The following is a 115,343-nucleotide window of genomic DNA, read 5'->3' on the forward strand; positions in this document are numbered from 1 at the left end:
TGTTCAGTCGTGCATACAGGTATTTGCGGCGCCACAGCAGGAAGCCGATCAGCAAGGCCAGCGGGGTAAACAGCAGCGGGCGCTGGATCAGGCCGTCACTGAGTTCGCTGAGGCTGGAGATCCACGGCAAGGTGTCGATCTGTTTTGCCAGGCGCGACGGCACGCCCCGCATCCATTCCGGATCCAGCGGCTTGTTGCTGGGAATCCAGAACATCTGCTCATCCAACGTCGCTCGCAGATTCGACGCCGTGGTCAGCAGTTGTTTCTGGTTCAGTTGCAGGGTGATGGATTCGTTGAGCAACGCGCTCAGCTCGCGGTTCAAGCGCTCCAGCAGATCGGCGCGGGTGAATGCCAGATCCAGCAGGTTCTTGCGCAGCTGTGGGGTGACCTGGTCGGGAGGCTGGGAGGCCAGCAAGTTATCCACATAGGCGGTGGGATTGCTGATCAGTTCGCGCTGTTGATTGACTTCGAACTGATACAGGCGGATGTCGGCAATCTGGTCGGCGAGGTCGCGGTCCACCCGCAGGCGTGGCAGGGCCTGCTTCTGTTTGTAGAGGATCTTCGACAGCAGCAGGCTGCCCTTGAGCACGCTGATCTGTTCGTCCAGGGCCGCGTCGCTCTGGGTCACGATGTCGAGCTGCTGCTTGGTCTGCAGGTTCTGCTGGGTCAACTCATTGAGGCGGTCGGTGCTCTTGAGCAGGTAATCGGACAGCTTCAGGTTGGCGGCGCTTTCGGTGGCCAGCAAACTGCTGCCTCCGGACTTCTGCGCTTCGATCGACTGCTGGGTGACCGTCTCCTGGGATTGCGCCAGGCGCTTCTGGTTGATCAGGGTCTGCAGGTCCTGGATTTCCTGCTCCATGCGCGCAGTCCGCTCGATCAGCAGGTCGTGCTGGCTGTTGCCCAGGTCTTGCAGTTGGCTATTGCCGGCCAGTTCCTGGCGGCGCAGAGGGATCAACGCGTTGAGGGCGGCGAGTTCGGCACTGAGCTGGTCGCGCTGTTCGGCGGAGAGGGTCTTGCCGCCGTCTTTACCGGCCTTGAGGATGTTGTTGATCTGCAGGATGCGCGACTGGCTGCTGGCGATTTCGGCCTGGGCGCGCTCGGGACGGGTTTGCGCGGTGATGATCAGGCTGTTGGCGTCGGCCAAGGCTTTTTGCAGATCACTTTGTTGGGTGCTGCGATCGGTGAGCATCTGCTCCAGTTGCGGCACCGTCAGGTTGGCGTAGCGCTGTGCCACCGGCACCACTTTGGTCGCAGTGAGGCGCTCCAGCTCGCGCTGATTCTCGAGGTTCTGCTTGGGGGCAGTGCTCAGCTGTTGCTTGAGGTCGCTCAGGCGTTTTTCATAATCGTTCTTGTTCGACAGCTGGGTCAGGGTCTGTTGCAGCACGGTCTGCAGGGCTTTCTGGTCAGCCTCGGGCAGTTTGCGCGCGGCAATATTGTCCAGGCTCTTCTGGACGCTTTCGGCGGACGGTGGTTCGGCCGCTTGCAGGGTGCCAACGGAGAGACTCAGCCCCAGCAGGGCTATCGCTAGAAATGTACGCAGGGTTGGCATAGTGACCGATCAAAAGCAGGGCGAAAAAAGAGTTTAGAGGAACAACCCGGGGCCCGGGCGACTTCCTTCGGGGAATCTGACGCCCACTTTGGCAATCTTGTTCCCCTCCATGACCGCCACCGTCCAGATGGTGTTGTTCCATTCCACCTGGTCGCCGACTACCGGAGCACCGCCGACTTTCTGGGTGATGAAGCGACCCAGCGGCATGTCCGGATCGACCCCTTCGAGCTGCAGCCCGTACAGCGCGGAAACCGCGCCCAGCTGGGCGTCGCCTTCGAGCACGAAGTCGCCGAAGAAGCGCAAATCGAGGCCCCGTTGGGGGGCCTGGCTGAAGAGTTTTCCGAGGGCCGCAAGGTTGTGTTCATGGCCGATAACGCAAAGCAAATCATCGGCTTCCAGCACCGTACTACCCGACGGATGGAGCAGTTGCTGACCGCGAAACAGCGCTGCGATACGTGTGCCCTCGGGCATTTTCAGCTCGCGCAGTGCCGCACCGATGCACCATTTTTCAGCACCGAGGCGATAAACGAACAGCTCCCATTCGCTGGTCACGTGAACTTCAAGGGCGGCGCGGGAAATCGGTGCAGGCTCGGGAGGTACCGTGACCTTCAACAGCTTGGCGACCCACGGCAGGCTGGTGCCCTGCACGAGCAATGAGACCAGGACGATGAAGAATGCCAGGTTGAAATACAGCTGGGCGTTGGGCAGCCCGGCCATCAACGGGAACACCGCCAGAATGATCGGTACCGCGCCACGTAGGCCGACCCACGAAATGAACACCTTTTCCCGGCCATGGAAGGCTTTGAATGGCAGCAGTCCTACGATCACCGAGAGTGGGCGGGCAAACAGGATCATCCACAGGGCCAAGCCGAGGGCGGGCGCAGCGATGGGCAGCAAATCGTGGGGGGTGACCAGCAGGCCGAGGACCAGGAACATGCCGATCTGTGCCAGCCATGCCATGCCGTCGAGCATATGCAAAATACCGTGGCGGCTGCGCACCGGGCGGTTACCGATCACCAGGCCGCACAGATAGACCGCGAGGAAGCCGCTGCCGTGCAGGGCGTTGGTCAGGGCGAAGACGACGAGACCGCCGGCGATCACCAGGATCGGGTACAGGCCGGTGGCCAGGTTGATGCGATTGACCATCTGCAGCATCAACCAGCCACCGCCCAGGCCAATCAGTCCGCCGATACCGAATTCGCGCAGAAGATGAGTCAGCAGGCTCCAGTGCAGGCCGGTCTGGCCGCTGGCGAGCATGTCGATCAGGGTGACCGTGAGGAACACCGCCATTGGGTCGTTGCTGCCAGACTCGATTTCCAGGGTGGCGGTCACCCGCTCGTTCAGGCCTTTGCCACCGAGTAGGGAGAACACCGCCGCGGCATCGGTCGAGCCGACAATCGCGCCGATCAACAGGCCCTGGATCAGGTTCAGGTCGAACAGCCAGGCAGCAGCCATGCCAGTCAAGCCGGTGGTGATCAGTACCCCGACCGTGGCTAGCGACAACGCCGGCCACAGCGCCACGCGAAAGCTCGACACCCTCGTGCGCAGGCCGCCGTCGAGCAGGATCACAGCCAGGGCCAGGTTGCCGACCAGGTAAGCAGTGGGGTAGTTGTTGAAGATGATGCCGCCGCCGTCGACGCCGGCGGCCATGCCCACTGCCAGGATGATCACCAGAATCGGGATCCCCAGGCGCGAGGAAAGAGAACTCACCAGAATGCTCGCACCTACCAGCAACGCGCCGATCAAGAACAGGCTGTTGATGGTCGTCGCATTCAAAGGCAGTACTCCGCAAAGCAGGAAAAGACGGGCGCCAACTGCCTATGCAGCGTGCGTGCCAGCGATTCTAACCTGTTGAAATGTGATGCTGTCAAAAAGCTTTTGCAGAGTAAAAACTTAACTCCCGGCACGCCCGCGCAATGAGTGTGTCGCCTGGCGAAATGACGAAGGGCGGGAACCAGAATGACCATTCACAGTCTTTAAAACTCGCGAGAAAGTCGCTGTCAGACAATTCCAGGCTCTACGCCTGAATAACCCTGGCGCCTGTGGTGACTTTTCTTTATCTTACGCGCCCTTTGAAAATGCCCGGAAAATCAAAATGTTGGAAACAACCCTCAGCCAATTGGAACAACTGGTCAGCGAACTGGTGCAACAGAACCAGGAACTGCTCGGCAAAAACACTTCCCTGAGTGCCGAACTGGCTCAGGCCAAGGACGAAAACGAAAGCCTGCAACTGAGCCTGATGGAACAGGAAGAGAAACAAGGCGCGACCGTCGCGCGCATTCAGGCCCTGGTTGAGCGTGTGAGCTCGGGTCCTGTCAGCGCATGAACCACGGTGTCGATGGGGTGAAAGTCGTCTCGATTCTCGGGGAGGACTATTCGATCAAGGCGCCGGCCGGTGAAGAGCAGACCCTGCTGGACGCCGCGCTGATGTTGAAAGCGGCGCTGGCCGAGACCAAAAAGCGCTATCCGACCCTGATCGGCGACAAACTGCTGGTGCTGGCCGCAATGAATCTGTGCTCCAAGCAACTGGAAATGCAAAAGCGCCACCAGCAGGAACTCGACCGTTATCAAGAGCAAGTCAGCGCCACGGTTGAGGTGATTGCCAAGACGATCAGCCAGGCCTGATCGATGTGAGCACAACCAAAGAGTAAATTGTCGATACGGCTGTATACAATCGGCACGGCAGTTGCAATGTGTTCCGCCTCTTACTCTTTGGGGGTGCCTCATGCAGTTCTGGCGACGCAGTATTCAATGGCAGTTGATCCTGAGCATGGGCACCGCCCTGCTCGTGAGCATGCTGATCGTGGTTGGCATTTATACCCTGGTGGTCAACCGCCTTGCCCAGAGCTATCTGGTCGAGCAGGCGCTGCCCTCGAGCATCGAGGCGATGCGCAACGACATCGAACGCATCCTCGGCCAACCGCTCACCGCCGCCAAAGATATCGCCAGCAACAGCATGCTGCGCGACTGGTTGGCGACCGGTGAAGACAGCGCGCAAATTCCTGCTTATACGCAATATCTGGAAGGCATCCGCGCCGAACACAAGGCTTTCACCGCTCTGATCATCGGCGGTGCTTCTCATCATTACATCACTGAAAAAGGCCTGGACCGCACCCTCAGTCGCTCCAAGCCCAGCGATGCCTGGTTCTTCTCGTTCCTGGACAGCGATCAATCGCGCACCCTCAATATCGACAATGACACCGCCACCGGAGAATTGGCGCTGTTCATCGATATCAAGGTCGAGCAGGCCGGCAAAGTGGTGGGCGTTGCCGGGCTGGGGCTGAGCGTGAAGGAGTTGTCGCAGCTGATTCACGACTTCAGCTTCGGTGAGCGCGGCAAGGTCTATCTCGTGCGTTCCGACGGGCTGATCCAGGTCCATCCCGAGGCGCAATTCAGCGGCAAACGCACCTTGACCGAGCAAATCGGCGAGTCGGCGGCGCAGGCCATCATGGGTCAAAAAACCGCCACGAGTCGCAGCTTTACCCGAGAGGGCGAGGATTATCTGGCATTGAGCATGCCGCTGCGGGGGCTTGGCTGGAGTCTGGTGGCCGAAGTGCCGCAGTCGCAGATCTACGCCGAAGCCCGACGTGCCATGTGGATGAGCAGCGGTATCGGTCTGGCGGTGGCATTGGTTTGCCTGTTGCTGGTGGTGCTGCTGGCCCGTGGTTTGGTGCGGCCGATTCGTCAGGTAACAACTGCGCTGGTCGCTATCGGTAGCGGTGGTGGCGATTTGACCCATCGGCTGGATGCCAGTCGTGCCGATGAGTTGGGTGATCTGGCCCGTGGCTTCAACCGGTTCCTCGATAGTCAGCGAGATATGATCGGCGAAGTACTGGCCACCAGCGATCGCTTACGGATGGCGGTCGGGCAGGTGGCGACCGTCGTCGAGAACACTGCCGAGCGCTCCGGACGTCAGCAGGAAATGACCGATATGGTCGCCACCGCCGTTCATGAAATGGGCCTGACGGTGCAGGAAATTGCGCAAAACGCCGGAAACGCGGCAGTCGCTTCGCAAAGTGCGCGAGATGAAGCCATGCAGGCGCGGGAAGTGGTGGGTGGCTCGATTCGCCATATTGAAAGCATGTCCGATGAAATCGGCGTCGCTGCCGGTGCCGTGGCTGAGTTGGCGGACCAGGTGGCGTCGATCGATCAGGTATTGGCAGTGATCCGCGGAATTTCTGAGCAGACTAATCTGCTGGCGCTCAACGCAGCCATTGAAGCGGCGCGGGCCGGCGATATGGGGCGCGGATTTGCCGTGGTCGCCGACGAGGTGCGGACGTTGGCGCGGCGCACCCAGTCGTCCACCGATGAGATTCAGCAGATGATCGGCAGCCTCAAGCAGGGGGCGCACAACGCTGTGTCATCCATGCATAGCGGCCAGGCAGCAACGGGTACCGGAGTTGAATCGAGCCAGCGCACGGGCGCCTCGTTGACCGCTATTACCGGGCAGGTAGAGCGCATCAGCGACATGAATCACCAGGTCGCGACGGCGACGGAAGAGCAGTCGGCGGTGACCGAGGAAATCAACCGCAACGTGCAGGGTATTTCCGATCTGGCGCGGGCGACGGCAGGGGAGGTGCGGGCTTGTCGTGAGGATTGTCAGACGTTGCAGCGCTTGGCGGATGATCTGGCGCGGCAGATGGGTGGGTTTCGTCTGAGCTGATAAATGCGTTGACTGTGCTGACATCCACTCGCAGTTAATGGATGTCAGCGACAGCGCAAGGCTTGAATCAGAACCACTCATCCTGCATCCCCAGGCAAACATCATCCCGAGCTTCAAGAATGGCCAGCTCATGCTGGCAGCCCGGCACCTCCCAGGTCAGGAAGTACCGCGCCGCCTGCAACTTGCCTTTATAGAAAGCCACATCCGCTGCATTGCCCTTGGCCAGCCCTTCCTCGGCACGAATCGCTTGCTCCAGCCAGCGCCAGCCAATCACCGTATGACCAAATACTTTGAGGTACAGCGCCGAGTTGGCCAGGCTGCTGTTGACCTTGCCTTGCCCGAGATCGGTCAGCAGGCCGATGGTCACCGTTTGCACGCGCGCCACCAGTGTTTCCAGCGGTTCACGCAGTGCATTCAGTGACTCGAATGCCTGGGCCCGCGCGCCGGTGGCGGCGATCAGACGGATCAATTGCTTCAGGCCTGCACCGCCGTTCTGCGCCAGTTTGCGTCCCAGCAGGTCCAGCGACTGAATGCCATGGGTGCCTTCGTGGATCGGGTTCAGGCGGTTGTCACGGTAATACTGCTCCACCGGGTATTCGCGGGTATAGCCGTGACCGCCGAGGATCTGGATCGCCAGTTCGTTGGCCTTCAGGCAAAACTCCGACGGCCAGGATTTGACGATCGGGGTCAGCAGATCGAGCAGTTCATGGGCCTGTTTGCGTTCGGCTTCGGTCTCAAGGGTGGTGGTGTCATCGAACAGCCGGGCCGCGTAAAGGCCGAGGTCGAAGGCGCCTTCCACGTAGGCTTTCTGGGTCAGCAGCATGCGCTTGACGTCGGCATGCTGGACGATCGACACCGGTGCAGTGGTTGGATCCTTGCTGTCCGGCAGGCGGCCCTGCGGACGTTCCCGGGCGTATTCCAGCGAATAGAGATAGCCGGCGTAGCCGAGCATCACCGCGCCCATGCCGACACCAATGCGCGCTTCGTTCATCATCTGGAACATGCAGCTCAGACCCTGGTGTGGTTTGCCCACCAGATAGCCGACGCAATTCCCGTTATCGCCGAAATTCAGCGCGGTGGAAGTGGTCCCGCGCCAGCCCATCTTGTGGAACAGCCCGGCCAGCAGCACGTCATTGCGCTGGCCCAGGCTGCCGTCGTCGTTGACCAGGAACTTGGGGACGATAAACAGCGAAATGCCCTTCACCCCGGGCGGCGCGTCGGGCAGTTTGGCCAGGACCATGTGCACGATGTTTTCCGACAGCGGGTGGTCGCCACCGGAGATGAAAATCTTGTTGCCCTTGATTCGATAACTGCCGTCGGCCGCCGGTTCGGCGCGGGTACGAATATCCGACAGCGACGAGCCAGCGTGGGGTTCGGTCAGGGCCATGGTGCCGAAGAAGCGGCCGTCGATCATCGGCTGTAGGAAGCGCTGTTTCTGCTCATCGGTGCCGAAGCTTTCGATCAGGTTGGCCGCGCCCATGGTCAGGAACGGATAGGAAGTGGACGCTGCGTTGGCCGATTGGAAGTGGGCGAAACAGGCTTGCGACAGTAAGGTGGGTAACTGCATGCCTCCAGCCTCGAAACTGCGTGCGGCATTGAGGAAGCCGGCTTCGAGGAACGCGTCGACGGCGGGTTTGACTTCCGGAATCAGGATCGCCTTGCCGTCTTCATAGCGCGGCTCGTTTTCGTCGCCCTTGCGGTTGTGCGGGGCAAAGAATTTTTCGGCGATGGTACGGGCGGTGCCGATGGCGGCATCGAAGGTTTCGCGGCTGTGCTCGGCGAAACGCTCACGCTGGGTCAGACCCTCGGCATCGAGGACTTCGTACAGCTCGAAAGCCAGATTGCGGGAACTGAGCAACGTCTCGGACATGGCGGCCTACCTTTTATTGGGATGGGCCGAGTCTAGGATGGGGAATAAACGATTAACAGGATGATTGATGAGCGTGATAGAGCCGCCAAACACCAACCTGTAGGAGCTGGCCAGCGAACGCGACAACACGTTGTTTCAGATTGACCGCGTTATCGTTCTTCGCTGGCAAGCCAGCTCCGACAGAGCGTGTGCATATTTGCGGTCTAGCGGCGCAGGCAAAAAAATGGGCGCCGATGAGGGCGCCCATTTTGTAGTCTCTGACGTTCGGCGAATTTAGCCGATCGTCATCAAGCTCGCATTACCACCCGCCGCAGCGGTGTTAACGCTCAACGCGCGCTCGATCACCAGTCGCTCCAGCGCAATGTTGGTTTCGCCTTGCGAGAGACCCTGGACGCCGACAATCGCGCCGGCACGCTTGGCCACTTGCTGGCAGACCGCTTGCAACTGGTCGGAATGGCCGTGGTGCAGGACGGCATCAAACACCACCTCATCCTTGTTCCAGTCGGAAATCAGGTTGATGCGTGCCTGAATATCCTTCGGCAGGCGTGCGAACAGCTTCTTGCTCAGCTCGGTTTCCGGCCAGACAGCCGAACCACCTACAGCCAATACCGCTGCCAGTTGCGTCAGCAGGTCGGCTTCGACTTCTGCCAGGCACAGCACGTGCTCGCGGGGTAGGATCGCGTAGCTGTTGCGCTCGCCGGTCGGGCCGGCCAAGGTGCGGGTGATACCGCTTTGCGATTGCTTGGCGAACTGCGCGCACAGGGCGCTCAGGTCATTGAGCTTGTGGCTTTCAGCCCAGGTTTTCAGGGCCGTCAGCGGCTTGCTCATGGCGTCACGCAGACGGGTATCCGGTGCGGTCTCGGCGTCGGCACGGGCAAAGGATTGCTCGATCGCGTCGCTTGGGCGAGTCGACAGCAGGCGATACAGGTACAGCGGACCACCGGCTTTAGGGCCAGTGCCCGACAGGCCTTCGCCACCGAACGGCTGGACGCCGACCACGGCACCCACGATGTTGCGGTTAACGTAGACGTTACCGGCATTGACGTTGTCGATCACCTTGGCGATGGTCTCGTCGATGCGAGTGTGCACGCCCAGGGTCAGGCCGTAGCCAGATGCGTTGATCTGCGCGATCAACTGGTCGATATCTTTGCGCTTGTAACGAACCACGTGCAGTACCGGGCCGAAGATCTCGCGTTGCAGCTCATCGAAGCTTTCCAGCTCGATCAGGGTCGGCATGACGAAGGTGCCGCGTTTGACTTCTTCGGCGTCGGCGATAGCCACTTGGTACACGCTGCGGCCTTTGTCGCGCATGCCCTGGATGTGCTTCTCGATACCGGCCTTGGCTTCGGCGTCGATCACCGGGCCGATGTCCACGTTTAGGCGTTCCGGGTTGCCCAGGCGCGATTCGGCCATGGCGCCCTTGAGCATTTCGATGACACGGTCGGCGGAATCTTCCTGCAGACACAGCACGCGCAGGGCCGAGCACCGCTGGCCGGCGCTGTCGAAGGCCGAGGACACCACGTCGATGACGACTTGTTCGGTCAGTGCCGAAGAGTCGACGATCATCGCGTTCTGGCCGCCGGTTTCGGCGATCAGCGGGATTGGACGACCCTGGCTGTCCAGGCGCCCGGCAATGTTGCGTTGCAGCAAGCGAGCCACTTCGGTGGAACCGGTGAACATCACGCCTTTGACCCGATCGTCGCCGACCAGGCCGGCACCGACGGTTTCGCCACGGCCCGGCAGCAGTTGCAACACGCCTTCGGGAATCCCGGCTTCCAGCATCAGGCGCACCGCCTGGGCAGCCACCAGCGGGGTTTGCTCAGCAGGTTTGGCCAGCACTGGGTTACCGGCGGCCAGGGCAGCAGCCACCTGGCCGCTGAAAATTGCCAGCGGGAAGTTCCACGGGCTGATGCACACCACCGGGCCCAGTGGGCGGTGGGCGTCGTTGCTGAAGTCGTTGCGCGCCTGCACCGCGTAGTAGCGCAGGAAGTCCACGGCTTCGCGCACTTCGGCGATGGCGTTGGCAAAAGTCTTGCCGGCTTCGCGGGCCAACAGGCCCATCAGCGGCTGGATATCGGCCTCCATCAGATCGGCAGCGCGTTCCAGGATCGCTGCGCGTTCGGCCGGTGGCGTGGCTTGCCAGATCGGTGCGGCGTTGAGGGCGCACTGGATCGCATTGTCGACGTCTTCGACCGTGGCTTCCTGGACATGGCCGACTACGTCACGCAGGTCCGACGGGTTCAGTACCGGTGCTGGGGTTTCGCTGCTGGAGGCGCAACCGAGCATCGGCGCGGCTTTCCAGTTGTTGTGCGCGGTCGCGAGCAGGGCGCAGGACAACGACGCCAGGCGATGTTCGTTGGCCATGTCGATGCCGCTGGAGTTAGCGCGCTCGGAACCGTACAGGTCTCGCGGCAACGGGATGCGCGGGTGCGGCAGGCCGAAACCACCCTCCACGGTCGCCATCTGTTCAATGCTGGCGACCGGATCGGCCACCAGTTCCTGGATGGAAATCGACTGGTCGGCGATGCGGTTGACGAACGAGGTGTTCGCGCCGTTTTCCAGCAGGCGACGTACCAGGTAAGCCAGCAGGGTTTCGTGGGTGCCGACCGGTGCGTACACGCGGCACGGACGGTTCAGTTTGCCCTCGGAAACTTTGCCTACAACCTGTTCGTACAGTGGTTCACCCATGCCGTGCAGGCACTGGAACTCGTACTGCCCTGGGTAATAGTTCTGACCGGCGATGTGATAGATGGCCGACAGAGTGTGGGCGTTGTGCGTGGCGAACTGCGGGTAGATGACTTCCGGCACCGACAGCAGTTTGCGTGCGCAAGCAATGTAGGAAACGTCGGTGTACACCTTGCGGGTGTAGACCGGATAGCCTTCCAGGCCTTCGACCTGGGCGCGCTTGATTTCGCTGTCCCAGTACGCGCCTTTCACCAGGCGGATCATCAGGCGATGACGGCTGCGACGAGCCAGGTCGATCACGTAGTCGATCACGTAAGGGCAGCGCTTTTGGTAAGCCTGGATGACGAAACCGATACCGTTCCAGCCGGTCAGTTGCGGCTCGAAGCACAGTCGCTCGAGCAGATCCAGCGACAGCTCCAGGCGGTCGGCTTCTTCGGCATCGATGTTCAGGCCGATGTCGTATTGCTTGGCCAGCAGGGTCAGCGACAGCAGGCGCGGGTACAGCTCGTCCATCACGCGCTCGTATTGGGCGCGGCTGTAGCGTGGGTGCAGGGCCGACAGCTTGATGGAGATGCCCGGGCCTTCATAAATGCCACGGCCGTGGGAAGCCTTGCCGATCGAGTGGATGGCTTGCTCGTAGGACGCGAGGTATTTCTGCGCGTCATGTTCGGTCAGTGCGGCTTCACCGAGCATGTCGTAGGAATAGCGGAAGCCCTTGCTTTCGAACTTACTGGCGTTGGCCAGGGCTTCGGCGATGGTTTCGCCGGTGACGAACTGCTCGCCCATCAGGCGCATGGCCATGTCGACGCCCTTGCGGATCATCGGCTCGCCGCTCTTGCCGATGATGCGGCTCAGGGACGAAGTCAGGCCGGCTTCGTTGTGGGTGGAGACCAGTTTGCCGGTCAGCAGCAGGCCCCAGGTGGCGGCGTTGACGAACAGCGAAGGGCTGTTGCCCAGATGCGGTTGCCAGTTGCCGGTGCTAATCTTGTCGCGGATCAGTGCGTCGCGGGTGCCTTTATCCGGAATCCGCAGCAGGGCTTCGGCCAGGCACATGAGCGCCACGCCTTCCTGGGACGACAGGGAAAACTCCTGCAGCAGGCCCTGAACGATGCCGGCACGGCCACCGGCGCTCTTCTGATTGCGCAGTTTTTCGGCAATCGAGGCAGCCAGTTTGTTGGTGGCTTCGGCCATCGTTGCCGGCAGGCGCGCCTGCTCGATCAGCATTGGCACCACTTCGGGTTCCGGGCGACGGTAGGCGGCGGTAATGGAAGCGCGCAGCACCGATTGCGGGAGGATGCTTTCAGCGAACTCGAGGAAGCACTGGTGCGCGTGGTCGACCTGCACCTCGGCACTGTCGTCCGCATCGACGCGGGTCAAACCGTTGAGCTCGGTCAGGGTTGCACCACCCTCGAGTTTTTCCAGGTAATTGAAAATCGCCTGCTTGATCAGCCAGTGTGGCGTGCGATCAATCGAGGTCGCGGCGGCTTTGAGGCGCTCGCGGGTTGGGTCGTCGAGTTTGACCCCAAGGGTGGTGGTAGCCATATTTTTATCCTCATGTTTGCCACGACTGCGTGGCATCAGCTGGCGGCAAGATTAGCCGCGAGCTGAAAGAGGTGCAACCGGGTGCAACCCTTTTTTTGCCCGATATGTCGGCAGCTCGTCAGGAAATAAATCCTGGTACATCCGGCTTGAACGTTGATGGTGCATTTTCTTGTAGTGGTTTGGGTTTTTTGCTCCGAAAGGGAGCAAGAAACTGTCCCGGAAAATAAATTTCCGACTGGGTGCAACTTAATCGGCCGAAACTGGTTGCACCTTATTTGCATTGTTGAATAGGATTCGCGCCCAAGGTGCAACCGTCCACAAGACGATTCATCGGCTGATGGCTTTCCTGGGGAAACATCAGTCATAAATGCGCGGATTATCCGATCGTCTTTCAAGCGTAATCGTTTGGCGGCGCTCCATCAGACCGCTGCTACATAAAAACAAAGCCAGGGCGTAACTCAATGAGTGCAAGCAATCCAACCCTGATCACGTTCGTGATCTACATCGCAGCAATGGTGCTGATCGGCTTCATGGCCTATCGCTCCACCAACAACCTTTCCGATTATATTCTCGGTGGCCGTAGCCTCGGCAGCGTGGTGACCGCGCTTTCCGCTGGCGCTTCCGACATGAGCGGCTGGTTGCTGATGGGCCTGCCGGGCGCCATCTACATGTCCGGTCTGTCGGAAAGCTGGATCGCCATCGGCCTGATCGTCGGTGCCTACCTGAACTGGCTGTTCGTCGCCGGTCGTCTGCGCGTGCAGACCGAGCACAACGGTGATGCACTGACGCTGCCGGACTACTTCTCCAGCCGTTTCGAAGACAAGAGCGGTCTGCTGCGGATCATCTCTGCGATCGTGATCCTGGTGTTCTTCACCATCTATTGCGCCTCCGGCATCGTGGCTGGCGCCCGTCTGTTCGAAAGCACCTTCGGCATGTCCTACGAGACTGCGCTGTGGGCCGGCGCTGCGGCGACCATTGCCTACACCTTTGTCGGTGGTTTCCTGGCGGTAAGCTGGACTGACACTGTGCAAGCCACACTGATGATCTTCGCCCTGTTGCTGACGCCGATCATCGTGCTGCTGGCCACCGGTGGCGTCGACACCACGTTCCTCGCCATCGAGGCGCAGAACCCTGAAAACTTCAACATGCTCAAAGGCACCACCTTCATCGGGATTATCTCGCTGATGGGTTGGGGTCTGGGCTACTTCGGCCAACCGCACATCCTGGCGCGCTTCATGGCGGCGGATTCGGTGAAATCGATTGCCAACGCCCGTCGTATCTCCATGACCTGGATGATCCTGTGCCTGGGCGGCACCGTGGCGGTAGGCTTCTTCGGCATTGCTTACTTCTCGGCGCACCCGGAAGTTGCGGCTCCGGTGACCGAAAACCATGAGCGCGTGTTCATCGAACTGGCGAAGATCCTCTTCAATCCATGGATCGCGGGCGTGCTGCTGTCGGCTATTCTGGCTGCCGTGATGAGCACCCTGAGCTGCCAGTTGCTGGTGTGCTCGAGCGCCTTGACCGAAGACTTCTACAAGGCTTTCCTGCGCAAAAATGCTTCCCAGCTGGAACTGGTGTGGATTGGTCGTGCGATGGTCCTGGTGGTTGCGCTGATTGCCATTGCCATGGCTGCCAATCCGGAAAACCGCGTACTGGGTCTGGTGAGCTACGCCTGGGCCGGCTTCGGTGCCGCTTTCGGTCCGGTGGTACTGATTTCGGTACTGTGGAAAGGCATGACCCGGAACGGCGCACTGGCCGGTATCCTGGTCGGCGCGATCACCGTGATCGTCTGGAAGCATTTCGCTCTGCTCGGCCTGTACGAAATCATCCCGGGCTTCATCTTCGCCAGCCTGGCCATTTTCATGGTCAGCAAGCTGGGCGAGCCGTCGGCGGGCATGCTGCAGCGTTTCGCGGCGGCGGAGAAAGATTTCCACCTGAACAAGTAATCGAAGGGGCTTAGGTCCTGATCAATTACTGATCAAAAAAACGGCTCGCACCCTCAAGGTGCGGGCCGTTTTTTTGTGCTCGTCTTTCCTGCCCAGGGGCCACTCGGCTGTGAACCCCTGACGCTGGGCGCACTACAGGGTAAACTTCGCCTCCTTCGCAGGAGCAATCATGAATTATCGTCACGCCTTCCACGCCGGCAATCACGCCGATGTGTTCAAACACCTGACCTTGACCCGCCTCATCGCCCTGATGTCGCGCAAGGAGCAGCCGTTTGCCTATCTCGACACTCACGCTGGCATTGGTCTGTATGACCTGCAAGGCGATCAGGCCAACCGCACCGGCGAGTATCTGGAAGGCATCGCGCGGCTGTGGGGCGAGCCGGACCTGCCGATTTTGACGGCTGACTACATGCAGGTGCTGCATGAAATGAACCCGGATGGCCAGTTGCGCTACTACCCCGGTTCGCCAGAGCTTGCGCGACGTCTGACCCGGCCACAGGACCGGGTGTTGCTCAACGAGAAGCACCCGGAAGACGGCTTGCTGCTCAAGGACAACATGAAGGGTGATCGTCGGGTCAAAGTGCATCTGGGCGAAGGTTGGCATGTGCCGCGTGCGCTGTTGCCGGTGCCGGAAAAGCGCGGCCTGATGCTCATCGACCCACCGTTCGAGAAGCTTGACGAGATGCAACGTTGCGCCGCGTCGCTTAAAGAGGCGATTGGCCGGATGCGTCAGACCGTAGCTGCGATCTGGTACCCGGTGAAGGATCAGCGCATGTTGCGCCGCTTTTATCAGGACCTGGCCGGCAGCGGTGCGCCGAAGCTGTTGCGTGTCGAATTACTGGTTCATCCGCTGGACACCCCGAACAGCCTGAACGGCTCCGGGCTGGCGATCGCCAATCCACCGTGGGGGTTGGAAGAGGAGTTGCGTGAGTTGCTGCCTTGGCTGTCGAAGAAGCTCGGCCAGACCCAGGGTGGGTGGCAGATGGATTGGCTTATTGCTGAATAAGGTCACCGTCTGACCGATCCCATCGCGGGCAAGCCCGCTCCCACAGTTTTGGTGGGAGCGGGCTTGCCCGCGATGCTTTTCAGCTGCCGAAAGTCAGATCGGGCAGGTCACGCCCGTACCGCCGATCCCGCAGTAGCCTTCAGGGTTTTTCGCCAGGTATTGCTGGTGATAGGCCTCGGCGAAGTACACGGTTGGCGCTTGGTCGATCTCGGTGCTGATCTCGCCCAGACCAGCCTTGCTCAGTTCCGCCTGGTAGGTGGCCTTGCTCTTTTGCGCCGCTTCCAGTTGCTCCGGGGTCGTGGCATAGATGGCCGAGCGGTACTGGGTGCCGATGTCATTGCCCTGGCGCATGCCCTGGGTCGGGTTGTGCAGTTCCCAGAACATCGCCAGCAGTTCGTTGTAGCTGACCTTGGCCTTGTCATACACCACCAACACCACTTCGGTGTGGCCGGTCAGGCCCGAGCAAACCTCTTCGTAGGTTGGGTTCGGGGTGAAGCCGCCAGCGTAACCGACCACCGTGCTGACCACGCCGTCACGCTGCCAGAAGCGTCGCTCTGCGCCCCAGAAGCAGCCCAGGCCGAAGATTGCGAAGTCGACATCCTGGAAGAACGGGCCGAGCAGCGGAGTGTCTTTGAACACGAAGTGGTTTTCCGGCAGCGTCATCGCTGTTTCACGGCCAGGCAGAGCTTGTTCTTTGGTAGGCAGCACGTTTTTATTCACCAGAATTTCCGAGCGCAAGACCATGATCAGTCCTCCAGTCAGGTTGGGGATGTAGGTAAAGAGTCAGACCACCAGTGTGCCCGAGTGTTGCCGCGCTGTCAGGCGATTGGGCCGCGTGGGTAGCGTTTGAGCTTGTCGATCAGCTCGGCCCCGGGAATGGGACGGTCGAACAGGTAACCCTGGCCAACGTCGCAGCGATGGCGCCGCAGGAACGCCAACTGGGCGGCGGTCTCGATCCCTTCGGCTACCACCTTGAGCTTGAGGTTGTGGGCCATGGCAATCACCGCCGAGGTGATTTCCATGTCGTCCTGGTTGTCAGGGATTTCGTGGATGAAGCTGCGATCGATCTTGATGATGTCGATCGGGAATTTCTTCAGGTAACTGAGGGACGAGTAGCCGGTGCCGAAATCGTCCATGGCCAGGGTCAGGCCCAGACGCTTGAGTTGCTCGAGTTGCTGGTGGGTGTCTTCGGTGGCTTCCAGCAGTAGGCCTTCGGTCAGTTCCAGCTCCAGCAAATGCGCGGGAAGCTGCTCTTCCTTGAGAATATTGGCGATCGACGACACCAGATCCGGGTCGGAGAATTGCTTGGGTGAAAGGTTGATTGCCACCTGCAGATTGCCCAGGCCTGCGGCGCTCAACTCGATGCTCATGCGGCAGGCCTGGCGGGCGATCCACTTGCCGATCGGGATAATCAGGCCGGTCTCTTCGGCGACGCTGATGAACTGGTCCGGGCGGATCATGCCCTTTTCCGGGTGATTCCAGCGCAGCAGCGCCTCCATACCCAGCAGGCGGCCGGTGCGCAGGCACAACTTGGGCTGGTAAAACACGTCCAGTTCATTCTGGGTCAGGGCGCGGCGCAGGTTGTTTTCCACGAACAGCTTGTAGCTGGCCTCGGCGTTCAAGGCCTCAGTGAACACCTGGACCTGATGCTTTCCATTGGCCTTGGCCTTGTGCAGCGCCAGGCCGGCATTGCGCATCAGGGTCTGGGGATCGCTGCCGTGCAGCGGCGCACACGCCACGCCCACCGAGGCGGTCACGCTGATCAGCTGGTTGTCGACGAACATTGGCTTGTCCAGCGTCATCAGCAACTGGCTGGCCATTTGCTGGCCGACATGCAGGCTGGCGTCGTCCAGCAGCACGGCGAATTCGTTACTGGCAAACCGCGCCAGGCTGCCGCTCGGGCTCAGGCTGTTACGCAGGCGCCGGGCGAGGCTGATCAACAGCTTGTCGCCGGTCTGGTGGCCGAGGCTGTCGTTAATCCGCTTGAAGTTGTCGATGTCCACCAGCAGTAGGCAGGTCGGGCTGTCGCTGTTGCGGGCGAAGCGCTCGTCGAGGTTGCGGATGAATGCCGGGCGGTTGCCCAGGTTGGTCAGGTTGTCGGTGTAGGCCAGGCGCTCGATACGTTGCTGGGCGAGCTTGGTCTGGGTGATGTCTTCGTAGATGCCGATGTAATGGGTCAGCTCGCGGTTGTCGCCGTACACCTTGGAGATCGACAACTGGCCCCAGTAGGGCTCCAGGTTTTTGCGCCGACTCTTGAATTCACCTTGCCAGCTGTTGCTTTTGGCCAGGCTGGAGGGCGCATCGAACAGCAGCTCGCTGAGGTTCTCCAGGGCCGGCAATTCCGACAGCCGATAGCCGTGGACTTCTTCGGTGCTGTACTGGGTGATCGCAGTGAAGCTCGGGTTGACGTATTCGACCACGCCATCGCAATTGACCAGCAAAAAGGCGTTGGCGCTTTGCTCGACAGCGCGCTGGAACAGGTGCAGGGCGCTGGTTGCCGTGCGGCGGTTGTGATTGTTGATGACCTGGGCGAACTGGTCGGCCAGTTCACCGGCGAAGGCGACTTCATCGGATTGCCAGGCGCGGGTGACTCCGGTCTGCTCAAGACAGAGCACGCCGACCACCTGGCCATCGACGCGGATGCTGGCGTCGAGCATGGCGTTGACGTCGCGCGGGCGCAGGCTCTCGGCCATGTCCCGGGTGCGCGGGTCGTGCATGGCGTTGTGCGCATCGATGGCCCGGCTGGAGTGCAGGGCTTCGAGGTAATCGGGGAAGCCGCTGGCATCGATGATCTCCGGCAGGCGGTACTCCTGGGAGGCGCGGTGGTAGGCGGAGATCGGCAGCAGGCGCTGGCCGTCGAGGTTCCACAGGCTGGCGCTGTCGATTTCGTAGATCTCGCAGGCGCTGCGGGTAATCAGTTTGGCGGCCTCCTGCAAGGAGTTGCCGGAACTGTAGCGCTGGCGTGCGAGCAGCAGGATCAGGTCTTGTTGGGCGCGCATGCGCTCAAGATGCTGCAATTGCTCCTGTTGTGCGCGCTGATTCAATTCCAGGGCAATCTGCAGGCGTGAGTTCTGGGTTTCCAGATCGAGTGCCGGCACCAGCGGATCATTTTCGAACATGCCATCGACCACCAGCAGGTAGCCGCGTAGCAGGTGACGATTGTGTTGCTTGTAGGCTTCGCCCATTTCCAGCAGGTTCAGGGAGCCTTGGGCTGTGTGCAGGGTATAGCGCACCAGGTAATGCGGGCTTTCAGTCAGTTGCTGCTGGATTGCGTCGTGCAACTGGTAGCGGGCCTCGGGCTCCATCAGGCTGGCGTAGGGCGAGCCGACCAGAGCGCAGAGTTCGACCGCTGGCAAGCCAAACTGACGTTCGCAGTTGGGGTCGAGAAACAGCAGGGCCCAGCTTGCTTCATTCAGCCGTTCGAAACGCAACATGCCGAGCCGCGAGGGCACAGGCAACTGCGTCACTACCTCGGCCACCATTCGGTTGGCGGCATCGGGATGGCTTTTCATTGAAGAAACTCGCTTCGGAAATGCTGAGCGCGATGGGCTCTCGCCCTCTGTTCTGTTGCCTGGCGCAAGGTTGCATGATGCAGCACGGACTGACAATAGAAGATGAAGGCTAAATGCTATAAGCGTTTATCGGCAGGCCTGCGAATTTCTGTAGGAAAAACTAACAGCTAGAAGCCGGCTTGGTGGCAGCCGGCTCCTGAGATGTTTTTTACAGCTGCAGTGGCAGGTTGACCGAGTACAAGTGCTCACCGTCGCAGTCGCGGTACTCCACTCGAATATGCTCCCGCTCGACCTCGAGGTAGGCAAAGTTATCCTGGCTGATCACTTTGCTGGTCCATTCAAGGTGATAGTCGCCCGATTCGGTCTGCGCCAGAGGCTGGTCGAGGATGAAGGAGGAGGCGCTTGCATAGGGCAGCAGGGCGCTGTTGCAAAAGGGCGACGAGACGATGGTCTGGACCTCGAAGTCCGCATCCTCACGGTGTCGCAGGCGCGAAGTCAGCGAGCCGTGGACGTCACCCGTAACGACGATGACGTTCTTGATTCTGTGCTTGCGAATGGTGTCCAGGATGCGCAGGCGTTGCTCGGGAAAAGCCTTCCAGGCGTCAGTGCCGTTGTCTTTATTGTCTGGAAAGAACATCACACTGGTGACCAGAAATTTGACCCGCGCAGGGCTATTGATCAGCCAGGAAATCAGCGCGTCTTCCTGTTCTGCATCGAGGATGCGCCGGTCATTGGCTGAAAGGTCGCGTCGGGTTCGACTGTCAGTGACAAACCATTCGATATCCCCTTGGGCGAACTGATACCAGTAATGTCCCAGTTTGCGCGCTGGCTGCCCACTGGGAAGCAGTTCATGGACGGGGCTGTGGCTGGCTTGATAAATCTCATAGGCCGCCATGGCATTGCGGTACAACGCGACGTCATTGTTGGCATTGGCGGGCCAGTTATCTTCTATTTCGTGGTCATCCAGAATCATGTAGGTCGGCACTGATGCCATGAGCGCCTGGATATGGGGTTGGGAAAAGGCTGCGCGGTATTTGGCAAGGATCTCCTTGTATTCGCGATCGGGGCTGACAACGTTCATGTCGTCGACGTAGATCTGGTCGCCGGTCATCACCAGCGCGCCGACGGGAATTAATGCGTTTTTTTTGACGAGGGTATGAATGGCCGAGAAAATCTTATCGCCCTTTGAGGGATATGAAGGGATTCCCAGGGTCATTCGCAAGTAACGGCAGGAGCCAACGATGTAACTTCGTGGTGTAGTTACTTCGCTGGAAATCGTGCGGAGTTGATAAATCTGCTTGGGCCACTGTAAGGGCCACTCCAGTAGTGTTTGCTCGCTCGGCTGCTCTTTGCCGGAACTGAACCAGCCAGCCTGATATTCATAGCGCGTGTCGCTGCCCAGGTTATTCAGGGCGATGACGTTCGAGAAGTCACGGAGTGCTGAAAGCTCGGCAAACAGGGGGGCAGACCAGTCGGTATCGCCACGACGTCGATAACGTACGGCGGCATATGTCCACTCGTTGTTAATGGATCCACCACGAATAAACAGGCGTGTGTGATGGGGCGTTGTATGGCCGACAATAGGGCCGACAGTAGGCTGAAACATATTCGAGTCCATTCGAAGTGCATCATTAATTTGGGGAGTAACCCGTCAGCGTTGCGCTGAACCCGACTTATCGTATGGCGATGGGCGCAATAAATATTGGGGAGGAAGCGGACCCAGAATGTGGTCTGTTTAAGCGCGAGGGGTGGTATCGAGGTTTGATGCCGGTAGGCGCATTCGCAGTGTTCGTTAAATGGCAGGCAAAAAAAGCCCCGCCAAATTGGCGGGGTTGAGGTACGAGCGTGGCGCTCGGAAAACATGGAACGCGAATGGCCCTTCGTTGAAGAAGGGCCGTCCGGTCTTACAGCAGGATGGTACGGATGTCGCCCAGCAGGTCGCTCAGACGCTTGGTGAAACGGGCCGCAGCGGCGCCGTTGATCACGCGGTGGTCGTAGGACAGCGACAACGGCAGCATCAGTTTCGGCTGGAAGGCTTTACCGTCCCAGACCGGCTGGATAGTGGCCTTGGAAACACCCAGGATCGCCACTTCCGGCGCGTTGACGATCGGCGTGAAGCCGGTGCCGCCAATGTGGCCGAGGCTGGAGATGGTGAAGCAGGCGCCTTGCATCTCGTCTGCCGAGAGCTTCTTGGTCCGGGCTTTTTCAGCCAGGGAAGCCGCTTCGGCCGCCAGTTGCAGCAGGCTCTTCTGGTCGACGTTCTTGATGACCGGCACCAGCAGGCCTTCAGGGGTGTCGACGGCGAAGCCGATGTTGACGTACTTCTTGCGGATGATTGCCTTGCCGCTTGGCGCCAGCGAGCTGTTGAAGTCCGGCAGTTCCTTGAGCAGGTGCGCGCAGGACTTGAGCAACAGCGGCAGCACAGTCAGCTTGACGCCAGCCTTCTCGGCCACGGCTTTCTGCGCGATACGGAACGCTTCCAGCTCGGTGATATCCGCCGAGTCGAATTGGGTCACGTGCGGCACGTTCAGCCAGCTGCGGTGCAGGTTGGCAGCGCCAGCCTGCATCAGGCGGGTCATCGGCACTTCTTCGATTTCACCGAAGCGGCTGAAGTCCACGACCGGGATCGGCGGAATACCAGCACCACCGGTTGCGCCGGCGGCCGGAGCTTCCTTGGCCTTCTGCATCATCGCCTTGACGTAAACCTGCACGTCTTCCTTGAGGATGCGACCGTGCGGGCCGGTAGCGCCTACAGCGTTCAGCTCGACGCCGAACTCGCGGGCCAGCTGACGAACCGCCGGGCCTGCGTGAACTTTGCCAGCGCTGGGTGCTGGAGCAGCGGCCGGGGCTGGAGCAGCCTCGGCTTTGGCCGCAGGAGCAGCAGCTGGCGCTGGCGCAGCTTCAGCCTGGGCCGCAGGAGCGGCGGCAGGTGCAGGAGCAGCCGGTGCCGCAGCGCCAGTCACTTTCAATTTGAGGATGAAGTCGCCAGTGCCGACTTCGTCTTCGAGCTTGACCGCGATGCTTTCCACGACGCCGGCAGCCGGCGAAGGGATTTCCATGCTGGCCTTGTCCGATTCCAGGGTGATCAGCGATTGATCAGCCTCAACGGTGTCGCCGACCTTGACCAGTACTTCGATGATCTTGGCTTTGCCCGACGAGCCGATGTCCGGAACATGAATGTCCTGGACAGTGGCGGCAGCCGGGGCCGCGGCTGGCGCAGGAGCGGCCGCCGGGGCTGGCGCAGCAGCAGGTGCCGCCGCAGCGGGTGCAGGAGCCGCTGCCGGAGCCGGAGCCTCGGATGCCGCAGCGGCACCCTCGATTTCCAGTTCCAGCAGTTCGTCGCCTTCTTTCAGGCGATCGCCCAGCTTCACTTTCAGGCTCTTGATGATGCCGGCCTTCGGAGCTGGAACTTCCATGCTCGCCTTGTCCGATTCCAGCGTCAGGATGCTCTGTTCGGCTTCGACACGGTCGCCGACCTTCACAAACAGTTCAATTACTTCACCTTCACCGCTGCCGATGTCAGGTACGCGAATGAGTTCGCTCACAGGGGTTCTCCTCAGCAGTCCAGTGGGTTGCGTTTTTCCGGGTTGATACCGAACTTGACGATAGCTTCAGCTACCACCTTAGGCTCGATGTCACCACGGTCAGCCAGTGCTTCCAGGGCTGCCAACACCACGAAATGACGGTCAACTTCGAAGAAATGACGCAGTTTCTTGCGGCTGTCGCTGCGGCCGAAACCGTCGGTGCCCAGGACTTTGAATTCCTTGGACGGTACCCACTGACGGATCTGCTCGGCGAACAGCTTCATGTAGTCGGTAGAGGCAATCACCGGACCTTTACGGCCGTTCAGGCACTCTTCGACGTAGCTCAGCTTAGGCTTCTGGCCAGGGTGCAGACGGTTGCTGCGTTCTACGGCCAGGCCGTCGCGACGCAGTTCGTTGAAGCTGGTAACGCTCCACACGTCAGCGCCGACGTTGAACTCTTCACGCAGGATCTTCGCCGCCTCACGGACTTCACGCAGGATGGTGCCGGAGCCCATCAGTTGAACGTGGTGCGCTGCTTCGCGGGTGTCTTCCTCGAGCAGGTACATGCCTTTCTTGATGCCTTCTTCGGCACCGGCCGGCATGGCTGGCTGCTGGTAGGACTCGTTCATCACGGTGATGTAGTAGAAGACGTCCTGTTGCTCTTCGGTCATCTTCTTCATGCCGTCCTGAATGATCACCGCCAGCTCGTAGCCGTAGGTTGGATCGTAGGTGCGGCAGTTCGGGATGGTGGCAGCCAGCAGGTGGCTGTGACCGTCTTCGTGTTGCAGGCCTTCACCGTTCAGGGTGGTCCGGCCGGCGGTGCCGCCGATCAGGAAGCCACGGGTACGGCTGTCGCCAGCGGCCCATGCCAGGTCGCCGATACGCTGGAAGCCGAACATCGAGTAGAAGATGTAGAACGGCAGCATTGGCTGGTTGTGGCTGGAGTACGAAGTACCGGCAGCGATGAAGGAGCTCATGGCGCCCGCTTCGTTGATGCCTTCTTCAAGGATCTGACCTTTCTGGTCTTCCTTGTAGAACATCACCTGGTCTTTATCGACTGGCTCGTAGAGCTGGCCGACGGACGAGTAGATGCCCAGTTGGCGGAACATGCCTTCCATACCGAAGGTACGGGCTTCGTCCGGGATGATCGGTACGATGCGCGGGCCGATTTCCTTGTCCTTGACCAGTTGCGCGAGGATCCGCACGAAGGCCATGGTGGTGGAGATTTCACGGTCGCCCGAGCCGTCCAGGATCGCCTTGAGGGTGTCCAGTGGCGGAGTCGGGATGTTGAAGCTTTGCGCGCGGCGCTGAGGGACAAAGCCACCCAGTGCGGTACGGCGCTCGCTCAGGTAACGGGCTTCGGCGCTGCCTTCTTCCGGTTTGAAGAACGGCAGGTTTTCGAGTTCGTCGTCTTTGACCGGGATGTCGAAGCGATCGCGGAACAACTTCAGGCTTTCGACATCGACCTTCTTGGTGTTGTGCGCGGTGTTTTTCGCTTCGCCGGCACCGGTGCCATAACCCTTGATGGTCTTGGCCAGGATAACGGTCGGTTGTTCTTTGTGGTTGACCGCTTCGTGGTACGCCGCGTAGACCTTGTACGGGTCGTGGCCGCCACGGTTGAGCTTCCAGATCTCGTCGTCGGACAGATCGGCAACCATTGCCTTGAGTTCAGGCGTGTTGAAGAAGTGTTCACGAACGAACGCGCCGTCTTTGGCTTTGTAGTTCTGGTACTCGCCGTCGATGACTTCGTCCATGCGACGTTGCAGGATGCCGTCGACGTCCTTGGCCAGCAGTGGGTCCCAGAAACGGCCCCAGATGACTTTGGTCACGTTCCACTGGGCACCGCGGAACACGCCTTCGAGTTCCTGGATGATCTTGCCGTTGCCGCGAACCGGGCCGTCGAGGCGTTGCAGGTTGCAGTTGATGACGAAGATCAGGTTGTCCAGCTTCTCGCGGCCGGCGAGGGAGATGGCGCCCAGGGATTCCGGCTCGTCGCACTCGCCGTCGCCCAGGAAGCACCAGACTTTCTGCTTGCCTGGCTGGATGAAGCCACGGTGCTCCAGGTACTTCATGAAGCGTGCCTGGTAGATCGCCTGGATCGGACCCAGACCCATGGATACGGTCGGGAACTGCCAGAAGTCAGGCATCAGCCAAGGGTGCGGGTAGGAGGACAGGCCCTGACCGTCGACTTCCTGGCGGAAGTTGTTCATCTGGTCTTCGGTGATGCGGCCTTCCATGAATGCGCGGGCGTAAACGCCTGGCGAGGTGTGGCCCTGGAAGTAGATCAGGTCGCCGCCGTGTTCGTCGGTCGGGGCCTGGAAGAAGTAGTTGAAGCCGATGTCATACAGGGTCGCACTGGAAGCGAAGCTGGAGATGTGACCGCCGAGGTCGGAATCTTTCAGGTTCGTACGCATTACCATGGCCATCGCGTTCCAGCGGACCAACGAGCGAATGCGGCGTTCCATGAACAGGTCGCCAGGCATGCGTGCTTCGTGGGTAACAGGGATCGTGTTGCGGTAAGGCGTGGTGATGGCGTATGGCAGTTGCGAGCCGCTGCGGGTCGCAAGTTCACCCATACGGGTCATCAGATAGTGAGCACGGTCTTCGCCTTCTTTGTCGAGAACCGATTCCAGGGCGTCCAGCCATTCCTGGGTTTCGACGGGATCGAGGTCTTGCATGGCTTGCTCCAGGGCGGAAAGGCTACCAGAATCGGTTGCCTGAGTTAGCGACTGGCCTTGTGGGCAGACGTTTATGAATTCTTGGATTGCCGGAGGTTATTCGGCGGCGTGTAGTTTTACTACAAATCTTCGGGCATTTCAGCCTTTCGCCTGTATAGACGAGTAGTAAAACTACAGGGGAACGGCTTGTGGCCTCCTGCTGCGTTGTGAGGATAATCGTTAATCTTGGTCTTTCGTCATTCGCAATAGGGTACAGCTTGATGCTGGCTGCCAAAAAAACCGGAATTTCAGCTATTTCTAACTTTTGTTCGACAGTCATTTGCGTAGTGGATGTGACGGGTTCACTACAAACCGCCCTTTCTACGCCGATCAAGGATAGACCATGAGCCTTCCTTCGCTTGCCCCACTGCCTGCCATTCTCCTGCCATTGGTCAGTCGCGCCGAGCAATCGTTCCGCGCCGCGGTCGCGGCCCTCGACGACGACCATGGCCTGTCCAACTGGACACCTGAGCGTTGGTCCGAATTCGCCCGGGTCACCACCGCCAGCGACTTCGTCATTGAACAGAGCGTGCGTGACCCTTTGATGTTGCTGGGTCTGGTGCAGTCCGGCGAACTCGACCGCAGTTATGCCCCCGGTGAGTTGTGCACGCAAATCGCCACGGCGGTGCAGGCCGCGACCACCGAGGACGAACTGGCCCGCGCGTTGCGTCGCCAGCGCAATCGGCACCAGGTGCGGATCGTCTGGCGCGACCTGACGCGCCAGGCCGACCTGGTGCAGACCTGTCGCGATCTCTCGGACATGGCCGATGCGTCTATCGATCAGGCTTATCAATGGTTGTACCAGCGCCATTGCCAGCAGTTTGGTACGCCGACCGGCTCGCGCAGTGGCGAGCCGCAGCAGATGGTCATCCTCGGCATGGGCAAACTCGGCGCGGTGGAGCTCAATCTGTCGTCCGACATCGACCTGATCTTTGCCTACCCCGAGGGCGGTGAGACCGTTGGGGTGAAGCGGGCGTTGGATAACCAGGAGTTCTTTATCCGGCTGGGCCAGCGCCTGATCAAGGCGTTGGACCCGATGACTGTCGACGGATTTGTGTTCCGCGTTGACATGCGCCTGCGCCCTTACGGTTCGTCCGGGGCGCTGGTGCTCAGCTTCAATGCGCTGGAGCAGTACTACCAGGATCAGGGGCGTGACTGGGAACGCTACGCGATGATCAAGGCGCGGGTGGTGGCCGGCGATCAGGTCAAGGGCGCGCAATTGCTGGAGTTGCTGCGTCCTTTTGTTTATCGGCGCTACCTGGACTTCTCGGCAATCGAAGCACTGCGCACCATGAAGCAGCTGATTCAGCAGGAAGTGCGGCGCAAGGGCATGGCCGACAACATCAAGCTGGGTGCCGGCGGTATTCGCGAAGTCGAGTTTATTGCCCAGGCCTTCCAGTTGATTCACGGCGGTCGCGACTTGAGCCTGCAGCAACGGCCTCTATTAAAGGTGCTTGGCACGCTGGAGGGGCAGGGTTATCTGCCGCCGGCGGTGATCAGCGAGTTGCGTGAAGGCTACGAATTCCTGCGCTACACCGAGCATGCGATCCAGGCGATTGCCGATCGGCAGACGCAAATGCTCCCGGGCAACGAGCAGGATCAGGCGCGTATCGCGTTCATGCTGGGCTTCGCCGGCTGGCAGTCGTTCCATGAGCAACTGATGTATTGGCGTGGCCGGGTCGATTGGCATTTCCGCCAGGTGATCGCCGATCCTGACGAGGAGGAGGGCGAGGAAGGCGAGGTGATCGTGGGTGGCGAGTGGCTGCCACTGTGGGAAGAGGCGCAGAACGAGGAGGCGGCCTGCCGGCAGTTGCAGGAAGGTGGCTTCGCCGATGCGCCGAAAGCCCTTAAAGCCTTGGCCGGGTTGCGCGGCAGCCCGCAGTTGCGGGCGATGCAGCGCCTCGGGCGCGAGCGGCTTGATGCGTTTATTCCGCGCCTGCTGGCCCAGGCGGTCGAGCATGCCAATCCGGACCTGGTGCTGGAGCGCGTGTTGCCGCTGGTCGAAGCCGTGGCCCGGCGCTCGGCCTACCTGGTACTGCTCACGGAGAATCCCGGGGCGCTGCGCCGCTTGCTGACCTTGTGCGCAGCCAGTCCGTGGATTGCCGAGCAGATCACCCGCTTTCCGCTGCTGCTCGACGAGTTGCTGAACGAGGGGCGCCTGTTCAAGCCGCCGTTGGCGCCGGAATTGGCCGCTGAACTGCGCGAGCGCCTGACGCGGATTCCCGAGGACGATCTCGAGCAGCAAATGGAAGCCCTGCGCCATTTCAAGCTGGCCCATCGCTTGCGCGTGGCCGCTTCGGAAATTGCCGGCAGCCTGCCGTTGATGAAGGTCAGCGATTACCTGACCTGGCTTGCCGAAGCGATTCTCGAGCAAGTGCTGGCCCTGGCCTGGCGCCAGACGGCGGCCAAGTACGGTTCACCGCAGCGCCCGGACGGCACCTTGTGCGATCCGGGGTTTATCATTGTCGGTTACGGCAAGGTCGGTGGGCTGGAGTTTGGCCATGGCTCTGACCTGGACCTGGTGTTTATCCATGACGGCGACCCGCAGGCGGAAACCGATGGGCCCAAGCCTATCGACGGCGCGCAATTCTTCACGCGCCTCGGGCAGCGGATTATCCATTTGCTGACGACCCAGACCAACTCCGGGCAGTTGTACGAAGTCGATATGCGCCTCCGGCCTTCGGGGGCTTCGGGCCTGCTGGTCAGTTCGCTGGGGGCGTTCGAGCGATATCAGGAGAATGAGGCCTGGACCTGGGAGCATCAGGCGCTGGTCCGTGCGCGTGTGCTGGTGGGCAGCGAGGATGTCGGCCAGGCATTCGAGAAAGTCCGCGCCAAAGTACTTGCCCGGGAGCGGGATTTGCCCAAGCTGCGCCAGGAAGTCAGCGAGATGCGCGCCAAGATGCGCGACAATCTGGGGACCAAGAGCACGGCCGCCGGCAAGGCTGCCAATGCCTTTGAAGCGACATCGCCGTTCGACCTCAAGCAGGACGCCGGTGGTATCGTCGATATTGAATTTATGGTGCAATACGCGGCTTTGGCTTGGTCGCATAGCCATCCGCCATTGCTGCGCTGGACTGACAATATCCGCATTTCTGAGGAGCTGGAGCACGAAGGGCTGATGTCGGATGAAGACGCCAGCCTGCTGCGCGAGGTGTATAAAGCCTACCGTGCGGCGGCCCATCGGCAGGCCTTGCAAAATGAGGCCGGAGTGGTTCCTGGCGATCAGTTTGTGCAGGAGCGCCGGCAGGTGATGCGGATCTGGCAGGAACTGGGGCTAAGCTGATAGCGAATGCACCACCCAATGTGGTAGCGGGCAATGTGGGAGCGGGCTCGCCCGCGATGTCAGGCACCGACAATGTTGACGGTGCCGGCCTCATCGCCAGCAGGCTGGCTCCCACAGGTATGCGACACCTAATGTGGCAGGCTGGCCCCCACAGTGATTCTCGAGGCGGGGAGGCATAAGGCCTCCCCGGTTCGTTTTTGGAAGGCACATGAAAATTCTGATCGTTGGGCCCAGTTGGGTCGGTGACATGGTGATGGCGCAGACACTGTTCCAGTGCCTGAAGCAGCGTCATCCGCAGTGCGAAATCGACGTCCTGGCCCCGGAGTGGAGTCGGCCGATTCTTGAGCGCATGCCCGAAGTACGCCAGGCCTTGAGCTTCCCGCTCGGCCACGGCGCGCTTGAGCTGGCGACGCGCCGGCGCATCGGCAAGTCCCTGGCAGGTGAGTACGATCAGGCGATCTTGCTGCCCAATTCATTGAAATCGGCGCTGGTGCCGTTTTTTGCCGGCATTCCCAAGCGCACGGGCTGGCGTGGCGAGTTCCGCTATGGCCTGCTCAACGACGTGCGCACCCTCGACAAGGCGCGTTACCCGCTGATGATCGAGCGCTTCATGGCACTGGCCTACGAACCAGGTGTCGCGTTGCCCACGCCGTACCCGAGACCAAGCCTGCAGATCGATCCGGTGACCCGCGAGGCCGCGCTGGCCAAATTCGGTTTGACCCTCGATCGCCCGGTGCTGGCGCTGTGCCCGGGCGCCGAGTTCGGTGAAGCCAAGCGCTGGCCGTCCGAGCACTATGCCAAGGTCGCCGAGGCGAAAATCCGTGATGGCTGGCAGGTCTGGCTGTTTGGCTCGAAAAACGATCATGCGGTGGGTGAAGACATTCGCTCGCGACTGATACCCGGCCTGCGCGAAGAAGCGGTCAATCTCAGTGGCGGCACTTCGCTGGCGCAAGCTATCGATCTGTTGTCCTGCGCCGACGCCGTGGTCTCCAACGATTCCGGCTTGATGCACGTGGCGGCGGCGCTGAATCGTCCGCTGGTGGCGGTCTACGGTTCGACCTCGCCGGGCTTCACCCCGCCACTGGCCGAACACGTCGAGATCGTGCGCCTGGGTATCGAGTGCAGTCCGTGCTTCGATCGCACCTGCCGCTTCGGTCATTACAACTGCCTGCGTCAATTGCTGCCGCAACCAGTGAACGAAGCCCTGCAGCGGTTGCAGGGCGCCGTGGTCGAGGTTCAATAAGTTGCGGGTATTGCTGATCAAGACCTCTTCGCTGGGCGACGTGATTCATGCGTTGCCGGCGCTGACTGATGCTGCACGGGCGATCCCGGGGATCCAGTTCGACTGGGTAGTCGAGGAAGGCTTCGCCGAGATCCCGACCTGGCATCCGGCGGTGGGCAAGGTGATCCCGGTGGCGATCCGCCGCTGGCGCAAGAATATCTGGCAGACCATCAAGAGCGGCGAGTTCAAGCGCTTCAAGCAAAGTGTGCGCGCCAGTCGCTACGACCTGGTGATCGACGCCCAGGGCTTGCTCAAGAGCGCCTGGCTGACGCGCTACGTGCGCGCACCGGTGGCTGGGCTGGATAAAAACTCGGCCCGTGAGCCGCTGGCCGCGCACTTTTACTCGCGGCGCCTGGCCGTGGCCCGTGGACAGCATGCCGTAGAGCGTCTGCGCCAGTTGTTTGCCGTGGCCTTGGGTTATGACCTGCCACAGGGGGTGGGCGATTACGGGCTGAACGTCGAGCGCCTGGTCGAACTGCCGCGAAAAAATCCCTACGTGTTGTTCCTGCATGGCACCACCTGGGACACCAAGCACTGGCCGGAAGCGTACTGGCGGGAGTTGGCCGAGCGCATGGGACGCCTCGGCATGGCGGTCAAATTGCCGTGGGGCAACCCGGCGGAGAAAGCCCGCGCCGAGCGGATCGCCCAAGGCCTGCGCAATGCCGAAGTGCTGCCCAAGCTGAACCTGGCCGGCGTGGCCAAGGTCCTGGCCAGTGCCCAGGCCTGTGTCGCGGTGGATACCGGTCTCGGTCACCTGGCTGCAGCGCTGGACGTGCCGACCATCTCCCTGTTCGGCCCGACCAATCCCGGCCTGACCGGTGCCTATGGCCGCGGCCAGGTGCACCTGGGGAGCGACTTCCCCTGCGCCCCCTGCCTGCAGAAAAAATGTACCTACCAACCGACGGCTGAAGACCAGCGTCGGTTCGATCTCAAGCGCGAGTGGCCGTTGTGCTTCACTCGCCTGAACCCCGAGCGTGTCGCGAGCCGACTGAGCACGTTGTTAATGGCTGAGGAGCTGCGTTGATGCAATTGGCTTTTGTGCTGTACAAATATTTCCCGTTTGGCGGCCTGCAGCGCGACTTCATGCGCATTGCCCTCGAATGCCAGCAGCGCGGGCATCAGATTCGCGTTTACACGCTGATTTGGGAAGGCGACATCCCGCCCGGTTTCGAAGTGCTGGTTGCGCCGGTCAAGGCCATCTTCAACCATCGGCGCAACGAAAAACTCAGCGCCTGGATGGCTGCCGACCTGGCCAAGCGTCCGGTGGATCGCCTGATCGGCTTCAACAAAATGCCCGGCCTGGATGTGTATTACGCCGCCGACGGTTGTTTCGAAGACAAGGCGCAGAACCTGCGCAACTCGCTGTACCGGCGCTGGGGCCGCTACCGCCACTTCGCCGAGTACGAGCGGGCGGTGTTCGCCAAGGACGCGAAAACCGAAGTGCTGATGATCTCCGAAGTCCAGCAGCCGCTGTTCATCAAGCATTACGACACGCCCCTGGAACGCTTCCACTTGCTGCCGCCGGGCATTGCCCAAGATCGCCGGGCGCCGCCGAACGCAGCCGAGATTCGCGCGGATTTCCGTCGTGAATTCGCCCTCGCCGATGATGACTTGCTGCTGGTGCAGATCGGTTCCGGGTTCAAGACCAAGGGCGTCGATCGCAGCCTCAAGGCCCTGGCCGCATTGCCTGCCGAGCTGCGCAAACGCACCCGGCTATTTGTAATTGGCCAGGACGACCCCAAAGTATTCCAATTGCAGAGTGCCGCATTGGGCTTGGGCGACAACGTGCAGTTTCTCAAGGGGCGTAGTGATATCCCGCGTTTCCTGTTGGGCGCCGACCTGTTGATCCACCCGGCGTACAACGAAAACACCGGCACCGTACTGCTCGAGGCCCTGGTCGCTGGTCTGCCGGTGCTGGTGAGTGCGGTGTGCGGCTACGCGCATTACATCGCCGAGGCCGACAGCGGCCTGGTGCTGGACGAGCCGTTCGACCAGGCGCAACTCACGCAATACCTGACGACCATGTTGAGCGATGACGCCGCACGTGCGGCCTGGAGCCGAAATGGCCTGGCATTCGCCGACACGGCCGACCTTTACAGCATGCCGCAGCACGCGGCGGATGTAATTCTGGCGGAGCACCATTGATGAAGCTGATTCTGGCCGAGCCCTTCAAGAGCCTGTGGGCTGGACGCGATGCGTTCCGCGAAGTCGAAGGCCTGCAGGGCGAGGTTTACCGCGAGCTGGAAGCGCGCCGCACCTTGCGCACCGAGGTGGCCGGCAACGGTTTCTTCGTGAAAATTCACCGCGGTATCGGCTGGGGCGAGATCTTCAAGAACCTGCTCACGGCGAAACTCCCTGTGCTTGGCGCAGGTCAGGAGTGGCGGGCGATTCAGCGCTTGCAGCAGGCCGGCGTACCGACCATGACGGCGATCGCCTATGGCGAGAAAGGGCGCAATCCGGCTGACCAGCATTCCTTCATCATTACCGAGGAATTGGCGCCCACCGTCAGCCTCGAAGATTTCAGCATCAACTGGCGCATGCAGCCGCCGGAGCCCCGACTCAAGCGTGCGCTGATCGACGAAGTGGCGCGCATGACCGGCATGATGCATCGCGCCGGGGTCAACCATCGTGACTGCTACATCTGTCACTTCCTGCTGCACACCGACAAACCGGTGACGGCGGACGATTTCAAATTGTCGGTCATCGACCTGCACCGCGCTCAGACCCGTCCGGCGATTACCAAGCGCTGGCGCAACAAGGATTTGGCCGCGCTGTACTTTTCAGCCTTGGACATCGGCCTGACCCGACGCGACAAACTGCGCTTTCTCAAGGGCTACTTCATGCAGCCGCTACGCCAGATCCTGCGCGAGGAAGCGTCGTTGCTGGCCTGGCTGGAAGGCAAGGCGAACAAACTGTACCAGCGCAAACAGCGCTATGGGGATGCGCTCTGATGACTGATTTCCTCGCAGCGCAGGATCGCGAACTGTTCGAACGTCATGGCCTGAACAGCTTTGATGCCCTGTGGGAGCGACAGCTTGAAGCCGTCGACGAACCCAATACCGATGGCGGTGGCTGGAGCAGTGTGTTCCGTCTTGATCTTGATGGCCGCGGCTACTACCTCAAGCGTCAGAGCAACTACCTCACCCGGACACTGCATCGGCCGTTCGGCGAACCGAGCTTCGCCCGTGAGTTCCGTAATATCAGCCGTTACCGGCAGTTGGGTATTCCTGCTCTGGAAGCGGTGTTTTTTGGTGAGCGCAAAGTGGCCGGCGAAGTCCGGGCGATCCTGCTGACGCGGGCTCTCGATGGCTGGAGCGACCTCGATGCGCTGCTGCAAGATTGGCCGCAGCTCAGTGCGGCGCAACAGACTGCGATCCTGCAGGCCTGTGGTGCGCTCGCCCGGCAGTTGCACGGGGTGCGTCAGGTGCACGGCTGCTTTTATCCCAAGCACATTTTTCTGCAGGCCGACGGCGAGCGCTATCGGGCGCAACTGATCGACCTGGAAAAAACTCGGCCCCTGCTGTTTGGCCAGCGTGACCGGGTGAAGGACCTCGAGCCGTTGCTGCGCCGTGCGCCCGTGTGGAGCGCCGACAACGTGCGCACCTTGCTGGCGACCTATCTGGATCAGCCCGCCGACAGTTCGCTGGTGGATGCCTGGCTTGGGCGCCTGTCGGCCCGGCGCAGTCACAAGGGAGCGCGTTGATGCGTTTGTCTGAATTGAAAAACGCCGGGCGCACACCGTCTCTGCCGTTGAGCCTGGAATTGGCTGATGCGGCGGGTCCTGCTCAGTTGCAACTGCTCAGCCTGCTGCGGGTGCTTCCCGGTCAGCGTTATGTCGGCGCGGGCGTTTGGCGCGGTCGTCCGGTGCTGGCCAAACTGTTAGTCGGTGGCAAGGCGGCGCGGCACTTTCAGCGTGAACTGGACGGTGTGCGCCTGCTCGCAGCGCAGAACCTGACCACGCCCTTGTTGCTCGCCGATGGCTTGAAAGAAGGTGAGGGCGGCTGGTTGCTGTTCGAGCTGCTGGAAGGTGCGCAAAGCCTGGGCGATGCCTGGAAGCAGGTCGAGACCCTGCCGGTGCTGGCGGATGAGCAGAGCGCAGTGTTGGCCGAAGCGCTAACCGCCGTCGCGCAGATGCACAGCAAGGGCCTGTGGCAGTCCGACCTGCACTTGGACAACCTGCTGCGTCATGGCGGCAAACTGTATTTGATCGACGGCGCCGGGATTCATGCCGAAACCGCCGGCCAGCCGTTGTCGCGAGATAAGGTCCTGGAAAACCTCGGGGTGTTTTTTGCCCAGTTGCCCAAGTCGCTGGAGCCGTTCACTGAAGAGCTGCTGGTGTATTACCTGCTGAGCAACGCTGAGCATGCGCTGCCGCTGGAAGCCTTGCAAAAGCAGGTGGATAAGGTGCGCAGTTGGCGCCTGAAAGACTTTCTAATCAAAGTCGGCCGCGAGTGCTCGCTGTTCAGCGTGCAGCGCACCGCCTTTGTCCTGCGGGCGATTCGTCGCGAAGAGCAGGCGGCCATGCTACCCGTGCTGGAACAGGCCGATGCCCTGCTGGACCAAGGTCATCTGTACAAAACCGGTGGTGCGGCGAGTGTTGGCAAGGTCGAGGTGGCGGGGCGCACGCTGGTGGTCAAGCGCTACAACATCAAGGGCTTCGCCCATTGGCTCAAGCGCTTCTGGCGCCCGAGTCGCGCCTGGCATTCGTGGCGCGAAGGCAATCGCCTGACCTTCCTCGGTATCGCTACGCCCAAGCCGCTGGCATTGCTGGAAAAGCGTTTTTTCTGGCTGCGCAGCCGCGCCTACCTGATCACCGAATACCTGCCGGGGCCGGACATCATCGAGCGCTTCGCGCCCTACGTTGAGCGGGGCGACGCGCCGGAAGCCGAACTGCAGGCGCTGGACCGACTGTTCGCCGAACTGATCGCCGAGCGCATCAGCCATGGCGACTTCAAGGGCCACAACCTGTTCTGGGATCAGGATCGCTGGTCGCTGATCGACCTCGACTCGATGTGCCAGCATCGGACCCAAGGCAGCTTTGCGCCCGCCTACGCACGGGATCGGGCGCGGTTCATGCGCAACTGGGCCGAGGATTCGGCGCTGTACCGAGTGATCGATCAGCGCTTGCCGCGGTTGTAGGGCTGCGCCAAACAACCGCTGGGTCATTCTCGTCATCTTTACGCTATAATCTCGCCCTTTAGCTGTTTCTCGCCCTGGTGCGGAGACACACAATTTCCAGGCGCCCCGGCGCCTGCATGCAGACTAAAGAGGCTAGACCCCTGTGGCATTGACGATTCTTGGCCTGTCCGGCGCCCTTAGCCATGATCCTTCCGCAGCGCTGTACATCGACGGCAAGCTGGTCGCGGCTGCTGAAGAAGAGCGCTTTGTACGCGATAAACATGCAAAGAACCGCATGCCTTACGAGTCGGCGAAGTTCTGCCTGGAACAGGCCGGTATCAAGCCGTCCGACGTTGACGTGGTCGCGATCCCGTTCGCTCCGATCAGTATCTTCGGCAAAGCCCGCTGGCAGTACGCCAAGCGTTACTGGTATGCCCCGGATCGCGCCCTCGATGCGATCCTGATGGGCAACCGTCGCTACAAGCGCTACCGCAACAAGATCGTCTGGTGCCTGGAACAACTGGGTTTTGATCCGAAGAAGATCAAGATCGAGCCAGTCGAACACCACCTGGCCCACGCTTCCAGCGCCTACCACTGCTCCGGTTTCAAAGAGAAGACCGCGATCCTCGGTATCGACGGCAAGGGCGAGTACGCCACGACCTTCTTCGGCTACGGCGAAAACGGCAAGATCCACAAGATCAAGGAATTCTTCGATCCGGACTCCCTCGGCGGCCTGTACGGCGCGATCACCGAGTTCCTCGGTTTCGACATGCTCGACGGTGAGTTCAAGGTCATGGGCATGGCGCCGTATGGCGATGCCAGCAAATACGATTTCTCGCGCCTGGCTTCGTTCGAAAATGGCGAGTTGGTGATCAACACCGACTATGCCAACGTCATCGGCCTGCGCCGCTACAAAGAGAAGGGCAAGGGTTACTACTTCTCGCCGAAGCTGATCGAGTGGCTGGGTCCAAAGCGTGAAGGCGATATCGCCGACGAGCCTTACATCCACTACGCCGCCAGCATTCAAGCGCTGTTCGAAAAGATTGCGCTGCAGATGATCGACCACTACCTGGGCGACGTGCTCAAGGAAACCGGCAAGCTGGCGTATGCCGGTGGCTGTGCGTTGAACGTCAAGCTGAACCAGAAAATCATCGCCCGCGATGACGTCAAGGAACTGTTCGTCCAGCCGGCCTCCGGCGACGCCGGTACTGCTGTTGGCGCCGCTGCCTATGTGTCCAACGCCCGTGGCGTGCCGGTCGAGAAGATGGAACACGTCTACCTCGGCCCGTCGTACAGCAACGAAGACGTGATCGCCGCGTGCGCCCGTCACGAGAACAAGCCGACGTGGCGCAAGCTCGACAACATGCCGGAGCAGATCGCCAAAATCATGGTCGATGGCAACCCGGTGGCCTGGTTCCAGGGACGCATGGAGTTCGGTCCCCGTGCACTGGGTGGTCGCTCGATCATCGGTTGCCCGAGCGTGGCTGGCGTGGCTGATCGGATCAACCACCAGATCAAGTTCCGCGAGCGCTGGAGGCCTTTCTGCCCGTCGATGCTCGACACCGTAGCGCCACAGATGATCAAGATCGATCACCCGGCGCCGTTCATGACCTTCACCTTCGAAGTGGCTGAAGAGTGGAAGACCCGTGTTCCGGAAGTGGTCCACGAAGACGGTACGTCCCGTGCCCAGGTGCTCAAGCGCGAATACAACCCGCGCTACTACGACATGATGAAAGCCCTGGAAGTGCTCACGGGTAACGGCGTGTCGCTGAACACCTCGCTGAACCGTCGTGGCGAACCGATGATCTGCTCGCCGACGGACGCGCTGAACATGTTCTTCGGTTCCGATCTACAGTACTTGATCATGGAAGACATTCTGGTGGTCAAAGACGGCGCAGACGCTTATGACTCGCTCGGCTGAGCGTCATGTGCTGCAGTTCTGCCACGGCTATGACGGGCCGTTCCTGGACTGCGCCCGACAGTACGCCAGCCTGTTCGCAGGCTCCGGCTATCGCGTGACCACAGTGTTTCTCACCGGGGTTGCCGATACCGACGTCGCCGCCGGTTGTGCGTCTGATGAAGTACTGTTCATGGAATACAGCTCCAAGGCCATTCGTGGCCTGAAACTGGGGGCGATTGCCGATCTGCGCAAGATCGCCCAATCGCGCCAGTTCAGTTTCTGTATCGCCCACCGCTTCAAGCCGATCTACATCGCCTTGCTCGGTACGGCGTTGCCAGTTATTGGCGTGCATCACGCCTTTGGTGACTACCAGCGCCGCTCGCGCAAGCTGTTCGCGCAGATTTTCCGCAAGCGCCTGAGCCTGCTCGGGGTCTCCGATGCGGTGCGTGATGACATGCGCCGCTGCCTGCCGAAGTGGCCGGCGGCACGCATTCAAACCCTCTACAACCGCATCGATGTCGAGGCGCTGCGAGCCAGTCAGGTGTCCTTTGCCGAGGCGCGGGACGCCTTGGGTCTGTCGCCGGATGCCTGGGTGGTTGGTAACGTGGGTCGCCTGCACCCAGACAAGGACCAGGCGACCCTGCTCCACGGTTTCGCCCAGGCCTTGCCACGTTTGCCTGCCAACAGTCAGTTGGCGATCCTTGGCACTGGTCGCCTGGAGCAGGACCTCAAGGAACTGGCCCGCGAACTGGGTATCGGTGATCGCGTGCTGTTCCTCGGCCAGGTCCCCGAAGCCCGTCGCTACTTCCGTGCCTTCGATGTATTTGCCTTGAGTTCCGATCATGAACCTTTCGGCATGGTGCTACTCGAAGCCATGGCGGCGGGTGTGCCGCTGCTGGCCACGGCCTGTGGCGGGGCGAAGGAAGTGGTCGAAGGCGTGGGCATTCTCTTTCCGCTGGGCGATGCCGAGCACCTGGCTCAGGGCCTGCAACACCTGGCGGCCATGGATCAGCATCAGCGCCAGGTGTGCGCCGAGCTGATGCTTGAACGCCTGCACAAGCACTTTTCCGATCGCGCGGTAGGCGATGCATTCTGGCGTTTGCCGGCGGTCATTGATCTGACGACGAGGGCTTGATGCTCAACCGATTCCAAGGCTGGCGCGAACGCGGCTGGTCCGTTGTCGACGCGTCGACCTATGCCGATGCCTGGCAGCGATGGGGCGGCAGCGTGGCCACTCACCCACTGGTGGTCGAACGTTTGGCCCAACTGGCCGGCATCCCGGTGCGCTACCTGGCCTGGGAACAGTCGGGAGAGCTGAAGGCAGCTATTCCGACCTGGGGCCGCGACCTGGCCCTGTCCAAGGACGTGCTCAAGCGCCACGGCAAGAAAGGCTTGTTCGATCTCGGCAACGCCGAACTGATCCTGCCAGCCGCTGCTGATGCCCAGGCTCCATTGCGCCACCGCGCACGTTATCTCTCGGCGCTCAACGAAGGGCGCCTGGTCGGCCTCAAGCTGCAAGCCGAGCAGTTGGCCATGGCGCGCACCCCGGAAGAGCTGTCGAAGAAGTTTCGCTATAACCAGCGTCGCGAACTGCGTTTGCTGGAAGAGGCGGGTGGTGTGGTGCGTCCGGTCAGCGACTTCAGCAGTCAGGAACTGGCAGCGATCTACTGCGATCTGTTCCAGCGTCGCTGGGGCTTCCCGGCCACTGGTGCGGCGCGCATGGGCGAAGTGCTGGAGTTGCTGCGCGAACTGTTGATCGGCTCGGTGATCTTCCTCAACGATGCGCCGATCGCGATCCAACTGGTGTACCGGGTCGAGGCGCCGCAGTGGATCAGCGTTGAATACATCAACGGCGGCGTCGATCCTGAAACCCGCGAGTTCAGTCCTGGCAGCGTGCTGAGTTTCCTCAACACGCAAAGTGCCTGGGAGCAGGCGCGGGCGCTCGACAAGCCACTGCGCTTCTCGTTTGGCCGCGCCGATCGTGAGTACAAGGACCGTTGGTGCAATCCTGTGCCGGTCTTCACCGTATGAGTGCGCCCATGAGTCGCAAACAGCAATTGCTCAAGCGGCATCGCCGCAATAAACGGATCGGCCTGCTGATCGCCCTCGCGCTGTTGATCAGCCTGGGCGTGCTGGTGGCATGGTGGCTGCCGCTGATAGTGGCAGTCTTGGCTTGGGTGGCCCACGAGGCCTGGTTCGCCGACCACCTGTTCTACTCCCCGCGCGACGATTACCAGTGCAGTTTTCCGCCTTACACGCCGCAGCCGAAGATCCGCCTCGACGGTGAGCGTTTGCTGCTTGACGACGGTGTGATGCTGGCCGACGACACCACGCTGATCCTCGCGTTGCGGGTGAAAAGCGGCTGGTTGGGGCGCTTTCTCGATCCGGCAGTCGAGCTGTTGGGCGGTGATAACCCGGATCGACAAGTCTTCGAGCGTGGCGTCAACGGTTTGCGCTACCTCAACCTCAGCGGTCAGGCGCAGGCGCTTTCGGCGGGTCAGTTGCGCGTGCGCGGACGTCATTGCCAGGTGCACGGCGAACCTTTGCTGTGGTCAGTCGAACAGCCGGACTACCGGCGCCAGCGGGTGATGGTGATCGCGCCGCACGCCGATGATGCCGAGCTGGCGGCGTACGGGCTGTACAGCCAGGCCGATGAAACCTGGATTGTCACCCTGACCGCCGGTGAAATCGAAGCCGAGCACTATCAGCAGATGGGCTTGAGCAGCGTCGAGGCCTCGCGACTCAAGGGGCGTTTGCGTGCCTGGGACAGCATTGCCGTGCCGCGCTGGGCCGGCGTGCCGGCGGCACACTGCGTGCAGTTGGGCTATTTCTGCCTGCAGTTGCCCGCCATGCAAGCTGCGCCGAACCAGCCAATGCCTTCGCGCGAAGCCGGGCTCGATGACATCCGCGGGTTCCGTCAGCTCAATCCGTTCGCCTTGCCGGGCGATCAGGATGGTCGGCCGACCTGGAACAACCTGCTGGCCGACCTGCGTGAAGTGCTGCTCAAGGCGCGACCGCAGGTGATCGTGCTGCCGCACCCTTCGCTTGATCCGCACCCCGACCACATCTGCGCCCAGCAAGCGGTGCTGGAGGCGTTGAAGGGTCTCGAATGGCAGCCCACGACATTGCTCGGCTACGCTAATCACTTGCATGACAATGATCGCTGGCCAATGGGCGATTCCGGGGCTGGCATTGCCTTGCCGCCGGTCTTTGATCCGGCGCAAGTGTTGCAGCCGTACTGTCTGGCATTGTCACCGCAGCAGCAAATCGACAAGGCCATGGCCTTGGGCATGATGCATGACCTGCAGCCCCGCGCGCCGTTCAAGCGGCGTCTGCGTCGGTGCTTGCAACGCTGGTTGGCAGGGCGGCGCGGTTCGCCTTATGGGGAGAATGAATTCTTCCGCAAGGCCGTGCGCCGTCATGAGTTGTTCTGGCGTTTGTAAACATGTATTTCGTGAAATATTTCTGCCGCTACTCTGGGTTAATCTCTGCACTTTTTTGGGGCTGCCGGGCCTCGCAAGGAACACGATGAAGGTTTTATTTCTGGTGCAGAAAGAACAGCGGGCGATCCTCGACCGCCTGTATGAGGGCGTGGCCGCGCATTGCGACTGTGACCTGCGCTGGCTCAGCAGTGACGAGCAGCGCAACCTGCGCGGCTATTTCCGTCGTGAAGTCGATGTCTCGCGCTATGACCGGATCATTTTTTTCCTGCGCTTCAAGCAGGAGATTCGCCAAGCCAGTTTCATTCGCACCCTCCCCAATCTGGTGATCCTCGAGCACGACGCCTATCAGAACTACATCCCGTGCAAGTACACCGGCAAGTTCAGCGCGCACTATCGCCGGCTGCCGTGGGCGCGAGTGATCAGTTCGGGTTTTGTGGTTGCCGAGCGCTTGCGTGAAGAGGGTTTCGACGCGGTGTTCGTGCCCAAGGGCTACGACCAGGCCCTGTTGCAGGATCAGGGGCGTGAGCGCGATATCGAACTGGCCTTTGTCGGCAGCACCAACAGCGTCGCCTACAGTGGGCGCAAGGCGTTGCTCGACGAACTGGCGAGTGTTGAACCATTGGTGGTGACCCGTACCAAGTCGGGTGACGAATACCGCGATACCCTCAACCGCATCCGTTTTTTCGTCAGTGCCGACGTCGGCATGGGCGAATTCATGATCAAGAACTTCGAAGCCATGGCCTGCGGCTGCGTGTTGTTTGCCTTCGATCAGGGCGAGGCGGAGAGTCGCGCGCTGGGGCTGCAGGACATGCACAACATCGTGTTCTATCGCGACATTGCGCAATTGCAGGAAAAACTGGCGCAATTGCGCGCTAATCCCGAATTGGCGGCAAGCATCGCCCGCAATGGTCGGGATCTGGCCGTAAACCACTTCAGTTTTGCCCGTGTCGGCGAGCGCATCGTCGAAGAGCTCAAGCCGCCGTTGCGGCCGCGTGCAGACCTGAGTCTGATTGAGCGGTTGCGCTTGAAATTCGGCATTTGACCAAGCGTTCAAGGCATTTGAACGTATTGGCAACTATAACTGGCAAGGATCTGGCACTGTTGAGGTTCAGCAGTGCCGAAAGCCGATGTGTACAAGGGCGTCTCGCTCAATGAGTATCCTCAATGTCATGTGGTCCGGCGGCTCTGCCTTTGCCTCCATCCACAAGGTTCATCGGCAGTTGCTTGACCAGGTGGAGCCGTCCACCGCGATCAATACCTGGCTGCTGTGCGGCGATGCGCAAGGTTGTGCCGCCGCCTTCGGCGAGACCCGTGAGTGGCGCCTGTCTTCCAGCCGGCTCAAGGGTAAGCACCTGTGGAAATTGCTGGTGCCGAGCATGCAGGCCCGCTTCTACCAGGCCCTCAAAGGCAGTGATGTGCAGGTGGTCTTGCTCGACGGTCTGGGCACGGCGCGGGCGCTGTTGCCCGCTTTGGGAAAAATCCCGCACCTGCGTGCCGTGGTGATGTTCCATGGGGAAACCCGCATTCGCCCGGCCGATCTTACGCTGCTCGGACAATTTGATCCCTCCCGACTGACCCTCGCCGCCGTTTCGCAAACCCTGGCTGATTCGCTGCACCGCGATCTGCGGATGCCTGTGGTGGCAGTGCGCGGCGCGCTTGATCCGGTGGATTTCCGTTCGCGACTGTTGACACGCGAACAGGCAAGAAGCCGCCTTGCGTTGCCAGCCGGAGCGCCGGTAGTGGGGGCGGTGGGGCGCCTGGTCGACAACAAGGGCTTTGGTTGTCTGATCGAAGCCTTTGCCGCCGCCCGACAACAGCAGCCGCAACTGCGCTTGGTGATTGTCGGCGAGGGGCGTGCGCGACCCGCGCTGCAAGCTCGCATCGATCAGCTTGAGCTGGGCGACGCCATCACGCTGCCGGGTCATCTGGATGATGTCGCCACTCTTTACCCGGCGTTCGACTGGGTGGCGATCCCCTCGCTTGAAGAAGGGTTGGGGCTGATCCTGCAAGAGGCCGTGCTGGCGGGCGTTCCGGTGCTGACCACGGATCTTGCGGTGTTCCGCGAGCAACTGGCGGACGCCGGATGGTACGTCCCCGCGCAAGATGAACGTGCCTGGAGTGCGGCGTTGATCAAGGCGTTAAGTGTCGCGCCCGGGCAGGTCGCGATGGCCCAGTCCGCGGTACTTTCGGCGCAAAGCGCCTGGCTGGAATTCAGTCAGGCTGCCCGTGAATTATTGTCAGGCCGCCAATAGGGATTTCGCCAATGCTTGCATTGGAAAGCTGTCGTTCAGCTTTTCCCGCTCAATATATCGCGCGAAGTGTTGCAGGTTGCGCTTGACTAGATGAGGGGGCAGCGGCCCGCGAGTGAAGCGCATGTCGGCGACATCAATCAGACCGTATTGGTTATCGGGCGTTACCACGATGTTGCCCAGGTGCAGGGAGCGGAAGTAGACCCCGGCGGTGTGCAGCTCACGAATGAATTTGCTCAACGCAGGCAATGCCTGTTGCCAGTCGAAACCTTCTTTGTTGGCAATCTGGCGCAGGGTCTCGCCGGGCAGGGGACGGTACAGCACCGCCGTCATTCCGGGCGTTTCCAGTCGATGAAACTTGAGGGCCTGAAGGGTCGGGATACCGCGTTTTTCCAGCTGCAGGGCGTTATCGATGAAGCGTTTGGAATACGGGCGAAATAGTGCCGAAGACAGCAGGCGCTTGCGGCGAAACAGCTTGAGGATGTTACCGTCCGGCAGCAGGAAGACTTTCGGGCCGAAGCTGTCGGCTTCAAGTACTCTGGCGCCTTCAACCATCTGATTTAACGCGGCATGGGAAAGCCGGAAGCATTGCATGTAGGGAGCCTTGTAGAAAAATGGGGCGTGCATGCGATCAATGATGCCGAAAAGTTGTTGTTTTAACCATGCCGTGATGGCAGTCGGATTTTTCAGCGGGAGCGGTTAGATGCAGGAAACGCGCTGGGCGCAGGTTTGGATGACGACAGGACTGTTATGGTTTTTGCTCGCCATTGCATTTGCTCCGACCAACAAGATTTATCAGCAAGGCCTGGTGGCGTTTCTCTGGTTGCCGACTCTGTTACTGGCCTGGCCTGCACGACAGCGTTTTGTTGAGCTCTGGCGTGGCCAGCGACTGGTATGCCTGGCGGTCATGGGTTTGGGTTTCTGGGCGATGATTACGCTGCTCTGGACCCAGGATCCCGACCCCTCGCGCGGCGCCAAGCGCGCCCTGTATATCATCGTCTTTCTGTTGTTCTTCCCGATTTTGGCCAATGCCCGCCCTGAACGGGTGATCCGCATCATGCAATGGGGCGGGCTTGGGCTGGCAGTGACCGCGTTGCTGGCGGCCATCGAGTTCTACGGGGTAGACGGCAATCACTGGATGGCGCGCCTGGTCGGCCTCGGACAGTTGGCGCATCCGATCCTCGGCGGCTACGTACTTGGCTTGGCCGCGGTATGGCTGGCGCACTGGATTCCGCCAACCCGCGGCAAGCAACTGCTGTGGCTGGTGGCGCTGGCATTTCTCAGCGGTTTTGTCGTGCTCTCGCAAAGCCGTGGCGCCGCGCTGGCCTTGTTGCTGACGTTCGTGACCATGCCTGTCTGGTGCCGCGATCGGCACAGTCGGCTCATCGCGCTGGGCGCGTTGTTGCTGGCGATGCTGGCGTTCTGGTTGCTGGAGCCGCTGGTATTGGCTCGCGGCACCTCTTTCCGGCCCGAAATCCTGAGGTCCAGTCTGGACATGATTGCCCAGCGCCCTTGGACCGGCCTGGGCATGGGCTCTGGTTATACGGTGTTTGCCGAGGGCATACAGTTCGATCATGCACACAACCTGTTTACCCATATCGCCATCGAACTCGGCTTGCCAGGGTTGCTGTTGTGGTGCGTGCTCTGGTTCGCCGTGCTGCGCGAAGCCTGGCGCGCCCGTGATACGTTATATGGCCGTGGCATCCTGGGGATCTGGATGTTTTCGTTCCTGGCCATGCAGTTCGATGCGGCAAGCATCAGCGGCACGCCGCGCGCCGAATGGTTCATCAGTTGGCTGCCTGTGGGACTGGCCACCGTGTTGGTTTGGACACAGGCCAAATTCCAAGGCTGTGATAAAATTCCGCGTTCTACCTAAGAAGTGAGCTCTACGATGAGTGCAGCACCGCCCAAAGCGGAACAGGATTCGAGCCTGAAAATCTATTTTCGGCTGCTGGGGTACGTAAAACCCTACGTGGGCATTTTCCTGTTGAGTATCCTGGGCTTCGTGATATTTGCCTCCACCCAGCCCATGCTGGCCGGGATCCTCAAGTACTTCGTCGACGGTTTGAGCAACCCGGACGCGGTGCTGTTCCCCCATATACCGGTCCTGCGGGATTTGAAGTTACTGGTCGCCGTGCCCCTGCTGATCATCCTGATCGCGGCGTGGCAGGGCCTGGGCTCGTTCCTGAGTAACTACTACCTGGCCAAGGTTTCGCTGGGATTGGTGCACGACCTGCGAGTCGAGTTGTTTAACAAGCTGCTGGTACTGCCCAATCGCTATTTCGATACCCACAACTCCGGGCATCTGATTTCGCGGATTACCTTCAACGTAACCATGGTCACCGGCGCAGCCACCGATGCGATCAAAGTGGTGATACGCGAAGGCCTGACCGTTATTTTCCTGTTTGCCTACCTGCTGTGGATGAACTGGAAGCTGACGCTGGTGATGCTGGCAATTCTGCCGCTGATTTCGTTCATGGTCGGCAACACCAGTAAGAAATTCCGCAAGCAAAGCAAGCGCATCCAGGTGGCGATGGGCGATGTGACGCACGTCGCATCGGAAACCATCCAGGGTTATCGCGTGGTGCGCAGCTTCGGCGGCGAGACCTATGAGCAGCAGCGTTTCGCCCGCGCCAGCCAGAGCAATACCGACAAGCAACTGCGCATGACCCGTACCAGTGCCATCTACACCCCGGCGCTGCAGTTGGTGATTTACACCGCCATGGCCTCGTTGATGTTCCTGGTGCTGTTCTTGCGCGGTGATGCTACCGCCGGTGATCTGGTGGCCTACATCACGGCCGCAGGCTTGTTGCCCAAGCCTATCCGCCAACTGTCGGAAGTCAGCTCGACCATCCAAAAAGGTGTGGCGGGTGCCGAGAGTATTTTCGAACAGTTGGATGTCGAGCCGGAAGTCGATAACGGCACGGTCGAACGCGAGCGCATCAGCGGCCACCTGGACGTGCACAACCTGAGCTTCACCTACCCCGGCACTGATCGCGAGGTGTTGAAAAACATCAGCTTCACCGCGACGCCTGGGCAGATGATCGCGTTGGTGGGGCGCTCCGGCAGTGGCAAGTCGACGCTGGCCAGCCTGATTCCACGCTTCTATCACCATGAAAGTGGCAAGATTCTGCTCGATGAAATCGAGATCGAAGACTATCGCCTGCGTAACTTGCGCAAGCATGTGTCCCAGGTCACTCAGCATGTGACGCTGTTCAACGATACAGTTGCCAACAACATCGCCTATGGCGACCTCGCGGGTGCGCCGCGTGAAGACATCGAGAAAGCGGCAGAAGATGCCTATGCGATGGACTTCATTTCCGAGTTGCCGCAAGGGTTGGACACAGAGGTCGGGGAGAACGGCGTTCTGCTCTCCGGCGGTCAGCGCCAGCGTCTGGCAATTGCCCGCGCGCTGCTGAAAAATGCCCCGCTGCTGATTCTCGACGAAGCGACCTCGGCCCTCGACACCGAGTCCGAACGCCACATTCAAGCGGCGCTGGATAAAGTCATGAAGGGCCGTACCACCCTGGTAATCGCCCATCGCCTGTCGACCATCGAAAAGGCCGACTTGATCCTGGTCATGGATCACGGTGAGATTGTCGAGCGCGGCACCCACGCCCAACTGTTGGCTCAAGGTGGGTACTATTCCCGCCTGCACGCCATGGGCCTGGATGAGCCGACCTCGGCGGGCATCGCCTGATCCGCTCCTGGACTGATTGTTCGCCGGACACGCAAAGTGCCCGGCGAATGATTTATCAGGCTGCGATGCATGCCTCAAAACTTCCGTCATCTGGCAGTTTTGCTCAAGAATTAACCAAATCAACAGCGTGTATTAGCGCGGATGAACCCGGCGAACTAGCCGGCGTTCACCCTGTGTTAATATCGCGCCCCTGTTCATTTTGTATGTGGGTTGCACCATGAAGTTGTCCATGCCGCGATTCGATCAGGCCCCTGTCTTGGTGGTCGGCGATGTCATGCTCGACCGTTACTGGCATGGTGGTACCTCACGGATTTCTCCTGAGGCACCCGTGCCGGTGGTCAAGGTCGATCAAATCGAAGACCGCCCGGGCGGTGCCGCCAACGTTGCCTTGAACATTGCAGCGCTCGGTGCGCCAGCCTCGCTGGTCGGTGTGACTGGTGATGACGAGGCCGCCGACAGCCTGGCCAACAGTCTCAAGGGGGCTGGCGTTCGTGCCCTGTTCCAGCGCATCGCGCACCAGCCGACCATCGTCAAGCTGCGGGTCATGAGTCGTCACCAGCAATTGCTGCGTATCGATTTCGAACAGCCCTTCGCCACCGACGCCCTCGCCCTTGCTGCTGAAGTCGACAGCCTGCTCGAAGGCATCAAGGTGCTGGTGCTGTCCGATTACGGCAAGGGTGCACTGAAGAACCATCAGGCGCTGATCGAGGCCGCCCGTGCCAAGGGTATTCCGGTATTGGCGGACCCCAAGGGCAAGGACTTCTCGATCTACCGTGGTGCCAGTCTGATTACCCCGAATCTCAGCGAGTTCGAAGCCATCGTCGGCGGTTGTGTCGATGAGCACGACCTGGTGAGCAAGGGCGCGAAGCTGATGCACGATCTGGAGCTCGGCGCCCTGCTGGTGACCCGTGGCGAGCACGGCATGACCCTGCTGCGCCCGGAGCATCCGCCGCTGCACTTACCGGCACGGGCTCGTGAAGTGTTCGACGTGACCGGTGCCGGCGATACGGTGATTTCGACCCTGGCCGCAGCCATTGCTGCCGGCGAGGAACTGCCGCATGCGGTGGCCCTGGCCAACCTGGCGGCGAGCATTGTGGTGGGCAAGTTGGGTACCGCGTCCATCAGCGCTCCGGAACTGCGTCGTGCGATCCAGCGCGAAGAGGGCTCCGAACGCGGCGTGTTGGGGATTGAGCAGTTGCTGCAGGCGGTCGAGGATGCGCGTGCGCACAACGAATCGATTGTGTTCACCAACGGCTGCTTCGACATCCTCCACGCCGGTCACGTGACCTACCTGGAGCAAGCGCGCGCCCAAGGCGACCGCTTGATCGTCGCGATCAACGATGATGCCTCGGTAAGTCGTTTGAAAGGGCCGGGTCGGCCGATCAATAGCGTCGATCGCCGCATGGCCGTGCTGGCGGGCCTGGGCGCTGTGGATTGGGTGATCAGCTTCCCGGAAGGAACGCCGGAAAACCTGCTGTCCCAGGTCAAGCCGGACGTGTTGGTCAAGGGTGGCGACTACGGGATCGATCAGGTCGTGGGTGCCGACATCGTCAAGGCCTACGGCGGGACGGTGAAGGTGCTGGGACTGGTAGAAAACAGCTCGACCACCGCGATCGTCGAGAAGATCCGCAAGACCGAGTAACGCCATCCATTGCCGCACTGCAGGCTTGCCTGCAGTGCGCTTGAGTCTTCAGCGATTGGCTTTTTTCGGCACCATCTTGCGCAGTATCTGCCGCGCCTTGCCGGTCAATTGGCGCAGTTTCGAATCCTTGCTCGGGGCGACCAGCCCCTGCTGCTTGAGCCAGTCCTTCCAGCGAATCCGTTCATCCCTGACCAGCCAACCCTCCTGTTGGGCGAAGCTTTCCGCCAGATACAGGCCGCGGGTGCTCGCCGGATGCAACTGGTCTTTTTTCAGGGTGTAGAGCTCGGGTAGCGGTTGCCCGTCCTTGAGCGGCATCAGGTACAGGTCCGGGCGCTTGCGGTCGAGACGAGCGACCAGTTGATCACCTTCCAGGCGTTCATCGACGTGGAACAGGCTCAAGGACTTGGCTTCCTTGGGCACGTCGAGGCGCAAATCGTAAATCAACTGCAATGAGGCGGTGGGCAGGTGCACATAGGCCCGTGGCCGCTCGATCAACTGCAGGTTGGCGCAACGCACCGGGCGCGCGGCGCCGGACTCCGGGCTCAGGCGAAACGGCATGGCTTCGCGGTAATGCAGCGCAGAGGCGTAGGGTGCTGGCAGCCAGGTGTCATTGAAGCGCCCGCCGAGCCAGCCCTCCGGGGTTTCCAGCAGGCACTCTTCGGCGATCTCCTGAATGGCGGTGTGCAGCGGCAGGTTCAGTTCGTGGGCCGGAACGTAACCTGAAATCAACTTGAGCACCACGTCACCGCGATCCTGGCGGCGTTGGCGAACCAGTACCCAATAGTCGCGATGTTGCCAGCGCAGGGTCAGGCGCACCGAGACGCCCAGGTTGGCCAGCTCCAGAGCAAAACGCTCGGCATCGGCCACATTCACCGGCCGCCGGCGTTGCAGGGTTTGCGCGAAGTTCAGCGGCATCCCGACGCTTTGATAGCTCAAACCTTCGGGAGTCGCTTCGACGTACAGGGGCAGGGTCTTGAAGTTGCTGGGGTTCTTGCGGATCAGCGTTCGCGGCATGTCGGCTCCTTCTTGCGTCGGGGGCGGCCGCCTCGACGGCGGTTCAACGACTGGCTAGGACTTGAGCAACGGTCGCCACATTGTGGGCGAGGTGCAGCGGATTAATGGTGCCGACAATAGCACTGGCAACCCCGGGTTGGGCGAACAACAACTCGAAACTGGCGCGCACCGGATCGACCCCCGGACTCAGGCATACGTGACCACTGGCCAAGGCCTTTTTCACCAGGATCGCCTTGCCGTGGGCAGCAGCGTAGTCGATCACGGGGCGCTCGGCCTGCTCATTGAGATTGTAAGTGACCATGGCGCAGTCGCCTTGCTCCAGGGCCTTGAGGCCGCCTTCGACGGTCTTCCCGGAAAAACCGAAGCCGCGAATCTTGCCTTCGGCCTTGAGTGCGGCAAGGGTCTGGTAGACCTCGCTGTCGTTGAGAATCGCCAAGTCGTTGCCGTCCGAGTGCACCAGCACCAGGTCGATAAAATCCGTTTCCAGACGTTGCAGGCTGCGCTCGATGGAGAACCGCGTGTGTGCCGCCGTGAAATCGTGGCGGGACAGGCCATCGGCAAATTCCTCGCCGACCTTGCTGACAATCACCCAGTCCTGACGCTGGCCGCGAAGCAGCGGCCCGAGGCGTTCTTCGCTGCGCCCATAGGCCGGTGCGGTGTCGATCAGGTTGATGCCCAGGTCCCGGGTCAGCTTGAGCAGCATGCGCGCGTCATCATCGTCGGGAATCTGAAAGCCGTTGGGGTACTTGACCCCTTGGTCGCGGCCGAGCTTGACCGTGCCCAGGCCCAGGGGCGAAACCCGCAGGCCGGTGCTGCCCAGCGGGCGATGCAGATCGTGCAGGGTTGCCTGGCTCATGGCAGCAGTTGCTCCCAGGCCGGTACGGCCAACGGCGGTTTTGGCAGGGCCGGCAGGGCGCTCGCAGGGCCGGGCTGGATACCGTCGCGTTGCAGTGCGGCGATCACCCGGTCGGCGAAGTCGGGGGCCAGCGCCAGCTTGGTCGGCCAGCCCACCAGCAGGCGGTCTTGCTCGGCGAGGAAGGCGTTGTCGGGACGGATCAGGCCCGATTGCTGGGGTTCTGCACGGTCAACTCGCAAGGTGGCCCACTGGGCCTGGCTGAGATCAATCCATGGCAGCAACTGCGCCAGTTCTTTTTGCGCGGTGGCAATCTGCTCGGCTGGCTCGCGAGCCACACCTTCGGCTTCAGCGATGTCGCCGCCGACATACCAAACCCAGTCCCCGTTGGCCGCTGGATGTGTAGTGACAGTTATCCGTGGTTTCGGGCCGCCACCCAGGCAGTGGGCGTACAACGGCTTGAGGCTTGGCCCTTTGACCAGGACCATGTGCAGCGGACGCAACTGCATCGCCGGCTGGCTCAAGCCCAACGCGGCGAGCAGTTCGGCAGTGCCGGCACCGGCACTGAGGACGATGCGTTGTGCGCGGATTTCTCGCTCGTCGACCCGCAGGCCCACCAGGTTACCGTTTTCCATCAAGGGCTGGATCTGCTGCGCGGCCAGCAGGCCGTCTCCGGCCAGTTGCGCCAGACGCTCGATCAGACTGGGTATGTCGACCACCAACTCGGCCAGGCGATAGACCTTGCCCTTGAAGCGTTTGTCTTGCAGGGCGGGTGGCAATTGCTCGCCCTTGACCTGATCGACGCGTCCGCGCACCGCCTTACTGGCAAAGAAGCTGGTGAGGTTGCCGGCCAGGGTGCCGGGTGACCACAAGTAATGGGCGTCGGAGAGCAGGCGCACACCGGACAGGTCCAGTTCGCCATCGCCCGCCAGTGCTTCACGCCAGCGCCGCGGCATGTCGGCAATCGCCTCCGAGGCGCCCGTCAGCGCGCCATGCAATGCGTACTTGGCGCCACCATGGATGATGCCCTGGGATTTGACACTCTGCCCGCCACCGAGGCTGGCACTTTCCACCAGTACCGTCGAAAAACCCTGGCGACGCAGGCGTGCATTGAGCCAGAGCCCGGCAACTCCGGCGCCGACAATCAGGACGTCGGTGGAAATATCGGTGGGCATGGGGCGACCTCAGTGTTCAAGACTAGGGGCGCAGTATACAGGCTCAATGTGCAGTGCAAGCGCTGAGCGCACATCCTCTCGGGCGTTGGATTAATGCCCTGCGGTTTTCGAGAACAACTGAATCACCACCACGCCAAGCACAATCAGCGCCATGCCGAGCATCGCCGGTACGTCGAGTTTCTGCCCATAGATGAACAGCGCCGCGACGCTGACCATGACAATCCCCATGCCGGCCCACACTGCATAGGCCACACCCACCGGCACGCTGCGTACCACCAGGGTCAGCATCCAGAAGGCAATGCCGTAGCCGCAGATCACCAGCAGCAACGGCAGGGGGGTGCTGAAACCCTTGACGGCTTTCATCGAGACAGTGGCGATCACTTCGGCACAGATGGCGATGGCCAGGTAGTAGTAAGCGCTCATTGATCAATCCTCGTATGAAATAGTGGCGGGCTCCCCCTTTCTGAAGGAGCAAGCTTGCTCGCGAAAACTTAAGGACACCGCGTTCATTCAAGATATTCGCGTCATCGTTAACGTTCTTCGCGAGCAACCTCGCTCCTGCATAGGGCGGCATTTTAGAGATTCAACAGATGCGGTAAAGTCATTACCTATCTGAATCAAAGATAGGTTGAGCCATGAGCATCCAATGGAATCTCGAACAGATGCAGCTGTTCGTCAGCGTCGCCGAACAGCGTTCCTTTTCCGCCGTCGCGCGCGACCAGCGCAAGGCGCAATCGGCGATCAGCACCGCGATTGCGCTGTTGGAGGAAGACTTGGGCGTCTGCCTGTTCGAGCGTAGCAGCGGTCGCCAGCCGCGACTGACCGAAGCCGGCAGTGCGTTGCTGGAGGAGGCGCGGGAAGTGTTGCGTCAGTGCGAGCGCCTCAATGGTCGTGCGCAGGCGTTGATGCGAGGGCAAGAGGCGCGTATTCGTCTGGCTCAGGACGAGGCGATGCCCTATCAGCCGGTGATTGAAAGTCTCGAAGCGCTCGCCGAGCAATTCCCCAGCCTGGAGGTGCAGTTGGCCAGCGCTGCGCAGGGCGATGTGGCGCGCAAATTGGTGCAGCGCCAGGCTGACCTTGGCCTGCTGTTCTACCACGAGCAGATCCCCGAGGCGCTTGAGCGCCGAGTGCTGGGCAGTATCGAGATGGTTACCGTGTGCGGGGTGGGACATCCGTTGGCGCTGACGGGCCAGGTCAACTGCCAGCAGATGGCCCAGCATCGGCAGTTGCTGATGGCCACTCATTCCAGCGTGTATCCGGGCAGCGAGCAGGCCAGCCCGCAGGTCTGGCGTGCCGACAGTTTCTACGTGCTGGCGGAATGGCTGATGCGCGGCCTGGGTTGGGGCTGGCTGCCGCGACACGTGGTGCAATATCCGGCCTATCACGGGCAGATCGTCGAGCTGGTCAGTGAATGGACGCCGCCGGCATTGGTAGTGGAGCTGGTCTGGCGCCGTGATGAAACCCTGGGCCCGGCGGCGCGCTGGCTGGCCGAGCGGTTTGCCGTGCAGTTGCGGGCGATCGGCTGAAAAAGCCGATAAACTCCGCCTCCATGAATAGAACCCTGTACACCGCACTGTTTTACCTGGGGCTGCCGCTGGTAGCGATTCGGTTGTGGCTGCGTTCGCGCAAGGCACCGGCTTACGCCAAGCGGATTGGCGAGCGATTCTCCATCGGTTTGCCGGCCCTGCAGCCGGGCGGGATCTGGGTGCATGCGGTGTCGGTTGGCGAGAGCATCGCCGCCGCACCGATGATTCGTGCGCTGTTGCTGCGTTATCCACAACTGCCGATCACCATCACCTGCATGACCCCGACCGGCTCCGAGCGGATCCACGCGCTGTTCGCCAACGAGCCGCGGATCCAGCATTGCTACCTGCCCTACGACTTGCCCTGCGCGGCGGCAAGGTTTCTCGACCGGGTCCGGCCAAAGCTGGCAGTGATCATGGAAACCGAGTTGTGGCCCAATCACATTCACCAGTGTGCCAAGCGCGGGATTCCGGTGGCGCTGGCGAATGCCCGGTTGTCCGAACGCTCGGCCAGAGGCTACGGACGCTTTCGCAAACTGACCCAGCCGATGCTCGCCGAGATGAGCCTGTTCGCCGTGCAGACCGCAGCCGAAGCCGAGCGTTTTCGCGCTTTGGGTGCCCGTCCGGAGACCGTCGAGGTGACGGGTTCGATCAAGTTTGATCTGAACATCGATCCACAGTTACTGACCCGTGCCACGGCCCTGCGTAAGCAATGGCAAGCCCAACAGCGGCCGGTGTGGATTGCCGCCAGTACTCATGAAGGCGAGGATGAGGTGGTGCTGGCAGCCCATCGACAACTGCTTGCCAGCCACCCGGACGCGCTGCTGATCCTGGTGCCGCGCCATCCGGAGCGCTTCAATTCGGTGTTTTCCCTCTGCCAGCAGCAAGGCTTCGCCACGGTACGCCGCTCAACCGGCGACGCCGTCGGTGCCGGCACCTCGGTATTGCTCGGCGACACCATGGGCGAGCTGCTGTTTCTCTATGCCCTGGCGGACAGTGCGTTTGTCGGCGGCAGCTTGGTACCGAACGGCGGGCACAACCTGCTGGAGCCGGCGGCGCTGGGCAAACCGGTGCTCAGCGGTCCGCACTTGTTCAACTTCCTCGAGATCGCCGCGTTGATGCGCAATGCCAGCGCCCTGCAGGAAGTGGATGACGCCCATGGCCTGGCTGTGGCCGTGCAGCGATTGTTCGAGTTGCCCCGTGATGCGCAGCAAATGGCCGAGGCCGGATTGCGCGTGATGCGCGCCAATCAGGGCGCGCTGCAGCGTTTGCTGGACGGATTGGGGCGGTTGATCGACAGAGCGTGAATGTGGCGAGGGAGCCCTCGCCACTGACCGTTTTCAAGGGCGGGCTTTGAGCTGCTCGGCCGCTGCCTTCGCCAGGTCTGGCGGCAGGAAGTCCTTGTCCGGGTTGTAGTTGGGATTGAGCCAGCGTGCCAGGTCCTGCAGATCCCCCGGGTTCAAGGTGCCGGCTTGTTGCTTGAGCTTCAGGTTGTCGATGATGTAGTCGTAGCGGGTGTTGTTGTAGTCGCGTACCGACGTGTACAGCGAGCGCTGGGCATCCAGCACGTCGACGATGTTGCGAGTACCCACCTGGTAACCGATTTCGGTCGCCTCCAGCGCACTCTGGTTGGAAATGATCGACTGCTTGCGCGCCTGGACCTGTTCGACGTCGGTGTTCACCGCGCGGTGCAGGTCGCGGGTGTTTTCGACGATCTGCCGGCGCAGGGATTCGCGTTGCTGCTCGGTCTGGTCCAGTTGGGCGTAGGACTGGCGGACTTGCGAGTTGATCAGGCCGCCGCTGTAGATCGGAATATTCAACTGCAGGCCGATGGTCGTCTGCTGGACGTCGCCGCCATAGGGTTGACCCGTGGCGTTCGGATTGCTGAAGCCCAGCGCATCGTTGTCGCCTTTCTCATAGCGGGCGATGGCGTCAACGGTCGGAGCGTGGCCGGCCTTGCGCTGCTTGAGTGTTTGTTCGGCGGCGCTGACCGCGTAGTTGCTGGCCAGCAGATTGAGGTTCTGCCGAGCCGCAGTTTCAACCCAGGCCTTGGCGTCATTCGGTGCCGGCGGCAGGATCGGCAGGTTGTGGCTGATGCCCTGGACCGAGTTGTAGCGCCGGTTGGTCAGGGTCACCAGGGCTTCGAAGGCATCGTCGACCTGACGCTGAGCGACGATCCGATTGGCCCGCGCCGTGTCATAGCTGGCTTGCGATTGCAGCACGTCGGTCTTGTCCGACAGGCCGACGTCAAAGCGTTCGTTGGACTGGTCGAGCTGGCGCTTGAAGGCCGCTTCTTCGGCTTTGGTCGACGCCAGGTTGTCCTGGGTGCGCAGCACATTGAAGTAGCTGTTGGCGGTTTGCAGGATCAGGTTCTGCTCGGTCGCCGAGAGTTGCAGGGCGGCCTGTTCGTTGACTTCCTTGGCAGCCTGGAACTGGAACCAGCGATCTGCGCGGAACAGTGGCTGTGCCAGAGTCGCCTGGTAAGAGTGGGCATTACGGTTGAAGGTGGCCGACGGTTGATCGAGCGACGTGCGCACGTTGTTCACATCGGCACCGCCCGAGAGATTGGGCAGCAGGCCGGCGCGGGCCTGGGGCACTACTTCTTTCTGCGCGCCATACTGGGCGACGGCGGCGGCCAGGTCGGCGTTGTTATCCACGGCTTCCTGATACACGCTGACCAGATCCGTCTTGGTCGATGCGGGCGCTTCTGCTGCCCAGGCCATTCCATTGGACGCACAAGACACGGCGAGGGCCAGTGAGAGTTTGCGCAGCATAAGCGTTCCCTAAATTTGATATTACACGGGTAATTTGACGGCCAAGGCTAAGGCGCCGCGAATGCAGCGTCAATGCGTGACGTGGCGTAGCGAGTGTAGTTGTGCAATAGGGCACCAACAATCCTTCTACTGCGCGCAAATACGCCATTCATCACGCTGTTTGATCCGGTGTTGGCGTTCTCTTGCAGTTGTGTCTAGACTGGCCGGGTTCTTGTCGGGGTGCCTTGCTATGAGGCTGAGATCGAATAATTTCGGATCCCGTTGAACCTGATCAGGTTAGCGCCTGCGTAGGGAACAAGATTTCTCGTCACCCGGCGAGTCCTCTTGTGCTTCGTCCGGGATTTTGTTCGACAATCGAACACCGACGACGCACAGCACCAGTCCTGGTGCGTCCGTGCCTTTCAGGTTCTGCTCCGACAATCCACTGCCTGGATGCTGTCTGGAGAGCCCGTGATGACCATAAAAGCTAAAAACGCGATCAATCTGAGTGAATCGGCCAAGGTCGATGAACAGTCGGTTCAACCCTTTACCCGTTCACAAAAAGTCTATGTGCAGGGCTCTCGCCCGGACATCCGCGTGCCGATGCGGGAAATCACTCTGGACGTGACCCCGACCGATTTCGGCGGCGAGATCAACGCGCCAGTGACTGTCTATGACACCTCGGGCCCGTACACCGACCCCAACGTGGTGATCGATGTGCGCAAAGGCCTGGGCGATGTGCGTTCGGCGTGGATCGACGATCGCGGCGACACCGAGCGCCTCAGCGGCCTGAGCTCGAACTTCGGCCAGGAGCGTCTGGCCGACGCCGAGCTGACCAAGCTGCGTTTTGCCCACGTCAACAACCCGCGCCGCGCCAAGGCCGGGGCCAACGTCAGCCAGATGCACTACGCGCGCAAAGGCATCATCACTGCCGAGATGGAATACGTCGCCATCCGCGAAAACATGAAGCTGCAAGAGGCCCGCGCCGCCGGCCTGTTGAAGCAGCAACACGCCGGCCACAGTTTCGGCGCGAGCATCCCGAAGGAAATCACCCCTGAGTTCGTCCGCGAGGAAATCGCCCGTGGTCGCGCGATCATCCCGGCCAACATCAACCACACCGAACTGGAACCGATGATCATCGGCCGTAACTTCCTGGTGAAGATCAACGGCAACATCGGCAACAGCGCCCTGGGTTCGTCCATTGAAGAAGAAGTGGCGAAACTGACCTGGGGCATTCGTTGGGGTTCGGACACGGTGATGGACCTGTCCACCGGCAAGCACATTCACGAAACCCGCGAGTGGATCATCCGCAACTCGCCGGTGCCAATCGGCACCGTGCCGATCTACCAGGCTTTGGAGAAAGTCGGCGGTGTCGCCGAAGACCTGACCTGGGAGCTGTTCCGCGACACGCTGATCGAGCAGGCCGAGCAGGGCGTCGACTACTTCACCATCCACGCCGGCGTGCTGCTGCGCTACGTGCCGATGACCGCCAAGCGCGTGACCGGCATCGTTTCCCGTGGCGGCTCGATCATGGCCAAGTGGTGCCTGGCGCACCACCAGGAGAACTTCCTCTACACCCACTTCGAGGAAATCTGCGAAATCATGAAGGCCTACGACGTCAGCTTCTCGCTGGGCGATGGCCTGCGTCCGGGCTCGATTGCCGACGCCAACGATGAAGCGCAGTTCGGCGAGCTGGAAACCCTCGGCGAGCTGACCAAGATCGCCTGGAAACACGACGTGCAGTGCATGATCGAAGGCCCGGGCCATGTGCCGATGCAGTTGATCAAGGAGAACATGGACAAGCAGCTGGAGTGCTGCGACGAGGCGCCGTTCTACACCCTCGGCCCATTGACCACCGACATCGCCCCCGGCTACGACCACATCACTTCGGGCATCGGTGCTGCGATGATTGGCTGGTTCGGTTGCGCCATGCTCTGCTACGTGACGCCAAAGGAACACTTGGGCCTGCCGAACAAGGATGACGTGAAGACCGGGATCATCACCTACAAGATCGCCGCCCACGCCGCCGACCTGGCCAAGGGGCATCCTGGTGCACAGATCCGCGACAACGCCTTGAGCAAGGCGCGGTTCGAGTTCCGCTGGGAGGACCAGTTCAACCTCGGCCTGGATCCGGACACCGCGCGTTCATATCACGATGAGACGCTGCCGAAGGATTCGGCCAAGGTCGCGCACTTCTGCTCCATGTGCGGCCCGAAATTCTGCTCGATGAAAATCACCCAGGAAGTCCGCGAGTACGCGGCTAACCAGCGGATCGAAGCGGTCGATGTGGACGTCGCCCAAGGCATGGCCGAACAGGCCGAGCGCTTCAAGCAGGAAGGCAGTCAGCTGTACAAGAAGGTTTGATCTGACAAGTCGGCGGTGTTCGCACCGCCCTCTTCGCGAGCAGGCTCGCTCCCACACTGGATCTGTGGCACTTACAAAATCCCTGTAGGAGCTGGCCTGCCAGCCATAGCGGTCAACACAACAACAAATGTCCCTCTGAGATAACACCCTTGAGCATTCAACCCAGCACCTACTCCCCCGAAATCGCGGTCCCGTTGGACAAACGTGTGTTCGGCGGTCGCGACCTGTTTTCCCTGTGGTTCTCCCTCGGTATCGGCCTGATGGTTTTGCAGACCGGGGCCTTGTTGGCGCCTGGTCTGGGCTTGTCGGGTTCGTTGCTGGCGATTTTTCTCGGCACGCTGGTCGGCGTATTGCTGCTGGCCTGCGTCGGCGTGATTGGCAGTGACACCGGCTTGTCGTCGATGGCCGCGCTGAAACTCACCCTCGGCGCACGGGGCGCCAGCTTGCCAGCGTTGCTCAACCTGCTGCAGTTGGTGGGTTGGGGATCATTCGAAATCATCGTTATGCGCGATGCCGCCAGCCTGCTGGGTGCGCGAGCTTTTGACGAGGCCAGCCTGATGGCCAATCCATTGGTCTGGACCCTGTTCTTCGGTGCCCTGGCGACGCTGCTGGCCGTTAGCGGTCCGTTGACCTTCGTCCGGCAGATCCTGCGCAAGTGGGGCATCTGGCTGCTGCTGGCCGCGTGTATCTGGCTGACCTGGAATCTGTTTGCCAAGGCCGATCTGGCCGCTTTGTGGGTGCAGGCGGGCGATGGTTCGCTGCCGTTCGCCGTCGGTTTCGACATTGCGATCGCCATGCCGTTGTCCTGGCTGCCGCTGATCGCCGACTACTCGCGTTTCGGCAAGCGTGCGAAAAATGTGTTTGGCGGCACTGCGCTGGGCTTCTTCATCGGTAATTTCTGGCTGATGAGCCTGGGCGTAGCCTACACCCTGGCGTTTGCCCCGAGCGGCGAGGTCAATGCCTTGCTGTTGGCGCTGGCCGGTGCGGGCTTGGGCATCCCGTTGCTGCTGATCCTGCTCGACGAGTCGGAAAACGCCTTCGCCGATATCCACTCGGCGGCGGTGTCCAGTGCGACCCTGTCGCGCTTGAAAGTCGAGCATCTGGCGCTGGCCATCGGCGTGATCTGCACCCTGATTGCCTTGCTCGCACCCTTGGCGCAGTACCAGAACTTCCTGCTGCTGATTGGTTCGGTGTTCGCGCCGTTGTTCGGCGTGGTGCTGGTGGATCACTTCATTCTGCGCAAGCGCAGTGCCGTGGCGGGCTCAGCCGCGTTGCGCGGTTCGGCGCTGATCGCCTGGCTGGGTGGGGTGGTGACCTATCATGTGCTGGCCAATCTCTATCCCGAGTTGGGCGCAACCCTGCCGGCGCTGATTCTGGCAGGGCTGCTGCAACTGGTGCTGGGCCGGATCGTTACTTTTGGGCGGGAAACAGCTCAGGCTTGAGGATACCGCCCAGGCGCGAGTAAGGGATCTTCAACTCGACGTGGCCCAGCGCGTAAGGCGCAATGGTGGTCACGTCGTACTTGAGCATCACCCCGGCCGTGGTCAGTGCCACGTTAGGGGTCTGCTTGAAGGGCCAGGCCTTGAGGAACTCCGGCTCCTGATCGAGCCGGGTGCTGATCAGCCAACTGTTGTGCGCCACCTGGGCGGCTTTCCAGAACGCCGTTTCTTCACCCGGTTTCAGCATGTCGGCCAGGGTCAGCACTTTGTGCTCCTGGCGCGAATAGTTGATGAAACCGCGGCCCGGCACGCCATGGGCAGTGCCGTTATCGAAGTAGCTCGACAATTCAATGATCACCAGTCCGTCATGCTGCTCGCGTACCTTGGCTTGCAGGTAGCTGCTGGTGCGTGGGCCGGCAGTGCGCAGGAACTCATCGCGATAGGCCGCGAGCGACGCGGGCAGCGGCGCGTCGGGTGAGGTGCGAGTCATTTGCAGCAGGCGTTTTTCGATGATGCCATCGAGTTGCGGCTCACCGGGGAAGCGCACGGTGTCGATGTTCACCAATGGACAATCGGCGGCGGTGCAGCCCGGCTTGATGGTTTCGGCGGTGTCGCGCAGGGTTTCCAGCGGCGCCTTGAAGCTGGGTTGAAACAGGCTTTGGCAGGCGCCCAGCGTCAGGGCGATACAGGCCACGGAGGCGATTTTCAAAAGTGACATGGGCGTCCTTCAAGGATCGAGGGGAGGCAAAAGTTACCGGCTTCGACTACCGGCGGGGCAGTCAGTTCGCCACTAAGCTAATTAGAGTGGTTTACAGCCCTGCCGTCTATCCCACTGGTGGCAAAGGGGCTGCATCCAACACCGCGAGCGCGTTAGGATGGCGCGATGTCGAGGTCGGAGCCTCGTACCGGTTTTGCAGCAGACGAGGATAACCATGACTGATTTCGCCAACGCCATCCCGACTCAAGTAGAGGTTGTGCGCACGGAAAACTGCCACAAGGGTTTCTACCAGCTCGATCGCGTGCACTTGCGCCACGAGCTGTTTGCCGGGGGCATGAGCCGGGAAATCAATCGTGAATTGTTTGTGCGCCATGATGCGGTCTGTGTCCTGCCCTACGATCCGGTGCGCGATACCGTGGTGTTGATCGAGCAGTTCCGGGTCGGCGCCTATGGCAAGGTTGAGAATCCGTGGCTGATCGAATTGGTCGCTGGTCTGATCGACAAGCAGGAACAGCCGGAAGAAGTTGCTCGCCGGGAAGCGCAGGAGGAAGCTGGACTGGAAATCACGGCATTGTGGCCGATGCTCAATTATTTCCCGTCGCCGGGCGGTAGCACCGAATACGTGCACCTGTACCTGGGACGTTGCGATAGCACGGGGGCTGGCGGCCTGCATGGGTTGCTGGAGGAAGCGGAAGATATTCGCGTGACGGTCTGGGATTATGAAGATGCCCTGCAGGCCGTACGTGACGGACGGATTTCCAACGCGGCGAGCATTATTGCCATGCAATGGCTGGCTTTGAACCGCGCTGAAGTGAGGGGGCTATGGTCGTAAACAAACAACGCGACCGCTATCGGGTCGATCTTGCGGGGCTGCAAAGCGCCTGCGAAGCCAACTATGCCCGGCTGCTGCGGCTGCTGCCGGACATGCGCGACACGCCAGCCGCCCGGCGCATCGCCATGACCCAGGGCGATCAGATGCTTGGCGTCCTGACCCTGGAAGTGCTGCTGACCTGTCCCTACACCACCACCTTGCGCGTACGCCAGGAGCACAGCTTGCCCTGGCTGCCGGTGCCGCAACTGGAAGTGCAGGTCTACCATGACGCGCGCATGGCCGAAGTCATCAGTGCCGAGCATGCGCGGCGCTTTCGTGGCATCTACCCTTATCCCAATGCGTTCATGCACCAGCCTGACGAAAAGTCCCAGCTCAACGTGTTCCTCGGTGAATGGCTGAGCCATTGCCTGGCCTGCGGGCATGAATATGAAGTGGTGCGTTAAGCGCCAGATGTGAACTGAGTCCGTTTCCACACTTTGCTCTTTTTCCCTGCCCCAGCATAATTGCGCCATTCATCCGCCCGCGTGATCACGCCCTGGGAGAACGCCTTGCCGAGCGTAGCCACTCTTTCCGTCAACGACCCAGTCATGCTGGTGCAACTGTCCGACAGCCATCTGTTCGCGGACACGCACGGGACCTTGTTGGGCATGAATACCCGCGACAGCCTGCAAAAGGTCATCGACCTGGTGCTGGCCCAGCAACCGCAGATCGATCTGCTGGTTGCCAGCGGCGACCTGTCTCAGGACGGCAGCCTTGAGTCCTATCAGCAGTTTCGGCAGTTAAGCGCGCAATTGGCGGCGCCGGCGCGCTGGATCCCGGGCAATCACGATGAGCCGATGGTGATGGAGCAGGCGGCGACCCAGAGTTCGCTGCTCGAACCGGTGGTGGATATCGGCAACTGGCGCATCACCTTGCTCGACTCGGCCGTACCGGGTTCAGTGCCCGGCTTTCTGGCGGATGAGCAACTGCAATTGCTCGCCTGCGCCTTGAGCGAGGCGCCGCAGCGTCATCATCTGGTGTGCTTCCATCACCATCCGGTGTCCATCGGCTGCCCGTGGATGGAGCCGATCGGCTTGCGTAACCCTGAGGCGCTGTTTGCCGTGCTGGATCGTTTTCCACAGGTGCGTGCCGTGTTGTGGGGGCATGTCCACCAGGAAATCGACCGGATGCGTAATGACGTGCGCCTGCTCGCATCGCCTTCGACCTGCATTCAGTTCGCGCCGGGCAGCGAGGACTTCAAGGTCGACACTCTGGCGCCGGGCTATCGCTGGCTGCGTCTGCTACCGGACGGACAACTGGAAACCGGTGTGGAGCGGGTCAGCGGCTTTGTTTTCGAAGTCGATTACGGTTCCAGCGGCTACTGATTTCGAAATGGACCGTTTTGTGTCAGGGCAAGTCAAGCGCCCGGACTCCCTGTAAACTGCCGCTCTTTGTCTCAGGTGCAGGGAGCTTGCATGTCCGGTTCGATCCTCTATATCCACGGTTTCAACAGCGCGCCTTCGTCGAAGAAGGCCTGCCAGCTGGTCGGCGTGATGGAGCGTCTGGGCCTGGGCGAGCAACTGCGGGTGCCGGCCTTGCACCACCACCCACGCGAGGCCATCGGTCAGTTGCAGCAGGCGATTGCCGAGCTGGGACGGCCGCTGCTGGTCGGCAGCTCACTCGGCGGCTACTATGCCACTCACTTGGCCGAACAGCATGGCCTCAAGGCGTTGCTGATCAACCCGGCGGTCGCTCCGCACCGGATGTTCGACGGGTATCTGGGGACGCAGCAGAACCTGTATACCGAAGAGACATGGGAATTGACCCTCGACCACGTTGCGGCCCTTGCCGAACTGGAAGTGCCGGCGCCCCAGGATTCACAGCGTTATCAAGTGTGGCTGCAGACCGGCGACGAAACGCTGGACTATCGCCTCGCCCAACAGTATTACCGAGCCTGTGCCTTGCGCATTCAGGCGGGCGGCGACCATAGTTTCCAAGGGTTCGCCGAGCGCATGCCGGCGTTATTGAGTTTTGCCGGCATTGGCGCAGATGTTTACCAGGCAATCGATTTCACCGCAGTGTGAACACCTGGCTCCTATTTTCATGAATGACTGACGACGAGACCCCATGGCCACTCCCAGCGCTAGCTCTTATAACGCAGACGCCATCGAAGTCCTCTCGGGCCTCGACCCGGTGCGCAAGCGCCCTGGCATGTACACCGACACCAGTCGGCCGAACCACCTCGCCCAGGAAGTCATCGACAACAGTGTCGACGAAGCCCTGGCTGGCCACGCCAAATCGGTTCAGGTCATCCTCCACGCCGATCACTCGCTGGAAGTTTGCGATGACGGTCGCGGCATGCCGGTGGATATCCACCCGGAAGAGGGCGTCAGCGGCGTCGAGCTGATCCTCACCAAGCTTCACGCCGGCGGCAAGTTTTCCAACAAGAACTACCAGTTCTCCGGCGGTTTGCACGGGGTGGGTATTTCGGTGGTCAATGCCCTGTCGACCGAAGTGCGGGTGCGGGTCAAGCGTGACGGCAATGAATACCAGATGACCTTTGCCGACGGTTTCAAGAAAACCGAGCTGGAAGTCGTCGGGACTGTCGGTAAGCGCAACACCGGCACCAGCGTGTTCTTTGCCCCGGACCCGAAATACTTCGATTCGCCGAAATTCTCCATCAGCCGCCTCAAACACGTGCTCAAGGCCAAGGCCGTGCTGTGCCCGGGGCTGCTGGTCAGCTTTGAAGACAAGGCCAGCGGCGAGAAAGTCGAGTGGCATTACGAAGACGGCCTGCGCTCCTATCTGGTAGACGCCGTCAGCGAATTCGAACGCCTGCCCGACGAGCCGTTCTGCGGCAGCCTGGCGGGTAATAAAGAAGCGGTCGACTGGGCGCTGTTGTGGCTGCCCGAAGGTGGCGACAGTGTCCAGGAAAGCTACGTCAACCTGATCCCGACGGCGCAGGGCGGCACCCACGTCAACGGCCTGCGCCAGGGCTTGCTCGATGCCATGCGCGAGTTCTGCGAGTTCCGCAGCCTGTTGCCGCGCGGCGTCAAGCTGGCACCGGAAGACGTCTGGGAGCGAATTGCCTTCGTTCTGTCGATGAAGATGCAGGAGCCGCAGTTCTCCGGCCAGACCAAAGAGCGCCTGTCGTCCCGTGAAGCGGCGGCGTTCGTGTCCGGGGTGGTCAAGGATGCGTTCAGCCTGTGGCTTAATGCGAACCCGGAAACCGGGATGCTGCTGGCCGAGCTGGCGATCAACAACGCCGGGCGTCGCCTCAAGGCGAGCAAGAAGGTCGAGCGCAAGCGCATCACTCAAGGGCCGGCGCTGCCGGGCAAACTCGCTGACTGCGCCGGGCAGGACCCGATGCGTTCCGAGCTGTTCCTGGTCGAAGGTGATTCCGCCGGTGGTTCGGCCAAGCAGGCGCGAGACAAGGAATTCCAGGCGATCCTGCCGTTGCGCGGCAAGATCCTCAACACCTGGGAAGTCGATGGCAGTGAAGTCCTGGCCAGCCAGGAAGTGCACAACATTGCCGTGGCCATCGGCGTCGATCCGGGTGCCACGGACATCAGCCAGCTGCGCTACGGCAAGATCTGCATCCTTGCCGACGCCGACTCCGACGGCCTGCACATCGCTACCTTGCTGTGTGCCTTGTTCGTCCAGCATTTCCGTACCCTGGTGGATGCCGGTCACGTCTACGTGGCCATGCCACCGCTGTATCGCATCGATTTGGGCAAGGAGATTTTCTACGCCCTCGACGAAGCCGAGCGCGATGGCATCCTCGACCGCCTGGTGGCCGAGAAAAAACGCGGCAAGCCACAGGTCACCCGATTCAAGGGCCTGGGTGAAATGAACCCGCCGCAGTTGCGTGAAACCACCATGGATCCGAACACCCGGCGCCTGGTCCAACTGACCCTCGATGATTTCGAGGCGACGGCGGAAATCATGGACATGCTGCTGGCGAAGAAACGCGCGGGTGATCGCAAGTCCTGGCTGGAATCCAAAGGCAATCTGGCCGAGGTTCTGGCCTGATGCGGAGCGGTTTCGCCCTCGCAATGCTGTTGTTTGCCGGAACTGCCATCGCGCAGCCGGCAGAGCCATTGCGCCTGCTGTCCGAACATGCCGTAGAAGGCATGCGCGGAGGCAACCTGTCTGGGTTGGCGCAGTGCGGTGACGACCTGTTGACGATATCCGACCGTGACGATGACCGGCTGTATCGGCTCGATACTCGCGACAGCACTTGGCGGGCCGAGGCGATCCATATCGACGTGCCGCCAGTGCCTGACAGTGGCTTGCCCTGGGGCTTGACGTCGCGGACCTGGGCTGCGTCGGTGGTGCGAGGCGGGGAGCTGGATTACGAAGGCATCAGCTGCGACCAGGCCGGTAACCGTTTTGTCGTCAGTGAGGCGCACGCGGCTGTGCTGCAGGTGTCGCCGACAGGGTCCGCGCAGTGGCTGAAAATCTCGCCGAGCCTGGTTCGCGAAGCGCGCGCCAGTGGCATGTTGCTGCACTTCAATGCGCTGTTCGAAGGCTTGGCGGTCAACCCTGAAGGCAATCGACTGTGGCTCGCGGCCGAGCGCGAGGGGCGTGGCTTGCTGCGCATCAAGCGCCAGCAAAGCGCTTGGGATTGTGACGGTGGTTGCGTGTTGCTCAGCGAGGGCGGCACGCAGATGCAGCCGGCACAGTTCCCCGGCGCTAGAGCGGTTTCCCGGGACTTTGCCGACCTGGCATGGTTTGCCGGCAAACTCTTTACGCTCGAGCGCAGTGCCTACGAGATCTGCCGTCGCGATGCCGAGAGTGCCAAGGTCGAGCGTTGCTGGTCATTCGCCGCTGAGGCCTTGCAGGCGTCGCGGCGTTATCCACAGCCTTACGGTCTCGCCGAAGCCCTGGTGATCGACGCCGAAGGTGCCTGGGTCGGTATCGATAACAACAACGGTGCGCGTGCCGATGGCGAAGTCAGGCCGGTGGTCTGGCGTTTCGCCGCGCCGCTGGCAGGCTGGAGTGACAAATCGTGAGTCAGCCGGTGCCGGGCAAGCGCGCCGGGCGCATCCTATTGGTGCTTGCCTGGTGTGCTGGGCTGTTCCTGGCCACGCGTTTTTTCGGCGAGTGGGAACAGCGTCGAGAAAACCCCAATACCCAAGTCAGCTCGCAGCAGGTCGACGGCTACATCGAGGTCAAACTGGTGGGCAATGGTCAGGGGCATTTTGTGGCCGATGGTCAGATCAATGGCCAGCCAGTGAACTTCATGCTCGATACCGGGGCCACCGATGTGTCGATCCCGGCGGGCCTGGCCGAGCGGCTGAGTCTGGAGAAGGGTGCGCCCGTCACCCTGAGTACCGCGAACGGACGCAGCCAGGGCTATCGCACCCGGCTGGAACAATTGAAACTGGGCGACATTGTCTTGCACGACGTGCGCGCCCTGGTGGCGCCAGGCTTGAGCGGCAACCAAGTGCTGCTGGGCATGAGCGCCCTGAAACAACTCGAATTTACCCAGCGCGGCGGCACCTTGCTGCTGCGCCAGTCAACAAATTGATGAGGCCCGCATGAGCGATATCCTTGCAGACAGCTTAGATGGCGTAGAACGCCGGTCGCTGGCTGACTTCACCGAAAACGCCTACCTCAACTACTCCATGTACGTGATCATGGACCGTGCCTTGCCGCACATCGGCGACGGTCTGAAGCCCGTGCAACGGCGTATCGTCTACGCGATGAGCGAGTTGGGGCTGGACGCCGACTCCAAGCACAAGAAATCCGCGCGTACCGTCGGTGACGTGCTCGGCAAATTCCACCCCCACGGTGACTCGGCCTGCTACGAAGCCATGGTGCTGATGGCGCAGCCGTTCAGCTACCGCTACACGCTGGTGGACGGGCAGGGTAACTGGGGTGCGCCGGATGACCCGAAATCCTTCGCGGCGATGCGTTACACCGAGGCGCGCCTGTCGCGCTATTCCGAAGTGCTGCTCAGCGAGTTGGGCCAGGGCACGGCGGACTGGGGGCCGAACTTCGACGGTACACTCGACGAACCGCTGGTATTGCCCGCGCGTTTGCCGAACATCCTGCTCAACGGCACCACCGGTATCGCCGTCGGCATGGCCACCGATGTGCCGCCGCACAACCTGCGTGAAGTCGCTACCGCCTGCGTGCGTCTGCTCGATGAGCCCAAGGCGACGGTCGAGCAACTCTGTGAGCACATTCAGGGCCCGGACTACCCCACCGAAGCGGAAATCATCACACCGCGCGCTGACCTGCTGAAAATCTACGAAACCGGTCGTGGTTCGGTGCGAATGCGTGCCGTGTACAACGTCGAGGACGGCGACATCATCGTCACCGCGCTGCCCCACCAGGTTTCCGGCGCCAAGGTGCTGGAGCAAATCGCCGCGATGATGCAGGCCAAGCCGTCCAAGGCGCCGCAAATCGCTGACCTGCGTGATGAGTCCGACCATGAGAACCCGTGCCGGATCGTGATTATTCCGGTCAACAGCCGGGTCGACCATGAAGCCCTGATGCAGCACCTGTTCGCCAGCACCGAGCTGGAATCCACCTACCGGGTCAACATCAACATCATCGGCCTCGACGGCAAGCCGCAACTGAAGAACCTGCGGGCGCTGCTGGTGGAATGGCTGGAATTCCGGGTGCGCACGGTGCGTCGCCGCTTGCAGTTCCGCCTGGACAAGGTCGAGCGCCGTCTGCACCTGTTGGACGGCTTGCTGATTGCCTACCTCAACCTCGACGAAGTGATCCATATCATTCGCACCGAGGAGCATCCGAAGGCCAAGCTGATCGAGCGCTTCGCCCTGAGCGAAATCCAGGCGGATTACATCCTCGACACCCGCTTGCGTCAGTTGGCCCGTCTCGAAGAAATGAAGCTGCGCGACGAGCAGGACGAACTACTCAAGGAGCAGGCCAAGCTGCAAGCCCTGCTCAGCAGCGAATCCAAACTCAAGAAGCTGGTGCGCAGCGAATTGATCAAGGACGCTGAAACCTATGGCGACGACCGTCGGTCACCGATTGTCGAACGTGCGGAAGCCAAGGCACTGACCGAGCACGATCTGCTGCCTAACGAGAAAGTCACGGTAGTGCTGTCGGAAAAAGGCTGGGTGCGCTCGGCCAAGGGCCATGACATCGACGCTACCGGTCTTTCCTACAAGGCGGGTGATGGGTTCAAGGCACTGGCGGCGGGGCGTTCCAACCAATTCGCGGTGTTCATCGACTCCACCGGGCGCAGCTATTCGGTTGCGGCGCATACCTTGCCGTCTGCGCGGGGCCAGGGCGAACCCTTGACCGGTCGTCTGACGCCGCCACCGGGTGCGACCTTCGAATGCGTGCTGATGCCTGAAGATGAAGGGCTGTACGTCATCGCTTCCGACGCGGGCTACGGCTTCGTGGTCAAGGGCGAGGACCTGCAGGCCAAGAACAAGGCGGGCAAGGCGTTGTTGAGCCTGCCAAACAACGCCAAGGTGATCCTGCCGCGTCCGGTTGCCGATAGGGATGAGAACTGGTTGGCCTCGGTCACCACCGAAGGGCGCCTGCTGATCTTCAAAATCAGCGACCTGCCGCAGCTGGGCAAGGGCAAGGGCAACAAAATCATCGGCATCCCCGGCGAACGTGTGGCCAACCGCGAGGAATACGTCACCGATATCGCTGTGCTGCCAGACGGTGCGACCTTGGTACTGCAAGCCGGCAAACGCACCCTGTCGCTCAAGGCCGATGACCTGGAGCACTACAAAGGTGAGCGTGGGCGACGGGGCAATAAGCTGCCGCGTGGCTTCCAGCGTGTGGATGCACTATTGGTAGAAACTCTCAATTAAGCCGTCTAGAGCCCTCGATCTACGATTTAACCCGTAGATCGACGCTTTCGCGCTGGAGTCGCAAGGCATATTCACGGATGATATGGCCTTTCAAGCGCCGGCGTGGTCGAGCGTTCTTCATATTTTTTGAGTATTTTCACAGTGATCGGTCTTATGGCCGTCACCTGGATGGGATGATGACTGTTCTGCGCTTTCCCCTAATTTTTTTGCTCGCTGGCGTTCTTGGCCTGGCGGGTTGCAGTACGCACCAGCCGGTGTCGCTGTATCAGCTGGACAGCGGTAGCCCGGCGCAACCTGCGCAAAGCGCGGGCATGGCGGTTTTGCTGGGCCCAGTGTTGATTGCCGATTACCTGCAACGCGAGACCCTGTTGCAACGCCAGCCGGACGGCAGCCTGCAGGCTTCCACCGACGGTCGCTGGGCGGGCAGTCTGTCCTCGGACATCAATCAATTGCTGCTGCGCCAGGTAGCCGGTCAATTGGACAGCCAGCGCGTCGTGCTGGCTCCGGCGACCCTGGGTTTCGCCCCGGACGTTCAGGTGTTGTTGTCGATTACCCGCCTGGACTCCGGCGAGTCGCAACCTGCGGTCCTCGATGCTCAGTGGCGCTTGATCGACCGTCGTGGCCAGGTTCGCGATAACCGCATCATTCACCTGCAGGAGCAGCATGCCGGCGGTACTGCCGCGCAGGTTCAGGCTCAAGGCATCTTGCTGCAGCGTCTAGCCGAACAACTTTCGGTCGCCTTGAAGCCATTGGCCAACCAGCCCGCTATCGTCGAAGCCCCGCGCAAGCCGGCAGCGGTCAAGCCAACGGCTCCAGCGGAGCGGGAGAAACAGCCGAAGATCCCGATGGCCGCACCGGTGCGAACCGATATGGAAGTGTTCCGCTTCTGATTGGGTCTTGTGGGGGTGGGCTCGACTTGCCCGCGATTATGATGGTGGTCGTGACGCCGTCATCGCGAGCAAGTCGAGTCGTCGCACCGCCGCCCCCCACAGGTTCGACCCAATAACAAAAAGCCCGCGAATGCGGGCTTTTTGTTATCTCTGATTGGCTCAGTCCTTGGCGCTGGTCTCGTGCATACGGGCCAGTTGGCGTTCCAGCATCGACGGATAAGGCTCCATCAGGCGCTCGACGCAGCAGGCGCCTTCCGGGCTGGCAATCGGGCGGATACGGGCGCGTTGGCGGATCAGCGCATCGTCGTTGATCTTGCGCTCCACCAGCAGCAGATTGCGGCTGTGTTGGGACAGGGCGAGAGCGTCTTGGGCGGTTTCGGTCAGCAGCAGGTCGATCTGGCTCAGGCCGTAGAGTTCGTCGCCCAGGGTCAGGCCGAGTTGCAGTTGCAGGGTAATGCCGCTGTCGGCGACTTCGATCTGCAATTGATGGCCGAGTGCGCGCAGCAGTTCGCCGCAGCAAATGGCATTGGTCAGGTAATCCTCACCGCTGTCCTGGGTGTGGAACAGCATCAGCGTGCTGCCGTCATTGAGCGTGTGCAGTTCGCTTTCATATAGCGAGGCGGCCTGGTCGAGGCAGTCGCGGTAGCGGTCGAGCAGCTCGGTCAGGCGTGCCCGCGGCAGGCGTCGCAATTGTTCCTGGGCGCCCAGTTGCACCGCCAGTACAGCGCTGAACTGAGGCTGGGTGGAGGCAGCGACTTTGGCTTGCGGCTTGACGACCACCGGGTCAGTGGCGCTGTCGCGAAGATCAGCGAACGGGTCCTCGTCATCTTCGTCCGACTCATCCTCAGTCGCCTTGATCACGTGCCGAGGCGCCGCTTTAGGGGTCGCAACCGGTGCGCTTTCATCGAAGCTCGGGTCACGCAGGTTACGCACTTCAAAGGCTGGCTCGTCGTCTTCGGTGTCGTCCAGTTCGTCGATTTCCGGCTCTGCGACCGGCTCGGGGATGACCGGCTCTGGCGCGAAACTGGCGTGCAGTTGGCGAGCCAGGTCGCCAATTTCGTCCTGGCGCTGGGTGCCAGGCGTGTGTTCGTCGATATCACGCAACCACACGCGCAACTGCAGCAACGGTGTGGAGATGTGCCGGCCAAGGCGCAGGCTCAAAGCCAAAGCCAAAGCCAGCAGGATAGCGCTGAGGATGCCCATGCTTTGCAGGCTGATGGTCATCGGCTGTTCGAATTGATCCATATCCAGGCTGATACGCAATTGACCGGCGGTCACGTCCTGGAAGGTGATCTTGCTCTCGTACATGCCCTGGGTTTCACCCAGCAGGCTTTGCTTGGGGCGCTGCCCGGCCTCGGCGAGAATCCGGTTGTCGACGCTATAGATAGCAGCGTGGGCCACCAACGGATTCTTCGTCAGGTTATTCAGCAGGACATTGAGGCTGAGGATGTCATTGGACACCAATAGCTCGGTCGCTGACGTCGCCGTCTGGGTGGTCAGGCTCTGGCCAAGGGCATCGGCCTGCTCGTGCATCGCCTGCTTGAACTGCAGACCCATCACGCAGGCGTAGATCACCAGGGCCAAGGCGACCAGGATCACGTTATGGCTGGCGATGCGCAATGCGATCGGTACACGGCGGTGGCGCAGTGCACGGAAGATCAGCAGGAAGAAGTTATCGGGTTTGACTGGCGTGGGCCGGTTCACTGAGCTCGGCTCTTTGTCCGTGGAGTTGGAGCGCAGTATAGCGATAGCCCCCAGACCGGCAAAGCGCTCGCTGTGCCCGATGGTCACTGAATGTGGGTAGAATGCGGTTTTTTTCCACTTGCGGGGGTGCGCCTTGCGCGAAATCGTCCTGATAAACATCACGGGAGTCGACCGTCCGGGTCTGACTGCGGCCATTACCGGTGTACTGGCCCAGGGTGGTGTGAACATTCTCGACATCGGTCAGGCGGTGATCCACGACACGCTGTCGTTCGGCATCCTGGTTGAAATTCCCGACACCGAGCAAGGCAAGTCGGTGCTCAAGGACATCCTGTTCACCGCTTATAAGCTCGACCAGCAGGTGCGTTTCACGCCGGTGTCCGAAGAGGATTACCAGCAGTGGGTCGGTAACCAGGGTAAAAAGCGTCACATCGTCACCCTGTTGACCCGCAAAGTGACCGCCGAGCAGTTGCAGTGCGTGAGTTCGATCACTGCCAAGTACGGCTTGAACATCGATCACATCGATCGTCTGTCCGGGCGCATGCCGCTGGACACCCCGGCCGATAAGGGTAAGGGCTGCATCGAGTTTTCCGTGCGTGGCGAAGCGGCCGATCCGCAGGCCCTGCGAGCCGAATTCCTCAGTGTTGCCCAGGAATTGAACGTCGACATCGCCTTTCAGGAAGATTCGCTGTTCCGTCGTAACCGTCGCCTGGCGGTGTTCGACATGGACTCGACACTGATCGAGGCAGAAGTCATCGACGAATTGGCCAAGGCCGCCGGTGTCGGTGATCAGGTCTCGGAAATCACTGAGCGGGCGATGGCTGGCGAGCTGGATTTCCGTGCCAGCTTCAAGGAACGCCTGGCCTTGCTCAAGGGGCTGGACGTCAGCGTGCTCGACTCCATCGGCGCCTCGCTGCGCCTGACCGAAGGCGCCGAAACCCTGTTCGCCGAGCTCAAGCGCCTGGGTTACAAGACGGCGATTCTGTCGGGTGGTTTCACCTACTTCGCCAAGCAACTGCAAGCCAAGCTGGGCATCGACTACGTGTTTGCCAACGAGCTTGAAGTGCTCGACGGCAAGGTCACCGGTGTGGCGGTGGAGCCGATTGTCGACGCGCAACGCAAGGCTGATCTGCTGCGAGAGCTGGCACACAAGGAAGGATTGCGACTGGAGCAGACCATTGCGGTCGGTGACGGTGCCAACGATCTGCCGATGCTGGCGATTGCCGGATTGGGCGTGGCGTTTCGTGCCAAACCGCTGGTGAAGCAGTCGGCCAAGCAGGCGATCTCCACCCTTGGGCTGGATGGCGTGTTGTACCTGCTGGGCTTCCGCGATCGCGACGGCCAGCTCTAACGCTGATCCCTTGTAGGAGCGGGTGCCCGCTTGCGGCTTGCTCGCGAAAGCGGCATCACATTCAACATCTATGTTGACTGACACCGCGCTTTCGCGAGCAGGCTCGCTCTTACAGGTTTATCTCGCTGCTAATCAGGCCTTCGGCGAACCCAGCCCCTGGCCCATCACCACTGGCGAACCTGCCGCCAGCTCCTGCGCCCACTGCACTTGATCCGGGCCAAACAGCACGACAGCCGTCGAACCCAATTTGAAGCGACCCAACTCCGCGCCTTTTTCCAGGTGGATTGGCGCGCGGGCGGCTTCGTCGTAGCGGAAGGTTTTCAGTTCGCGCTTGGGTGGTGTGACCAGACCAGCCCAGACGGTTTCGATCGAGGCGACGATCATGGCGCCCACCAGTACCACGGCCATCGGCCCGCGCTCGGTGTCGAAAATGCACGCCACGCGTTCGTTGCGGGCAAACAGTTCCGGAACGTTTTCTGCGGTGGTCTGGTTGACCGAAAAGATCCGGCCCGGGATGTAGACCATCTCGCGCAGTGTGCCGGCCAGCGGCATGTGCACGCGGTGGTAGTCCTTCGGCGACAGGTAGATGGTGGCGAAATCACCGCCCATGAACGGCGCCGCATTGGCCGCGTCACCGCCGAGCAGTTCCAGCACGCTGAAGCTGTGGCCCTTGGCCTGGAAGACCCGGCCGTGTTCGATCGGACCCAGTTGGCTGACCGCGCCGTCGGCCGGGCTGAGGATCGCGCCCGGGGTTTGATCCAGCGGGCGAGCGCCGTCTTTCAATGCGCGGGTGAAGAAGGCGTTGAAGTGCTCATAGGCGGTCAGGTCTTCGACCAGGGCCTGGGACATGTCCACCTGATAGCGCTTGGCGAACCAGGCGGTGAAGGCATTCTTGAACCAGCGCACGCGGCATTCGGCAATGCAGCCGGCCAGGCGTGACAATAGGTGGTGGGGCAGCAGGTACTGACTGATGATGAACAAGCGATTTTTCATTGGGTGTCCTTAAAAACCTTAAATCTCAACGGGCGTATCAGGGTGGTTGCCCCATTCGCCCCATGAACCGGCGTAGCCTTTGACCCGCGGATAACCGAGTGCCTTGGCCACCAGATAAGTGAAGCCAGAGCGGTGGTGGGTCTGGCAGTGAGTAATGATTTCCTTGTCGGCGGTGATGCCGAGCTGTTCGAGGATCTGCGGCATGTCGCGGCGGATCCGCAGATTGCGCGCCGGATCCATGCCGGCGGTCCACTCGAAATTGATCGCGCCGGGGATGTGTCCGGCTTTGGCGGCCAGGACTTTTTCACCGGAGTATTCCAGCGGGCCACGGGCGTCCCAGATCGCCAGGTCGGCGGCACCGAGGCGGCTTTGCAGGTACTCGCGAGTGGCCGTGGGCGCCTCGTGCAGGGTCAGCGCGACCGAACCGTCTACGGCCGCCGGCACCTCGGTGGACGTTGGCAGACCCTCGGCCAGCCAGGCCAGCAGCCCGCCGTCGAGGTAGTGGTAGCGCGTGTGGCCGATGACATCCAGCAGCCAGATGAAGCGTCCGGCCCAGCCGCCGCCTTCGTCGTCGTACACCACGTAGACCGCATCCGGGTTGTGCCCCAGTTCGCCGAACAGCGCTTCGAGTGCCGCTTGCGGCGGCATCAGGCCGGGTGCCGGTGGCTGGCCCAATTGGGTGCGCTTGGGATCGACAAACCGTGCGCCAGGGATATGCCCCTCGGCGTAGCGGGCGCTGCTGGTCAGGTCGACCAGGATCAATTCGCGGGCATCGAGACGGGCGCTCAGGTCGCTCGGTTCGATGACCAGCGCCAAGCCAGAGAAGTCAGACATGCGAGGTCTCCAGAGCACAAAGGGGAGGATTGTAGCGCAGCGTCACTGGCCGCGGTGGCTAAAGCTGTGCAGGGCTTTTTCGATGCATTGCGCGGTTTTGCTGAAGGCTTGCACGGTAATGTCGGAAAAGTCCCCGCCGCCCTGATCCGCCACCAGCACCATGAGCACCTTGCCATTGATTGCCAGTGATCGCAGCAGCAGGTGCTGGCCGCTGAACAGGCTGCGCAGGGTGGCCGGCAGGTGGGCGCTGAACTGCCCATGATTGGCGGGTGTCAGGCGCAATTGTGCCGGTTGTGCCAGCAGGCGTTGCAGGATGCTGCTCTGGCTGACCACCAGATTCAGTGCGGCGGCGTCCGGACCGAGGCCGAGAGTCTGGTGGGCGCGCAATTGGCTGTGGCTGCGATCGGCCATCAGCAGTACGGCGCGGCGCAGGCCGCAGGCCGCCAGGGCGTCGCGGGCGCAGGTGGTCAGGTGCAGGGCGTTGCTGAATGGGCTGGGTTCGGTCAGCAGCTGTGCGCAGTGCTTGCGCCACTGTGCCAGGTCTTCGGCTGTCGGGCCGGCAGGCGAGCGGTCGCGTTGTGCGTCGGCGCTGCCCCAAGGCCACAGCAGCGCCTCGGCCGGATGCCAGATGTCTGGCATAGCGTGGTTGCGGGCGCTTTGTGCGGCCTGTTGGTGCTGCTGTTGTTGCACGTCATCCATGGGGATTTGCAGGTACAGACTGGTCAGGTATTGCCAGCGCAGTGTGTGCGGGCTAACCCAGGAGCGTTGCGCCGACAGCGCCAGGCCATTGGCCAGTAGCACTGTGTTGGCGGGCTGGTTGAGCCAGCGGCGCAGGGTCGGGTCGTCATCCAGGCGATTCTGTTGGCGCAACGGATGGTCGGCATCTCGCGCAATCAGCAGGACCTTGGCCAGTTCGCGCTGTTCGCTGATCAGCAGTCGATAACCCTGTGCGACCCAGTAAGGCAGACGCCACAGCTCCACCAGGGTCTGGCAAAGTTCGAGCAGGTGCACGCCGAACAGCTCTTTTTCAACCTTGTGCGCCGCTTCGCCGTTGTGGATAACCCGGCGTTCCCAGTCTTCCAGGCGTTTTGGGTCGCTGAGCGCCAGCGGCCACAGTGGCGCCAGGAACAGCAGGCTGCCCCAGTGGATGTCCTGCCACAAGCGCGCCAGCCGGCTGGCAAAAAAGCCGTTGGCCTGTTGCGAGGCGTGCTGGCTGATCATCTGCAGCTTGCGCAGCGCTGGCGGGATTTCGTTTTGTGGGACGGCAGGCAGGCGAGCGAGCAGTTGTGCGGTGCGCTTGAGGCCCAGGCGGCTGATTGCCACCTCGAGGTTTTCGCAGGGCTCGGTCAAGCTGCTGCTGACATGCCGATTGGCTTCGCGAATCACGCTCAGGGCCAGCGCCGGACTGCCCTGGATCAAGTCGGCAATCTCGCGCAACGAGCTGCGAGAGTTGTTCAGCGCCCGGCTAACCCGGTCATGACTGGCCAGCGGTACGGGCAAGATCACGCTATCGAGACGCTTGACCCAATCCTGGAGTGTGGCAGGTGTGGAGTTGGTTGCATTAGCCATGGTCGGGCGCGGTCACCGTTGACTTCAAACACGCCCGGATGGGGGCAAATTGGCTTTTCGCCATAACTGGCTATAGTCTGGCGCAGTTTTGCCGATAAGTAGAAGAAGAGATTTTTTAACTTCCGAATATGACCTTGAACCCGACTTAAGTAAGTACCTTCCTACCTATGGCTAAAATTATCGGCATCATCGTCGTATTCGCGAGCGTGCTCGGCGGATACGTGCTTTCCCACGGCAAGATTGCCGCCCTCATTCAGCCCTTTGAGGTGATGATCATCGGTGGTGCGGCGCTGGGTGCATTCCTCCAGGCGAACCCCGGCTACATGACCAAGCACGTGCTCAAGAAGTCCCTGAGCATGTTCGGTACGCGCTTCACCCATGCTTTCTACCTGGAAGTGCTGGGCCTGATCTACGAGATCCTCAACAAAAGCCGCCGCGAAGGCATGATGGCGATCGAGGCGGATATCGAGGACGCGGCCGCGAGTCCGATTTTTGCCAAGTACCCGACTGTTCTCAAGGACGAGCGCATGACCGCTTTCGTCTGCGATTACCTGCGCATCATGTCCTCCGGCAACATGGCGCCCCATGAGCTCGAAGGTCTGTTCGACATGGAGCTCTACAGCCTCAAGGAAGATCTGGAGCACCCGTCTCACGCGGTGAACGGCATCGCCGATGGCATGCCCGGTTTCGGTATCGTTGCCGCGGTACTGGGTATCGTGGTGACCATGGCGTCCCTGGGCGAGGGCGACCAGGCGTCCATTGGCCTGCACGTCGGCGCTGCGCTGGTGGGTACCTTCTTCGGTATTCTTGCGGCCTACGGCTTCTTCGGTCCCCTGGCTCACTCCCTGGCCCACGATGCCAAGGAGGAGCTGAACACCTACGAAGCAATCAAGGCCTCGCTGGTAGCCTCGGCCTCAGGCATGCCGCCATCGCTGGCGGTGGAGTTCGGGCGCAAGGTGTTGTACCCGGCGCACCGTCCGAGCTTCTCCGAGCTGGAGCAAGCGGTTCGCGGTCGCTAAGTCATGGAAAATAATCAGCCGATAATCATCAAGCGCGTCAAGCGCATTGCTGGCGGGCATCACGGGGGCGCATGGAAAATCGCCTTCGCTGACTTCGCCACGGCGATGATGGCGTTCTTCCTGGTGTTGTGGCTGTTATCCACAGCCACGCCGGAACAGAAGATCGCTATCGCCGGTTACTTCAAGGATCCGATCGGCTTTACCGAGAGCGGCACGCCCTACGTCATCGATCTGGGTGGCTCGCCTGAACTGGCGCCGGACCAGACGCTCAACCCGGAAGCCAAGTTCCAGCCGCAGCCGGACAAGGTCACGGTTGATACCGATCAGGTTGAAGGCATGGCCGAGCAGGTCGAGCAGGAGCGCCTCGAGCTGTTACTGCAGGAACTGCAGAACAAGGTTGAAGAGAATCCGCAGCTACAGAAGTTCAAGGACCAGATCCTGTTCGAGATTACTCCGGATGGCCTGCGCATTCAGATCATCGATTCGGAGAACCGGCCGATGTTCGACTCCGGTAGCGCGCGCTTGAAGCCTTACTTCGAAGACATTCTGCTGGCCATGGCTGACACCATCAAGGCGGTGCCGAACAAGATCAGCATCAGCGGCCACACCGATGCCAAGCCGTACACCGGCAGCGGCGATTTCGGTAACTGGGAGCTGTCGTCCAACCGCGCCAACGCTGCCCGTCGAGCGCTGGTTGCGGGTAGTTATCCGGAAGCCCAGGTGGCGCGGGTAGTGGGCTATGCCTCGTCGGCTCTGTTTGACCGGGAGAATCCGTTCAATCCGGTCAATCGGCGCATCGACATTGTGGTATTGACCAAGAAAGCCCAGCGCGCCATCGAAGGTGAGCAAGGTGCCGAGCCTGCCCCTGCGCCGACCCAGGGTCAGGGAGCGCCAGGCGAGGTGCCGGCGGATCCCCATGCCCTGCCGGCCGACCAGCAACCTTTGCCGGCCCATGAGTTGCGCGAGCGTTTGAACCTTTTCGACGATCCGGCGCCCAAGCCGGCCGAACCGCCGAAGCAGTGAGAAAAAGCCGACAGCAATGTCGGCTTTTTTTTGCGCGCTTGACCTTAAAAGCCGCGGCGGATGCGTGCCTTGAGTTCGTTGTGAAAGCGTTCGGCATTGGTTTTGTTACTGGTGTGCAGCCACTCGTTGCTGGTATCCGTGTCCAGATTCATCGAGCGTCTGAGTGTTTGCTCGTTGCGGTAGGCATCGATGAAGAAGTCGATGTCGGCGATTTTTGCCAGCCTGGGCCATTTGTCGAGGTAGTCCGGCAATTCGCTGGCGCCGGTCTTAAAGGTGCAAATGCGTCGATTGCAGATCGTCGCCTCGCCGAGCTGGAACGGTACCCACCAGGCCAGCGCCGATTTGTCGCTGACCAGTGCCAGCAGGTGACTGTTCTCGCCGACGTTGCGGGTTATCAGGCCGCTGATGTCGTCGGTGGTCTGGGATTCGGGATCCAGGACCTCCAGGCAGGTCCTGATGTTCGCCTGCATCAGGCGATTGTGAATGAGGATGGCGTGTGGGCGATCCATGTGACGGTAGCTGATGAATACAGGCATTGAGCGTGTCCCTTGTGCACGAAGTGGGACTGACTGTAGGAGAGGGGGTCGGGGCAGCAAGGCGGCCGAGCATAAAGAGACACGTCCTTCGCTCGAAGGAAAAAATTCTTACGGATGTTTTTTACCTGGCACGGACATCTGCGTCCGTGCCAGATCGTCTGATCAGTAGCTGGTTTCAGGCAGGCTGGCGATGATCGAGCGATAGCTGTTCATGCGCTGTTGCTGCACACGGCCATCTTCCAGGGCCTTGAGCAGGGCGCAACCCGGCTCGCGGTCGTGCTTGCAGTCGCGGAAGCGGCACGTCCCGATCAAGTCATTGAACTCGATGAAGCCGGCCTCGACGTCGTAGCGGCTGACGTGCCCGAGGCCGAATTCGCGGATGCCCGGGGAGTCGATCAGCTCACCGCCACCGGGAAAGTGGAACAGGCGAGCGGTGGTCGTGGTATGAGTGCCCTGGCCAGACAGCTCGGACAGCGGGCCGACGCGGGTTTCGACATCCGGCAGCAAGCTGTTAACCAGCGACGATTTGCCGACACCGGACTGGCCGACGAACACGCTGATGCGCCCGTCCAGTTGTTCCTGCAGGGTTTGCATGCCATTGCCGTGATGCGCCGAAACTTCCAGCACCGGGTAGCCGAGGGTGCGGTACACCTCCAGCAGGGCATTCAGTGCGGGCGCGTTGTGCTCGTCGATTAGGTCGAACTTGTTGAGCAGCAGCAACGGGCGAATACCGGCGTGTTCGGCGGCCACCAGGTAGCGGTCGATCAGGTTGGCGTGGGGCTCGGGCAGCGGAGCGAAGACGATGACGATCATGTCGACGTTGGCGGCGACCGGCTTGAGCTGGCCACGGCTGTCCGGGCGGCACAGTTCGGTCTTGCGCGGCAGTTGCGCGACGATCACGCCGATCCCCTGGTTGCCGGCACGCCAGACCACCTGGTCGCCAGTGACCAGCGCTGGCAGGTTGGCGCGCAAGTGGCAGCGGAATACCTGGCCGGCCAATTCGCCGTCACGGGCTTCGACTTCGACCTGCACGCCGAAGTGCGCAATCACCAGGCCCGTCTGTTCGGGGCCCAGGTCCCCACCTTCCAGCGCTTCGACGGCGGAGGATTCGCGTTTGGCGGCGCGGGCTGCGCGCTCGCCCTGAATCTTTTCGATGCGCCAGTTTTGACGACGATTGAGTTGGCGTTTGGCCATGGGTGTTCCGTGTTGATAATGCAGCGATTAGGTAAAACGGTCGCGAGTTTAGCACGCCCGCGCAGTTGCCTAGGCTAAACTGCGCAACTACGCCGAGGAGCCGACACATGCAAAACCCGCAGAATCTGATCTGGATCGACCTGGAAATGACCGGTCTAAACCCGGACACCGACGTCATCATCGAGATGGCGACCATCGTCACCGACAGCAACCTCAACACCCTGGCCGAAGGTCCGGTGATCGCCATCCATCACAGCGACGCGATCCTCGCCGGCATGGACGAGTGGAACACCCGTCAACATGGCGGTTCCGGACTGACCCAGCGCGTGCGCGAGAGCAAAATCAACATGGCCGAGGCCGAGGCCCAGACCATCGCGTTTCTCGAGCAGTGGGTGCCCAAGGGCAAGTCGCCCATCTGTGGCAACAGCATCTGCCAGGATCGCCGCTTCCTTTATACCCACATGAAATCCCTGGAAAGCTATTTCCACTACCGCAACCTTGATGTCTCGACGCTCAAGGAGCTGGCGGCTCGCTGGGCGCCCGACGTTCGCGACAGTTTCAAGAAGGGCAGCACGCACCTGGCGCTGGACGACATCCGTGAGTCGATCGCCGAATTGCAGCACTACCGCAAGCATTTCATCAAGGCTTGATCCGCTTATATAAAGAAGGGCGGCTATTTCACGCGCCGCCCCCTTTTGGTGCTCGGGTGTTCTGAGTAGACTGCGCGCCTTCCTGCAAGGACCGCCGCCATGTTGTTGATGCTTTACCTGATTGCCATTACTGCTGAAGCCATGACCGGCGCGCTGTCTGCCGGGCGTCGCGGGATGGATTGGTTTGGTGTGGTGTTGATCGCCTGCATCACGGCGCTGGGCGGTGGTTCGGTGCGTGACGTGTTGTTGGGGCACTACCCGCTGACCTGGGTCAAGCATCCGGAGTACCTGGTGCTGACATCAGTGGCGGCGATGATCACGGTGTTCACCGCACGCTGGATGCGCCACCTGCGCTCATTGTTCCTGGTGCTGGATGCTGTGGGGCTGGTGGCGTTTACCCTGATCGGCTGCATGACGGCGCTGGAGATGGGCCATGGCATGCTGGTGGCCTCCGTCAGCGGGGTGATCACCGGGGTGTTCGGCGGGATCCTGCGCGACATCTTCTGCAACGACATTCCCTTGATCTTCCGGCGCGAGCTGTACGCCAGCGTCTCGTTTGCCGCTGCCTGGTGCTACATGTTCTGCATTTACCTGCAGTTGCCGGGCGAGCAAGCCATCCTGATCACCCTGTTTGGCGGTTTTCTGCTGCGCTTGCTGGCCATCCGCTTCCACTGGGAAATGCCCAAGTTCGTCTACAACGACCAGGCCTGACGGACGCTCGCGTTACTGGATGCCGTGCTGCTTGAGGGCCCAGGCTACATGCTCGCGGACCAGTTCGGACGGGTAGTCGGCGCGGGCTTTCAAGGCTTCCAGCACCGGAATGCTCGACGGCGCATTGCCCAGGCCCACCGCCAAATTGCGCAGCCAGTTCTCGTACCCTGTGCGGCGCAAGGGCGAGCCTTCGGTACTGCTGAGAAATTTGTCCTCATCCCACATGAACAGCACGGCCAGCTCCGCGTTATCCAGGTTGTGCCGTGGGGTGAAATCGCTTTCGCCCGACGGACGGGCGAAGCGATTCCAGGGGCAGACGATCTGGCAGTCATCGCAACCGAACACCCGGTTGCCGATCAGTGGCCGCAGTTCTTGCGGGATGGCGCCCTTGAGCTCAATGGTCAGGTAGGAAATGCAGCGTCGGGCGTCCAACACGTAGGGGCCGACAAAAGCATTGGTCGGGCAGATGTCGAGACAGGCGCTGCAGCGACCGCAATGTTCAGTGGCGTGGGGCGGGTCGACCGGCAGGGGCAGGTCGACGAACAGTTCGGCGAGGAAGAAGTAACTACCGGCCTTGCGATTCAGGACCAGGGTGTTTTTGCCGATCCAGCCCAGGCCAGCTTGCTCGGCGATGGCTTTTTCAAGGACCGGGGCGCTGTCGACAAAGGCACGGAAACCAAATGGCCCGATGTGCGCTTGAATCTTGTCCGCCAGCTGTTGCACGCGCTTGCGGATCAATTTGTGATAATCGCGGCCCAAGGCATAACGCGACACGTAGGCTTTTTCCGGCTGAGCCAGGACTTGCGCCATTTTGCTGTCGCCGGCCAAGTAGTCCATGCGTAGGGAAACCACGCGCAATGTGCCGGGTACCAGTTCCTCAGGGTGTGAGCGCTTGCTGCCGTGGGCGCCCATGTAGTCCATTTCACCGTGGTAGCCGGCTTCCAGCCAGCGCTCCAGGTGTTGTTCATGCTCGCCGAGGTCCAGGCCACTGATGCCGACTTGTTGAAAGCCCAGCTCGCGTCCCCACTCCTTGATCGATTGGGCGAGAGCGGGGAGGTCTGTAGTAATAGCAGGCATGAGACAAGAGAAACCGGAGCTGAGATGCGTATAATTCTGCCAGACATCGGAGCTCTAAGACGCATGCCGCAGACAAAACATGATTTACCCGACGTTCAGTTACTGGACGCTGCCCATTTGCCGACACTGGCCCCACGGTCTGCGGACGCCCACAAAGGCCAGTTCGGTCATGTCCTGTTGATCGGTGGCGATCGCGGTTTTGGCGGCGCCATCCTGCTCAGCGCGCAATGCGCCTTGCGCAGCGGTGCTGGCCTGGTGTCGTTGGCGACTCGCAGCGAGCATGTGCCAGCGGCCCTGGCGCGCTTGCCGGAAGTGATGGCGCTGGGCACTTCGTCTGCCAACCAATTGATGGGTTTGCTGGAGCAGGCGTCGGTGCTGGTGGTCGGCCCGGGGCTGGGGCAAGGCGCCTGGGGGCGCAGCCTGTTATCGGCAGCGGCGAATGCGCCGTTGCCGCAGGTCTGGGATGCCGATGCGCTGAATTTGCTGGCCAAAGGTGGCGTGAGTTTGCCCAAGGATTGCCTGATTACTCCGCATCCAGGGGAGGCAGCACGCTTATTGGGGATTTCGACAGCTGAGGTTCAGGAAGACCGCATTAGCGTGGCGCGCGCGTTGAGCGAGCGTTTCAGCGCCGTCACTGTTTTGAAAGGCGCCGGCAGTCTGATCGCCAGCCCGGATGGTCGTGTCTCTCGTTGTGATCTTGGGCATTCAGCAATGGCCAGTGCTGGTCTCGGCGATGTGCTCAGCGGTCTGCTGGGGGCCTTGCTGGCCCAGGGCATGGAAGCGTTTGAAGCCGCGACTCTGGCTGTTTGGCTGCACGCCGCTGCGGGCGAGCGAGAGGGCCGACTGGGCCGTGGGCTGGCAGCCAGTGATTTAATTCCCGTAATTCGTCAGTTGCTGGAGGAGCATGCACCGTGTCAGAAGTAACCCTGTACCTGGCTGATGAGCAAGCCATGACCGACTTTGGCGCACGCATTGCCCGTATCACTGCAGGGCATGGTCTGATTTTTCTTGAGGGCAATCTCGGGATGGGTAAGACCACGTTATCACGGGGCATCATCCGTGGTCTGGGCCATAACGGAGCGGTGAAAAGTCCGACCTTTACCTTGGTCGAGCCCTACGAAATTGGTGACGTTCGTGCCTTCCATTTCGACTTGTATCGATTGGTCGACCCGGAAGAGCTGGAGTTCCTCGGTATTCGTGACTACTTCGAAGACAATGCGCTGTGCCTCATCGAGTGGCCCGATAAAGGTGCAGGCTTTTTGCCAAAGCCCGACCTGACCATTACCATTAGCCCGCAAGACAGCGGGCGTTCGCTGACAATTTTATCCCAGGGCTCGCGTGGCGAGGCCTGGTGTGCCGCTTTGGCATCGGAAATCAAATAAATGATGGGGTTAGGTATGCGCTTTCGCGCGTTGGTTGCTGTCGTGGGAATGCTGCTTACGGCGGTGGCCGTTGATGCCATGGCCGCGACCAAGGTCAACAGTGTTCGCCTGTGGCGCGCGCCGGACAACACGCGACTGGTGTTCGACCTGTCAGGCACCGTCCAGCACAGCGTCTTTACCCTGACGGCTCCGGATCGCCTGGTGATCGACATCAACGGCGCCGTGCTGGGCGCGCCGCTGAACGTTGCCACCGCCAATACCCCGATTACCGCCATGCGCTCGGCGCAGCGTACACCGACCGACCTGCGGGTGGTCATCGACCTGAAAAAGGCCGTGACCCCGAAAAGCTTCGTGTTGCCACCCAATGCGCAATACGGCAACCGCCTGGTGGTCGATCTGTTCGACAACCCGGCCGACGCCGCGCCCGCACCCGCGCCGACGCCGAGCGTCGCGACTGTGCCGGCTGTGCCCGTGACCCCGACCGAGCCGGCAATCAAGTTGCCGCCAGCTCCGGCGGGCAAGCGTGACATCATCGTGGTCATCGACGCCGGTCATGGTGGCGAAGACCCGGGGGCTTCCGGATCCCGCGGCCAGCGTGAGAAAGATGTGGTCCTGGCCATCGCCCGCGAGCTGCAGCGCCAGGTCAACGGCATGAAAGGTTTCCGCGCCGAATTGACCCGTACGGGCGACTATTTCATTCCGTTGCGCGGTCGCACCGAGATTGCCCGCAAGAAGGGCGCCGACCTGTTCGTCTCGATCCACGCCGACGCCGCACCGTCGAAGGCCGCTTTCGGGGCTTCGGTATTCGCCCTGTCCGACCGTGGCGCGACCTCTGAGACAGCGCGCTGGCTGGCCGACAGCGAAAACCGTTCCGACCTGATCGGCGGTGCGGGCAACGTCAGCCTCGACGACAAGGACCGCATGCTCGCCGGCGTTCTGCTTGACTTGTCGATGACCGCCTCGCTGACCTCCAGCTTGAACGTCGGGCAGAAAGTATTGAGCAACATTGGCCGGGTCACGCCGCTGCACAAACAGCGCGTGGAGCAAGCCGGCTTCATGGTGCTGAAGTCCCCGGATATCCCGTCGATCCTGGTGGAAACCGGGTTCATCTCCAACGCCAACGAAGCGTCGAAACTGGCGGCCGCCAGCCACCAGCAAGCGCTGGCGCGCTCGATCAGCAGTGGCGTACGGCAGTTCTTCCAGCAGAATCCGCCGCCAGGTACTTACATCGCCTGGCTGCGCGACTCTGGAAAAATAGCCCAGGGGCCGCGTGATCATACCGTGCGCCCTGGCGAAACCCTGGCGATGATCGCCGTACGCTATCAGGTGTCCGCAGCCACGCTGCGCAGCGCCAATAGCCTGCAAAGCGATGAGCTGAAAATCGGACAGCACCTGAATATTCCAGGCTCCGAGCTGGCGGCCAAGGAATGAACGAGCCCCTGAACAGCGGCGCGCGCATCGAACTGCTCAGCCCGCGCCTGGCGAACCAGATTGCCGCCGGCGAGGTGGTTGAACGTCCAGCCTCGGTGATCAAGGAGTTGCTGGAGAACAGCCTCGATTCCGGCGCCAAGCGCATCGATGTGGATGTTGAACAAGGCGGCGTGAAGTTGCTGCGGGTGCGTGACGATGGGCGTGGGATCCCTGCCGATGACTTGCCGCTGGCCCTGGCCCGGCATGCCACGAGCAAGATTCGCAACCTGGAGGACCTTGAGCAGGTGATGAGCCTGGGCTTTCGCGGTGAGGCGCTGGCATCCATCAGCTCCGTATCGCGCCTGACCCTGACTTCGCGCACCCGGGATGCCGATCAGGCCTGGCAAGTGGAAACCGAAGGGCGTGAAATGGCCAGCCGGGTCCAGCCTGCCGCCCATCCGGTGGGCACCTCGGTGGAGGTGCGCGATCTGTTCTTCAATACGCCAGCGCGGCGCAAGTTTCTCAAGACCGAAAAAACCGAATTCGATCACCTGCAAGAAGTGATCAAACGCCTGGCCCTGGCGCGTTTCGACGTGGCCTTCCACCTGCGCCACAACGGCAAGACTATTCTCAGCTTGCACGAAGCCCACGATGACGCGGCGCGTGCCCGGCGGGTGGCGGCGATTTGCGGTGCGGGCTTCCTCGAGCAGGCGCTGCCGATCGAAATCGAGCGCAATGGCCTGCATTTATGGGGGTGGGTCGGTCTGCCGACGTTCAACCGCAGTCAGGCCGACATGCAGTATTTCTTCGTCAACGGCCGTGCCGTGCGCGACAAGCTGGTGGCCCATGCGGTGCGCCAGGCGTATCGCGACGTGCTGTTCAACGGTCGGCATCCGACTTTTGCGCTGTTTTTCGAAGTGGACCCGTCGGCGGTCGACGTCAACGTGCACCCGACCAAGCACGAAGTGCGCTTCCGTGACGGGCGTATGGTTCACGATTTCCTTTATGGCACGCTGCATCGGGCCCTGGGTGATGTCCGTCCGGAAGATCAGTTGGCGGCGCCAGCGGCGGTCACCGGCATGGTGCGTCCGACCGGGCTGGAGGCTGGCGAGTTCGGCCCGCAAGGCGAAATGCGCCTGGCGGCCAATGCGCTGCTCGAGCAGCCGCAGGCCCAGCCATCCTTTAATACCACCCAAGCCGCTGGTTCTGCTGCCGGTGCCGGCTTCCAATATCAGTACAGTCCGCGTCCGCAATCCGTGGGCGTCCCCGCAGCTGAAGCCCAGGCCGCCTATCGCGAGTTCTTTGCGCCGCTACCGGAGGCCAATGCAACGGCGTTGCCGGCCGGTCAGGATGACATTCCACCGCTGGGCTACGCTCTGGCGCAGCTCAAGGGCATTTATATCCTCGCGGAAAACGCCCAGGGCCTGGTGCTGGTGGACATGCATGCGGCCCATGAGCGGATCATGTACGAGCGCCTGAAAGTGGCGATGGCCAGTGAAGGCTTGAGCGGCCAGCCATTGCTGGTCCCGGAATCGCTCGCCGTCAGCCAGCGCGAAGCCGATTGTGCCGAGGAACACGTCAGTTGGTTCCAGCGCCTGGGCTTCGAACTGCAGCGGCTCGGCCCGGAAACCCTGGCAATCCGCCAGATTCCGGCATTGCTCAAGCAGGCCGAGGCCAATCGCCTGGTGCAGGATGTGCTTGCCGACCTGATGGAGTACGGCACTAGCGACCGGATTCAAGCACACCTCAACGAGCTGCTGGGGACCATGGCCTGCCACGGCGCAGTGCGCGCCAACCGGCGCCTGGCCCTGCCGGAAATGAACGGCCTGCTGCGTGACATGGAAAGCACCGAACGCAGCGGTCAATGCAACCATGGCCGACCGACCTGGACCCAACTGGGCCTGGACGATCTGGACAAACTGTTCCTGCGCGGTCGCTGATGAGCCCACTACCTCCAGCGATTTTCCTGATGGGCCCGACCGCTGCGGGCAAGACTGACCTGGCGATCGAGCTGACCAAGGTCCTGCCGTGCGAGTTGATCAGCGTCGATTCGGCACTGGTTTACCGGGGTATGGACATCGGCACCGCCAAGCCTTCAAAAGAATTGCTGGCCGAGTTTCCCCATCGGCTCATCGATATTCTTGACCCGGCCGAGGCCTATTCGGCGGCCGATTTTCGCCGCGATGCCCTGGAGGCCATGGCCGACATCACCGCGCGCGGCAAGATCCCGCTGTTGGTGGGCGGCACCATGCTCTATTACAAGGCCTTGATTGACGGCCTGGCGGAAATGCCGGCGGCCGATCCGCAGGTTCGCGCGGACATTGAAGAAGAAGCTGCACGCCTTGGCTGGCAAGCCCTGCACGAACAATTGGCGCTCATCGATCCGGTATCCGCCGCGCGAATTCACCCCAATGATCCGCAGCGATTGAGCCGCGCCCTGGAAGTGTATCGGGTCAGCGGCCAGAGCATGACTGAGTTGCGGGCGCGACAATCTGCGCAAAGTACCGAAGCAGGCGCTTCGGGACGCCCACAATTGCCCTATACTGTCGCAAACTTGGCCATTGCTCCGGCAAATCGCCAGGTACTGCATGAGCGAATTAAACAAAGATTCACACAAATGTTGGAACAGGGATTCATTGACGAGGTCGTAGCCCTGCGCAAAAGAAGTGACCTGCATGCAGGTTTGCCGTCTATACGCGCTGTAGGGTACCGCCAAGTCTGGGATCACCTGGATGGCAAGCTGTCGTCAGCCGAGATGCAGGAGCGGGGAATCATCGCCACGCGCCAATTGGCGAAGCGCCAGTTCACTTGGTTGCGCGGTTGGGATGACCTGCACTGGCTGGACAGTCTCGATTGCGACAATCTGCCACGCGCCTTGAAATACTTGGGATCGGTCTCCATATTGAGCTGAGTCCTTGCAATTGCCGTCTATCCTTGGGGGTGTGACGGCTGAAAGCTTTCTGTTTACCTATTTTTTATTATTGAATCCTTAAAGGAGTGCGACACATGTCAAAAGGGCATTCGCTACAAGACCCTTACTTGAATACTTTACGTAAAGAGAAAGTTGGGGTTTCCATCTATCTGGTCAACGGGATCAAGCTGCAAGGTACGATCGAATCCTTCGACCAGTTCGTCATCCTGCTGAAGAACACCGTCAGCCAGATGGTTTACAAACACGCTATCTCGACAGTGGTACCGGTTCGTCCAATTCGTCTGCCAAGCGCATCCGAATCCGAACAGGGTGACGCTGAGCCAGGTAACGCCTGATAGGAGTCTCCTTTGTTCTTTGAGCGCCACGGTGGTGGTGAACGGGTAATCCTCGTTCACTTGGATGGACAGGACCCTGAGGCGCGCGAAGATCCGCAGGAGTTTCAGGAACTGGCAAATTCGGCTGGCGCCGAGACCGTCGCGTTTTTTAGCGTGCCGCGTCATCGGCCAACCGCCAAATTTCTGATTGGCAGCGGCAAGGTCGAGGAACTGCGCGACCTGGTCCGTACCGAAGAAGCCGATCTGGTGATCTTCAATCACATCCTCACGCCCAGTCAGGAACGTAACCTCGAACGTGTGTTCGAGTGTCGCGTGATCGACCGCACCGGTCTGATTCTCGATATTTTCGCCCAACGCGCCCGTACCCATGAAGGCAAGCTACAGGTCGAACTGGCCCAGCTTGACCACATGAGCACGCGCCTGGTTCGCGGCTGGACCCACCTTGAGCGTCAAGGTGGTGGTATCGGCATGCGCGGCCCGGGTGAGACCCAGCTCGAAACCGACCGTCGCCTGCTGCGGGTTCGCCTGCGTCAGATCAAAGGTCGTCTGGAAAAGGTGCGCAGCCAGCGCGAGCAATCGCGACGTGGCCGTACGCGCGCGGATGTCCCAACCGTGTCCCTGGTGGGCTATACCAACGCCGGTAAATCCACGTTGTTCAATAACGTGACCAAGTCGGACGTGTACGCTGCCGACCAGCTGTTTGCCACCCTTGACCCGACCCTGCGCCGTCTGGAACTGGACGACCTGGGGCCGATTGTGCTGGCAGATACCGTGGGTTTCATTCGTCATCTGCCGCACAAGCTGGTCGAGGCATTTCGGTCTACGCTCGAAGAGTCGAGCAACTCCGACCTACTGCTGCACGTGATCGATGCGGCCGAGCCTGATCGGATGTTGCAGATCGAGCAGGTCATGGTGGTACTGGGCGAGATTGGTGCCCAGGACTTGCCGATCCTCGAGGTCTATAACAAACTCGATTTGCTGGATGGCGTTGAGCCGCAAATCCAGCGCGACGAGAACGGCAAGCCCCAGCGGGTATGGCTTTCGGCGCGCGACGGTAGCGGTCTGGAACTGCTGGAGCAGGCAATAGCCGAGTTGCTGGGTGGCGATTTGTTTGTCGGCACCTTGCGCTTGCCGCAGCGTTTTGCTCGACTGCGTGCACAGTTCTTTGAGCTGGGTGCCGTACAGAAAGAAGAACACGACGAAGAAGGCACTTGTTTGCTGGCCGTTCGTTTGCCACGAGTCGAACTCAATCGACTGGTGAGCCGCGAGGGAATGCAGCCGCTGGAATTCATCGAGCAACACACTTTGCAATAAAAGCCTGAAAAAGCGGTTGTGCCGCTGTGACAGGCATTCTGTAGCATTGGTCGGCGCGCCGTGGGTGCGTCTTTGCTTTATCAGATGGAGAGCGCTATGGCTTGGAATGAGCCGGGTGGCAACTCGAATAATCAGGATCCCTGGGGTGGCAAGCGCCGTAATAACGGCGATCGCAAGGGTCCACCAGATCTCGACGAGGCCTTCCGAAAGCTGCAGGAAAGCCTGAATGGGTTGTTCGGTAGTGGCAACAAACGTGGTGGTGATGACGGCGGCAAGTCAGGCAAGGGCGGCGGTTACGGCCTGCTCGGCTTGGGCCTTGTCGTGTTGGCAGCTGTCTGGCTGTACAGCGCGGTCTACGTCGTCGACGAGCAGGAGCAAGCCGTGGTGCTGCGCTTCGGCAAGTACTACGAGACCGTTGGCCCGGGCCTGAACATCTACCTGCCGCCGATCGACAAGAAGTACATGGAAAACGTCACGCGTGAGCGTGCCTACACCAAGCAGGGTCAAATGCTGACTGAAGACGAGAACATCGTCGAAGTACCGCTGACCGTGCAGTACAAGATCAGCAACCTGCAGGACTTCGTGCTGAACGTCGACCAGCCGGAAATCAGCCTGCAGCACGCGACCGACAGTGCCTTGCGTCATGTGGTGGGTTCGACCGCCATGGACCAGGTGCTGACCGAAGGTCGTGAGCAGATGGCCGGCGAGATCAAGGAGCGTCTGCAGCGCTTCCTCGATACCTACCGCACCGGTATCACCGTCACCCAGGTCAACGTTCAGAGCGCAGCGGCACCGCGTGAAGTCCAGGAAGCCTTCGATGATGTGATCCGCGCCCGTGAAGACGAGCAGCGTTCGCGCAACCAGGCTGAAACCTACGCCAACGGTGTTGTGCCGGAAGCCCGTGGTCAGGCCCAGCGCATCATCGAAGATGCCAACGGCTACCGCGATGAAACGGTTTCCCGCGCCAAGGGTGAGGCTGACCGCTTTACCAAACTGGTCGCCGAATACCGCAAGGCCCCTGAAGTGACCCGTGAGCGTCTGTACCTGGACACCATGCAGGAAGTCTTCAGCAACACCAGCAAAGTCCTCGTGACCGGCAACAAGAATGGCCAGAGCAATCTGCTCTACTTGCCGCTGGACAAGATGATCGACAGTGGCCGCAGCACCAGCGCTCCGGCGACCAATACCGCAGCCAGCAGCAATGAAGCGAATACGCGTGCCGCAGCCGATCTGCAGCAACAGCAAGCACGTACCAGGGAGAGTCGCTGATGAGCAATAAATCGCTGATCGCCCTTATTGTTGGCGTCGTCGTGGCGATCGCTGCCTGGAACTGCTTCTACATCGTGGCTCAGACCGAGCGCGCGGTGTTGCTGCAGTTCGGTCGAGTGGTCCAGGCTGATGTCCAGCCGGGACTGCATGTGAAAGTGCCCTACGTTAACCAGGTGCGTAAATTTGACGCACGCCTGATGACACTGGACGCACCGACACAGCGCTTCCTGACGCTGGAAAAGAAAGCGGTCATGGTCGATGCCTATGCCAAGTGGCGAGTGAAAGATGCCGAGCGCTTCTACACCGCGACTTCCGGCCTCAAGCAGATTGCTGACGAGCGTTTGTCGCGCCGTCTGGAGTCGGGCCTGCGCGACCAGTTCGGTAAGCGCACCCTGCACGAAGTGGTGTCTGGCGAGCGTGATGCGCTGATGGCGGATATCACCGCTTCGCTGAACAAGATGGCGGAAAAAGAGCTGGGCATCGAAGTCGTCGATGTTCGGGTCAAGACCATAGATCTGCCGAAAGAAGTGAACCGCAGCGTGTTCGAGCGTATGAGCACCGAGCGTGAGCGTGAGGCTCGCGAGCACCGCGCCAAGGGTAACGAGCTGGCAGAAGGCATTCGTGCTGACGCTGATCGTCAGCGCCGCGTACTGTTGGCTGAAGCCTATCGTGAATCCGAAGAGGTTCGCGGTGATGGTGACGCCCAGGCTGCAGCGATCTACTCCAAGGCCTACGGCCAGGACCAGGAGTTCTACGGCTTCTACCGTAGCCTGCGCGCCTACCGTGAAAGCTTCGCGAACAAATCCGACGTCATGGTCCTCGACCCAAGCAGCGACTTCTTCCGTTACCTGGAAAAGGCCAAGCCTTGATACGACGTTGACCTGAATCACTCCGCCCGGCGGCTAAAGCATCGGGTGGGGTGATCCTTTGGGAAAACGTGTGTATGATGCGGCAGCCGGGAAATTCCCGGCTTTTTTGCGTCTGCACGTTTGATTGTTGTTTTTGCTGCAGAACATCGGGTTGAATGGCCCGACAGTTTTTCGAGGAAAGTGGTTGGCGAGGCCGGAAACCGGCGTGTCGCTGCGTCGTTCTTGCGCGTGTGTTTTGAACGCCCCGACCATTTTCTGCTTCACTCAAGGCTCGCCCTAGGGTTGGCCGCCCGCATCAAAGGGGAATGGCGTAATGGCAACGGTAGACCGCTGGCTGCTGCCAGATGGCATCGAAGAAGTACTGCCACCGGAGGCGGCGCGCATTGAAGTAGCGCGTCGCCAGGTGTTGGATCTGTTCCAGAGCTGGGGTTACGAGTTTGTCGTGACTCCCCATATTGAGTACCTGGAATCCTTGCTCACTGGCGCAGGCCAGGACCTCGATCTGCGCACCTTCAAGGTCATCGACCCGCAATCGGGTCGGCAGATGGGCTTCCGTGCCGACATCACGCCGCAAGTGGCGCGCATCGATGCGCACACCTTGCGTCGTGAAGGCCCGAGCCGCCTGTGCTATGCCGGTAGCGTGCTGCATGCGCAGCCGCGTGCCTTGTCGACCTCGCGCAGCCCGATCCAGCTGGGCGCCGAGTTGTACGGCGATGCCAGTCCTAGCAGCGACGTCGAGGTGATCAGCCTGATGCTGGCCATGCTGCAACTGGCCGATGTGCCGGACGTGCACATGGACCTAGGGCATGTCGGCATCTATCGTGGCCTGGCTCGTGCGGCTGGCTTGTCCGGTGAAGTCGAACAGCAGTTGTTCGATGCCCTGCAACGCAAGGCCATCGACGAGGTCATTACCCTGACCGAAGGCTTGCCGGCTGGTCTGGCAGGCATGCTGCGCTCGCTGGTCGAACTGTGTGGCGGTCGCGAAGTGCTGGTTGCAGCCCGTGAGCGCCTGGCCCATGCGCCGGCGCCGGTCATCGCCGCTCTGGATGATTTGCTGGCGATTGCCGAGCGTCTGTCCGTGCGCTTCCCCGAGCTGCCGCTGTACTTCGATCTGGGCGAGCTGCGCGGCTACCACTACCACACCGGTGTGGTGTTCGCCGTGTTCGTCCCGGGCGTTGGCCAGTCCATTGCCCAGGGCGGTCGTTACGACGACATCGGCGCCGACTTCGGTCGTGCCCGTCCGGCAACCGGCTTCTCCACCGATTTGAAAACCCTGGTGACCCTGGGGCGTGCTGAGATCGAGCTACCGTCTGGCGGTATCTGGATGCCTGACAGTACGGATGCGGCACTCTGGCAGCAGGTTTGCCAGTTGCGCAGTGAGGGTCAGCGTGTTGTCCAGGCCTTGCCTGGGCAGCCTTTGGCCGCCGCCCGTGATGCGGACTGCGACCGGCAATTGATCCAGCAGAACGGGCTTTGGCAAGTATCGCCACTGGCCTCTTGAGTTTTCCTGCCGGCCGTGGCCGGCACCAAGTTTGCGCGAATGAGGACAAGTGTTATGGGTAAGAATGTCGTAGTCCTGGGCACCCAATGGGGTGATGAGGGCAAAGGCAAGATCGTTGATCTGCTGACCGAACATGCTGCCGCCGTAGTGCGCTACCAAGGTGGCCACAACGCTGGCCACACACTGGTGATCGACGGCGAAAAAACCGTCTTGCACCTGATCCCGTCAGGCGTGCTGCGCGAAGGCGTGCAGTGCCTGATCGGCAATGGCGTGGTGGTTGCACCTGACGCCCTGCTGCGCGAGATCACCAAGCTGGAAGAGAAAGGCGTACCGGTGCGTGAGCGCCTGCGTATCAGCCCGTCCTGCCCGCTGATCCTGTCCTTCCACGTTGCGCTGGACCAGGCGCGTGAGAAGGCCCGTGGCGAGCTGAAGATCGGTACTACCGGTCGCGGCATCGGCCCGGCTTACGAAGACAAGGTTGCACGTCGTGGCCTGCGTGTGGGCGACCTGCTCAACATGCCGCGCTTTGAAGACAAACTGCGTGAGCTGGTGGATTACCACAACTTCATGCTGGTGGGTTACTACAAAGAGCCGGCCATCGAGTTCGACAAGACCTTGGCCGAGTGCAAGCAATACGCTGAGCTGCTCAAGCCGCTGATGCTGGACGTGACCGCCGAGCTGCACGACCTGCGTCGTGCTGGCAAAGACATCATGTTCGAAGGCGCCCAGGGTTCCCTGCTGGACATCGACCACGGCACCTACCCGTACGTGACCAGCTCCAACACCACGGCTGGCGGCGTTGCTACCGGTTCGGGCGTTGGTCCGATGTTCCTGGACTACATCCTGGGTATCACCAAGGCTTACACCACCCGTGTAGGCTCGGGTCCATTCCCGACTGAGCTGTTCGATGACGTCGGTGCGCACCTGGCCAAGCAAGGTCACGAGTTCGGTGCAACCACTGGCCGCGCCCGTCGTTGCGGCTGGTTCGACGCCGTTATCCTGCGTCGCGCTATCGATGTGAACAGCATCTCGGGCATCTGCCTGACCAAGCTGGACGTGCTCGACGGTCTGGAAACCATCAACATCTGCGTCGGCTATAAAGACGCAGAAGGCAATGCCGTTGCCCCGACTGACGCTGACAGCTATGTCGGCCTGCAGCCGGTGTACGAAGAAGTGCCGGGTTGGACCGAATCGACCGTGGGCGCCAAGACCCTGGAAGAGCTGCCAGCCAACGCCCGTGCTTACATTAAGCGTGTCGAAGAGCTGATCGGCGCGCCGATCGACATTATTTCGACAGGTCCTGACCGCATCGAAACCATCGTTCTGCGTCACCCGTTCGCTTGATAAGTTGTTGATGTAAAAAACAAAGGGCCCTTCAAAGGGCCCTTTGTCGTTTCTGCCTGCCGGGCGGCATGACCTTTGCTGTGTTTATCTCTTCGCGAGTGCTGTCAGTTTAATAGCACCGAAGCAGGGGGATTTACCGTGTCTGCCGTTCTCTCACTGTTACAAAGCCGTCTATTGCGGCCCGTGTTCGTTACCCTTGGTATCGCCCTTTTGGTGCAGGTCGTGGTGGCTGTCGCCCTTACCCGGAGCACCGTGACGGCCCTGGAGGCGGATCTGGCATCGCGCCTTGGCGCTGATAGCCAGAAGCTGTCTGGCGAATTGGAGCAGGCCGGGCGTGAAGTCACCTCAAGCCTCGACAGCCTCTCAACCAGCACTCGACAACGCCTGACAACCGGTTTGTCCTCGCGACTGGAAGACGAGCAGGCGCAACTGCGTGCCACGCTGGAAAAGGACCTCAAGGACTCTGCCAATGACATGGCGCAACTCCTGGCATCGGTTGCACCCAGGGCCATGTGGGACAACGACGTTCCGACCCTGTCCGAATTCGCCCGCCGCGCCCAGCGCAATCCCAACGTGCTGTTTGTGGTGTACGACGACGCCACTGGTCAGCATCTGACGCGCTACCTCAATCGCGAAAATCCGATCAATAAGGCCCTTTTGGAAAAGGGCCGGGGCGAGCGGGCGCTGGACAAGGTGCTGGATGCGGCGAAAAACGATCCTTCGGTGTATTACGTCGAGGCATCGATCAATCCCAATGGCGTGGAAATCGGCAAGGTCTTGATGGGAGTGTCCACGGCGTCCGTGGAGGCTGACCTGGTGGCGCTCGACAAGCGCTTCTCGGCGTTAATCGCCAGTAGCGATCAACTGGTCGGCGATAGCCTCAAGGGCGCTGCGGCTGATAGCGCGACCGCCATGCGTTCCCGTCTGCAGTCGGCGCAATCGACGGCAACTGAAATGAAGGCCAATACCGCCAGTACCGTGCAGGAGGCTGCTGCGACCTTGCGCTGGCGGATCGGCCTGGCGCTGGCACTGGTGGGCTGCGGGGTGTTGCTGCTGCTGGCTGTGGTGCTCGGGCGGCGGGTGGTCAATCGTCTGAAGTTGCTGATCGTGGCGATGGATGATCTGGCGGCAGGTGAGGGCGACCTGACCAAGCGCGTGCAAATCAACAGCAAGGACGAGATCGGTGACATGGCGTCGGCGGTCAATCGCTTTGTCGACAAGTTGCAGCCCATCGTGCGGGAGGCGGGTGATGTGGCCCTGCGTACCGGAGTCGAAATCGGTGCGCTGACCCAGCGCAATGCCGGGGCTGACGCAGCGGCGCAAACCCAGCGTGATGAAGTCGCGCAAAGCCTTCAGGCGTTGTCGCGAATGGCTGACGAAGCACAGGCTGAAAGCCAGGCCATGCAGGCGGCCTTGCAGCAAGTGGTGGACATTCGCCAGGCCACTGATGAAAACACCCGCACTTCTGCACAGGTGGGGAGCCTGATCGAAGCTCTGGCCGGGCAGGTAGACACCGGGGCCAAGGTGATCGAGCGCTTGGCGCAGCAGAGCGAGCAGATCGAGGTGGTGCTAGAGGTGATCCATGGGATCGCCGAGCAGACTAACCTGCTGGCGCTCAACGCCGCCATCGAAGCGGCGCGGGCCGGTGAGACCGGACGTGGGTTCGCGGTAGTGGCGGATGAGGTTCGCGCGCTGGCGAGCAAGACGCAAAGTTCCACCGGCGACATTCAGGCGCATATCGGTGCGCTGCAGCAGGGCGCTCGTGAGGCAGTGGCGGCCATTGGTCAGGCTGGACGCCAGGCTAGCGAAGGCCTGCTGGTGTTGCGCGACAGTGCGCGGCTGCAGCAGTCAGTCCAGGCGTCGGTCGAGCAGGTGCATGCGGCCATCGGTTTGGCTACTCAGGCGGCAGAGCACCAGGCCAAAGGCGCGCAAGCAGTGCGTGGGCGGGTGCAGACCATCCATGCCCAGGCCGAGAAGGCTGCCCAGGCGGTGGAGCAGACCACCGCCAGCGGCAAGGTGCTGGACGGTCTGGCAGCGCAGTTGAAAGCGAGCCTGGGCCAGTTCAGGGCTTGATCGGTTGTGAGTGCCGACCCTTTCGCCGCCCGCGAAGGCGATTTCAGCGGCTCAAATACATCCGCGTCGTCAGTAGATACACCGGCAACCCGGATACCAGAATCAACAGCGCTGCATAGGGCGCCGCTGCCGCGAATTCGACATTGGCGGTATGCGCCCAGACTTCGGTCGCCAGAGTGTTGAGACCGGTCGGGCTCAACAGCAGGGTGGCTGTCAGCTCCTTCATCGCATCGAGAAACACCAGAGCAAAGGCTGCGCCGAGCGCTGGAAAGATAATCGGCAATGTTATCCGGACAAACGCGGTAAACGATGAGGCGCCGAGGGTGCGGGCGGCTTCTTCCAGTTGCGGCGCGGCCTTGTTCAGGGCGGTGCGGATCGGTGCCTGGGCCAGGGGCAGGAACAGCAGCGCGTAGGCAATCAGCAGCAGGGCCGAGGTCTGGTACAGCGCCGGCACATAGTGCAGGGCGAAGTACACCAGGGTCAGGGCGATCACTAGGCCGGGCAGGGCGTGCAGCAGATAGGGCAAGCGTTCTGCCCAGAGTGCCAGGCGTCCCTTGTAGCGCACCACCAACAGGCCGACCGGCACCGCCAGCACCAGGCACAGCGCGGCGCCGCCCAGGGACAGCGCCAGCGAAGACAGCAGCGCCTCGCCAATGGCTGCCACAGGGAATGCCGCTGAGGAGCCGACCGCCAGCCAGTACACCAGCATGCCCAAGGGGATGCCGCTGCCGATGACCGTCAATAGTAGGCAGTAGAGCTGTCCCAATGGCGCCCAGGCACCCAGTCGAACCTGCTCCGCGTGCCGTGCCGCGCCCTGGCCGATTCGCACATGGCGCCCCTTGCCGCGCACCCGCAACTCCAGCCACAACAGCATCAGGCACAGCGCCAGCAGCACGGCAGAGAGCATCGCGGCGTTGGCGTTGCTGAATTCCAGCTCGAACTGTTGGTAGATCGCTGTGGTGAAGGTTTGCAGGCCGATGATCGACAGGGCGCCGAATTCCACCAGCATGTGCAGGGCAATTAGCAAGGCGCCGGCCAGCAGCGAGGGCCAGAGCAATGGCAGGGTGATTTTGAAAAACACGCCCCAGCGGTTCAGACCGAGGGTGCGCGCCGATTCTTCAAGGGCTGGGTCGAGATTGCGCAGGGTGGCCGCCACCGGCAGGAAAATCAGCGGGTACTTGGACAGGGTCATCACCAGTATCGCCCCGCCCAGGCCTTCGAAGCTGGCACTCAGGGACACCCAGGTAAAGCTGCTGACGAAGGCCGGAACGGCGAACGGCAGGCACAGGATCACGCCCCACAGACGCCGGCCGGGCAGATTGCTGCGCTCCAGCAGCCAGGCCAGTGACAGGCCGATCAATGCGCTGGCGATGGTGACACCGAGCATCAGTAGCAGGGTGTTGCGCAGCAGGCCGAGCACGTACGGCCGCCATAACAGGTGCACCGCCTCCTCCCAGCCCGCCTGCCAGGCCTTGAGGCCAACGTACAGCAGCGGCAAGAGGCTCAGGCAGACCAATAGCAGTACCGGCAATAGCAGCCAGATCGAAGGTCTTTTGCGCCCGGGGACAAAGCCTGGGCGCGAGACGGAGGCGGGCAGCAATGCGCTCATCAGTTCAAGCCAACTTCACGTTCCAGCTCCAGGGCTTCTTCGGCGTTGCCAAGGTTGGCCGGCGTGACTTTCGGCGCTTCCAGCTCGCTGAATGGCTTGAGTCCGCGATCCGATTCCATGCCTTTGTGCAGCGGGTACTCGGCAGTGGTCTGGGTAATCACCCGCTGGCCTTCTTCGCTGGCCATGTAGGCGAGCAGTTGTTGGGCCTCTTGGGGATGCTTGCTGGACTTGAGCACGGCAGCGCTGGATACGGTGATCAGGCCGCCGACGTCGCCACCGGTGAAATAGTGCAGCTTGGAGTCGAGCTGGCCTTTCTCCCGTTGCAGGGCGAACCAGTAGTAGTTGTTGACCAGCACCGTGGCCACTTCGCCGTTTTCCACGGCCTTCAGCGCCACCATGTTGTTGCTGTAGGTCTTGCCGAATGCGCGCAGGCCAGTCAGCCATTCCTCGGCGGCCTCCCTGCCGTGCAGCTTGATGATTGCTACGGCTTGCTCCTGAAACGCGCCGCTGGTAGGGACAAAACCGACTTTGCCTTGCCATTGTGGATCGGAAAATTCCATCACTGACTTGGGCAGGTCTTTTTCATCGATCAGTTTCGGGTTGAAGGCGACGACACGGACTCGGGCGGTCACACCGATCCAGGTGCCGTTGCTGGCCACGTAGTCCTTGGGCAGCACCGCGAGGGTGGCGTCGTCGGCCTTGGCCAGAAGGCCCTGTTCGCCGAGTTTGTTCAAGGGTGGGGATTCTTCGGTGTAAATCACGTCGGCGGGGGAGCGGTCGCCTTCTTCGACGATCTGGCTGGCGAGCTGGTTGCTGCTGCCCTTGCGAACGTTGACGTGGATTCCGGTCTTGGCTTCGAAGGCTTTGGCGACGGCGTCGCCGACTTCCTTGTGCTGACCGTTGTAGAGCGTCAGGGAAACCGGATCGGCGGCCTGGGTAAGCGGGGAGGCCAGGGTCAGCCCCAGCAGCGTGATGGTCAGGCCGCGGCGCAGGGTATTTCGAAACATCATTCGCAGGGTTCCTCACTGTCGCATTGCAAAAACTTGCAACAATGATAAACGATATTGTTTCTCAAGTGCGCCTTGCGTGGTGGCACTGCTTGTTGTAGGAGTGAGCTTGCTCGCGTAGAACCCGAGAGCGCCACTGGCATTCCGGATGTACGCGTTATCGTTGACGTTCTTCGCGGGCGACCGCTCCTGCAAGGGCGGGTATTTTCAGGAGGGCGGAAACGCAAAAACCCGCTTTCGCGGGTTTTTGTGAGATTCAAGATCGTAACCTTGAATTTGAAATTGGTGCCCAGAAGAAGACTCGAACTTCCACGACCGTAAGGTCACCAGCACCTGAAGCTGGCGTGTCTACCAATTTCACCATCTGGGCAGTATCAGCAACGTTGCCGCTGTTGATGTGGCGAACTATACGGAGCACTGTTTGATCTGTAAACCCCTGATTTGATAAATATTTATCAGAGGCTGAAAATGCAAAAACCCGCTTTCGCGGGTTTTTGTGTGAGCCTTGAAATTGAACTAATCTCAAGCTCGAAATTGGTGCCCAGAAGAAGACTCGAACTTCCACGACCGTAAGGTCACCAGCACCTGAAGCTGGCGTGTCTACCAATTTCACCATCTGGGCAGCATCGGCAACGTTGTCCGTCGTCGATGGCGCGCACTATACGGAGCGACAAATTAACTGTAAACCCCTGTCATCAAAAAAACAGGTAAATTTTGCTAAATGGTGCCAGGCGGTGCATGCGTCTGAGGTGGGAAGGGGCTTTTAACGGCTTCTATAGCCCGAAATTTCCCGTTTCAATACGCGTATGCCAAACTAACCCGCATATAGACAAGGTGAAAACTCTCTAATGGCCGATTGGCAGTCCCTCGATCCCGAGGCCGCTCGTGAAGCGGAAAAATATGAAAACCCTATCCCTAGCCGCGAACTGATCCTTCAGCACCTGGCTGATCGTGGTTCGCCTGCTGCTCGCGAGCAGCTAGTCGAAGAGTTTGGTCTGACCACCGAAGACCAGATCGAAGCCCTGCGCCGCCGATTGCGCGCCATGGAGCGCGACGCTCAACTGATCTACACCCGCCGTGGTACCTACGCACCCGTGGACAAGCTCGACCTGATCCTGGGCCGCATCAGCGGTCACCGTGACGGTTTCGGCTTCCTGGTCCCGGATGACGGCAGTGACGACCTGTTCATGAGCCCGGCGCAAATGCGCCTGGTGTTCGATGGTGACCGTGCCCTGGCGCGGGTTTCCGGCCTGGACCGTCGCGGTCGCCGTGAAGGTGTGATTGTCGAAGTGGTATCGCGTGCCCACGAAACCATCGTCGGTCGTTATTTCGAAGAAGGTGGCATTGGTTTCGTCGTTGCCGACAACCCGAAGATCCAGCAGGAAGTGTTGGTCACCCCGGGTCGAAATGCCAGCGCCCAGATCGGCCAGTTCGTCGAGGTGAAGATCACTCACTGGCCAACACCGCGCTTCCAGCCGCAAGGCGATGTGGTCGAGGTCGTGGGTAACTACATGGCGCCGGGCATGGAAATCGACGTTGCCCTGCGCACCTACGATATTCCCCACGTCTGGCCTGAGGCAGTGCTCAAGGAAGCGGCCAAGCTCAAGCCGGAAGTTGAAGAGAAGGACAAAGAGAAGCGCATCGACCTGCGCCATCTGCCGTTCGTCACCATCGACGGCGAAGATGCCCGCGACTTCGATGACGCGGTGTACTGCGAGTCCAAGCCAGGCAAGCTGCGCCTGTTCTCCGGCGGCTGGAAGTTGTACGTGGCGATTGCCGACGTTTCCAGTTACGTGAAGATCGGTTCAGCGCTGGATGCGGAATCCCAGGTGCGCGGCAACTCGGTGTACTTCCCCGAGCGTGTGATACCGATGCTGCCTGAGCAGTTGTCCAACGGCCTGTGCTCGCTGAACCCACATGTCGATCGCCTGGCCATGGTCTGCGAGATGACCATCTCCAAATCCGGCGAAATGACCGACTACTGCTTCTATGAAGCGGTTATCCACTCTCACGCACGCCTGACCTACAACAAGGTCAGCGCCATGCTCGAGCAGCCGAAAACCACCCAGGCACGCCAATTGCGTGGCGAATACACCGACGTAGTGCCGCACCTCAAGCAGCTTTACTCGCTGTACAAGGTGTTGCTGGGCGCCCGTCACGTACGCGGTGCGATCGATTTCGAAACCCAGGAAACCCGGATCATCTTCGGCTCCGAGCGCAAAATTGCCGAAATTCGGCCGACCGTGCGTAACGATGCCCACAAGCTGATCGAGGAGTGCATGCTGGCGGCCAACGTGGCCACTGCCGAATTCCTGAAAAAGCACGAAATCCCTGCGCTGTATCGGGTCCATGATGGTCCGCCGCCGGAGCGTCTGGAAAAACTGCGCGCCTTCCTTGGCGAGCTCGGCCTGTCCCTGCACAAAGGCAAGGACGGCCCATCGCCGAAGGACTACCAGGCTCTGCTGGCCAGCATCAAGGATCGTCCGGACTTCCATCTGATCCAGACCGTGATGCTGCGCTCCCTGAGCCAGGCGGTGTATAGCGCTGATAACCAGGGCCACTTTGGCCTGAACTACGAAGCCTATACCCACTTCACCTCACCGATTCGCCGTTACCCGGACCTGCTCACGCATCGGGCGATTCGCAGTGTCATACACTCGAAAATGGACACCCCGCACGTCAAACGTGCTGGCGCGATGACCATTCCGAAAGCGCGCATCTATCCGTACGACGAGGCGACGCTGGAGCAACTCGGCGAGCAGTGCTCGATGAGTGAACGCCGTGCCGACGAAGCCACTCGTGACGTGGTGAACTGGCTCAAGTGCGAGTTCATGAAGGATCGCGTGGGTGAGTCATTCCCTGGTGTGATCACTGCAGTGACCGGTTTTGGCCTGTTCGTTGAACTGACCGATATCTACGTCGAGGGTCTGGTTCACGTCACCGCCTTGCCGGGCGACTACTACCACTTCGATCCTGTGCATCACCGTCTGGCGGGTGAGCGTACCGGTCGCAGCTTCCGTCTTGGCGATACCGTTGAAGTGCGGGTCATGCGTGTCGACCTCGACGAGCGCAAGATCGACTTCGAGATGGCAGAAAAAACCATTAGCGCACCGATCGGTCGCAAAAAACGTGGCGCCGAGACCACTGCGCCGGCAGCCAAAACGGCAGCGGAACCTGCGCCAGAGCGAGGCGGTCGTCGCGGCCCAGCCAAGGAAAAGGCCTCGGATGCCTACCGTCCAAGCGATGCTGCGGCGAAAAACGCCGAAGTGCGCAAAAGCCGGGAAATGAAGCAGGCCTTGCTCGCCGAAGCAAAAAGCAGTGGCAAAGCAGCGGTCGGTGGTAAGTCCGGGCGTTCGACCACTGAAAAGTCTGGCGCCAGCAAGCCGACCAAACACCGCAAGGGTCCGCCAAAGGCGGGCTCCGCTCCAGCCAAGAGCGGCGGGGCACGTAAACCTAAGGCCAAGTCATGAGTCAGTTGGAAAAAATCTACGGCGTGCATGCCGTGGAAGCATTGCTGCGTCATCACCCAAAACGTGTGAAGCAGATCTGGTTGGCCGAAGGCCGTAGCGATCCGCGGGTGCAGACCCTGGTCGAGCTGGCCGGCGAAAACCGCGTCGCGGTGGGCCAGGCCGAGCGCCGTGAAATGGACGCCTGGGTCGAAGGCGTGCACCAGGGCGTGGTGGCTGAAGTCAGCCCGAGCCAGGTCTGGGGCGAGGCAATGCTTGATGAATTGCTGGATCGCACCGAAGGCGCGCCGCTGTTGCTGGTGCTCGACGGTGTGACGGATCCGCACAACCTCGGCGCCTGCCTGCGTTCGGCCGATGCGGCCGGTGCGCTAGCGGTCATCGTGCCGAAGGACAAGTCGGCTACCTTGACTCCGGTTGTACGAAAAGTCGCTTGTGGCGCAGCGGAAGTCATTCCGTTGGTGGCTGTGACCAACCTCGCGCGCTCCCTGGAGAAACTGCAGCAGCGCGGCCTGTGGGTTGTCGGCACAGCAGGCGAGGCCGAGGTCAGCATTTATGACCAGGACCTGACCGGCCCGACCATCCTGATCATGGGCGCTGAAGGCAAAGGCATGCGCCGTCTGACGCGCGAGCATTGCGACTATCTGGTCAACCTGCCGATGGCGGGTAGCGTCAGCAGTCTGAACGTATCCGTGGCAACGGGTGTGTGCCTGTTCGAGGCTCAGCGTCAGCGCGGTGCAAAAGCCAAGGCTGCAGCCAAAAAGTCCTGATTTGGTCGCGCGCCCCCTGTAGGAGCAGCCCGGGCGGCGCTCCTGCAAGGGAATTGCATATTGCAGGCTGCTCAAATATTCACCAATTACCTTGCACCTCTCCCGCCCCTTCTCTACAATTGCGCCCCTTGCTGTGACGGCAGGCACGCATGTGTCCATCGCCGGCAAGTCCATAAGTGTCATTCACTCCTTGTCTGACCGCTTTTGAGCGGCAGGCTACAACCCGTAAGGAGCATTCATGCGTCATTACGAAATCATCTTTTTGGTCCACCCGGATCAAAGCGAGCAAGTCGGCGGCATGGTTGAGCGTTACACCAAGCTGATCGAAGAAGACGGCGGCAAAATCCACCGTCTGGAAGATTGGGGCCGTCGCCAACTGGCCTACGCAATCAACAATGTTCACAAGGCTCACTACGTGATGCTGAACGTTGAGTGCACTGGCAAGGCCCTGGCCGAGCTGGAAGACAACTTCCGCTACAACGATGCAGTGATCCGTAACCTGGTCATCCGTCGCGAAGAAGCCGTTACCGGCCAATCCGAGATGCTCAAGGCTGAAGAAAACCGCAGTGAGCGCCGTGAGCGTCGCGACCGTCCTGAGCACGAAGGCGCTGAAAGCGCTGATAGTGATGACAGCGACAACAGCGATAACGCTGACGAGTAATCCACGGACCTTTTAAGGAGCCTATCAAATGGCACGTTTCTTCCGTCGTCGTAAATTCTGCCGCTTCACCGCTGAAGACGTGAAAGAGATCGATTACAAAGATCTCAACACTCTGAAAGCCTACGTATCCGAGACCGGCAAAATCGTTCCAAGCCGCATCACCGGTACCAAAGCTCGTTATCAGCGTCAGCTGGCCACCGCTATCAAGCGCGCCCGCTTCCTGGCCCTGCTGGCCTACACCGACAGCCACGGCCGCTGAGACCGGGCAGTCGATACGTAGCAAAGGATTGAATGCATGCGTGCCATAGCTGAGTTCATCATGCGCGGCCGTATGCAGGCCACTCTGGTAGTGGCTGGATGTGCAGCATTGCCGTTGTTGTATTGGTTGGGTGCTGCCGCCGGGAGCCTGGTGCTCCTGCGGCGCGGATTGAAGGACGCCGCTGGCGTTCTTGCTCTGGGAATGCTGCCAGCATTGATTTGGTGGCTGTATTCCGATGATCCACGGGCGCTCATGGTGCTGCTGGGATCGTCGGGCCTTGCGTTGGTTTTGCGCGCAAGCGAGTCCTGGAACCGCACGCTGCTGGTCAGCGTAGCGATGGGAGTGGTGTTTTCAGTGGTGCTGGGTGCGGTTTACCGCCCTCACATCGAGATGCTGGCGCAGGAACTGGTAAAGATTCTGCCGCTGGCCCTTGGTGACCTCTACCAACAATTGTCGGAAGAGGAGCGAGCGCGTCTCGCCGCCCTGATTGCTCCGGTCCTGACCGGCCTGATAGCGGCCTTGCTGCAAATCGTCAGTGTGCTGAGCCTGATTGTCGGGCGCTACTGGCAGGCGTTGTTGTACAACCCCGGTGGTTTTGGTCGCGAGTTTCGCGCCATTCGAATCCCGCTGGGGCCAGCGATGTTGCTGCTGGCGTGCATGCTTCTGGGGCCGAACTTCGGTACCCAGATGGCCATGCTGACGCCGTTGTGCAGCGTACCGCTGGTGTTCGCCGGGCTGGCCCTGATTCATGGGCTGGTGGCTGAAAAGCGACTGGCCAAGTTTTGGCTGGTGGGGTTGTACGTAACGCTGTTGCTGTTTATGCAGCTGATCTATCCGTTGCTGGTGGTCCTGGCCATTGTCGACAGCCTGATTGATTTTCGCGGTCGTTTGACGCCGAAAGACGTCGATAGCGCGAACGGTGAAGGTTAAAAGTTAAGAGGATTTCCACATGCAACTGATCCTTCTGGAAAAAGTCGCCAACCTGGGCAACCTGGGCGACAAAGTGAACGTTAAGGCTGGTTACGGCCGTAACTACCTGCTGCCTTACGGCAAAGCTACCGCTGCGACCGCTGCCAACCTGGCTGCGTTCGAAGAGCGTCGCGCTGAGCTGGAGAAAGCTGCAGCAGACAAGAAAGCATCGGCTGAAAGCCGCGCTGCCCAACTGGCCGAGCTGGAAGTGACTATCACTGCCACCGCTGGTGACGAAGGCAAGCTGTTCGGTTCGATCGGTACTCACGACATCGCTGACGCACTGACCGCCTCTGGCGTTGAAGTTGCGAAAAGCGAAGTTCGTCTGCCGAACGGCACCATCCGCAACGTAGGTGAATTCGACGTAGCTGTGCACCTGCACGCTGAAGTTGAAGCCACCGTACGCGTTGTCGTGGTAGCAGCTTAAGCAGTACTTGTCGGCTGGCACCCTCGGGTGCTTGTCGGTAACATCGGGCACGATCCTGTTTTCAGGTCGTGCCCTTTGTTTTTCTGCAGTTCCTGATTTTCTCAATCTGATTCCAAGTGGCCATGAACGATATCTCCGCTCCTGAGCAATACGATCTGCAAACCGCCGCGCTGAAAGTGCCGCCACATTCCATCGAGGCCGAACAGGCTGTACTCGGTGGTCTGATGCTGGACAACAACGCCTGGGAACGCGTGCTCGATCAGGTATCGGACGGTGATTTCTATCGTCATGACCACCGCCTGATTTTCCGTGCGATCGCCAAGCTGGCCGATCAGAACATGCCGATCGACGTCGTGACCCTGGCCGAGCAATTGGACAAGGAAGGGCAGACCTCGCAAGTCGGCGGCCTGGGTTACCTGGGCGAGCTGGCAAAAAACACGCCATCGGTTGCCAACATCAAGGCCTACGCCGCGATCGTTCGCCAACGTGCGACCTTGCGCCAATTGATCGGTATCAGCAACGAGATCGCCGACAGCGCCTTCAACCCGGAAGGGCGTACGGCCGAAGAAATCCTCGATGAAGCTGAACGGCAGATCTTCCAGATCGCCGAGGCCCGGCCGAAAACCGGCGGCCCGGTGGGTGTCAACGACCTGTTGACCAAAGCCATCGATCGCATCGACACCCTGTTTAACACCGACAACGCGATTACTGGCCTGTCCACCGGTTACACCGACCTCGACGAGAAGACCAGCGGCTTGCAGCCCGCAGACTTGATCATCGTCGCCGGTCGTCCATCGATGGGTAAAACCACCTTTGCGATGAACCTGGTAGAAAACGCCGTGTTGCGCAGCGATAAGGCTGTTCTGGTTTACTCGCTGGAGATGCCAGGCGAATCGCTGATCATGCGTATGCTCTCCTCCCTGGGGCGTATCGACCAGACCAAGGTCCGTTCCGGCCAGCTGGAAGACGACGATTGGCCGCGCCTGACCTCGGCGGTCAACCTGCTGAATGATCGCAAGTTGTTCATCGACGATACTGCCGGCATCAGCCCCTCGGAAATGCGCGCCCGAACCCGTCGTCTGGCGCGTGAGCACGGTGAGATCGGTCTGATCATGATCGACTACCTGCAGTTGATGCAGATCCCAGGCTCCGGTGGCGATAACCGGACTAACGAGATTTCCGAGATATCCCGATCCCTGAAAGCCCTGGCCAAAGAGTTCAACTGCCCGGTGGTGGCGCTGTCGCAGCTCAACCGTTCCCTGGAGCAGCGTCCGAACAAGCGCCCGATCAACTCCGACTTGCGTGAATCCGGAGCCATTGAGCAGGACGCCGACGTGATCATGTTCGTGTACCGGGACGAGGTGTATCACCCGGAAACCGAGCACAAAGGCATTGCTGAAATCATCATCGGCAAGCAGCGGAACGGCCCGATCGGCTTTGTTCGGTTGGCGTTCATCGGCAAATACACGCGCTTTGAGAACCTGGCGCCGGGTAGCTATAACTTTGATGACGATGAATAAGTTGTCTAGTGCCTGAAAGGGCCCCCTCGTGGGCAAGTCGGATCGCCGCGATGAGTTCGCCGTAATTTCCGACCGTCACCGTCGGAATTGGTCAAAATTTGTGCTATATTCCGCGCCCGCGATTTTTCACCTCAACACCGGTCACCGTCATGCAAACAGCCAAGCCGTTATTTGACTATCCCAAGTACTGGGCCGAATGCTTCGGTCCAGCGCCATTCCTGCCGATGAGCAGGGAGGAGATGGATCAGCTTGGCTGGGATTCATGCGACATCATCATCGTCACCGGTGATGCCTACGTCGACCATCCATCGTTCGGCATGGCCATCATCGGCCGGCTGCTGGAGTCCCAGGGCTTCCGCGTCGGGATCATTGCCCAGCCAAACTGGCAGTCAAAAGACGACTTCATGAAGCTCGGCGAGCCGAACCTGTTCTTCGGCGTCGCGGCCGGCAACATGGATTCGATGATCAACCGCTACACCGCCGACAAGAAAATTCGTTCCGACGACGCCTATACCCCTGGCGGCATGGCCGGCAAGCGTCCGGATCGCGCGAGCCTGGTGTATAGCCAGCGCTGCAAGGAAGCCTACAAGCATGTGCCGATCGTCCTTGGCGGCATTGAAGCTTCCCTGCGCCGCATTGCCCACTACGACTACTGGCAGGATCGGGTGCGTAACTCGATCCTGATCGATGCCAGCGCTGACATCCTGCTGTACGGCAACGCCGAGCGGGCGATTGTCGAAGTGGCTCAGCGCCTGTCCTACGGGCACAAGATCGAAGACATCACCGATGTGCGCGGCACCGCGTTCATTCGTCGCGACACGCCAAAAGACTGGTACGAAGTCGACTCGACGCGCATCGACCGTCCGGGCAAGATCGACAAGATCATCAACCCGTACGTCAACACCCAGGACACCCAGGCCTGCGCCATCGAGCAGGAGAAGGGGCCCGTTGAGGATCCTCAGGAAGCCAAGGTCGTGCAGATCCTGGCCAGCCCGAAGATGACCCGCGACAAGACCGTGATTCGCCTGCCGTCGGTGGAAAAAGTCCGTAACGACGCAGTGCTTTATGCTCACGCCAACCGCGTGCTGCACCTGGAAACCAACCCGGGCAACGCCCGCGCATTGGTGCAGAAGCACGGCGAAGTCGACGTCTGGTTCAACCCGCCGCCGATTCCGATGACCACCGAAGAAATGGACTATGTGTTCGGCATGCCCTACGCCCGTGTCCCGCACCCGGCGTACGGCAAGGAGAAGATCCCGGCCTACGACATGATCCGCTTCTCGGTGAACATCATGCGCGGCTGCTTCGGTGGCTGTACCTTCTGCTCGATCACCGAGCACGAAGGCCGGATCATCCAGAACCGTTCCGAAGAGTCGATCATTCGCGAGATCGAAGAGATTCGCGACAAGGTGCCGGGTTTTACCGGGGTGATTTCCGACCTTGGCGGGCCGACCGCGAACATGTACCGCATTGCCTGCAAGACCCCGGAAATCGAATCCGCGTGCCGCAAGCCATCGTGTGTGTTCCCGGGCATCTGCCCGAACCTGAACACCGACCACTCGTCGCTGATCCAACTGTATCGCAGCGCCCGTGCCTTGCCGGGTGTGAAGAAGATCCTGATCGCCTCCGGCCTGCGCTACGACCTCGCGGTCGAGTCGCCGGAGTACGTCAAGGAGCTGGTGACCCACCACGTCGGCGGTTACCTGAAGATCGCCCCGGAACACACCGAGGAAGGTCCGCTCAACCAGATGATGAAACCGGGGATCGGCACCTACGACCGGTTCAAGCGGATGTTCGAGAAGTACACCAAGGAAGCAGGCAAGGAGCAGTACCTGATTCCGTACTTCATCGCCGCCCACCCGGGGACCACCGACGAAGACATGATGAACCTGGCGCTGTGGCTCAAGGGCAACGGCTTCCGTGCCGACCAGGTGCAGGCGTTCTACCCTTCGCCAATGGCCACCGCCACCGCGATGTATCACTCGGGCAAGAATCCGCTGCGCAAGGTCACCTACAAGAGCGACGGCGTGACCATCGTCAAGAGCGAGGAGCAGCGCCGCCTGCACAAGGCGTTCTTGCGCTATCACGACCCTAAAGGCTGGCCGATGCTGCGTGAAGCATTGACCCGCATGGGTCGTGCTGACTTGATCGGGCCGGGCAAGAATCAGTTGATCCCGCTGCACCAGCCGTCCACCGACAGCTACCAGAGCGCTCGTCGCAAGAACTCAACGCCGGCAGGTAGCCACAAAGTGTCGGGTGAGAAGACCACCAAGGTCCTGACCCAACATACCGGGTTGCCACCGCGCGCCAGCGATGGTGGCAATCCGTGGGACAAGCGTGAACAGGCCAAGGCTGCGGCGTTCGCCCGCAACCAGCAAGCGGCCAAGGAGCGCAAGGACGCCGCCAAGGGCAAGGGACCGAAGCCGGCCCGCAAGCCGGTGGTGCCACGCTAAACAAAACGCCAACCTCAGGGTTGGCGTTTTGCATTTATCCCTCCAGGAAATGCAGTGAAGCGACCGGCCCCATCTTAAGTAGCGGAGCGCAGCCCGGGCTCCCACAAGGTGCTGGGAAGGCTCGTTCAGACACTCGCCACATTTACGTGCAATCCTGCACCTGCCACTGGGCGGTCGCCCGGTTTTGGTGCTGTACTTCCCTCAGGATCAGGGTAAAGCGTCGCACGCGCCATATGGCATAAGTCTTGCGCGCTTTGCGTCACGCCCAAGGCTCGCAGGAGGCACGCCGTGTCGATTCATGTCGCTTTGCATCACGTCACGCACTACCGCTACGACCGCGCAGTCGAACTCGGTCCGCAGATCGTTCGCCTGCGTCCGGCTGCCCACAGCCGGACGCGGATTCTTTCTTACGCGCTGAAAGTGTTGCCCGAGCAGCATTTCATCAATTGGCAACAGGACCCCCAAGGCAACTACCTGGCGCGTCTGGTATTCCCGGAAAAAACCACAGAGCTGCGTATCGAGGTCGATTTGCTGGCCGAGATGGCGGTGTTCAATCCGTTCGACTTTTTCCTCGAACCCTATGCCGAGCAAATTCCCTTCACCTATGCCGCTGACGAGCGCAAGGAGCTGGCGCCCTACCTCGAAACGCTGCCCTTGACGCCCCAGCTGAAGGCCTACCTTGACGGGATTGATCGTACCCCGCTGCCGGCCGTGGATTTCCTGGTGGCGCTCAACCAGCGCCTGAGCGAGGACATCAATTACCTGATTCGCCTGGAACCTGGCGTGCAGACCCCGGAATACACCCTGGAACATGCGTCCGGCTCGTGCCGCGACTCGGCCTGGCTGCTGGTGCAATTGCTGCGCAATCTCGGTCTGGCGGCGCGCTTCGTGTCCGGTTACCTGATTCAACTGACCGCCGACGTCAAAAGCCTCGACGGCCCGTCGGGCACTGAAGTCGATTTCACCGACCTGCATGCCTGGTGCGAGGTCTATCTGCCGGGCGCCGGTTGGGTCGGCCTGGACGCCACCTCCGGGCTATTTGCGGGTGAAGGGCATATTCCGCTGGCCTGTAGTCCCGATCCTTCCTCCGCGGCACCTATCAGTGGCTTGGTCGAACCCTGCGAGTGCGAATTCACTCATGAGATGTCGGTTGAGCGAATCTGGGAAGCCCCTCGGGTGACCCAGCCCTACACCGACGAACAGTGGCAGGCGATTCAAGATTTGGGGCGGCAGATCGACGCTGACCTGCAAGCCGGCGATGTGCGCTTGACCATGGGGGGCGAGCCGACCTTTGTCTCCATCGATGACCCGGATGGCGCCGAATGGAACACCGCCGCCCTCGGGCCTGATAAGCGTCGCTTGTCTGCCGAGTTGTTCCAGCGCTTGCGCCAGCGTTACGCGCCCCAGGGCCTGGTGCACTTTGGCCAGGGCAAGTGGTACCCCGGTGAACAGTTGCCGCGCTGGTCGTTGAATTGCTATTGGCGGCGGGACGGTGTGCCGATCTGGCATGAGCCGGCGTTGATCGCCGATGAGCAGCAGGATTACGCCGCCGACAGCACCCTGGCTGGGCGTTTCCTGGCGAGTGTGGCCGAGCGCCTGAAACTGCCTGCGCGCTTTGTGTTCCCTGCCTACGAGGACAGTCTCTATTACCTCTGGCGCGAAGGTGCCCTGGCGCAGAACGTCAGCGCTGAAGACTCCCGGCTGGAAGAGCCGCTGGAGCGTGCTCGCTTGCGCAAGGTCTTCAGCCAGGGCCTGGACAAGGTAATCGGTCAGGTGTTGCCGCTGGCTCGCACTGCCAAGGGCGATCAATGGCAGAGCGGACGCTGGTACCTGCGTGATGAGCATTGTCGTTTGGTCCCCGGCGATTCGCCCCTGGGTTATCGCTTGCCGCTGGGGTCACAGCCTTGGGTGAAAGCGGCCGATTACCCGTTTATTCATCCCGTCGATCCCAATCAGGACTTGCCGGCGTTGCCAGGCAGCGAACAACTGCGCGATCAGCAGCCCGCTGTAACGGCCGAGGAGCGTGCCCCGGCCTTTGACGAATCCGCCGACTGGCTGACGCGCACTGCGCTCTGTGCCGAAGCCCGGGAAGGGCGCCTGTACCTGTTCATGCCGCCGCTGCAGCGGGTCGAGGACTACCTGGAGCTGGTCAGTGTCATTGAGGCGACTGCCGAGGAGTTGCAGTGCCCGGTTTTGCTTGAAGGGTATGAACCGCCGAGCGATCCACGGTTGAGCAATTTCCGGGTAACCCCGGACCCGGGCGTCATCGAGGTCAACGTGCAGCCGTCCGCCAGTTGGGATGAGTTGGTGGAACGCACCGAATTCCTCTACGAAGAGGCACGGCAGACGCGCCTGAGCACCGAGAAATTCATGATCGATGGCCGGCATACCGGCACCGGCGGTGGTAACCATTTCGTCCTGGGCGGCGCGACTCCGGCGGATTCACCCTTTTTACGCCGCCCCGATCTGTTACGTAGCCTGATCAGCTACTGGCATAACCATCCATCGCTGTCCTACCTGTTTTCCGGACTGTTCATCGGCCCGACTTCCCAGGCGCCGCGGGTGGACGAAGCGCGCAATGACGCGTTGTACGAACTGGAAATCGCCTTCGCGCAGATGCCGGGACCTGGCGTCGAGTGCGCGCCGTGGCTGGTGGATCGCTTGCTGCGCAATTTGCTGATAGATGTCACGGGCAATACCCATCGGGCCGAGTTCTGCATCGACAAGCTGTATTCGCCGGACGGTGTCACCGGCCGCCTCGGCCTGCTGGAGCTGCGCGCTTTTGAGATGCCACCCCATGCCCGCATGAGCCTGGCTCAGCAACTGTTGCTGCGGGCGCTGGTGGCACGGTTCTGGCGCGAACCGTATACGCCCGCCAAGTTGGCACGCTGGGGCACGCAACTGCATGATCGCTTCCTGTTGCCGCACTTTATCGAGCAGGATTTCGCCGACGTCATCGCCGAGCTCAACGCGGCAGGTTATGGGCTGCGCACTGATTGGTTCGCGGCGCATCTGGAGTTTCGCTTTCCCAAGGTCGGAGACTACGCGGTCAACGGCATTGAACTGCAAGTGCGTCAGGCGCTGGAGCCGTGGCATGTGCTGGGCGAGGAGGGGGCGGCAGGCGGCACGGTACGTTACGTCGATTCGTCGCTCGAGCGCCTGCAGGTCAAGCTCACCGGGCTTGCGCCGCAGCGTTACAGCCTGACGTGCAACGGTATTCCTGTGCCGCTGCAACCGACCGGGCGCGTCGGCGAGTTCGTCGCTGGTGTGCGGTTCCGCGCCTGGCAGCCGGCTAATTGCCTGCAGCCGACCATCCCGGTGCATGCGCCCTTGGTGTTTGATCTGGTCGATACTTGGATGCAGCGTTCGCTGGGCGGTTGCCAGTATCACGTCGCCCATCCGGGTGGACGCAATTACGACAGCTTGCCGGTGAACGCCAATGAGGCGGAGAGTCGACGCATGGCACGGTTTTTCCGGTTCGGGCATAGCCCTGGGACCTTGTCTGTCGTGTCGCCGGTGATCGATGACGAGTTCCCCTTGACCCTCGATTTACGACGTTTCTGAAGCATCCGCGACGCCGCGCACCTCGGCGTCACAGGTCTGCGTTACTGTGATATTTCCTTGTCTCTGCCGAGCTTTCCATGTCCGACCTGTTAGACCGTTACCCGCTCACGGCGGGCACCTACCATGAACTGCTCGATGACAAGGGCGGCGTGCGCGCGCATTGGCGGCGGCTGTTTGATCACTTGCAGCGCAGCACGCCCGGACAGCTGCGGCAGCGACAGACACTGCTGGCCCGGCAGATCCAGGAAAACGGCGTCACCTATAACGTCTATGCCGATCCCAAGGGCGCTGACCGGCCCTGGGAGCTGGACCTGCTACCTCATGTCATCGCCGCCGATGAGTGGCAACAGCTGTCGGCCGGGATTGCCCAGCGGGCGCGCCTGCTGAATGCCGTGCTGGCCGACCTGTATGGCCCGCAACGTTTGATCGCCGAAGGGCTGCTACCGGCTGAGCTGGTGTTCGGTCACAACAATTTCCTTTGGCCCTGCCAGGGCATCCAGGCACCAGACGGCATATTTTTGCACCTCTATGCAGTCGATCTGGCCCGCACACCCGATGGCCGCTGGTGGGTCACCGCCGACCGCACCCAAGCGCCCTCCGGCGCCGGCTACGCCCTGGAAAACCGCACCATCGTCTCGCGCGCCTTTCCAGAGTTGTACCGCGATATGCACGTTCAACACCTGGCCGGTTTTTTTCGCACCCTGCAGGAAACCCTGGCCCGCCAGGCATCCTGCGACGACGAGGTACCGCTGGTGGTGCTGTTGACCCCCGGGCGCTTCAATGAAAGTTATTTCGAACACCTGTACCTGGCGCGGCAACTGGGTTATCCGCTGGTCGAAGGCGGCGACTTGACGGTGCGTGATGCCACGGTCTATCTCAAGACCCTCAGCGGCCTGCGCCGGGTCCACGCAATCATGCGCCGGCTCGATGATGACTTCTGCGATCCGCTGGAACTGCGGACCGACTCGGCTCTGGGTGTGCCGGGTTTGCTGGAGGCGGCACGTCGAGGGCGGGTGCTGGTGGCCAATGCCTTGGGCAGCGGAGTGCTCGAGTCACCGGGGCTGCTGGGATTCCTGCCGAAGATCAATGAGTTCCTGTTTGGTGAGGCGTTGATCCTGCCGTCGATTGCCACCTGGTGGTGCGGCGAGCCTCCCGTGCTGGCGCAAGCGCTGGAAAAGTTGCCGGAGCTGCTGATCAAACCAGCGTTTCCGTCGCAAAGCTTTTCGCCGGTTTTTGGCCGTGACTTGAGTGAAAAACAGCGTGAAGAGCTGGCTGAGCGCATACGGGCGAGGCCATACGCTTATGTCGCGCAAGAACTCGCACAATTGTCCCAAGCGCCGGTCTGGCAGGCCGAGACTGGTCAACTGCAGCCACGCGCCATCGGCATGCGGATGTATGCGGTGGCCGATGATGATGGCTATCGGGTGTTGCCGGGAGGCCTGACCCGGGTTGCCGGAGAGGCCGATGCCGAAGTGGTGTCGATGCAGCGTGGCGGTGCCAGCAAGGACACCTGGGTGTTGGGCCAACGGGCGCCGGTTGGCGAGCAGTGGAAGGCGCAACGAACCCTGGGCGTCCACGACCTGATACGCCGCGATCCCTACCTGCCCTCGCGCGTAGTGGAGAACCTGTTCTGGTTTGGTCGTTACTGCGAGCGCTGTGATGACAGCGCTCGGCTGCTACGCATCATGCTCAGTCGTTATGTCGATGGCGATGATCCGCGCACCTTGCAGGCGGCTGTCGAGTTGGGTGAAAGCCTGTTGCTGTTGCCCGATGAGGGTGAACTGCCCGAGCGCCTGCTCGCCGCGCTGCTGGGGGAGGATTGGTCATTTAGCCTGCGCGCTAACCTGCAACGCCTGCAATGGGCGGCGTCCCAGGTACGGGGCAAGCTGTCGCGGGAAAACTGGCAGGCGTTGGTTGAGCTGCAGCGCGAAGCCCTGGAGCTGGAAACCGAGGCCCCTGATTTCGGTGAACTGCTGGACTTCCTCAATCGCCTGGTGATGTCGCTGGCGGCCCTTTCGGGTTTTGCCCTGGATGACATGACCCGCGACGAAGGCTGGCGATTCCTGATGATTGGCCGGCGGATCGAGCGCCTGCAGTTCCTGAGCAGCAGCCTGGCGGGCTTCCTGCGCGGCGCTGGCGCCTTTGAACAGGCCGGGTTGGAGTGGCTGCTTGAGCTGGGGAACAGCAGTATCACCTACCGCTCGCGCTATCTGGCGGTGGCACAACTGATCCCGGTGCTCGACTTGTTGCTGCTCGATGAGCAGAACCCTCATGCGGTGCTCTTTCAACTGAAGCTGGTAAGCCGCAGCCTTAAGCGGCTGAACGATGATTTCGCCGCGCCTCGCGAGCTGGCGTTGCCGATACTGGTCGAGCGCCTGGCCAGCGTTGACCTGGGTTGCCTGGAGAACGCCCTGTTTGGCGACAGCAGCGTGCGTTCGGCGCTCAACGGGCTAGCGGACTTGCTGCAGGAAATCGCCGACGTCAGTAATCAGGTCTCGGATCGCCTGGCACTGCGCCATTTCGCCCATGTCGACGATATCAGCCAACGTACGGTGTCCGTGTAATGAGTGCCCG

Annotated in this window: 87 protein-coding genes, 2 tRNA genes, 1 pseudogene and 1 riboswitch (2 of these 91 cut by a window edge); of the genes and pseudogenes, 63 read left to right on the forward strand and 27 right to left on the reverse strand. The window is 61.1% G+C overall.

The window, feature by feature from the left end; genetic code table 11:
- On the reverse strand, positions 1 to 1,549 hold the 5' end (the start) of the coding sequence (gene mscK, locus NR126_RS15220; RefSeq protein WP_256830556.1) for a mechanosensitive channel MscK. 1,802 nt of this gene lie to the left of the window's left edge; 1,549 of the gene's 3,351 nt are visible here — the first part of the coding sequence; the start codon lies at positions 1,547 to 1,549; its stop codon lies beyond the left edge, outside the window.
- Positions 1,550 to 1,582: 33 nt separating this feature from the next.
- On the reverse strand, positions 1,583 to 3,325 hold the full coding sequence (locus tag NR126_RS15225) for a potassium/proton antiporter (protein ID WP_105754028.1): 1,743 nt from the start codon (positions 3,323 to 3,325) through the stop codon (positions 1,583 to 1,585).
- A gap of 319 nt (positions 3,326 to 3,644) precedes the next feature.
- On the opposite strand from NR126_RS15225, the gene NR126_RS15230 reads away from it, so the two are divergent.
- The 4 genes and pseudogenes from NR126_RS15230 to NR126_RS29005 all read left to right on the forward strand — a co-directional run bounded on the left by NR126_RS15230 (position 3,645) and on the right by NR126_RS29005 (position 6,212).
- A complete protein-coding gene (locus tag NR126_RS15230; protein WP_027617466.1) occupies positions 3,645 to 3,875 on the forward strand; it encodes a hypothetical protein in 231 nt (76 codons plus the stop codon).
- The gene (locus NR126_RS15235) at positions 3,872 to 4,174 is read left to right on the forward strand and encodes a cell division protein ZapA (protein WP_027617467.1); all 303 of its coding nucleotides are present in this window, start codon (positions 3,872 to 3,874) and stop codon (positions 4,172 to 4,174) included. The genes NR126_RS15230 and NR126_RS15235 overlap by 4 nt, the downstream gene beginning before the upstream one ends.
- Before the next feature lie 169 nt (positions 4,175 to 4,343).
- Positions 4,344 to 5,348: pseudogene (locus tag NR126_RS29000) on the forward strand (cache domain-containing protein); the annotation flags it as partial.
- A 132-nt stretch (positions 5,349 to 5,480) separates the two neighbouring features.
- Complete coding sequence (locus tag NR126_RS29005) at positions 5,481 to 6,212, forward strand: methyl-accepting chemotaxis protein (RefSeq protein WP_371321441.1); 732 nt, start codon at positions 5,481 to 5,483, stop codon at positions 6,210 to 6,212.
- 67 nt (positions 6,213 to 6,279) lie between these two features.
- On the opposite strand, the gene NR126_RS15245 is transcribed toward NR126_RS29005, so the two are convergent.
- Both NR126_RS15245 and putA read right to left on the reverse strand, forming a co-directional pair.
- Positions 6,280 to 8,082: an acyl-CoA dehydrogenase gene (locus NR126_RS15245; RefSeq protein WP_105754026.1), complete on the reverse strand. Its 1,803-nt coding sequence runs from the start codon at positions 8,080 to 8,082 to the stop codon at positions 6,280 to 6,282.
- Positions 8,083 to 8,355: 273 nt separating this feature from the next.
- Positions 8,356 to 12,309, reverse strand: coding sequence for a trifunctional transcriptional regulator/proline dehydrogenase/L-glutamate gamma-semialdehyde dehydrogenase (gene putA, locus NR126_RS15250; protein WP_105754025.1), 3,954 nt, complete (start codon positions 12,307 to 12,309; stop codon positions 8,356 to 8,358).
- Between the two features lie 461 nt (positions 12,310 to 12,770).
- Here putA and putP point away from each other — a divergent pair, with 461 nt between their 5' ends.
- Entirely contained in the window at positions 12,771 to 14,255 is a 1,485-nt protein-coding gene (gene putP / locus NR126_RS15255) for a sodium/proline symporter PutP (RefSeq protein WP_027617471.1), read from the forward strand.
- A gap of 169 nt (positions 14,256 to 14,424) precedes the next feature.
- Complete coding sequence (locus NR126_RS15260; protein ID WP_256830558.1) at positions 14,425 to 15,261, forward strand: 23S rRNA (adenine(2030)-N(6))-methyltransferase RlmJ; 837 nt, start codon at positions 14,425 to 14,427, stop codon at positions 15,259 to 15,261.
- A gap of 93 nt (positions 15,262 to 15,354) precedes the next feature.
- Here NR126_RS15260 and msrA read toward each other — a convergent pair whose 3' ends face one another.
- The 5 genes from msrA to aceE form a co-directional block, all read right to left on the reverse strand.
- Positions 15,355 to 16,005: a peptide-methionine (S)-S-oxide reductase MsrA gene (gene msrA / locus NR126_RS15265; protein ID WP_027617473.1), complete on the reverse strand. Its 651-nt coding sequence runs from the start codon at positions 16,003 to 16,005 to the stop codon at positions 15,355 to 15,357.
- Between the two features lie 74 nt (positions 16,006 to 16,079).
- Complete coding sequence (locus tag NR126_RS15270) at positions 16,080 to 18,773, reverse strand: GGDEF and EAL domain-containing protein (protein WP_027617474.1); 2,694 nt, start codon at positions 18,771 to 18,773, stop codon at positions 16,080 to 16,082.
- A gap of 208 nt (positions 18,774 to 18,981) precedes the next feature.
- A complete protein-coding gene (locus NR126_RS15275) occupies positions 18,982 to 20,379 on the reverse strand; it encodes an alkaline phosphatase D family protein (protein ID WP_256830559.1) in 1,398 nt (465 codons plus the stop codon).
- Between the two features lie 298 nt (positions 20,380 to 20,677).
- The gene (gene aceF / locus NR126_RS15280; protein ID WP_105754023.1) at positions 20,678 to 22,318 is read right to left on the reverse strand and encodes a dihydrolipoyllysine-residue acetyltransferase; all 1,641 of its coding nucleotides are present in this window, start codon (positions 22,316 to 22,318) and stop codon (positions 20,678 to 20,680) included.
- 11 nt (positions 22,319 to 22,329) lie between these two features.
- Complete coding sequence (gene aceE / locus NR126_RS15285) at positions 22,330 to 24,975, reverse strand: pyruvate dehydrogenase (acetyl-transferring), homodimeric type (RefSeq protein ID WP_027617477.1); 2,646 nt, start codon at positions 24,973 to 24,975, stop codon at positions 22,330 to 22,332.
- A 382-nt stretch (positions 24,976 to 25,357) separates the two neighbouring features.
- Between aceE and glnE the strand changes: the two genes are divergently transcribed.
- The 13 genes from glnE to NR126_RS15350 all read left to right on the forward strand — a co-directional run bounded on the left by glnE (position 25,358) and on the right by NR126_RS15350 (position 42,292).
- A complete protein-coding gene (gene glnE, locus NR126_RS15290) occupies positions 25,358 to 28,297 on the forward strand; it encodes a bifunctional [glutamate--ammonia ligase]-adenylyl-L-tyrosine phosphorylase/[glutamate--ammonia-ligase] adenylyltransferase (protein ID WP_256830560.1) in 2,940 nt (979 codons plus the stop codon).
- A 208-nt stretch (positions 28,298 to 28,505) separates the two neighbouring features.
- A complete protein-coding gene (waaF, locus tag NR126_RS15295; protein WP_027617479.1) occupies positions 28,506 to 29,540 on the forward strand; it encodes a lipopolysaccharide heptosyltransferase II in 1,035 nt (344 codons plus the stop codon).
- 1 nt (position 29,541) lies between these two features.
- Positions 29,542 to 30,603 (forward strand): lipopolysaccharide heptosyltransferase I, encoded by a 1,062-nt coding sequence (waaC, locus tag NR126_RS15300; RefSeq protein ID WP_027617480.1) that lies wholly within the window; start codon positions 29,542 to 29,544, stop codon positions 30,601 to 30,603.
- Positions 30,603 to 31,724, forward strand: coding sequence for a glycosyltransferase family 4 protein (locus NR126_RS15305; protein ID WP_027617481.1), 1,122 nt, complete (start codon positions 30,603 to 30,605; stop codon positions 31,722 to 31,724). Before waaC ends, NR126_RS15305 begins: the two co-directional genes overlap by 1 nt.
- Positions 31,724 to 32,530: a lipopolysaccharide core heptose(I) kinase RfaP gene (gene rfaP, locus NR126_RS15310; RefSeq protein WP_256830561.1), complete on the forward strand. Its 807-nt coding sequence runs from the start codon at positions 31,724 to 31,726 to the stop codon at positions 32,528 to 32,530. The genes NR126_RS15305 and rfaP overlap by 1 nt, the downstream gene beginning before the upstream one ends.
- Positions 32,530 to 33,282 (forward strand): lipopolysaccharide kinase InaA family protein, encoded by a 753-nt coding sequence (locus tag NR126_RS15315; protein WP_027617483.1) that lies wholly within the window; start codon positions 32,530 to 32,532, stop codon positions 33,280 to 33,282. The genes rfaP and NR126_RS15315 overlap by 1 nt, the downstream gene beginning before the upstream one ends.
- On the forward strand, positions 33,282 to 34,718 hold the full coding sequence (locus NR126_RS15320; protein WP_256830562.1) for a lipopolysaccharide kinase InaA family protein: 1,437 nt from the start codon (positions 33,282 to 33,284) through the stop codon (positions 34,716 to 34,718). The genes NR126_RS15315 and NR126_RS15320 overlap by 1 nt, the downstream gene beginning before the upstream one ends.
- A 142-nt stretch (positions 34,719 to 34,860) precedes the next feature.
- Complete coding sequence (locus NR126_RS15325) at positions 34,861 to 36,618, forward strand: carbamoyltransferase (protein ID WP_027617485.1); 1,758 nt, start codon at positions 34,861 to 34,863, stop codon at positions 36,616 to 36,618.
- Positions 36,602 to 37,732: a glycosyltransferase gene (locus tag NR126_RS15330; protein ID WP_027617486.1), complete on the forward strand. Its 1,131-nt coding sequence runs from the start codon at positions 36,602 to 36,604 to the stop codon at positions 37,730 to 37,732. The genes NR126_RS15325 and NR126_RS15330 overlap by 17 nt, the downstream gene beginning before the upstream one ends.
- Entirely contained in the window at positions 37,732 to 38,628 is an 897-nt protein-coding gene (locus NR126_RS15335; RefSeq protein ID WP_027617487.1) for an antimicrobial resistance protein Mig-14, read from the forward strand. Before NR126_RS15330 ends, NR126_RS15335 begins: the two co-directional genes overlap by 1 nt.
- 8 nt (positions 38,629 to 38,636) lie before the next feature.
- Positions 38,637 to 40,040, forward strand: a complete 1,404-nt coding sequence (locus NR126_RS15340; RefSeq protein ID WP_105754017.1) for a PIG-L deacetylase family protein — start codon at positions 38,637 to 38,639, stop codon at positions 40,038 to 40,040.
- An 85-nt stretch (positions 40,041 to 40,125) separates the two neighbouring features.
- Complete coding sequence (locus NR126_RS15345; protein WP_027617489.1) at positions 40,126 to 41,082, forward strand: glycosyltransferase; 957 nt, start codon at positions 40,126 to 40,128, stop codon at positions 41,080 to 41,082.
- 109 nt (positions 41,083 to 41,191) lie between these two features.
- Entirely contained in the window at positions 41,192 to 42,292 is a 1,101-nt protein-coding gene (locus tag NR126_RS15350; protein ID WP_256830564.1) for a glycosyltransferase, read from the forward strand.
- Here NR126_RS15350 and NR126_RS15355 read toward each other — a convergent pair.
- Complete coding sequence (locus tag NR126_RS15355; protein WP_033866049.1) at positions 42,278 to 42,883, reverse strand: toluene tolerance protein; 606 nt, start codon at positions 42,881 to 42,883, stop codon at positions 42,278 to 42,280. The genes NR126_RS15350 and NR126_RS15355 overlap by 15 nt on opposite strands.
- Positions 42,884 to 42,992: 109 nt before the next feature.
- Here NR126_RS15355 and NR126_RS15360 point away from each other — a divergent pair, with 109 nt between their 5' ends.
- The 3 genes from NR126_RS15360 to hldE all read left to right on the forward strand — a co-directional run bounded on the left by NR126_RS15360 (position 42,993) and on the right by hldE (position 47,631).
- Positions 42,993 to 44,165, forward strand: a complete 1,173-nt coding sequence (locus NR126_RS15360; RefSeq protein ID WP_256830565.1) for an O-antigen ligase — start codon at positions 42,993 to 42,995, stop codon at positions 44,163 to 44,165.
- A 15-nt stretch (positions 44,166 to 44,180) separates the two neighbouring features.
- A complete protein-coding gene (gene msbA / locus NR126_RS15365; protein WP_256830566.1) occupies positions 44,181 to 45,989 on the forward strand; it encodes a lipid A export permease/ATP-binding protein MsbA in 1,809 nt (602 codons plus the stop codon).
- Positions 45,990 to 46,206: 217 nt separating this feature from the next.
- A complete protein-coding gene (hldE, locus tag NR126_RS15370) occupies positions 46,207 to 47,631 on the forward strand; it encodes a bifunctional D-glycero-beta-D-manno-heptose-7-phosphate kinase/D-glycero-beta-D-manno-heptose 1-phosphate adenylyltransferase HldE (protein WP_027617494.1) in 1,425 nt (474 codons plus the stop codon).
- 48 nt (positions 47,632 to 47,679) lie between these two features.
- Here hldE and NR126_RS15375 read toward each other — a convergent pair whose 3' ends face one another.
- From NR126_RS15375 to NR126_RS15390, 4 genes are all read right to left on the reverse strand, one after another.
- Complete coding sequence (locus NR126_RS15375) at positions 47,680 to 48,645, reverse strand: hypothetical protein (RefSeq protein WP_027617495.1); 966 nt, start codon at positions 48,643 to 48,645, stop codon at positions 47,680 to 47,682.
- A gap of 43 nt (positions 48,646 to 48,688) precedes the next feature.
- Positions 48,689 to 49,501 carry an aldo/keto reductase gene (locus tag NR126_RS15380; protein WP_256830568.1) on the reverse strand — a complete coding sequence of 271 codons (813 nt, stop codon included), beginning with the start codon at positions 49,499 to 49,501 and terminating at the stop codon, positions 48,689 to 48,691.
- Positions 49,498 to 50,673 carry an FAD-binding oxidoreductase gene (locus NR126_RS15385; RefSeq protein ID WP_027617497.1) on the reverse strand — a complete coding sequence of 392 codons (1,176 nt, stop codon included), beginning with the start codon at positions 50,671 to 50,673 and terminating at the stop codon, positions 49,498 to 49,500. The genes NR126_RS15380 and NR126_RS15385 overlap by 4 nt, the downstream gene beginning before the upstream one ends.
- Before the next feature lie 90 nt (positions 50,674 to 50,763).
- Positions 50,764 to 51,096: a multidrug efflux SMR transporter gene (locus tag NR126_RS15390; protein ID WP_027617498.1), complete on the reverse strand. Its 333-nt coding sequence runs from the start codon at positions 51,094 to 51,096 to the stop codon at positions 50,764 to 50,766.
- A 212-nt stretch (positions 51,097 to 51,308) separates the two neighbouring features.
- Between NR126_RS15390 and NR126_RS15395 the strand changes: the two genes are divergently transcribed.
- Both NR126_RS15395 and waaA read left to right on the forward strand, forming a co-directional pair.
- Entirely contained in the window at positions 51,309 to 52,199 is an 891-nt protein-coding gene (locus NR126_RS15395) for a LysR family transcriptional regulator (protein WP_027617499.1), read from the forward strand.
- A gap of 23 nt (positions 52,200 to 52,222) precedes the next feature.
- Positions 52,223 to 53,503, forward strand: a complete 1,281-nt coding sequence (waaA, locus tag NR126_RS15400) for a lipid IV(A) 3-deoxy-D-manno-octulosonic acid transferase (RefSeq protein WP_256830570.1) — start codon at positions 52,223 to 52,225, stop codon at positions 53,501 to 53,503.
- A 33-nt stretch (positions 53,504 to 53,536) separates the two neighbouring features.
- Here the strand turns inward: waaA and NR126_RS15405 are convergent, their stop codons facing one another.
- Positions 53,537 to 54,970 (reverse strand): TolC family outer membrane protein, encoded by a 1,434-nt coding sequence (locus NR126_RS15405; protein WP_256830572.1) that lies wholly within the window; start codon positions 54,968 to 54,970, stop codon positions 53,537 to 53,539.
- Positions 54,971 to 55,175: 205 nt separating this feature from the next.
- A riboswitch (TPP riboswitch) is annotated at positions 55,176 to 55,281 on the forward strand.
- Positions 55,282 to 55,423: 142 nt separating this feature from the next.
- On the opposite strand from NR126_RS15405, the gene thiC reads away from it, so the two are divergent.
- Both thiC and cytX read left to right on the forward strand, forming a co-directional pair.
- Positions 55,424 to 57,313: a phosphomethylpyrimidine synthase ThiC gene (thiC, locus tag NR126_RS15410; protein WP_027617502.1), complete on the forward strand. Its 1,890-nt coding sequence runs from the start codon at positions 55,424 to 55,426 to the stop codon at positions 57,311 to 57,313.
- A 149-nt stretch (positions 57,314 to 57,462) separates the two neighbouring features.
- On the forward strand, positions 57,463 to 58,755 hold the full coding sequence (gene cytX, locus NR126_RS15415) for a putative hydroxymethylpyrimidine transporter CytX (protein ID WP_256830573.1): 1,293 nt from the start codon (positions 57,463 to 57,465) through the stop codon (positions 58,753 to 58,755).
- Here cytX and NR126_RS15420 read toward each other — a convergent pair.
- Entirely contained in the window at positions 58,724 to 59,470 is a 747-nt protein-coding gene (locus NR126_RS15420) for an RsiV family protein (RefSeq protein ID WP_027617504.1), read from the reverse strand. The two genes, cytX and NR126_RS15420, sit on opposite strands and share 32 nt — an antisense overlap.
- 214 nt (positions 59,471 to 59,684) lie before the next feature.
- Here NR126_RS15420 and NR126_RS15425 point away from each other — a divergent pair, with 214 nt between their 5' ends.
- The 9 genes from NR126_RS15425 to NR126_RS15465 all read left to right on the forward strand — a co-directional run bounded on the left by NR126_RS15425 (position 59,685) and on the right by NR126_RS15465 (position 68,979).
- Positions 59,685 to 60,302 carry an NUDIX domain-containing protein gene (locus tag NR126_RS15425; protein WP_027617505.1) on the forward strand — a complete coding sequence of 206 codons (618 nt, stop codon included), beginning with the start codon at positions 59,685 to 59,687 and terminating at the stop codon, positions 60,300 to 60,302.
- Positions 60,293 to 60,745, forward strand: coding sequence for a DUF1249 domain-containing protein (locus tag NR126_RS15430; protein ID WP_027617506.1), 453 nt, complete (start codon positions 60,293 to 60,295; stop codon positions 60,743 to 60,745). Before NR126_RS15425 ends, NR126_RS15430 begins: the two co-directional genes overlap by 10 nt.
- A 105-nt stretch (positions 60,746 to 60,850) precedes the next feature.
- Positions 60,851 to 61,666 carry a 3',5'-cyclic-AMP phosphodiesterase gene (cpdA, locus tag NR126_RS15435; protein WP_256830574.1) on the forward strand — a complete coding sequence of 272 codons (816 nt, stop codon included), beginning with the start codon at positions 60,851 to 60,853 and terminating at the stop codon, positions 61,664 to 61,666.
- Positions 61,667 to 61,756: 90 nt separating this feature from the next.
- Entirely contained in the window at positions 61,757 to 62,365 is a 609-nt protein-coding gene (locus tag NR126_RS15440) for a YqiA/YcfP family alpha/beta fold hydrolase (RefSeq protein WP_027617508.1), read from the forward strand.
- Positions 62,366 to 62,408: 43 nt separating this feature from the next.
- Positions 62,409 to 64,313 carry a DNA topoisomerase IV subunit B gene (gene parE / locus NR126_RS15445; RefSeq protein WP_027617509.1) on the forward strand — a complete coding sequence of 635 codons (1,905 nt, stop codon included), beginning with the start codon at positions 62,409 to 62,411 and terminating at the stop codon, positions 64,311 to 64,313.
- On the forward strand, positions 64,313 to 65,296 hold the full coding sequence (locus NR126_RS15450; protein ID WP_027617510.1) for an esterase-like activity of phytase family protein: 984 nt from the start codon (positions 64,313 to 64,315) through the stop codon (positions 65,294 to 65,296). The genes parE and NR126_RS15450 overlap by 1 nt, the downstream gene beginning before the upstream one ends.
- Positions 65,293 to 65,814 carry a TIGR02281 family clan AA aspartic protease gene (locus NR126_RS15455; RefSeq protein WP_027617511.1) on the forward strand — a complete coding sequence of 174 codons (522 nt, stop codon included), beginning with the start codon at positions 65,293 to 65,295 and terminating at the stop codon, positions 65,812 to 65,814. Before NR126_RS15450 ends, NR126_RS15455 begins: the two co-directional genes overlap by 4 nt.
- A 10-nt stretch (positions 65,815 to 65,824) precedes the next feature.
- Positions 65,825 to 68,089, forward strand: coding sequence for a DNA topoisomerase IV subunit A (gene parC / locus NR126_RS15460; RefSeq protein ID WP_027617512.1), 2,265 nt, complete (start codon positions 65,825 to 65,827; stop codon positions 68,087 to 68,089).
- A gap of 176 nt (positions 68,090 to 68,265) precedes the next feature.
- Entirely contained in the window at positions 68,266 to 68,979 is a 714-nt protein-coding gene (locus tag NR126_RS15465; protein ID WP_027617513.1) for a membrane integrity-associated transporter subunit PqiC, read from the forward strand.
- A gap of 159 nt (positions 68,980 to 69,138) precedes the next feature.
- Here NR126_RS15465 and NR126_RS15470 read toward each other — a convergent pair whose 3' ends face one another.
- Positions 69,139 to 70,683, reverse strand: coding sequence for an AhpA/YtjB family protein (locus NR126_RS15470; protein ID WP_027617514.1), 1,545 nt, complete (start codon positions 70,681 to 70,683; stop codon positions 69,139 to 69,141).
- A gap of 133 nt (positions 70,684 to 70,816) precedes the next feature.
- Here NR126_RS15470 and serB point away from each other — a divergent pair, with 133 nt between their 5' ends.
- Entirely contained in the window at positions 70,817 to 72,031 is a 1,215-nt protein-coding gene (serB, locus tag NR126_RS15475) for a phosphoserine phosphatase SerB (protein WP_256830575.1), read from the forward strand.
- A 132-nt stretch (positions 72,032 to 72,163) separates the two neighbouring features.
- On the opposite strand, the gene asd is transcribed toward serB, so the two are convergent.
- Genes asd through NR126_RS15490 form a run of 3 tightly spaced genes read right to left on the reverse strand, consistent with a single transcriptional unit; the run spans position 72,164 to position 75,427 of the window.
- A complete protein-coding gene (asd, locus tag NR126_RS15480; protein ID WP_027617516.1) occupies positions 72,164 to 73,024 on the reverse strand; it encodes an archaetidylserine decarboxylase in 861 nt (286 codons plus the stop codon).
- 18 nt (positions 73,025 to 73,042) lie between these two features.
- Positions 73,043 to 73,858 carry a thiosulfate sulfurtransferase gene (gene rhdA, locus NR126_RS15485; protein WP_105754012.1) on the reverse strand — a complete coding sequence of 272 codons (816 nt, stop codon included), beginning with the start codon at positions 73,856 to 73,858 and terminating at the stop codon, positions 73,043 to 73,045.
- Positions 73,859 to 73,900: 42 nt separating this feature from the next.
- The gene (locus NR126_RS15490; protein ID WP_256830576.1) at positions 73,901 to 75,427 is read right to left on the reverse strand and encodes an HDOD domain-containing protein; all 1,527 of its coding nucleotides are present in this window, start codon (positions 75,425 to 75,427) and stop codon (positions 73,901 to 73,903) included.
- Between the two features lie 167 nt (positions 75,428 to 75,594).
- On the opposite strand from NR126_RS15490, the gene motA reads away from it, so the two are divergent.
- Together motA and motB are read left to right on the forward strand one after the other, a co-directional pair.
- Positions 75,595 to 76,446 carry a flagellar motor stator protein MotA gene (gene motA / locus NR126_RS15495; RefSeq protein WP_027617519.1) on the forward strand — a complete coding sequence of 284 codons (852 nt, stop codon included), beginning with the start codon at positions 75,595 to 75,597 and terminating at the stop codon, positions 76,444 to 76,446.
- A 3-nt stretch (positions 76,447 to 76,449) separates the two neighbouring features.
- Positions 76,450 to 77,469, forward strand: a complete 1,020-nt coding sequence (motB, locus tag NR126_RS15500) for a flagellar motor protein MotB (RefSeq protein WP_027617520.1) — start codon at positions 76,450 to 76,452, stop codon at positions 77,467 to 77,469.
- Positions 77,470 to 77,513: 44 nt separating this feature from the next.
- Here the strand turns inward: motB and NR126_RS15505 are convergent, their stop codons facing one another.
- Entirely contained in the window at positions 77,514 to 78,005 is a 492-nt protein-coding gene (locus tag NR126_RS15505; RefSeq protein ID WP_027617521.1) for a toll/interleukin-1 receptor domain-containing protein, read from the reverse strand.
- A 162-nt stretch (positions 78,006 to 78,167) separates the two neighbouring features.
- The gene (gene rsgA, locus NR126_RS15510; protein ID WP_027617522.1) at positions 78,168 to 79,199 is read right to left on the reverse strand and encodes a small ribosomal subunit biogenesis GTPase RsgA; all 1,032 of its coding nucleotides are present in this window, start codon (positions 79,197 to 79,199) and stop codon (positions 78,168 to 78,170) included.
- Between the two features lie 107 nt (positions 79,200 to 79,306).
- Here rsgA and orn point away from each other — a divergent pair, with 107 nt between their 5' ends.
- Together orn and NR126_RS15520 are read left to right on the forward strand one after the other, a co-directional pair.
- On the forward strand, positions 79,307 to 79,849 hold the full coding sequence (orn, locus tag NR126_RS15515; protein WP_027617523.1) for an oligoribonuclease: 543 nt from the start codon (positions 79,307 to 79,309) through the stop codon (positions 79,847 to 79,849).
- A 99-nt stretch (positions 79,850 to 79,948) separates the two neighbouring features.
- Positions 79,949 to 80,560 (forward strand): trimeric intracellular cation channel family protein, encoded by a 612-nt coding sequence (locus NR126_RS15520; RefSeq protein ID WP_027617524.1) that lies wholly within the window; start codon positions 79,949 to 79,951, stop codon positions 80,558 to 80,560.
- A 12-nt stretch (positions 80,561 to 80,572) separates the two neighbouring features.
- On the opposite strand, the gene queG is transcribed toward NR126_RS15520, so the two are convergent.
- A complete protein-coding gene (gene queG, locus NR126_RS15525) occupies positions 80,573 to 81,637 on the reverse strand; it encodes a tRNA epoxyqueuosine(34) reductase QueG (RefSeq protein WP_027617525.1) in 1,065 nt (354 codons plus the stop codon).
- A 63-nt stretch (positions 81,638 to 81,700) separates the two neighbouring features.
- Here queG and NR126_RS15530 point away from each other — a divergent pair, with 63 nt between their 5' ends.
- From NR126_RS15530 to NR126_RS15585, 12 genes are all read left to right on the forward strand, one after another.
- The gene (locus NR126_RS15530; protein ID WP_027617526.1) at positions 81,701 to 82,561 is read left to right on the forward strand and encodes an NAD(P)H-hydrate dehydratase; all 861 of its coding nucleotides are present in this window, start codon (positions 81,701 to 81,703) and stop codon (positions 82,559 to 82,561) included.
- A complete protein-coding gene (tsaE, locus tag NR126_RS15535) occupies positions 82,549 to 83,019 on the forward strand; it encodes a tRNA (adenosine(37)-N6)-threonylcarbamoyltransferase complex ATPase subunit type 1 TsaE (RefSeq protein WP_256830577.1) in 471 nt (156 codons plus the stop codon). The genes NR126_RS15530 and tsaE overlap by 13 nt, the downstream gene beginning before the upstream one ends.
- 3 nt (positions 83,020 to 83,022) lie before the next feature.
- The gene (locus tag NR126_RS15540) at positions 83,023 to 84,450 is read left to right on the forward strand and encodes an N-acetylmuramoyl-L-alanine amidase (protein ID WP_218187460.1); all 1,428 of its coding nucleotides are present in this window, start codon (positions 83,023 to 83,025) and stop codon (positions 84,448 to 84,450) included.
- Entirely contained in the window at positions 84,447 to 86,369 is a 1,923-nt protein-coding gene (gene mutL / locus NR126_RS15545) for a DNA mismatch repair endonuclease MutL (RefSeq protein WP_027617529.1), read from the forward strand. Before NR126_RS15540 ends, mutL begins: the two co-directional genes overlap by 4 nt.
- Positions 86,369 to 87,340, forward strand: coding sequence for a tRNA (adenosine(37)-N6)-dimethylallyltransferase MiaA (gene miaA, locus NR126_RS15550; protein ID WP_027617530.1), 972 nt, complete (start codon positions 86,369 to 86,371; stop codon positions 87,338 to 87,340). Before mutL ends, miaA begins: the two co-directional genes overlap by 1 nt.
- A gap of 95 nt (positions 87,341 to 87,435) precedes the next feature.
- Positions 87,436 to 87,696 (forward strand): RNA chaperone Hfq, encoded by a 261-nt coding sequence (gene hfq / locus NR126_RS15555; RefSeq protein WP_007921378.1) that lies wholly within the window; start codon positions 87,436 to 87,438, stop codon positions 87,694 to 87,696.
- Between the two features lie 12 nt (positions 87,697 to 87,708).
- Positions 87,709 to 89,010, forward strand: coding sequence for a ribosome rescue GTPase HflX (hflX, locus tag NR126_RS15560; RefSeq protein ID WP_027617531.1), 1,302 nt, complete (start codon positions 87,709 to 87,711; stop codon positions 89,008 to 89,010).
- A gap of 96 nt (positions 89,011 to 89,106) precedes the next feature.
- Entirely contained in the window at positions 89,107 to 90,279 is a 1,173-nt protein-coding gene (gene hflK, locus NR126_RS15565) for an FtsH protease activity modulator HflK (RefSeq protein WP_105754007.1), read from the forward strand.
- Positions 90,279 to 91,148: a protease modulator HflC gene (gene hflC / locus NR126_RS15570; RefSeq protein WP_256830578.1), complete on the forward strand. Its 870-nt coding sequence runs from the start codon at positions 90,279 to 90,281 to the stop codon at positions 91,146 to 91,148. Before hflK ends, hflC begins: the two co-directional genes overlap by 1 nt.
- Before the next feature lie 313 nt (positions 91,149 to 91,461).
- A complete protein-coding gene (locus NR126_RS15575; RefSeq protein WP_027617534.1) occupies positions 91,462 to 92,649 on the forward strand; it encodes an ATP phosphoribosyltransferase regulatory subunit in 1,188 nt (395 codons plus the stop codon).
- Positions 92,650 to 92,703: 54 nt separating this feature from the next.
- The gene (locus tag NR126_RS15580) at positions 92,704 to 93,993 is read left to right on the forward strand and encodes an adenylosuccinate synthase (RefSeq protein ID WP_027617535.1); all 1,290 of its coding nucleotides are present in this window, start codon (positions 92,704 to 92,706) and stop codon (positions 93,991 to 93,993) included.
- Positions 93,994 to 94,131: 138 nt separating this feature from the next.
- Positions 94,132 to 96,066 (forward strand): methyl-accepting chemotaxis protein, encoded by a 1,935-nt coding sequence (locus tag NR126_RS15585; RefSeq protein ID WP_105754006.1) that lies wholly within the window; start codon positions 94,132 to 94,134, stop codon positions 96,064 to 96,066.
- Between the two features lie 43 nt (positions 96,067 to 96,109).
- Here NR126_RS15585 and NR126_RS15590 read toward each other — a convergent pair whose 3' ends face one another.
- The 4 genes from NR126_RS15590 to NR126_RS15605 form a co-directional block, all read right to left on the reverse strand.
- A complete protein-coding gene (locus tag NR126_RS15590; protein WP_027617537.1) occupies positions 96,110 to 97,675 on the reverse strand; it encodes an iron ABC transporter permease in 1,566 nt (521 codons plus the stop codon).
- Positions 97,675 to 98,685, reverse strand: coding sequence for an extracellular solute-binding protein (locus NR126_RS15595; RefSeq protein WP_256830579.1), 1,011 nt, complete (start codon positions 98,683 to 98,685; stop codon positions 97,675 to 97,677). Before NR126_RS15595 ends, NR126_RS15590 begins: the two co-directional genes overlap by 1 nt.
- A 280-nt stretch (positions 98,686 to 98,965) precedes the next feature.
- Positions 98,966 to 99,052, reverse strand: a tRNA-Leu gene (locus NR126_RS15600).
- Between the two features lie 165 nt (positions 99,053 to 99,217).
- Positions 99,218 to 99,304: transfer RNA gene (locus NR126_RS15605), tRNA-Leu, on the reverse strand.
- Between the two features lie 226 nt (positions 99,305 to 99,530).
- Here NR126_RS15605 and rnr point away from each other — a divergent pair.
- From rnr to NR126_RS15660, 11 genes are all read left to right on the forward strand, one after another.
- A complete protein-coding gene (gene rnr, locus NR126_RS15610; protein ID WP_256830580.1) occupies positions 99,531 to 102,152 on the forward strand; it encodes a ribonuclease R in 2,622 nt (873 codons plus the stop codon).
- Positions 102,149 to 102,916, forward strand: a complete 768-nt coding sequence (gene rlmB / locus NR126_RS15615; protein ID WP_027617540.1) for a 23S rRNA (guanosine(2251)-2'-O)-methyltransferase RlmB — start codon at positions 102,149 to 102,151, stop codon at positions 102,914 to 102,916. The genes rnr and rlmB overlap by 4 nt, the downstream gene beginning before the upstream one ends.
- A 238-nt stretch (positions 102,917 to 103,154) precedes the next feature.
- On the forward strand, positions 103,155 to 103,577 hold the full coding sequence (gene rpsF / locus NR126_RS15620) for a 30S ribosomal protein S6 (RefSeq protein ID WP_003217491.1): 423 nt from the start codon (positions 103,155 to 103,157) through the stop codon (positions 103,575 to 103,577).
- Positions 103,578 to 103,605: 28 nt separating this feature from the next.
- Complete coding sequence (gene rpsR, locus NR126_RS15625; protein ID WP_002551829.1) at positions 103,606 to 103,836, forward strand: 30S ribosomal protein S18; 231 nt, start codon at positions 103,606 to 103,608, stop codon at positions 103,834 to 103,836.
- Between the two features lie 36 nt (positions 103,837 to 103,872).
- The gene (locus tag NR126_RS15630) at positions 103,873 to 104,766 is read left to right on the forward strand and encodes a hypothetical protein (RefSeq protein WP_027617541.1); all 894 of its coding nucleotides are present in this window, start codon (positions 103,873 to 103,875) and stop codon (positions 104,764 to 104,766) included.
- 19 nt (positions 104,767 to 104,785) lie between these two features.
- Positions 104,786 to 105,232 carry a 50S ribosomal protein L9 gene (rplI, locus tag NR126_RS15635; RefSeq protein ID WP_027617542.1) on the forward strand — a complete coding sequence of 149 codons (447 nt, stop codon included), beginning with the start codon at positions 104,786 to 104,788 and terminating at the stop codon, positions 105,230 to 105,232.
- A 122-nt stretch (positions 105,233 to 105,354) separates the two neighbouring features.
- Positions 105,355 to 106,752, forward strand: a complete 1,398-nt coding sequence (gene dnaB / locus NR126_RS15640) for a replicative DNA helicase (RefSeq protein ID WP_027617543.1) — start codon at positions 105,355 to 105,357, stop codon at positions 106,750 to 106,752.
- A 149-nt stretch (positions 106,753 to 106,901) separates the two neighbouring features.
- Positions 106,902 to 109,205 (forward strand): YgiQ family radical SAM protein, encoded by a 2,304-nt coding sequence (locus NR126_RS15645; protein WP_027617544.1) that lies wholly within the window; start codon positions 106,902 to 106,904, stop codon positions 109,203 to 109,205.
- A 288-nt stretch (positions 109,206 to 109,493) separates the two neighbouring features.
- A complete protein-coding gene (locus NR126_RS15650; RefSeq protein WP_256830581.1) occupies positions 109,494 to 112,769 on the forward strand; it encodes a transglutaminase family protein in 3,276 nt (1,091 codons plus the stop codon).
- Between the two features lie 77 nt (positions 112,770 to 112,846).
- Positions 112,847 to 115,333 carry a circularly permuted type 2 ATP-grasp protein gene (locus NR126_RS15655; protein WP_027617546.1) on the forward strand — a complete coding sequence of 829 codons (2,487 nt, stop codon included), beginning with the start codon at positions 112,847 to 112,849 and terminating at the stop codon, positions 115,331 to 115,333.
- Positions 115,333 to 115,343, forward strand: partial view of a transglutaminase family protein gene (locus NR126_RS15660; protein WP_105754001.1) — the beginning only. The gene runs 877 nt beyond the window's last position; the window shows 11 of its 888 coding nt (coding positions 1–11); it begins with the start codon at positions 115,333 to 115,335; its stop codon lies beyond the right edge, outside the window. The genes NR126_RS15655 and NR126_RS15660 overlap by 1 nt, the downstream gene beginning before the upstream one ends.

This window comes from Pseudomonas sp. Pse1, assembly GCF_024519635.1.
In the GTDB taxonomy this organism is placed as follows: domain Bacteria; phylum Pseudomonadota; class Gammaproteobacteria; order Pseudomonadales; family Pseudomonadaceae; genus Aquipseudomonas.

Coding starts and splice junctions, on each gene's coding strand:
- NR126_RS15270 (WP_027617474.1), bottom strand. CDS start 18,773: ATGAAAAGCCATCCCGATGCCGCCAACCGAATGGTGGCCGAGGTAGTG.
- NR126_RS29005 (WP_371321441.1), top strand. CDS start 5,481: ATGGTCGCCACCGCCGTTCATGAAATGGGCCTGACGGTGCAGGAAATT.
- NR126_RS15575 (WP_027617534.1), top strand. CDS start 91,462: ATGGCAACGGTAGACCGCTGGCTGCTGCCAGATGGCATCGAAGAAGTA.
- rlmB (WP_027617540.1), top strand. CDS start 102,149: ATGAGTCAGTTGGAAAAAATCTACGGCGTGCATGCCGTGGAAGCATTG.
- mutL (WP_027617529.1), top strand. CDS start 84,447: ATGAACGAGCCCCTGAACAGCGGCGCGCGCATCGAACTGCTCAGCCCG.
- hflK (WP_105754007.1), top strand. CDS start 89,107: ATGGCTTGGAATGAGCCGGGTGGCAACTCGAATAATCAGGATCCCTGG.
- parE (WP_027617509.1), top strand. CDS start 62,409: ATGGCCACTCCCAGCGCTAGCTCTTATAACGCAGACGCCATCGAAGTC.
- NR126_RS15505 (WP_027617521.1), bottom strand. CDS start 78,005: ATGCCTGTATTCATCAGCTACCGTCACATGGATCGCCCACACGCCATC.
- putA (WP_105754025.1), bottom strand. CDS start 12,309: ATGGCTACCACCACCCTTGGGGTCAAACTCGACGACCCAACCCGCGAG.
- asd (WP_027617516.1), bottom strand. CDS start 73,024: ATGAAAAATCGCTTGTTCATCATCAGTCAGTACCTGCTGCCCCACCAC.
- NR126_RS15590 (WP_027617537.1), bottom strand. CDS start 97,675: ATGAGCGCATTGCTGCCCGCCTCCGTCTCGCGCCCAGGCTTTGTCCCC.
- NR126_RS15520 (WP_027617524.1), top strand. CDS start 79,949: ATGTTGTTGATGCTTTACCTGATTGCCATTACTGCTGAAGCCATGACC.
- NR126_RS15340 (WP_105754017.1), top strand. CDS start 38,637: ATGAGTCGCAAACAGCAATTGCTCAAGCGGCATCGCCGCAATAAACGG.
- NR126_RS15390 (WP_027617498.1), bottom strand. CDS start 51,096: ATGAGCGCTTACTACTACCTGGCCATCGCCATCTGTGCCGAAGTGATC.
- NR126_RS15260 (WP_256830558.1), top strand. CDS start 14,425: ATGAATTATCGTCACGCCTTCCACGCCGGCAATCACGCCGATGTGTTC.
- NR126_RS15440 (WP_027617508.1), top strand. CDS start 61,757: ATGTCCGGTTCGATCCTCTATATCCACGGTTTCAACAGCGCGCCTTCG.
- rplI (WP_027617542.1), top strand. CDS start 104,786: ATGCAACTGATCCTTCTGGAAAAAGTCGCCAACCTGGGCAACCTGGGC.
- NR126_RS15315 (WP_027617483.1), top strand. CDS start 32,530: ATGACTGATTTCCTCGCAGCGCAGGATCGCGAACTGTTCGAACGTCAT.
- NR126_RS15655 (WP_027617546.1), top strand. CDS start 112,847: ATGTCCGACCTGTTAGACCGTTACCCGCTCACGGCGGGCACCTACCAT.
- NR126_RS15305 (WP_027617481.1), top strand. CDS start 30,603: ATGCAATTGGCTTTTGTGCTGTACAAATATTTCCCGTTTGGCGGCCTG.
- NR126_RS15595 (WP_256830579.1), bottom strand. CDS start 98,685: ATGATGTTTCGAAATACCCTGCGCCGCGGCCTGACCATCACGCTGCTG.
- hflC (WP_256830578.1), top strand. CDS start 90,279: ATGAGCAATAAATCGCTGATCGCCCTTATTGTTGGCGTCGTCGTGGCG.
- NR126_RS15235 (WP_027617467.1), top strand. CDS start 3,872: ATGAACCACGGTGTCGATGGGGTGAAAGTCGTCTCGATTCTCGGGGAG.
- NR126_RS15630 (WP_027617541.1), top strand. CDS start 103,873: ATGCGTGCCATAGCTGAGTTCATCATGCGCGGCCGTATGCAGGCCACT.
- NR126_RS15425 (WP_027617505.1), top strand. CDS start 59,685: ATGACTGATTTCGCCAACGCCATCCCGACTCAAGTAGAGGTTGTGCGC.
- aceE (WP_027617477.1), bottom strand. CDS start 24,975: ATGCAAGACCTCGATCCCGTCGAAACCCAGGAATGGCTGGACGCCCTG.
- motA (WP_027617519.1), top strand. CDS start 75,595: ATGGCTAAAATTATCGGCATCATCGTCGTATTCGCGAGCGTGCTCGGC.
- orn (WP_027617523.1), top strand. CDS start 79,307: ATGCAAAACCCGCAGAATCTGATCTGGATCGACCTGGAAATGACCGGT.
- msrA (WP_027617473.1), bottom strand. CDS start 16,005: ATGGTCTTGCGCTCGGAAATTCTGGTGAATAAAAACGTGCTGCCTACC.
- NR126_RS15465 (WP_027617513.1), top strand. CDS start 68,266: ATGACTGTTCTGCGCTTTCCCCTAATTTTTTTGCTCGCTGGCGTTCTT.
- NR126_RS15540 (WP_218187460.1), top strand. CDS start 83,023: ATGGGGTTAGGTATGCGCTTTCGCGCGTTGGTTGCTGTCGTGGGAATG.
- NR126_RS15375 (WP_027617495.1), bottom strand. CDS start 48,645: ATGCCGCGAACGCTGATCCGCAAGAACCCCAGCAACTTCAAGACCCTG.
- NR126_RS15580 (WP_027617535.1), top strand. CDS start 92,704: ATGGGTAAGAATGTCGTAGTCCTGGGCACCCAATGGGGTGATGAGGGC.
- queG (WP_027617525.1), bottom strand. CDS start 81,637: ATGCCTGCTATTACTACAGACCTCCCCGCTCTCGCCCAATCGATCAAG.
- putP (WP_027617471.1), top strand. CDS start 12,771: ATGAGTGCAAGCAATCCAACCCTGATCACGTTCGTGATCTACATCGCA.
- NR126_RS15320 (WP_256830562.1), top strand. CDS start 33,282: ATGCGTTTGTCTGAATTGAAAAACGCCGGGCGCACACCGTCTCTGCCG.
- hldE (WP_027617494.1), top strand. CDS start 46,207: ATGAAGTTGTCCATGCCGCGATTCGATCAGGCCCCTGTCTTGGTGGTC.
- waaF (WP_027617479.1), top strand. CDS start 28,506: ATGAAAATTCTGATCGTTGGGCCCAGTTGGGTCGGTGACATGGTGATG.
- NR126_RS15360 (WP_256830565.1), top strand. CDS start 42,993: ATGCAGGAAACGCGCTGGGCGCAGGTTTGGATGACGACAGGACTGTTA.
- NR126_RS15645 (WP_027617544.1), top strand. CDS start 106,902: ATGCAAACAGCCAAGCCGTTATTTGACTATCCCAAGTACTGGGCCGAA.
- NR126_RS15335 (WP_027617487.1), top strand. CDS start 37,732: ATGCTCAACCGATTCCAAGGCTGGCGCGAACGCGGCTGGTCCGTTGTC.
- rnr (WP_256830580.1), top strand. CDS start 99,531: ATGGCCGATTGGCAGTCCCTCGATCCCGAGGCCGCTCGTGAAGCGGAA.
- NR126_RS15380 (WP_256830568.1), bottom strand. CDS start 49,501: ATGAGCCAGGCAACCCTGCACGATCTGCATCGCCCGCTGGGCAGCACC.
- rpsF (WP_003217491.1), top strand. CDS start 103,155: ATGCGTCATTACGAAATCATCTTTTTGGTCCACCCGGATCAAAGCGAG.
- NR126_RS15405 (WP_256830572.1), bottom strand. CDS start 54,970: ATGCTGCGCAAACTCTCACTGGCCCTCGCCGTGTCTTGTGCGTCCAAT.
- rsgA (WP_027617522.1), bottom strand. CDS start 79,199: ATGGCCAAACGCCAACTCAATCGTCGTCAAAACTGGCGCATCGAAAAG.
- waaA (WP_256830570.1), top strand. CDS start 52,223: ATGAATAGAACCCTGTACACCGCACTGTTTTACCTGGGGCTGCCGCTG.
- NR126_RS15355 (WP_033866049.1), bottom strand. CDS start 42,883: ATGCAATGCTTCCGGCTTTCCCATGCCGCGTTAAATCAGATGGTTGAA.
- NR126_RS15385 (WP_027617497.1), bottom strand. CDS start 50,673: ATGCCCACCGATATTTCCACCGACGTCCTGATTGTCGGCGCCGGAGTT.
- NR126_RS15350 (WP_256830564.1), top strand. CDS start 41,192: ATGAGTATCCTCAATGTCATGTGGTCCGGCGGCTCTGCCTTTGCCTCC.
- NR126_RS15230 (WP_027617466.1), top strand. CDS start 3,645: ATGTTGGAAACAACCCTCAGCCAATTGGAACAACTGGTCAGCGAACTG.
- rpsR (WP_002551829.1), top strand. CDS start 103,606: ATGGCACGTTTCTTCCGTCGTCGTAAATTCTGCCGCTTCACCGCTGAA.
- thiC (WP_027617502.1), top strand. CDS start 55,424: ATGACCATAAAAGCTAAAAACGCGATCAATCTGAGTGAATCGGCCAAG.
- NR126_RS15490 (WP_256830576.1), bottom strand. CDS start 75,427: ATGGCTAATGCAACCAACTCCACACCTGCCACACTCCAGGATTGGGTC.
- rfaP (WP_256830561.1), top strand. CDS start 31,724: ATGAAGCTGATTCTGGCCGAGCCCTTCAAGAGCCTGTGGGCTGGACGC.
- NR126_RS15345 (WP_027617489.1), top strand. CDS start 40,126: ATGAAGGTTTTATTTCTGGTGCAGAAAGAACAGCGGGCGATCCTCGAC.
- dnaB (WP_027617543.1), top strand. CDS start 105,355: ATGAACGATATCTCCGCTCCTGAGCAATACGATCTGCAAACCGCCGCG.
- hfq (WP_007921378.1), top strand. CDS start 87,436: ATGTCAAAAGGGCATTCGCTACAAGACCCTTACTTGAATACTTTACGT.
- NR126_RS15420 (WP_027617504.1), bottom strand. CDS start 59,470: ATGTCACTTTTGAAAATCGCCTCCGTGGCCTGTATCGCCCTGACGCTG.
- NR126_RS15275 (WP_256830559.1), bottom strand. CDS start 20,379: ATGTTTCAGCCTACTGTCGGCCCTATTGTCGGCCATACAACGCCCCAT.
- NR126_RS15430 (WP_027617506.1), top strand. CDS start 60,293: ATGGTCGTAAACAAACAACGCGACCGCTATCGGGTCGATCTTGCGGGG.
- glnE (WP_256830560.1), top strand. CDS start 25,358: ATGAGCCTTCCTTCGCTTGCCCCACTGCCTGCCATTCTCCTGCCATTG.
- NR126_RS15395 (WP_027617499.1), top strand. CDS start 51,309: ATGAGCATCCAATGGAATCTCGAACAGATGCAGCTGTTCGTCAGCGTC.
- msbA (WP_256830566.1), top strand. CDS start 44,181: ATGAGTGCAGCACCGCCCAAAGCGGAACAGGATTCGAGCCTGAAAATC.
- NR126_RS15450 (WP_027617510.1), top strand. CDS start 64,313: ATGCGGAGCGGTTTCGCCCTCGCAATGCTGTTGTTTGCCGGAACTGCC.
- NR126_RS15330 (WP_027617486.1), top strand. CDS start 36,602: ATGACTCGCTCGGCTGAGCGTCATGTGCTGCAGTTCTGCCACGGCTAT.
- motB (WP_027617520.1), top strand. CDS start 76,450: ATGGAAAATAATCAGCCGATAATCATCAAGCGCGTCAAGCGCATTGCT.
- miaA (WP_027617530.1), top strand. CDS start 86,369: ATGAGCCCACTACCTCCAGCGATTTTCCTGATGGGCCCGACCGCTGCG.
- NR126_RS15245 (WP_105754026.1), bottom strand. CDS start 8,082: ATGTCCGAGACGTTGCTCAGTTCCCGCAATCTGGCTTTCGAGCTGTAC.
- NR126_RS15530 (WP_027617526.1), top strand. CDS start 81,701: ATGCCGCAGACAAAACATGATTTACCCGACGTTCAGTTACTGGACGCT.
- parC (WP_027617512.1), top strand. CDS start 65,825: ATGAGCGATATCCTTGCAGACAGCTTAGATGGCGTAGAACGCCGGTCG.
- rhdA (WP_105754012.1), bottom strand. CDS start 73,858: ATGTCTGACTTCTCTGGCTTGGCGCTGGTCATCGAACCGAGCGACCTG.